Origin of the sequence: Ferrimonas balearica DSM 9799 (assembly GCF_000148645.1) — a bacterium.
Lineage (GTDB): Bacteria > Pseudomonadota > Gammaproteobacteria > Enterobacterales > Shewanellaceae > Ferrimonas > Ferrimonas balearica.
Map to the genome: position 1 here is coordinate 3431251 of NC_014541.1, position 115343 is coordinate 3546593.

A 115343-nucleotide genomic window follows, 5' to 3' on the forward strand; every position below is an offset into this window, starting at 1 on the left:
CGGGCTCTATTCGCTGTATGAAGGCTGGCACAAGCTGGTGGATCCCCACCCCCTTAACAGCCCCTGGATCGCCATCGCCGTGCTGGTGTTTGCGATCATCGCGGAGGGGCTTTCACTGCGGGGCTGCATCAAGGAGGTGAACAAGGAGCGCTATGGCCGCAGCTTCTGGCGCTGGTTCCGGGAAACCCGCAGCAGCGCCTTGCTGGTGATCTTCGGCGAGGACCTGGCAGCTCTGCTTGGCCTGGTGCTGGCCCTGTTCTTTGTGGCGATGACCATGATCACCGGCAACCCGGTCTGGGATGCCTACGGCAGCATCAGCATCGGCGTATTGCTGGTGCTGATCGCCTTCTTTATCGGCATCGAGGTGAAGTCCCTGATCATCGGCCAGGGCGTTGAGCCCCGGATTAAGCAGGAGATGGTGGTATTTCTGGAGAGCCAGCCTGGGGTCGATAAGGTGTTTAACCTGCTCTCCCTGCAACTTGGCGCCGATGTGATGGTGGCGGCCAAATTAAGGATGGCGCCGCAAACGGATGCCGACGCCATGGTGGCCCAGCTCAATGAGGTGGAAGCCGCCTTCCGGGCAGCCTTCCCCCAGGTGATCTGGCGTTTCTTCGAGCCCGACCTGAACGACTAGCCGGCAGAGAGGCTGCCTGAGCGATTGCGGCGCCAGAGCACCCAGACCTGTACCAGCAGCAGCGAGCCGATGCCGTACAGCAGGGATGCCCCCAAGGCGAAACCCAGCAGTGCGGTAAAACCAGCGCCGATCAGCGCCAGCACCCGGTAGCGGCGGGACAGCAGACGATACCCCGCCGCCATGCAGAGCAGGTAGATCACCACAAACAGACCGTTGACCCAGGGCAGCAGCACATCGAAGTCCAGCTCACCCAGGTAGGCGCACAGCAGCGACAGCGCCAACACCACAGCCAGGGACAGCAGGGCTCGCTGTGGCACCTGATGGGCGTTGAGCTGGCCCAGACTTCTGGGTAACTGGCGCTGCTGAGCCAGACTCCAGATCAGCCGCGACATGGCGTTGAGGTAGGTGTTCATGGTGGCGACGCCAGCCAGGATCCCCAGCACACCAATCACCCAGGCCCCGCCACTGCCCATCACCTGATCAAACAGGTCGACCATCGCCAGTCGGCTGTCACCACTGACCAGCAGCACCATGGCGGTGCCCAGCACGTAGATCAGCCCGACCACCAGGGTGGCCCACAGCATGGCCGGAACAAAGTCCCGCTCCGGGGATTTGAACTCCGCCGACAGGTGGCTCATCGCTTCGATACCCAGATAGCTCCAGATGGCCACACCGGCGGCGGCCAGCACCGGACTCAGGCTCACCGGCCCGGACAGCGTCTCCCGGGCCACATCCTCAACCCCAAACAGGCTAACCGCCAGCGCCAGCATCAGGCCGAGAATCACCAGCGTCAGGCCAAACTGCAATCGACCGGACATCTGCACACCGCGCAGATTCAGCGTCACCATCGCCGCCAAAACGCCGAACTGGGCCAGCAGGGTCGCTTCACGAGTCAGGGGCACCAGCCCATGGACAAACTCGAAGGTCATCATCATCGCCGCCGGTAACCCAACCGGGGCAGCAAACAGGAACACCAGCCCCACACTGACCCCGGCGCGAGCGCCAAAGGCTTTCTCGACAAAGAACGCGGGCCCACCGGCACTGGGAAAGCGCCGCCCCAACTGGGCGAACACCAGGGTAATGGGCACCATCGCCAGAATCAGCAGCGCCCAGGCCCAGAGGGCACCGGTGCCCGCCATCGCCACCGTCACTTGCGGCAGGATAAAGACGCTGGTGCCCAGCAGGGAGGTGGCCAGCAGGCCGATGCCCTGCCAACGGGTGATGGTGGGATTAAGAGTGGTCATTGCGGTTCCTTGGCCAGCACACTTCGATGGGTTAGTGTACGTGCACAATGGTAAGCAGGGTGTCGTGAATCACCGGCATTTCGTCGGCGTGACCTGACATATGGACGGAAGGGATGCACTCACAGGAACTCGATAAATTTGACCAGGCGATCATCACCGCCCTGCGTGAAAACGCGCGCCAACCGGTGTCGGCCATCGCCGATCAGGTCAACCTGTCCCGCTCTTCGGTATCCGAACGGCTGAAACGGCTGGAGAAGTCCGGCGTGATCCGGGGCTACCAGGTGCTGCTGCGCCCCAGTGCCGACACCGATGTCAGCGCCTATTTCGAAATTCGCCACAATCAGAAACAGTGCAAAACCCTGGCGGAGATGCTGCGCCGCTATCCGGAGGTGCAAAGTTGCCACGGCATCACCGGCGAGGTGGACCTGCTGGTGCTGGTGCGGGCCGATTCTATGCAGCGGCTGCACCAGATCCGTGAAGCGGTGGAAGCGCTGCCGGCCGTCACCAAGATTGTCACCCATGTGGTGATGAGCGAATGGATCTGAGGCCGGCTTAAGCCAACCAAAACGGGGCCATTCGGCCCCGTTTTTTCGTCACAGCATCACTCAGAGTTTGACCAGCATCTTGCCGGTATTGGCGCCGCTGAACAGCCCAAGGAAGGCGTTAAACGCCTGTTCGAGCCCGGCCACCACGGTTTCCTCTGCGCGGATCTCACCACTGGCCAGCCCGGGCGCCACATCGGCCACAAAGGCGCCGTAGTCGGCCATATGGTCGGAGGCGATAAAGCCCTTGATGCTGAGGCGACGGCGGATCACTTCGGTCAGGTTGCGCGGCCCCGGACGCTGGCCATCGCTGTTGTAGAGGTCAATCATGCCGCAGATCACCAGCTGGCCCTGCTCCTGCATGTTGGCCAACGCCGCTTCCAGGTGATCGCCCCCGACGTTGTCGAAGTAGAGGCTGATCCCCTCCGGAGCCCGTTCCGCCAGCGCGGCGGCGAGGTTGTCGCACTGCTTGTACTCCAGCACGGCATCCACCCCCAGGGTCTCCTTCAGGTAAGCGGCTTTTTCGGCGGAACCGACCGAGCCAATCACCCGGGCCCCTTGGCGTTTGGCCAGCTGGCACACCATGGTGCCCACCGCGCCGGCCGCGCCGGAAACGAACACCGTATCCCCGGCCTTCACCTGGCCGATGCGGTTCAGGCCCACCCAGGCGGTCAGGCCGGTCAGCCCCAGCACACCAAGGTAGGATTGGGCCGGCGCCAGCGTCGGGTCCACCACGGTGACGCCGGTGCCGTCGGACAGCGCCAGGTCACGCCAGCCCAGCATATGCAGTACGGTCTGACCCACCTGAAAGTCCGGATGGTTGGACGCGATCACTTCACCCACCGCGCCCCCTTCCATCCACTTCCCAAGCTGGAACGGCGGAACGTAGCTCTTCACCGGGATCATGCGGCCACGCATATAAGGGTCCACCGACAGCCAGAGGTTGCGGATCAACAGTTGGCCCGGGCCCGGCTGCGGCAATGTTTGGGATTCGAGCCGCACTGAGGCATCGGTCGGCAACCCTTGCGGGTACTCAATCAGGCTCCAGCCCTGTGCTTGTACACTCATTACGCGCCCCCCTTAACGTCAATGGCCACGTCGATGTTGTTTCGCACCGCGTTGGAGTAGGGGCACACCTGATGGGCCGTCGCCACCAGCGCCTCCGCTTCCGCCTGGGGCAGCGCCAGCTCTACTGCCAGGCTGACCCCAAGGGCGAACCCCACCGGCTGCGGCAGCAGGCTGACCTGGCCGGTCACCGGCGCTTCCGTCAGCGCGACGCCCTGCTCTTTGGCCACGTACAGGATGGCATTGGAGAAGCAGGCGGCGTAGCCCGCGGCAAACAGTTGCTCCGGGTTGGTGCCGGTGCCACTGCCCCCGAGCGCTTTGGGGTAGGTCAGGCTCAGGTCCAGCAGGCCATCGTCGGAACGGGCCTGACCGTTACGGCCGGCAGAGGCAAAAGCGGTGGCGGTGTATAGCGACATGGTTCACTCCTTTGCGAATTAGTTTGTGCGCCAACTAAATTCAGACTAACCATGATTTAGTTTGCGCGCAAACATTTTTTAGGGATACTGTTTGGCAGGCCATTGATGCTCGCTATACTGGCGCCATTGACGGAGGCTCCATGACCACACCCCAGACCCCAACACTCGACAACCAGCTCTGTTTCGCCCTGTACAGCGCCAGTAATGCGGTGATACGGCTGTACCGGCCACTGCTGGAGCCCTTCGACCTGACCTACCCGCAATTTCTGGTGATGCTGGCCCTGTGGCAGGCGGACAATGTTCCGCTTAAGGCGCTGTCCCAGCGCACCCGGCTGGATCCCGGCACCATTACGCCCATCGTCAAGCGACTGGAAGCCAAGGGGCTGCTGACCCGCCAGAGTGATGCCGACGATGAGCGGGTGAAACGGGTCGCCCTGACCGACGCCGGTCGCGCTATCCAGGCCCCGCTGTTTGAGGCGCACCGCTGCCTGTACGAAAGCATGAATCCGGATAAGGCGGCGCTGGAATCCCTGCGTCAGCAGTGTCTGGGACTGCTGGACCAGATCAACCGCCGACTGGAGCCGTAGTTCAGTACCACCCCAGTGGCCGCCCTGTTGACGCTTACGCTGCCGATGTCCGGGGCGCTGGCCCTCTGGCAGTCAGGTATTCTGCGGACTCGCTCATTCCCCTCCATTCGTGCCTTTTCATGTCCGGGTAACCCTTTTAAGTTAGGAGGCTGTTGATCCCAAGGAGAGGGTTTCCCCATGCAGGCACGACGCCTTCTGACACTGATTCTGCTGTTTTTTACCCTGCCAGCGAACGCCGGGCAGGGGGCGATTGCGGCACCAGACCGCTACGGCGCCGAGACCGGTGCCGCCATCCTTGCACAGGGTGGAAATGCCGTAGACGCGGCAGTGGCCACCGCCTTTACGCTGGCGGTCACCTACCCGGAAGCGGGCAACCTGGGCGGGGGCGGATTTATGACGCTCTGGTTCGATGGCCAACCCCACTTTCTCGACTATCGGGAAACCGCACCGGCCCTGGCCCACCGCGACCTCTATCTCGATGAACAGGGCGAGGTGATCCCGGATCTCAGCCTGGTGGGTAGCCAAGCGGTTGGGGTGCCCGGCTCAGTGATGGGGATGTGGGAAGCCCACCAGCGTTTTGGCCGCCTGCCCTGGGCCGAGTTGCTGGCTCCGGCCATCGCACTGGCCGAGGAGGGGTTTGTGCCCGGCGAGTCGCTGTATCGGATCCAGCAGGATGCCCTCAGTCACTTTGGCGAGCGCACCAACTTCGCCCGGCACTTCGGTGCCATGGAAGCGGATACGCCGTTCCGCCAGCCGCAGCTGGCCGCCACCCTGAAGCGAATCGCCCAACAGGGGGCACAGGAGTTCTACCAGGGGCAGACCGCACAGCTGCTGGTGGCGCAGATGGCACGCAGTGGCGGCTTAATCAGCCTGAAAGACCTGGCGGATTACCGCGCCAAATGGCGTCAGCCGATCCAGTTTCCCTGGCGGGGCCACACCCTGATCACCGCGCCGCCACCCAGTTCCGGTGGCATCGCCCTGGCGCAACTGCTGGCCTTAAAGGCAGAGCGCCACAAGGACTTTGCCACGCTCTCAGCCAACGACGCGCAGTACGTGCACCTGGTGGCGGAGATTGAAAAGCGGGTGTTTGCGGATCGTGCCGAATACCTTGGGGACCCGGATTTCCACCCGGTTCCGGTTACCCAACTGCTGGACCCGCACTACCTCGCGAAGCGGGCCAAAGAGGTCCGCCCCGACAGTCTCTCCCCCACCCTGTCGGTCAAACCGGGCCTGGAATCCCACCAGACCACCCACTATTCGGTGGTGGACGCCTGGGGCAACGCGGTCTCCAACACCACCACCCTCAATCTGGAGTTCGGCTCCGGCGTGGTGGTCGAGGGGGCGGGGTTTCTGCTCAACAATGAGATGGACGATTTCTCCGCCAAGCCTGGCGTCCCCAACGCCTTTGGCGTGGTCGGCGGTGACGCCAACGCCATCGCACCGGGCAAACGGATGCTCTCCTCCATGAGCCCCTCCCTGCTGGTCAGGGATGGGGCGGTTGAGCTGGTGATCGGCACGCCGGGGGGCTCCACCATCTTCACCTCGGTATTCCAGGTGATCAGCAACCTCTACGATCAGGGGATGACCCCGGAACAAGCCGTTGCCCTGCCCCGCTTCCATCACCAACTCTGGCCCGCCAATGAGATCCGTCAGGAGCCCTACGGTTCGCTGGCCCCCGAGGTTCAGGCGGAGCTGAAGGCGATGGGTTACACCCTGGTGGTTCAGGAATGGAACCTCGGTGATGTGCAGGTGCTGCAGCGTCAACCAAACGGCTGGCGGGGCGCCGCCGACCCAAGGGGAAGGGGACGCGTTATTCTGGTGGATTCGACAGCCGACCAGTAACACAACGGGGCCCCAGGGGCCCCGATTGATATGGCATGGGTTCATGGGTTCCGGCCCAAACCAGATGGATGAAATAACCCATAGCCACTCCGTCTTGATGACCACCCGGTTGACTCTTATGCTGCTGATAACCGGGGCACTTGTTTGCCCCCAGCCATTAAGGAGCCTTCATGACCGATTACGCCGCCCTCCGCCGTGACCTGCACCGCCACCCCGAACTGGGTTTTGAGGAACACCGCACCCAGGCCATCGTGGTGGAGCACCTACAGCGCTGTGGGGTGGACGCCATCCATACCGGACTCGGCCAGACCGGCGTAGTGGGCATCATCAAAGGGGCTCTGGGGCCCGGTGAGCGGATCGGCCTGCGTGCCGATATGGACTGCCTGCCGATGACCGAGGAGAACACCTTTGAACACGCCTCCTGCCACGCTGGCAAGATGCACGGCTGCGGTCACGATGGCCACACCACCATGCTGCTCGCGGCGGCGGAGAAGCTGTGTCAGTCACGCCAGTTTCGGGGCGAAGTGGTACTGATTTTCCAACCCGCCGAAGAGGGTCAGGGCGGCGCCAGCGCCATGGTGGAAGATGGCCTGCTCAGCCGTTTTCCGATGAAACGCGCCTACGCCCTGCATAACTTCCCCGGTATCCCGGCCGGCCACATCCACCTGCGCCCGGGGCCGATGATGGCCAGCTCCGACCGTTTCCGGATCCGTGTGCAGGGTAAGGGGGGCCACGGCGCCATGCCCCATCTGGCGGTGGATCCGGTGCTGGTGGCGGCGCACATTGTGGTGGCGCTGCAGAGTCTGGTGAGCCGGGCCCAGAACCCGATCCGCCCGGCGGTGGTGAGCTGCACCATCGTCAAGGCGGGCGAAGCCACCAATGTGATCCCCGACCATGCGGTGCTGGAGGGCACGTACCGCGCCTTTGACCCGGCCGACCGGGCTCGCATTGGTGAACAGATGGCGGTGCTGGCCAGCCACACTGCTCAGGCATTTGGCGCCGAAGCGAAAGTGGCGCTCAATCAGGATGCCCACATCGGTTACCCGGCGGTGATCAACGATCCCGCCGCCACCGAAGTGGCGCTGGCGGCCGCCCATGCCGTGGCGGAGGGGGTGCGCGCCGACGCCGACCCGGTGCCCGGCAGTGAAGATTTCAGCTTTATCGCCGAGCGGGTGCCCAGCTGTTACGTGCTGTTGGGCAATGACCGGGGCAGTGAACAGGACCAGTACTTTCTCCACCACCCCCGTTACGACTTTAACGACGCCATCATCCCGGTGGGGGTGGCGTACTTTTGTGAGCTGGTCAAACGCGAACTGGGGCACTGAAGCGGCTTCGCGATCCCGGCGTGTTTCAACCACGCGCCTTTCGCAATCTGGCCCCGGCTTTGGTAGTCTCCCCGGCGATTGCAACGGAAGTGACGAAAATGGAACACCTTTTCTGGCTTGAGCCGGGCCGAATTGCCGGTCGCAGTGGCCCCAACAAAGACCCCTGGACCACGGATGAATTGCAGCAGGCGGGGATCCGCACCGTGCTGTCTCTGAATGATGCCGATGGGGTGGATGCCAGCGAGTTGGCTGAAGCGGGGATCTGCCATCATCACGTTGCCCTGCCCGGCGAAATTCCACCGCGCCAGCACGATCTCGATACCTGTCTGTTGCGCCTACCCCAGGCGCTGGCGCGCCTGAACGCCTCCCTGAGTCAGGGCGAACGGGTGCTGATCCACTGCCGCAGCGGCAAGGACCGCACCGGCATGCTGATGGCCTACCTGCTGATGGTTCGCCAGGGGCTGGCGCCCCGGGACGCCATGGCCAAAGTTCGCCAGGTGCGCCCCATCGCATTCAGCGCCGATGGCTGGGAAGCCCTGACCCTATCGGTGCTCGAGCGTCTCGCTCCCCACCACTGATTCCTGCTCCAGGGTCTGCCACAGGGCCCGGAACTGCGCCGTCAGCTTGTGCTTAGGCGCAAAGTGACAGAGCGGCGCCTGGGCCTGATGGGACTCCCTCAACTTCACCGAACTGCCCAGCTCAGGGCTCAGTACCGGCAGCCCCTTATCGATCAGCTCCGTCACCAACTGACGGGGCAACCTGGCCTGCGGGTTAAATTGGTTCACCACGATCCCCTCCAGTGCGAGCTTGGGGTTATGGTCACTTTTCAGCTCCAGCAGGTTGTCCATCAGGCGGGTGATGGCTTGTGCCGAGAAGCCATCACAATCGAAGGGAATCAACACCGAATCGGCGGCGATCAACGCCGCTTTTGAGTAGAAGTTAAAGTTGGGCGGGGTATCGATGTAAACCCGGTCAAACTCCCCCTCCAGCGCCGCCAGCGTATCCCGCAGCTTGAAGATTTTGTAGCGCATCTCCAGCTCCCGCTCCAGCGGCCCCAGGCCTTCGCTGGCAGGCAGCAGGAACAGATTGGGCCAGGCGGTTTGATAGAGATATTCATCCGGTTCAGGCAGGCTGCCAAACCAGCCCACGGTCTGCTTGAACAGGTCCGCCACCGAGGGGCCATCGCCATCCCAGCCCAGGTAATGGCTGCTGTTACCCTGCACGTCCAGATCCACCAACAGCGTTTTCAACCCCTGTTCGGCGCTGATGGCCGCCAGATTGACGCTGATGCTGGATTTACCCACGCCCCCTTTCTGATTGAACACCACCCGTTTCATCTCGCCCTCTCCCTGTGAACGCACTCTCTCCACCATACCCAAGCTTTTGCTCAAAAAAAATGCAGGCCGAAGCCTGCATTGTGATTTTCGATGGTGACATTGTGGTGACGATCAGAGCGCCCGGATGATGCCGCCTTCGACCCGCAGCGCCTGACCATTCATGGCCCGGTTGCTGGTCAGGAACACGGTGGCGCTGGCCACTTCGTTGACGTCGACAAAACGCTGCAGCAGCGAGGTCGGCTCGTGGTCGGCAAAGTAGTTTTCGGTCAGCTCCGCCACCGGCTTGCCCTCTTTGGCGGACAGGGTGTCGAAGTAGTTTTCCACGCCATCGGTCCAGGTCGGGCCCGGCAGCACGGAGTTCACGGTGACGTTTTTGCCCTTGGTCAGTTCCGCCAGAGCCCGGGACAGCGAGATCAGCGCGGTCTTAGTCACTGAGTAGTGCACCATCTGGCCCAGCGGCTTGATGCCACACTCGGAGGAGATGTTGACGATGCGGCCGAAGTCGCGCTCGAGCATGCCCGGCAGCAGGCCACGGGCGAGGCGCACCGCACTCATCACGTTGACGTTGAAGTAGTGCATCCACTCGTGGTCTTCAATCGCCTCAAACGCCTTCACTTCGAAGATGCCGGTGTTGTTGACCAGAACGTCAACGCCGCCCTGCTCTTCCAGACGCGCCAGCAGGGCATCGCACTGGGCCGCATCGGCCAGGTCCGCGGCCATCGCCAGCACTTCGCTGCCGGTCTCTGCCGCCAGCTCGGCCGCCACGGCGTCACAACGGCTCTGGTCACGACCGTTGATGATCACCACCGCGCCCTCTTTGGCGTAGTGGCTGGCGATCGCTTTACCGATGCCACCGGTGGAGCCGGTGACGAGCACCCGTTTGCCTTGCAGTTCCAGATCCATGATGCCTCCTAACTCGAACAGGGGTTTTGGAGGCTGAGTTTAGGCGGCGTCAGGCAAAGCGGGAAATGATTCCTGATGATGTTTTTGATAACACCGCATTATGATTAGGCCGGTTTCAGGTGCTCCACCAGCAGCTGCACACTGTCCCGCCCCTGCCAGTGGTTGATGTCCAGCTTGTACACCAGCTCCACCCACTGAATCGCGCCGTTGGGCCAGGTGCCCAGGTCGACATTAAAGGCGATCGCATCCAGCTGACGGCCACCGCATTCGGTCTCCAGCGCCAGCTTCAGGTGCTTCTGCCCCACCAGACGCTGGTCCAGGATGCGGAAGCGACCATCAAACATAGGTTCGGCAAATCCCTGACCCCAGGGCCCGGCTTCCCGCAGCATGCGGGCAGTGTCCAGGCACAGGTCAGCCGCGGTCAGCTCACCGTCGGAGAGCAGTTCGCCGGTGAGGGCCGCTTCGTCGAGCTGCACCCGCACCTCGGCATCGTACAGTTCAGCAAAGCGCGGGTAATCCTGCTCTTTGAGGCTGAGGCCCGCCGCCATGGCGTGGCCACCGAACTTCAGGATCAGGCCGGGATGCTGGGTGTCGATGCGCTCCAGCAGGTCACGCATATGCAGTCCGGGGATGGAGCGGGCAGAGCCCTTCACTTCGCCACCACCGGCATCGGCAAAGGCGATCACCGGACGGTGGTAGCGCTCTTTGATGCGGGACGCGAGGATGCCGATCACCCCCTGATGCCAGTCGCTCTGGTACAGCGCCACACCCCAGGGCAGATCCTTGCCCAGATCGAGCCGTTCCAACACCCGGATCGCCTCCTCCTGCATCCCCTGTTCAATCTCGCGACGCTCGCGGTTCAGGGCGTCCAGCTGGCTGGCGATCAGCCGCGCTTCCATCATGTTATCGGTCAGCAGGCATTCGATGCCCAGCGCCATATCGTCCAGCCGTCCCGCCGCGTTCAGGCGCGGGCCAACGGTAAAGCCGAGGTCGGATGCGACCAACCGGGAGGGCTCGCGGTTGGAGACCTCCAGCAGGGCGCGAATGCCCGGACGGCAGCGACCGGCACGGATACGCTGCAACCCCTGATGCACCAGCAGACGGTTATTGGGATCCAGCGGCACCACGTCGGCCACGGTGCCCAACGCCACCACGTCGAGCAGTTCCGCCATATTGGGTTCATTCAGCCCCTGCTGGGCAAACCACTGGCGACGACGTAGCTCGCCCCGCAGCGCCAGCATCAGGTAGAACGCCACACCGACCCCGGCCATCGACTTGGAGGCAAAGGGGCAGGCATCGCGGTTGGGATTGATGATGACGTCGGCGTCCGGCAGGGTTTCACCGGGCAGGTGGTGGTCGGTCACGATCACCGTCATGCCGGCGGCCTTGGCCGCGTCCACCCCGGCGTGGGCGGAGATGCCGTTATCCACGGTGATCAACACCTCAGCGCCGCGCTCCGCCGCCACTTCCACCAGCTCCGGGCTGAGGCCGTAACCAAAATCAAAACGGTTGGGCACCAGGAAGTCGAGATGACGGCCGCCAAAGGCCCGCAGCGCCAGCATGCACAGGGCACTGGAGGTGGCCCCATCGGCGTCGAAGTCACCGACGATCAGGATCCGCTTCTGCGCCGCCAGCGCGTCCGCCAGCATGGCCGCCCCTTCGGGGGCACCACTGAGGGTGGCAGGGTTCAGCAGGCCCTTGAGTTCGGTCACCAGTTCATGGGCTCCGGTGACACCGCGACGGGCGTAGATCTGGCGCAACAACGGCGGCAGGGTCTCGGGCAGGTGGCTGTCGTCCAGCTGGGGGCGGCGGGTGATCCTCAACATGCTTGGTCACTTATTGGCGTTGGCAAAAACGACAACGGCGCGGATAAACCGCGCCGTTGCTTGTACGGGGTCAGGCCCGACAGATTACTGGCTTTCCAGGGCCTGGAGCAAGCGGCTCGGCGGCAGGTAGCCCGGCAGGATGGTGCCGTCTTCCAGTACCAGAGCCGGCGTACCGGTCACGCCCATGCTGTTGCCCAGCTCATAGTGGCGCTTCACCACTTCGCCGGTGGCACAGGTGACGTCCGGTACCTTCTCGCCCGCTTTGGCCGCGGTCATGGCCGCTTGCGGGTCCTTGGCACACCAAACGTTCTGCATGTCGGTCCAGGATTGGTTTACCTGGCCGGCACGGTTGCGCTCACCGCCACGGGGGAACGCCAGGTAGCGGACGGTGATGCCCAGGTCGTTGTACTCGGCAATCTCGTTGTGCAGCTTACGGCAGTAGCCACAGGTGATGTCGGTAAACGCGTACACCACGTGCTTCTCGTTCTTGGCTTTGAACTCGATGGAGGTGCCTTTGACCGCGTCCAGCATCTCCAGGCGCAGCTTGCTCATGCGCTGCTCAGTCAGGTTCTTCATGCCGTTGTTGAGGTCATAGATCTGACCGTGGATCAGCATGCTGCCATCGGCACTGACGTAGAAGATCCCCTGATTGGTGATCGCTTCATACAGGCCGGCAACCGGCGCTTCGGAGACGCTGTCGGCAGTCAGGCCCAGCTTCTGCTTCAGGGCATCGGTAACGGTTTGCTCCGGCGTTTGGGCCAGGCTGGAACCACTGACCATCAGCAACATGGCGCCGAGCAGCGGGGTAAAGGGGAGTCTCATTCTTTGCTTCCTGTTATCGATCATTATCAGCTAGACCCGACCGGGCCGGAAAAACTTACCGTAGATCATTCCCTGATGCCATTAACGCGGGTGATGTTCGCGGTGCAGTTCCGTCAGACGCGCCTGTGCAACGTGAGTGTAAATCTGTGTCGTGGACAAATCACTGTGTCCAAGCAGTAACTGTACGACTCTGAGATCCGCCCCATGGTTCAGCAGGTGTGTCGCGAAAGCATGTCGAAGTGTGTGAGGCGAAAGGGGTTTTGTGATCCCGCTCTGCTGAGCATAGAACTTTACCCGGTGCCAGAAGGTCTGGCGTGTCATCTGAACGCCACGCTTACTGGGGAACAACACGTCGGAACGATTGACCCCCAGCAGCATCCCCCGGGCCTCCCGCAGGTAAACCTCGAGCTGGTGTTGGGCTTGCTCACCCATCGGCACCAGACGCTCTTTGCCCCCCTTGCCCACCACGCGCACCACCCCCTGGCGCAAGCTGACCTGCTCCATCTGCAGGCCGGTCAGTTCGCTGACCCGCAGGCCGGTGGCGTAGAGCAGCTCCAGCATCGCCTTATCCCGCAGCTGGATGGGGTCATCGCACTCCGGCGCATCCAACAGCGCTTCCACTTCGGCTTCGCTCAGGCTGTCCGGCAGTTTGCGGTCCATCTTGGGCTGGGCAATCAGCGCCATCGGGTCGGCTTCCCGCTCCCCCCGGCGCACCAGATCCGCAAAAAATCGACGCAACGCACTTAAACTGCGGGCGGTACTGGTTTTCGCTGCACCGATCGATTTCCGGTGAGCCAGGTAGTCACGAATATCGAGGCTGTCGGCACGAGCCAGTGGGGTGTCACGTTCACTGAGAAACTCAGCAAAACGGCACAGATCCGAACGGTACGCCGCCAACGTGTTGTCGGACAGCCCGCGCTGAGCCCAAAGGTCGTCACAAAAACGTTCGATGATTTGTTCGTTTTCCATCAATTTCAGGCAATTAGGGAACTGAAGCCACGGTAGTAAGGTCAGTGTGCGGGGTCAATGTCAATTTGCGATATAACCCTTTACAATTGGCTCATTAACATTTGCGCAAAGCCTGATACCTTAGGCTGCCTGCGACTCTGTAGTCACGCTGTCGGCATGGTGGCCGACGACCAAGGAATAATAAGGATTTTTCGATTATGCCATTGTTGCTTCGTCGCGCGATGCCCTTCCTCATCCTGGTAGTGTTTATCATCGGCGCGGTTGCGCTTGCCAGCCTGAAAAAGCCGCCCGAGAAAAAAGCCGAAGCCGAAGCCCTGCCCATTGTCGAGGTGATGGCGATTGAGAAGAGTGCCCACCAGGTGCAACTGCGCTCCTATGGGGTGGTACAAGCCAAACATCGTACTCAGCTGGTGGCGGAAGTGTCCGGCCGCCTGGTGGAGATCGCCCCGGAGTTTGTCCGCGGTGAGTGGGTGAAAAAAGGCGACATTCTGGCCCGCATCGAACCGGCCGATTACCAGGCTGACCTGATGCAGGCGGAAGCCAATCTGGCCCAGGCCCAGGCCCAGCTGCAGGAAGAGATTGCCCGCGGTAAGGTGGCCGAGCGTGAATGGCAGGGTGTGCTTGACGGCATCCCGCCGGAGCTCGGTCTGCGTAAGCCGCAGCTGGCCAAAGAGCAGGCCAATGTGCGCAGCGCCCAGGCCGGTTTGGCCCGTGCCCAGCGAAACCTCGAACGTACCGTGATTCGCGCCCCCTTCGATGGCCTGATCGTGGCCCGCAATGTCGACCTCGGCCAGTACATCAACATCAGCAACCAGCTGGGTGAGGTGCAGGGCAGCGACATCGCCGAGATCCGCCTGCCGGTGCCGCCGGAAGACCTGGAGTTTCTCGATAACCTGAACGGTGCCGAAGTGACCCTGACCCAGACTCTGGCCGACCGGGAGCTGTCCTGGCAGGCCAAACTGGTGCGCTCTGAGGGGGTGGTCAATGACGAGAACCGCATGGTCTACCTGGTGGCGGAAGTGCATGACCCCTACGGCATGGACGATGCCCGCCCCCATCCGCTGAAGTTCGGCAGCTTCGTCAATGCCCGCATTGCCGGCCGCTACATCGATGAGCTGGTTAACCTGCCGCGCCACGCCGTCCGCAATGAGCGGGTCACCGTCATCAAGGCGGACAACACCGTGGAGCTGCGTCCGGTGCATGTGGTGCGCGCCGACCTGGAGCAGGTCTACATCCAGGGTGGCCTGGAAGAGGGTGAGCGCATCAGCCTGAGCGCCATGGACAGCGTCGACAACGGCCGTAAGGTGAAGATCCTCGGTGAAGAGGTGGCGCCGGATGCCAGCGGTGCAGCACAACTGGCCATCAGCGGGGCGCAGTAATGGAAGAGATCGACACCAAACGCGGCATCATCGCTTGGTTTGCCCGCAATAACGTGGCGGCCAATCTGCTGATGTGGGTGCTGCTGCTGGGCGGTCTGTTGTCCGCCTTTATCATCAACAAAGAGGTGTTCCCTACCTTCGAACTCAACCGGGTTGTGGTCCAGGTGGCCTACCCCGGCGCGGCACCGCAGGAGATTGAAGAGGGGATCCTGATCAAGATCGAAGAGCAGATCCGCGACATCGACGGCATCAAGCGGATCCGCGCTACCGCCAGCGAAGGTTTTGCTTCCGTCACCGTCGAGGTGAAGGACGACTACGACCCGAAAGAGGTGCTGGACGAGATCAAGCTGCGGGTCGATGCCATCTCCACCTTCCCGGACAGCATTGAACAACCCAACATCTACCAGCTCAAGCCGACGCCGGAGGTGATGTGGATCTCCATCACCGGCGACGACCTCTCCCTCAGTGAACTGAAGGAGCTGGGCAAGACCATCCGTGACGAGATCACCAGCCTGCCCGGCGTTACCCGTGCCAGCCTGTTTGGCCATCGGGATTACGAGATCGCCATCGAGGTGTCCGAAAGCAAGCTGCGTGAATACCGGCTGACCTTCGATGACGTGGCCCAGGCGGTGCAGCGCTCCTCCATCAATCTGCCCGGCGGTTCCATCCGCGCCGAGGATGGCGACATCCTGCTGCGCTCCGATGGCCAGGCTTATACCGGCGAAGAGTTCGAACGCATCGTTCTGCGCAGCCAGGCGGACGGTTCCCGCCTCTACCTCTCTGACGTCGCCACCGTGATTGACGGCTTCGAAGAGCGCCTTGGTTACGCCCGCTTTGACGGCAAACGCTCCGTCGGGGTGGAGGTCAACAGCGTCGACAACCAGAACGCGCTGGCCATTGCCGAAACCGTTAAAGCCTACATCGAACGCAAACAGGAAGAGTTGCCGGACACCGTTACCGTGGAGTACTGGGGCGAACTGACCCAGTTCCTCTCTGACCGCCTCAACCTGATGCTGACCAACATGGTGCAGGGTGCCATCCTGGTGTTTCTGGTGCTGGCCCTGTTCCTGCAGCTGAAAGTGGCGTTCTGGGTGATGCTGGGCCTGCCGATCTGCTTCCTGGCGGCCCTGATGGTGATGCCGATGGCCCCGGTAGGGCTGAGCATCAATATGATCACCCTGTTCGGCTTTATCCTGGTACTGGGGATCGTGGTCGACGATGCCATTGTGATTGGGGAAGCGTCCTACGCCCAGACCGAAAAGGACGGCCACAGCACCGATGCGGTGATCAAAGGCGCCCGCAGAGTGGCGATGCCCGCCACCTTCGGGGTACTGACCACCGTCGCGGCCTTTATCCCGATGCTGATGGTGACCGGCTTTATGGGGGCCATCACCGCCTCCATCGCCGGGGTGGTGATCCTCTGCCTGCTGTTCTCGCTGGTGGAATCCAAGCTGATCCTGCCCGCTCACCTGGCCCACATGACCCCGCCCAAACCGGGTCAGGGCTGGGGCCCGTGGCTGCGCCTCAAGGAACGCTTCCACAATGGCGTTCAGTGGCTCATCCACGCCAAGTACAAGCCGGCGGTTACCCGCCTGATGGAGATGCGCTACAGCGTGCTGGCGTTCTTTATCGGCATGATGATTCTCTGTGGTGGCCTGATCCAATCCGGCCTGGTCCGCACCGTCAGCTTCCCGGACATCCCCTCCGACTTTATCAATGTGCAGCTGGAGATGGAGAACGGTGTCTCCGAACGCCAGACTCTCCGTGCCGTGCAGCAGATGGAGGAGGCGCTGTTCACCATGAATGACGAGATCGCCGAGGAGATCGGCATCGAAGTGGTTCGCCACAGCTTTGTCTGGCTCGGCTCCCGCACCGACGCCTCCATGACCATTGAGTTGATCAAGGGCGAAAAGCGCCCCATCGACGGGGTGGAGATCGCCGCGCGCTGGCGTGATGCCATGCCGGAGCTGGTGGGCGTCAAGGTACTGGAGATCAACGCCTCCACCAATGGCGGTGGCGGTGACGTGGCGTTCCGCCTCAACGGCAAAGACCTCGACCAACTGGTGGCGGCCGCCGATGAGCTGAAAGCCAAGCTGGCCACCTACGACGGCCTGTACGACATCCAGGACAACTTCACCTCAGGCAGCCAGGAGATTCGACTGGCGGTGAAGCCCGAGGCAGAGGCCCTTGGCATCACCCTGTCCGACCTGGCCCGCCAGGTACGCTGGGGCTTCTACGGCTACGAAGCCCAGCGCATCCTCCGTGACAAGGAGGAGGTTAAGGTGATGGTGCGTTACCCCGCCGAACAGCGTCGTACCATCGGTCATCTGGAAAATATGCGCATCCGTACCCCGCAGGGCACCGAAGTACCGTTCTCCAGCGTGGCCACGGTAGAACTGGCCCAGGGTTACTCCGCCATCAGCCGCACCAACGGCGTTCGCTCCATCACCGTGCGGGCGGATGCCCACAAAGGCCGGGTTGAACCGGGCAAGGTGATCAGCGAGATCAACAAGGAGTTTATGCCGGAGCTGACCGAAAAGTACGACGGCATCACCACCGCACTGGATGGCTCCGCGGAAGAGGACGCTGAGAACAACCTGAAGATGATCCAGGGCACCTTCTTTGCGCTGTTCACCATCTACGCCCTGATGGCCGTACCGCTGCGCTCCTACGCCCAGCCGCTGATCATCATGTCGGTGATCCCCTTTGGCATGATTGGCGCCGTCATTGGCCACCTGCTGCTGGGGCTGGATATGTCGATGCTGAGCCTGTTCGGCATCATCGCCCTGTCCGGGGTGGTGGTGAACGACTCGCTGATCCTGGTGGACTTCATCAACCGGGCCAGGGCCGAGGGCTTACCGCTGAAAGAGGCGGTGGTGCAGGCCGGTACCGAGCGCTTCCGCGCCATCGTACTGACCTCACTGACCACCTTCCTCGGACTGGTGCCCATCACTCTGGAAACCAGCCTGCAGGCGCAGATCGTGATCCCGATGGCGGTATCCCTGGCGTTCGGCATCCTGTTTGCCACCGTGGTGACGCTCATCCTTATCCCGGCGCTCTACCTCATCCTCGATGACTTTAAGCGCCTGATTAAGTGGTGGTGGCGTCCCGGCGGTGAAGCGCACCCGCTGCGCACACCAAAGACCCCGCTTAAGCCCTGAGAGCAGAACGCCACCGCAAGGTGGCGTTCCTTTTTCCCCGCCCGGCCCGCAAATGTAAATCATTGTTAATGCCGGGTTTGTCGCCTTAACCGGACTCTCACACTTTGCTATGCTGCCCCGGCTGAAACGCCGAGTTCAGCCTCCCTGATAACAATAATGAGTCGACGGAAATGACAAAATTCCCCTATGCCCTGGGCCTGGTGGCCGCCGCCATCGCCCTCCCCGCCAGCGCCGAAACCTACCAGTTCACCAGCGAGCTGAAGGGTCACCCCACCACGCTGGTGCTGTTCCAGCAGCAGGACGGTGCCCTGTACGGTCAGGCGAGCCTGCCCCAAGCCACCCACAACCAGATCCTGCGAGCGGCCGAAGCGGCGCAGTTCAGCGGCAAGCAGGGCCAGAAGCTGGAGATCCTGGCCCCGAACGGCATCAAGTCCGCCCGTCTGGTGGTGATGGGTCTGGGCGACGATGCCCTGACCGAAGGTGAAATCAACGCTTTGGGCGGCCAGCTGGCCACCCACCTGGCCGCCCTGCCGGAGCAGCAGGTTGGCGTGCTGACCAGCGGCATTGACAACGGTGCGGAGTTTGCCGCCCAGTTTGCCCACGGTATCGAGCTGAAAAGCTACCGCTACACCCGTTACACCCCGGAATCCACCGCCGAAACCAAGCATTACCAGGTGGTGGCGGAAAACCAGCAAAGCGCCAGTGCCCGTCATGCCGCCCTGCAGGCGGTGGAAGCCGGTGTCTTTATGGCGCGGGACATGACCAACGCCACCGCCGGTGACATGTACCCGGGCAGCTTTGCCGAGCAGGCAGAATCCCTGCGCAAGCTGGGCGTTAAGGTCACCGTGCTGGACCGCAAAGAGCTGGAGAAGCTCAACATGGGCGCCCTGGTTGGTGTCGGCAAAGGCAGTGAACGGGAGCCCAAGCTGGTCGTCGCCCACTGGCAGGGCAGCGATGAAGCCCCCATCGCCCTGGTCGGTAAGGGGATCACCTTTGACTCCGGCGGTTACAACATCAAGGCCACCGGCACCTCCATCATCTACATGAAGTCCGATATGGCCGGTGCGGCCACGGTACTGGGTACGGTCAAAGCGATGGCGATGCAGAAAGTCCCGGTGAACGTGGTGGCCGTTATGCCGTTGGCAGAGAACATGGTGTCAGAGCGCGCCCTGCGTCCGGGTGACGTGGTGGTCACCGGTCAGGGCACCACCGTTGAGGTTACCAACACCGATGCCGAAGGCCGCCTGATCCTGGCGGATGCCCTGTGGTATGCCCGCGAGCAGTACCAGCCACAGATGATTGTCGATGTGGCCACCCTGACCGGCTCCAAAGTGCGCGCCCTCGGCCGTGAGTTTACCGGCTTGTTCTCCGACGACAGCAGCATGGTGACTGAGCTGACCTACGCCGGTGAGCGGGTGGGTGAAAAGCTGTGGCGCCTGCCGCTGGCCCCCGCCTTCGGTGATGAACTCAAATCCGACATCGCCGATATGAAGAACACCGGCAAGAGCGCCGGTGCGTCTGTGGCCGCCATGTTCCTGCACGCCTTTGTCGGCGACGCCCGCTGGGCCCACCTGGACATCGCCGGTGATGCCCTGACCAGCACCGGTACCGACTTTGCGCCCAAGGGTGCCACCGGTCACGGTGTGCGTCTGCTGAGCTACTGGCTGACTGAGCAGGCTGAGACCCAGTAACGACATCTCCCGATAAAAAAGGGCGCCCATCCGGCGCCCTTTTTGCTCACCGCTACCAACGACTGTCCCTCTCACAAGGAATACCATCATTGTCGCCATCCATTCGGGTGTCGGGACAGTTCTGAATAAAGAAAACCGCTTCGGCTCTGGATGTCATCTCGCTGCAATAGCGGCGACCATCACAGCGAAATCGAGGTGCGACCGGTTCAAACTCATATTCAATCTCGGCCACTTGATGCGCCGGCGGTTCCGCATCCACCATGTTGTCCGATGTTTCTGTTTGGGTCTGGTAATAAAACAGCAGGGCTCCTAAGCCAAGCAGTACAGTGAATTTATTCATTTTCCCTGTCTCAGTATCAGTCCTTTGGTTAGCCTAAGACCTTCCATTTTTACAACAACTTATTCCTTTCCCGGCCCACTCAATCCACTGCCCCGTTAGTGGTTCCCGATTCCGTACTCACCACAATTTTTGCTGTCCTGTCGCACCCTGCCCTTTTGTGATATACCGGTTAAAACGTCGCAAAAAACCAACAAAAAATGACAACCCTAATCCCGCAAACCCCCTCCACCATAGGCACCTGGGCGCTGCTGATGGCCAAGTCCATCGCCAGTTACGGCGTGGACGCCGATGCCCTTTTTGCTGAGGCGGGATTGAGGCTTGAGGACGCCCGCCGCGACAGTGAAACCCGCTTCCCGGTGCGGCAGATGGCCCAGGTCTGGCAGCTGGCTGTTGAGCATACCGGTGACCCCTGCATCGCCCTTACCCTGACCCGCTATTTCCAGCCCTCCACCTACAGCGCCCCGGGCATTGCCATGGTCTCCAGTCGCAATGTGCTGGAGGGGCTGCAGCGCTGCATCCGCTACTTCCGCCATACCACCGATGTGGCGGAGATTGAGATCCAGGAACGGGGGGAGCAACTGGCCTTGCTTATCCGCATTCCGGCGCAAAACGAGCCCTGTGCCGGCGAGGCGATCGAAGCCTACTGCGCCACTGCGGTGCAGCTGTTCCGGCTGATGCTGGATGAGGGGTTCTGCCCGGACCGGGTCACCTTTCGCCACCCCGCCGAGCCCGCCAAAACCGAGGCGTTTGCTGAGTTCTTTGGCTGCCCGGTCGAGTTCGGCAGCCAGGACACCCAGTTGATATTTAACCGCAGCGCGCTGCTGCGACCCCATATGTTTGCCAATCCGGCCCTGGCGGCCTCGCTGGACCAATGGATCACCGAGCGTCTGGCCAGCTTTACCGAAAGCCAATTCGCCACTCAGGTGCAGCGCTACCTGCTGGACCAACTGCTGTTTGAGCCGGTGGATGCGGAAGCGGTGGCCAGCCACCTCAATATGAGCGTGCGCACCATGCAGCGGAAGCTGAAAAAGGAGGGGGTGAGCTTTCACCAGTTGCTCAATGATTGCCGCCACCACTTGGCGATCAAGCTGGTGGCGGAGAAGAAGCGTCCTCTGGCCGAAATCGCCCAGATGCTGGGCTTTGCCGACCAGAGCAGCTTTACCCGCGCCTTCCGTCAGTGGACGGGCGTTTCACCTAAGCAGTATGGGAACTAACGGTTGCCGTTAGCCTGGCGTTACCAGTGGGAATTTGCCATCTGGCTGATCAAACAGGCTGAGGAAGTTCAGCAGTGTCAGTGGATTGCCTTCAACGCTGAGGGCATCGGAAAACAGGGTGTCACGCAGCCCCAGCTGGCCGGTCAGCATCTTCACCAACAGCGGCTGGGTTAACGTCAGGGTGACCGTCGGTTCGGTGCCCGAGTCCGGCTCCACGGCCCGGTAGTGCAGCACCGCATTCTCAATCCACAGCAGGTAGTGCTGGTCGAGGTCGCTGAAACTGATGCGCACCCGGGTGTCCACCCCCTCCGCCTCTTCCGCCTTCAGGCGCACCGCCATAGATTGGAAGAACTTGTCCACTGAGGTTTGCGCCAGCACATCATGCATCGCCACCAGGTCGACCCCGCGTTTGGGCGGCCCCTGCAGCAACTCCTGGGCCGCCATCAGGTAGCTGTTACGCCAGGAGCCCGCTTCCGCCTGATACCCCAGCTGGCGATACACCGCCGCCAACCGAATGCGGGCCTCCTCGTTATCCGGCTCGGCAAACACCAGATGGTTGAGCAGCTCCGCCGCCCAGCGATAGTCGCCCTCCTGCCGGGCCGCTGCCGCTGCGTTCAGCACCGCCTCGGCGCCCCCCATCAGGCTGACATAACGGCTGGCTGAGGTGGCCTTGGGCAGCGGGTCGAGGTTGGCCGGGTTGCCGTCGTACCAGCCCAGATAGAACTGGTAAACCGCTTTGGCGTTGTGCTTCAGCGAACCGTGATAGCCCCGCACCGACCAGGTTTGTGCCAGCGAGTCCGGCAGGGTGATGCGCTCCGCCACCTCATCGGCGTTCAGCCCCTGGTTAAACCAACGTACGGTCTGGTCATGGACGTACTTGTAGATGTCCCGCTGCTGGGTCAGGAAGGTCTGAATCTCCTGTTGCCCCCACAGCGGCCAGTGGTGGCTGGCAAAGTAGACCTCGGATTGATCAAACAGCTGGCGCGCTTCGTCGATGTAGTGGCTCCAGCGCAGAGCATCCCGGGCCTGAGCGCCGCGCAGGGTGTAGATGTTGTGCATATTGCGCGACACCAGCTCTGCCCCGCAGAACGCCTTGAACTGCGGAAGGTAGAAGGTGAACTCCGAGGGGGACTCCGTCTCCGGGGTGAGCTGGAACACCAACTCTACGCCGTCGATATTGAGGCGTTCGCCGGTCTGCTGCACCACCAGGCTGGGGGGCAGGATGCCAAAGCTGCCCATCACCGGGCCCTTGCCCAGCCCCGAGCCGATGTAGCCGTCCGCCGCCACCGGCAACTCGGTGCCGTACATCAGCTGAGCGCGCCGCCCCATCGCCACCCCGGCGATGATGTTTTCACTGGTGGCCGCCTCCATAAAGCCTTCCGGGGCAATCACCGGCACCTCACCGCTCTGCACCTGCTCCAGTGAGGCCAGCGCCAGTGCCCCACCAAAGTGGTCGATGTGGGCGTGGGTGAAGATGATCGCCGTGATCGGCTTGCGCTCCAGCTCGGTGAAAGCAAACTCCAGCGCCACTTTGGCGGACTCTTTGGAGGTCAGCGGGTCCACCACGATCCAGCCGTTGTCGCTCTCGATCAGGGTCATGTTGGCCAGGTCGAACCCGCGCAACTGGTAGATGCCGGGCACCACTTCGAACAGCCCCCGGATGTTGTTCAGCTGGGCCTGGCGCCACAGGCTGGGGTTGGCGCTGTCCGGGGCGTCCTGGGCCAGAAAGTCGAATTGCTGTGCTGACCAGATGCGTTCGCCGTTACGGTCGATGTCCACAGTGGGCGCTGCGGCAATCAGGCCGCGTCGCGCCAGCTCAAAGTCGCGATCATCGGAGAATGGCAGGGTATCCCGCACCTGTTGATGGGCGGCCAGGGTGGCGGCCGACGCCTCGCTGGTACCCGGCGGCAACGGCTTGGGGCCGGAACAGGCGGCCAGCACCACTGCGGCACTGGCCAGGCATGTCAGTAGGGCGTAACGGGATTGATGGGGCATGTGTGTCTACCTTCCTGGTGACAGAGGACTGTCGTCGATTCCTGACCTGCCAACCTAGCCGACTCACGGCTTTCAGGATTGTTACCAGCCGACAAGTTTTGGTCGCAGCACGACAGCTTCCGGCATCCTGCCGACACAAAAAAGCCCCGCCATTGGGCGGGGCTTTCGCGGTTTACAGGGGAGGTCAGCCCTGTACCGGCTCAGCAACGATCTGACGCTCGCTGCGCTTGTACGCCATGCCGACGATGGCCACCAGCAGAGTCAGCGGCAACCAGGCCAGGTGCTTGTCGAACAGCGGCAGGAAGCTAAAGGCGTTCACCAGCGGCTCAGCCACACCCGCCACTTTCAGGCCGCTCAGCAGGCCAGTGAAGAAGGCGATGGCGATCATCGCGCCCAGCACAGTCTTCTTCTGGCTGATTTGACGACCGGCGAAGGCGTAGATGATCAGCGCCATGGCCACCGGGTACACGATAAACAGTACCGGGATGGAGATGGTGATCAGCTGGGCCAGGCCGACGTTGGCCACCACGGCACACGCAGAGGCGTTGATCAGTACCCAGTTGCGGTAGCTGATTTTCGGCAGCAGTTCGTTGAAGTACTCAGAACAGGCAGAGATCAGGCCCACCGCAGTGGTCAAACAGGCCAGAGTCACCACCGCCGCCAGGATAAACAGGCCCGGGGTGCCAAACACCTGCATCACGTAGGCGCTCAGTACCGCACCACCGTTCTCGGAGCCGGCAGCCAATACGGAGCTGGTGGCACCCAGGTAGAACAGGGAGACATACACCACGGCCAGACCGGTGGCAGCGATCACGCCCGCTTTCATCAGGTAACCGGCCTGGCTGGCAGCGTCGGTCACGCCTTTACGGCGCAGGATGTCCACCATCAGGGTACCGAACATCAGGGCGCCCAGAGCGTCCATGGTCATGTAGCCTTCAAGGAAACCGTTGGTGAAAGGGGTGTCCTGCCACACGCCGGTGGCCGCGCCGATCGGATCCTGCGGGGCAACCAGAACGGAGATGGCCAGAACCGCCAACAACAGGATCAGGGCCGGGGTCAGCATTTTGCCCACGGTGTCCATCAGTTTGCCCGGACGCAGGGCCAGGCCCACGGCCAAAACAAAGAACAGGAAGGTGAAGCCCAGCTGAGTCAGGGCGGTGCCCTCGCTCAGGAACGGCAGCAAGCCGATTTCATAAGCCACCAGGCCGGTGCGCGGTGCCGCGAAAGCCGGACCGATGACGATAAAGATGGCAACGGCCACTGCGGTACCGACCCAGGCCGGCAGCAGGCGAGTGATCACCGGAATACCGCCCCCGGCTTTGGCCACAGCAATCAGGCCCAGCAGCGGCAGGCCCACCGCGGTGACCAGGAAGCCCAGCATCGCCGGCATCAGGTTGTCACCGGCGCTCATGCCCGCCATCGGAGGAAAGATGATATTGCCCGCGCCCAGGAAGAAGGCGAACAACATAAAACCCAAACTGAGGGTATCGGTGGTGGTTAATCGCTTGCTCAAAATAAACCTCTACTGCGGCATGTTCTTGTTATCACTACTTGAAACTGTCCGTTGCGCGACCAAACCTGTAAAGCCAGGTTGACACCTTCGGACCCCGTTATCGCCAAGCCCATTGGCGATTTTTTCATCAACGTGCCGCATTCCGATGTCGCCGAATGACCTTTTGGTCGTTTTTTGTTCTAGCTTGGCGACGCGGGGTGCTGACTAACGGCTGCAACTAATACCAGCCATTATTGGTCGACACAATAGCCAAACCCGAACCTTAACCATTCAATACATCGTCGCTACATTTGACCCCCAACGAGGCTACAGCCAAAACGGCGAAAATCTGCTAGAGTCTGCCGCCTTAATTTGCCGGAGCCGTTTGATGCCCTTCACCTTTAAACAGTTTCACGTGGATGACCGCAGTTGCGGCATGCCAGTGAGCACCGATGGGGTGATGCTGGGCGCCTGGGCCGCCCTGCCCGACCAGGGCAGAGTGCTGGATCTGGGCACCGGTTCCGGCCTGTTGGCACTGATGGCCAGCCAACGCAGCCAGGCACACATCACCGCGGTCGAACTGGACCCGGACGCCTGCCGCCAGGCTGAGGCCAACTTTGCCGCCAGCCCCTGGACTGAGCGGTTGCAACTGGTGCAGTGCGATGTCCGTGACTGGCACCCGAGTGCGCCCTTCGACGCCATCGTCTGTAACCCGCCCTACTTCACCAGTGGGGAGCGCAGCCAACGGGGACAGTCCCGGGCCCAGGCCCGCCATGTCGATACCCTCAGTCATGACGACCTGCTCAATGCCCTGGTTCGCTTGCTTCACCCCAAGGGGTGTGCCAGCCTGATCCTGCCGTTGGTCGAAGGTGAGCTGCTGCTGACCCGACTGGCAAACAGCGGATTGCACCTGATCCGACGCACGGCGGTACACAGCCGTGCCGATAAACCGACCCAGCGCCTGCTGCTGACTTTGTCTCGTCAGCCCGCAGAGCCGGTACTGGATACGCTGGTGATCCACAGCCAGGATGGCGGCTACAGCGCAGCCTTTTGCGCCCTAACCCAAGACTTCTATCTCAAGATGGGATCCTGATTTTCATGAGTTTCGCCGATTTCGATCTGGATCCGCGCCTGGAAAAGGCGCTGGCCAAAAGCGGTTACACCAAACCCACCACCATTCAGCGTGCCGTACTTGAAGCGGCGCTGGAGGAGCGTGACATCCTGGCCAGTGCCCCGACCGGTACCGGTAAAACGGCCGCCTATCTGCTGCCGGCACTGCAGCACCTGCTCGACTTCCCGCGCCGGGAAGCCGGTCACGCCCGCGTGTTGGTGCTGACCCCGACCCGCGAGCTGGCGCAACAGGTGGAAGCCTATGGCCGCAAACTGCTGGCCGGCACCCAGCTGTCCATCGGCGCCATCGTCGGTGGTAAGGACTACCAGCATGACGCCGACCTGCTGAAGCAGAACATGGACATCCTGGTGGCCACCCCGGGTCGCCTGATCATGTACCTGGAGGACGAGAAGTTCGATCCGCGCCAGGTTGAGATCATGGTGATCGACGAAGCCGACCGCATGCTGGACATGGGCTTTATGCCAGTGGTGGACCGCATCGCTGCTGAAACCCGCTGGCGCAAGCAAACCATGCTGTTCTCCGCCACCCTGGAGGGCGCGGGGCTGGACAACTTTGTCCGCGAGCTGCTGAACGACCCGGTGCACTGCGACGCCAAGCCGCCGCGCAGCGAGCGCAAGAAGATCACCCAGTACTACTACCGCGCTGACGACATGGACCACAAGTTCAAGCTGCTCAAGCGCCTGCTGGCGGATCCGGAGTGCACCCGCGCGATGATCTTTACCAAGACCCGCGACCGCGCCACTGAGCTGCACGCCAAGCTGTTTGCCGCCAAGATCCGCACTGCCGTGCTGCAGGGCGCTATGGTGCAGGGCAAGCGTGACGATGCCCTGGAGCGTTTCCGCGAAGGCCGTGTGCAGGTGCTGGTGGCCACTGACGTCGCCGCCCGTGGCATCGACATCGCCAACGTCACCCACGTGATCAACTTCGACCTGCCCCGCACCAGCGAGGTTTACCTGCACCGTATCGGCCGTACCGCCCGTGCCGGTGCCAAGGGGATGGCCCTGAACCTGGTGGAAGCCCACGATATGCCGATGCTGGATCGCATCCAGCGCTACATCGATGAGCCCATCAAAGTGCGGGTGATCGAGTCCCTGCGTCCGCGCAGCAAGGCGCCGAGCTTCAGCAAGCCGAAGAAGAAGACCGACGCCAAGGGTAAGAAGAAGTCCGCCACCAAAGGCAAGAAGAAAGCCAGCGGCAAATCCGCGGACAAGCCGGAGGAGAAGAAGCAACGCCACCGTGACCGTAAGAACATCGGTAAGCGTCGCGCTCCGGCCGCCAACAAAGCCGGCGACAACGAGTAACCGGCTGAGGTAGAGAGTCTGGGCAACCCAACTGGCTCAGGCTCTCAACCTCGTGCTAACATCGAGCCTCCTTGTTGCACATGGATGGCTGCAGTGTCCGAACGGAGCGAACCAAGAGCGGACTTGAGCCGCGTCCTTGCGGGGTTTGACCAGGCCCCAACTCACCGACAGTTGCCTTTTATCTGGCAGCTGCTGTTGATGGTTCTGGTGATCGCCGGCATCGCCCTCGGCGCCATCAGCGTCAATGCTGAACTGCTCCGGGCCCGCCTTTCGGAACACCGGTTCAGCGAACTCCAGGTATTCAGCGACCGCATCAACGACAGCATGTACCGGCTGGAGACCCGGGCCCAACTGATGGCCCAATACGGTATCGCTTCCCACCTCCTGCGCCAGCAACAACTCAACATCGATCCCCTCAAATCCTTTATGCAGCAGTTGCTCGCCACCGAGAGCAGCTTCCGCAAAATCGCCATTCTCGATATCGAGGGCAACACCATCCTCAGCCAGGGGCAGGACACCTACTTTCACCTGACCCGACGAAAACTGCAGAGCCTGATCGCCGACCTCGACCCTGGCGAGGTGTTCAGCTCACCGCTGCAGCTCGAAGGAGGCCGCGCCCACCGCTATATGATCGCCCCGGTGTCCGGCAGCCCCCACGGCGCCCGAGCCATGCTGTTCACCGTAGAGATGGCCGAGTCCTGGACCAAATTCAAAGCGGTTGACGGCAGCGATGGCACTCCACTGGTGCTGGTGGATGCCCGCGGTAACTGCTTTGGCATCAACCGGGGCGATGACAGCGACATCGGCCAGTTACCGTTACCGGGCCGCCACCCCGATTTGTGGCAGGCGATGCAACAGAATGACTTTGGCCAGCTGGCCAAGGGCAACTTCCACTACATCTACATGCAGGTGCGCCCCGGCTCCCAGTCGCCGCTCTACCTGGTCACCTTCCTGGAAAACAACACGCAGCATCCCCTGGTTCAGCGCTACCAGCGTCAGATCACTGTGGCCGCACTGGTGCTGATTCTGGTGCTGGCACGACTGATGTGGCACCGCCGCTATCAGGAGGACCACAGCCGTGGCCGCGCCCGCGCTGAGCGCCTGCTGGAGCAGCTCTACCACGGCACTCAGGGGCTGCTGATCTTCAACAGTGAAGGCCGCTGCATCACCGCCAACCCCGCCGCCTCCAGTCAGTTGGACCTGCAGCCCGACCGATTGCAGGACCGCCGCTTCCGCCACCTGTTCGACAGCGACAACCTGGGCGTGGACATGATTTGGCAGCTGATCCGCGGCTCCGGCTACTGGGAGGGGCGCCTGGTGGTGCGACACCAGCCCCAGCTGGTGGTGAAAACCAACATCCGGGCCATCCCCATTGAGGACAATGAGCGTCTGTTCCTGCTCACCCTGGAGGAGGGACGACAGCAACTGGATATGGAGCAGCAACTGCGCCAACTGGAGCAGCTTACCGACAGCGCCAGCGGTCTGGCCCTGATCGACGGCCATCAGCGCATCCGCCATATCAATCCAGCCCTTGGTCGCATTCTCAGCCAGCCCGAAGAGCGCCTGTGCGGCACCCACTGGCTGACGCTGCTGCAGCTCACCACTCCCGACCTGGAACTGAGCCTCAATCATCAGCTGGCCAATCGTGGCTACTGGCAGGGCGCACTCTGGTTCCGCCGGGGTGACGGCGGGGTGGTGCGCTGCCTGGCCAATCTGCATCAGGGTGAGGCTATCGGCCAGGACGACAGTTACCAGGTGCTGACCCTCACCCCGCTGATGGACCAGAAGCTCGACGACGCCGTCAGTGCCGGACAGCGGCCCCGCCACAACCTGGCGCGGGTGCTGCAGCAGGGGCAGCCCAGCAGCGCGCTGATCCTGTTCAGCCAGAGCCACCCCAATGCCCTGGCCACCTTTAACGACTCCGACGCTCTGCTGTTCCGTCAGCACCAGCTGGTGCAGCTGCTCGATGGCGCGTTGCCCAAGGACGCGATGCTCGGTGAAGAGGGCGAGATTGGCGAAACCGCCGTGCTGTTGCCGGGCTGGAACGACAGCGACGCTACCACCCTGGCGGCCAACCTGATTCAGCTGCTGGATGAGGGTGGGCTGCGTGAAGACCTCACCATCGGACTGGCTCAGAGTGCGCCCGGCCAACCCTGGCACACCCTGCTCGATAACGCCCGGGCGGCGGTGGTGCGCGCCACCCTGTCGGGACAGGCCTATTGTCAGGCACACACCCGAAACAGCGCCTGAGCCCCGCTACCGACAGCAGAAGGCCGCCACCAGGGCGGCCTTTTTCTTGCTCCAAATCATGAACAAAGCATTTAGCCCGGACAGGGCTGGAGCCACCGTTGACTCGCTTGACCAATGTCTCATAATGCGGGCGATCAAGGCGTCGGAGGCAGTATGAAAGTATCCGCAAACAAGGGCTTTACCCTGATTGAACTGGTGGTGGTTATCGTGATCCTCGGCATTCTGGCCGTGGTGGCACTGCCCCGCTATATCGACCTGCAGGACGATGCACGGGAGAGTGCGATTGTGGCGCAGTTTGGTGCACTGGCCAGTGCCATTAAGCTGTATCACAACGGCTGGCTGGCCGCGGGCCACACCGACGCCGTGGAAGACCTGCCCAGCTTTGGTGACGGCACCATCGCCTCCACCGCCACCGGCTGGCCCTACGGCAAAACCACCTCCGAGCATCAGTACGATGCCTGCGTGAGCCTGTGGCATGGCCTGACCGATACCGACATCACCGCCGAAGGCACCGACAGCGTCAACCACGTGGGTCAGATCGACTCCGACGTGGGCATCACCTATCGTGACAACACCTGCATCTTTGTGGCGGCGCACTTTGTCCAGAAGGGCAAACCCACCATCCAGATGACCTACAACAACGCCACCGGTGAGGTGGTGATTGATGATGCCAAATACGACCACCAAGGCAACCAGGTGCCCTGAATCCGGCCCCGAGTCCGGTACTGACAGAACATAAAAAAACACCGCCTTATGGCGGTGTTTTTTTGTTGGCCGGCGCGGCGCTCAGAACTTGTAGAGCAGGGTCGCTGCCAGCGTGGTGTCGGTGCTCTTATTGTCCGGGCCCGGATCGGAGTCGTGCTTGACGCTGTAGGAGAGCTTCATCGCCAGGCTGCCTACCAGTGCGGCGGACACATAGGTTTCGCTACGGGTAATGGTAGAGCCGTCACCCAGCGCGATGTTGGAGGTGATCAGCTGACCAAACTCGGCGCTCTCAGAGAACTGCCACCAGAAGTCCACTTTCACCCGGGCGATAAAGTCGCTTTCGTCGTCCTCATCGGGGCGCAGGTCGTCATCGTACTTCTTGTAGCTGTAACCCGGACCGGCCTCAGCCAGCAGCGTCATGGTGTCCTGTTCGATGATGCGACGGCCGTAACCCAGCGCGGCACTGACGATGTACTCGTAGTCGGTGAACTTATCGATCTCACCGTCCACCATGCCAAACATGTACTGTTTGCCGGTAGCCGGGTAGTCCCCCTGATAGAGGGCGTAGTAACGCTCACCGGAGCGCTCCCCGGTATCCTCGGCGTAGAGGATATCGAGCAGGTATTGATTCTTGAGGTCACCAATCAGGTGAGTGGCGTCCACTTTACCTTTGATGTTGGTGGTTTCAGTGTTGCCGGAGACGATGGTGGCACCCAGCTCGGCGGTACCGCTGAACGGCGGCGGGGGGGCATCTTCCGCCATGGCGGGGATGGCGCTGCCCAGGGCCAGCAGCAGGCTGGCGGTAATGGTGTTGATGGCTTTCATGATCGCTCCCTGACAATCCGGATCACACAACGCCCGGAAACGGCAACATTCTAACAACACAAAAACCCCGAGCACAAAAAAACGCCTGCAAAAGCAGGCGTTTTTCTTACCGAGGGTGTAATCAGATGTGCACTTTCGGGTCCAGCTCGCCGGACAGGTAACGCTTGTACATCGCCTGCAGGGAGAGCGGCTTGATCTTGGAGCCCATACCGGCACAGCCGAAGGCTTCGTAACGATCCTTACAGATGCCGGCCATGGCGACCATGGAAGCCTGCAGGAACTTACGCGGGTCGAACTCAGACGGGTTCTCCGCCAGGAACTTACGCACCGCACCGGTAGAGGCCAGGCGCAGGTCGGTATCGATGTTCACTTTGCGAACACCGTACTTGATGCCTTCAACGATCTCTTCCACCGGCACACCGTAGGTTTCCGGGATCTCACCACCGAAGCGGTTGATCACTTCCAGCCACTCCTGCGGTACGGAGGAGGAGCCGTGCATCACCAGGTGGGTATCCGGAATGCGAGCGTGGATCTCTTTGATGCGGTCGATGCGCAGTACGTCACCGGTCGGCTTCTTGGAGAACTTGTAAGCGCCGTGGCTGGTGCCGATGGCGATCGCCAGGGCGTCCACCTTGGTGGCAGCCACAAAGCGGGCGGCTTCTTCCGGGTCGGTCAGCAGCTGGTCGTGGCTCAGTACGCCTTCGGCGCCCACACCATCCTCTTCGCCAGCCATGCCGGTTTCCAGGCTGCCCAGACAGCCAATTTCACCCTCTACGGACACACCACAAGCGTGGGCGAACGCGACGGTGCGCTGAGTCACCTGCACGTTGTAACCGTAGTCAGCCGGGGTTTTGCCATCTTCGCGCAGAGAGCCATCCATCATCACGGAGCTGAAGCCCATCTGGATGGAACGCTGACACACGTCCGGGGAGGTGCCGTGGTCCTGGTGGATACACACCGGAACGTCCGGGTACTGCTCCAGTGCCGCGTTCATCAGGTAGCGCAGGAACTGCGGACGCGCGTACTTACGGGCACCGGCGGAGGCTTGCACGATCACCGGGGAATCGGTTTCCTCGGCGGCCTGCATGATGGCGCGCATCTGCTCCAGGTTGTTAACGTTAAAAGCGGGTACACCGTAGTTATGCTCAGCAGCGTGGTCGAGCATCTGGCGCAGAGAGATCAAAGCCATCTTGTCAGACTCCAGTAGATAGAACGAAACGGATCAGGGCGCGTCCTGCGCCCATCGCGCCCGCCGTACACTGCGGCGGGCAATGGGAGGCCAATCTCTGGCCCCACAGCAATTAACCTTTGGCGCGTTGCTCCAGCATCGCCACCGCCGGCAGGGTTTTACCCTCGAGGAACTCGAGGAACGCACCGCCCCCAGTGGAAATGTAGGAGATTTTGTCGGCGATGCCGTACTTGTCGACCGCCGCCAGGGTGTCACCACCACCGGCGATGGAGAAGGCGTCGGACTCGGCGATGGCCTGAGCGATGCGCTGGGTACCGGCACCGAACTGGTCAAACTCGAACACGCCTACCGGACCATTCCAGACAATGGTGCCGGCGTTTTTCAGGATCTCAGCCAGCGCTTCCGCGCTGTCCGGACCGATGTCGAAAATCATGTCATCGTCGGCCACGTCGGCCACCGGCTTCAGGGTGGCTTCGGCATCTTCAGCAAACTGCTTGCCGCACACCACGTCGGTGGGCACCGGGATGTCGCCGCCACGGCTCTGGGCCTGGGCGGTCAGGGCCTTGGCCTGGTCGATCAGGTCAGCTTCGTACAGGGACTTGCCCACCGGGTGACCGGCTGCGGCGATAAAGGTGTTGGCGATGCCGCCACCAACCACCAGCTGGTCCACTTTCTGGGACAGGGACTCCAGTACGGTCAGCTTGGTGGAGACCTTGGAGCCACCGACAATGGCCACCATCGGGCGGGCCGGGTTATCCAGCGCCTTACCCAACGCGTCCAGCTCCGCCGCCAGCAGCGGGCCGGCACAGGCGACCGGGGCAAACTTGGCCACACCGTGGGTGGAGGCCTGAGCGCGGTGGGCGGTGCCGAAGGCGTCCATCACAAAGATGTCGCACAGGGCGGCGTAGGCTTTGGACAGCGCTTCGTCGTCCTTCTTCTCGCCCGGATTGAAGCGAACGTTTTCGAAGATCACCAGCTCGCCGTCAGCCACCTCAACGCCGCTCAGGTAGTCCTTCTCCAGGCGCACCGGCGCAGCCAGTTTGTCGGCCAGGTAGTTCACCACCGGCGCCATGGAGAACGCCTCGTCATACTCGCCCTCGGTGGGACGGCCCAGGTGGGACATCACCATCACCTTGGCACCGGCCTTGAGGGCCAGTTCGATGGTCGGCAGGGAGGCCAGGATACGGGCGTCCGAAGTGACGACGCCGTTTTTCACCGGCACGTTGAGATCCTGGCGGATCAGCACGCGTTTGCCGGCCAGATCCTGATCGGTCAGCTTGAGTACGGTCATGGTGGTTCCCTCGTAAGATGTCATTCAGATCCAGTTCCGGCACCGGCCAGGGCCAGTGCCGTGTCCAACATGCGGTTGGCAAATCCCCACTCGTTATCGCACCACAGCAACAGCTTCACCAGGTGACCATCAGACACCCGGGTCTGGGTGCCGTCCACCACGCAGGAGTGGGGGTCGTGGTTAAAATCGCTGGAGACCAACGGGGCCTCAGTGTAGTTCAGGATGCCACGCAGTCGCCCTTCGGCGGCGTTCTGCAGCACCCCGTTGATGGTGGCGATGTCGACCCGGTCGCGCAGGGTCAGGGAGAGATCCATGGCGGTAACGTTGGTGGTCGGCACCCGCACCGCGATGGCTTCAAACTTGTTTTTCAGGCTGGGCACGATGCGCTCAATGCCCCGCGCCAGCTTGGTGTCCACCGGAATGATGGATTGGCTGGCGGCACGGGTCAGGCGCAGGTCGTCGTGATAGGCGTCGATCACCTGCTGATCGTGCATGGCCGAATGGATGGTGGTGATGGCACCGCGCTCGATGCCAAACTCCTCGTGCAGCAGGGTGATCACCGGCACCGAGCAGTTGGTGGTGCAGGACGCGTTGGAGACCACGGTCTCGTCGCCGGTCAGGCATTGATGGTTGACGCCAAATACCACGGTGGCGTCCACGGCGCTGTCCGCCGGATGGGAGATCAGCACCCGTTTGGCGCCGGCCCGGCAGTGCGCTTCGCACTCGGCACGGGTTTTCAGCACCCCGGAGCACTCCATCACCAGGTCGATCTCCAGCTCGCCCCAGGGCAACTGGCTCACATCGGGCTGGTGAAACAGGGCGATGTCATCGCCGCCCACATGCAGCCAACCGTCGGATACGCTGACGGGCTGGGCGAAACGGCCGTGGGTGGTGTCAAACTGGGTCAGGTGGGCGATGGCCTCAGGCTTGGCCAGTTCGTTGATGGCGACCACGCGGATCTGCTCCCGCAGCCCGGTTTCGTACAGGGCTCGAAGGGTAGAACGGCCGATTCGGCCAAAGCCATTAATGGCAACGCGTAGGGTCATGACAGCCTTGTGGTTGGAGGGTGCATCCTGTTTTAAAACGGGCGCCATTCTAGCCCAGAACCCTTACCATCCAAAGCCTTGCGACGGCTTTGCAAAAAAGATCCGTATAGCAACGAACAAAAAGCCGATAATGGCCCCTGAATCGTAAGAAATGATGAAATAAAACCAACATGAGACTGGATCGACTGCTGTGCCAACACCCCAAATGGAATCGCCGCCACGTGCTGGGGTTGCTGGTGCAGGGCCGCGTTACCGTTAATGAGGTGGTGGTGACCAACCCCACCCACGAGGTGTCGGCGTTCGACACCGTGCACGCGGATGGCGAACTGTGCCAGGCAGGCAAACCCGCCCACTACCTGATGCTGAACAAGCCGGCGGGGATCCTCAGTGCCACCAGCGACCCGGTGCATCCGACGGTGATGCAGCTGCTGCCCGAAGCGCTGGCCAAAGACCTCCACATCGGTGGCCGTCTCGACCGCGCCAGCACCGGCCTGATGTTGCTGACCAACGATGGGCAGTGGTCACGCCGCGCCACCGACCCGGACAAGCGCTCCCCCAAGGTGTACCGGGTCACCCTGGCCAACCCCATCCACCCCGATACCGAGCAGGTGTTTGCCGAAGGCATTTACTTTCCTTTCGAAGCGATCACCACCTCACCGGCGCAACTGGAGCGACTGGGAGAGTGTGAGTGCCGACTTACCATCTATGAAGGGCGCTATCACCAGATTAAGCGGATGTTCGGCCGCTTCCGCAATCCGGTTGTGGCCCTGCACCGCGAATCCATGGGGGCCATCACCCTCGACCCGACTCTGGCACCCGGCCAATACCGGGCGTTAACGGCAGAGGAGATCGCCAGCGTCTAGACTTGTGGCGGGAGGACCGCCATGCGCAGCAAAATCACTCAGGATAACAACTTCTTCTTCCTCACCGGCGCCCTGATCATCCTGCTGCTCAGCAGCGCGCTGGAGCAGGTGCTGTCCAGTGGTTTGCTGGAAGAGGTGTTGCAACTCCTCACCCTGCTCACCTTTGCCGTGTGCCTGACCAGCCTGAAGTTTGAGCCCGGCTGGTCCCGCTTCCTGATGCTGCTGGTGGCGGCCTGGGTGTTTCTGGCACTGCTGAAACGCTGGCTCCATATCGGCCTGTTTGATCTGATGGGACTGACGCTGATGCTGATGTTCTTTCTCGGCACCCTCAAAGCCTGCGCCCGCCAAATCCTCTTTACCGGCGGCCCCATCACCGGCAATCAGGTGGTGGGCTCACTGGCACTGTTCCTGCTGTTAGGGCTGGTGTGGGCCCTGATCTACCTGGTGATACTGGAGTTTTCCCCGGAGGCGTTCAGTGGCCTGGAGCCCCGCCCCTGGCAGGACAACCTCAACCGCGCCATCTACTTCAGCTTTGTCACCCTCACTACACTGGGCTACGGCGAGATCACCCCCACCAATGCCTTTGCCCAGGCAGCGGTGTATCTGGAGGCGATCATCGGCACCTTCTACCTGGCAGTGGTGGTGGCCAGTCTGGTCAGCGCCAAACAGGCCGAGCCTTAACAGACGCTGTGCGAAAAAGCGGGTATAATTCGCGCCCCAATGACATCTAAGGCAGCCAACATGGTCAACATCGGACAATTCAACACCCTCACCATCACCAAGCGGGTCGGTTTCGGCCTCTACCTGGATGGCGGCGATCTGGGTGAGATCCTGCTGCCGAAGAAGTGGGCGCCCGAAGACGCCAACCCGGGTGACGAGCTGGAGGTGTTTATCTACCTCGACTCGGAAGACCAGTTTATCGCCACCACCCAGAAGCCCAAGGCTCAGGTAGGTCAGTTCGCCTCCCTGCAGTGCAAGGAAGTGGGCCGTTACGGTGCGTTCCTGGACTGGGGTCTGGATAAAGACCTGCTGGTACCGTTTAACCAGCAGAAGCAGCCGATGGAAGCGGGTCGCTACTACGTGGTGTACCTCTACGTTGATCAGCACACCGACCGCATCGCCGCCTCCGGCAAGCTGGATCGCTTCCTCGACAAAACCCCGGCCAACTACAAAGTGGGCCAGAAGGTGCGAGTCACCATTGGTGGCAAATCCGATCTGGGTTACAAGGCGATCGTCGATAACGCCCACTGGGGTGTGATCTACTTCGACACCGTATTTAAGCCGCTGCGCAACGGTCAGCAGATGCCCGGCACCATCACCAAGGTGCGCGACGGTGGCCGCCTCGACGTCAGCGTCAACGCCCCGGTCGCCAAACAGGTTGATCAGCTGGGTGAAAAGATCCTGGCCTACCTGCGCACCCAGCCCAACGGCTTTGCCCCGTTGAACGACAAGGCCGACCCGGAGACCATCAAGTCCCTGTTCGGCGTCTCCAAGGGCGTGTTCAAGCGCACCATCGGCGGCCTCTACAAAGCGGAACGCATCACCATCCTCGATAACGGCATCGAGCTGCGGTAATCCCCGCTTCCGCAATCAGCCCGGCCCTGCGCCGGGCTTTTTATTTTGGGGCTGGCAACCGCCCCGGCAATCTGGCAGCTTTGGGCGTCAAACGGACGTTTGACTGCGGGCCACTTCCGGCCCGTTCACTGCGCAAGGAGCACAGCATGCCGGTCTACCACGCCCCCCTCAAAGAGATGCAGTTTGTGCTGCATCAGACCCTCAATATTGGCCAGCACTACGCTGAGCTGGGCTATCAGGACGCCACTCCGGATCTGGTCGATGCGGTGCTGGAGGAGGCGGGCAAGTTTACCGAGTCCGTGATCGCCCCACTGAACCGGGTGGGGGATGAGCAGGGCTGTCGCTTCGACAATGGCGAGGTCACCACCCCGGAAGGGTTTAAGGCCGCCTACCAGCAGTACATCGACGCCGGTTGGCCCACGCTGGCGCAACCAACCCAGTTCGGTGGCCAGGGCCTGCCCTACTCGCTCAATCTGGTGTGCGCTGAGATGCAGTCGGCGGCCAACCACGCCTTCGCCATGTATCCCGGCCTCAGCCACGGCGCCCAGGCCACCCTGATGGCGCACGGCGACGAGGCCCTGCAGGCGCGCTTTATGCCCAAGCTGGTGTCCGGCGAGTGGACCGGCACCATGTGCCTGACCGAGGCCCACTGCGGCTCTGACCTGGGCCTGCTGCGCACCAAAGCCACCCCTCAGGAGGACGGCAGCTACCGACTCGATGGCAGCAAGATCTTTATCTCCTCTGGTGACCATGACCTGGCCGAGAACATCGTCCATATCGTGATTGCCCGCATCGAAGGCGCCCCGGCGGGCACCAAAGGAATCTCCCTGTTTCTGGTGCCCAAGATGGCGGTGGCCGACGACGGCAGCATCACCGGCCGCAACGGCGTCAGCTGTGGCTCGATTGAGCACAAGATGGGGATCCACGGCAACGCCACCTGCGTAATCAACTTTGATGGCGCCACCGGCTACCTGCTGGGGGAGCCCAATCGCGGCCTCAATGCCATGTTCACCTTTATGAACGCCGCCCGGGTCGGGGTGGCGGCGGAAGGAGTGGCGGCCGCCGAAGCGTCCTTCCAGGGCGCTTTGGCCTATGCCCGCGAGCGCCTGCAGATGCGCTCCCTGAGCGGCATCAAAGCCCCGGACAAACCGGCAGACCCCATCATTGTTCACCCCGACGTGCGCCGAATGCTGCTGACCCAAAAAGCGATTGCCGAGGGCGGACGTGCACTGGTTTACGAGATGGCCAGCTGGGTCGACATCAGCAAAAGCAGCACGGTGTCTTCCGAGGCGCGCCAGCGCGCCGAAGCGCGCCTGAGCCTGCTGACTCCCATCGCCAAAGCGTTCCTGACCGAGATGGGGTTTGAGGCCACCAGCCTTGGCGTGCAGGTATTGGGCGGTCACGGCTATGTGGCCGAATGGGGGATGGAGCAGCTGATGCGCGACACCAAGATCTCCTGCCTGTACGAAGGCACCACCGGCATCCAGGCCCTCGACCTGCTGGCCCGCAAGGTGCTGGGCAGCCGCGGCGCCCTGCTGGAGGGCTACTGCACCGAGCTGGCCCAATGGTGGCAGGCACAAACCCTACCAGAATCCCTGCAGCCCCTGCGCCAGCAACTGCTGGCCCACCTCCAGCAGTGGGGAGAGCTGACCCAGGGTATCGCCGTCCGGGCCCAGCAGAACCCCGATGAGATCGGTGCCGCCTCGGTGGATTACCTGATGTTCGCCGGTTACGTGGTGCTGGCCCACCAGTGGCTCAAGATGGCAATGGCCGCCGACGCCCTCAAAGAGCGCGACCCGGACCTGTGCCAGGCCAAGCAGGAAACCGCGTACTTTGTGTTTGCCCGCCTGCTGCCCAAGGCCGCCAGCCATGCGGTTCTGGCGGCGCAGAGCAGCGACAGCCTGATGCGCCTGCCGGAGTCGGCATTCGGCCGTTAAGCCTCTGCCAGCAGTGCCAGCACCCGCTGCAGCTGCGGCAGATGTTCGCTGCCCGGCGGGTGCACCAGTGAGAAGCGGCGCTGAATCGGGTGAGGCAGGCTGACCTGCCCCACCCACCCCTGGCGAATCGCGGCTTCACAGGCCAACCGCGACACCAGCGACAACCCCAATCCCGCCTGCACCGCCCGCACCACCGCTTCGAGCTGGCCCAGCTCCAGCACCACCTTAAAGCGGTTCAGTCGCGGCGCCAGGTGGTGGTCAAACTGTTCCCGGCTGCCGGAATGCACCTCCCGCAGCACCCAGTTCTGTTGCTCCAGCGCTTGCCAGGGCACGGTCTGCCCCGCCAGCGCGTGGTCCGGCGGCGTCACCACCACCATCTCATCGGCACGCCAGGGCTGGCGCACCAACCCCGCCTGGATGCTCTCACTCTCCACCAGGGCAAAGTCCAGCGCCCGCTCCGCCAGCTGCTGCTGCAACTGGTAGCTGTTGGCCAGGGTGACCACCGGCAATGGCCAATCGTCAGGCCAGTGCCGGGCCAACAGTGTCGGCAGCAGATAGTTGCCGATGGTGGCACTGGCCCCCAATCGCAATGGGGTCGCGCTGACGCCACTGCGAAACAGGGTCATTACCCCCTGCTCCCGCGCCAGCAGCTCCTCCGCCATCGGCAGCAGCTGGCGCCCCTGAGTGTTCAGCACCAACCGTTGGGCGCGTCGCTCAAACAGCTCAACGCCGAGCTGCTGCTCCAGCGCTTTGATCGCCTGGGAAGCGGCACCGCGGGTCAGAAACAGCGCATCGGCGCTGCGCCCGAGGTTGCCGGTATGGGCCACCGAAACGAAGATCCGAAGTTGCCGCAGCGACAGGTCAGCCATTTAGTTTCTCTATACGCGATGTGAAATATCATTCGATATTATTAAACACAAAAGGCGCGCACAATAGCGGCATCTGAATAGGAGCCGCACTATGTCTGTTGCTGAAAAATTCAATCGCATCCCCACTCCGTTGGCCGGGCTCGCACTGGGCATCGCCAGCCTGGGTCTGTGTCTGGATGGCCGCCTGGGCGGCGACGGCCAGATCCAGCTGGGTGGCGCCATCATCGCTGCAGCACTGCTGCTGTCGCTGCTGGTGAAGTTTGTCCTGAACCCGGGCCAGCTCAAGCTGGACGTGGCCCACGCCGTGGTCGGCAGTGTGATTCCGACCTTTGCCATGGCCACCATGGTGATCTCCACCAGCCTGTACCGCTTTATGCCCTTTGGCGGCCAGCTGCTGTGGCTGGTGGCCGTGGCTCTGCATCTGGCGCTGCTGCTGGGTTTCCTCTATCACCGCGCCAAAGAGCCGGGCTGGCACCATATGGTTCCGAGCTGGTTTGTGCCGCCGGTGGGCATCATCGTGGCCGCCGTCACCTGCCCCAGCGAGGCCGTTAAGCCGCTGGCCCAGGTGCTGCTGTACGGCGGCATGGTCGCCTACGCCATCATGCTGCCGCTGATGCTGTACCGCCTGATCTTCCACACCAATGTGCCGGATCCGGCCAAGCCGACCATCGCCATTATGGCCGCGCCGGCCAGCCTCTCCCTGGCCGGTTACCTGAACCTGGTCAGTGAGCCCAATGCGTTGGTGGTGGCCCTGCTGCTGGGCATCGCCCTGCTGATGACCGCACTGGTCTACCTGGCGTTCTTCCACCTGATGCGCCTGCCGTTCAGCCCGGGCTACGCCGCCTTCACCTTCCCCATGGTGATCGGCGCCACCGCGCTGTACCAGTGCACCAAGCTGTTTGAGCACTGGGGCCTGAGCCAGCACATCGTGCTGCACCACCTGGCGGACGCTGAGCTGCTGGTGGCCACTGCGGTAGTGAGTTACGTGGCCCTGCGCTACCTGATGGCTTACTGGCCCAAAGCGCCCTCCGGCCCGACCGCCGTCAGCCACTGAGTTCTGAGTTGAAAAGAAAGGCCGCCCACCGGGCGGCCTTTTTGTCTATTCGGTCGGGTTCAGCCCGCTGCGTATCACTCTGGCCGGGTTTCCAGCCACGACGGTGTCGGCGGGCACATCTTTGGTCACCACCGCACCGGCGGCAATCACCGCCCTGTCCCCCACGGTCACACCCGGACATAGGATGGCGCCACCGCCCACCCAGACATCATCACCGAGGGTAACCGGTCGGGCCCACTCTACCCCATCCCGCCGGGGTGTCGCCTCAAGGGGGTGACAGGGGGTGTAGATCTGCACCTTGGGCCCCAGCAGCACGTTATTGCGATGGTGACCGGCGCGCAGTCGAGTATCACGCAGTCCATATTGATGAACACGTTATCCCCCAGCCGGATCTGGATGCCGTAATCGCACTGAAACGGCGCTTCCAGCCAGAGGTTGTCACCGCAGGACTCAAACAGCTGCTCAGCCAGCTGCTGACGCCCGGCCTGGTCGGCCATATCGTGTTCATTAAGCTGACGACAGCGTTGCCACGCCGCCATCCTCAGCGCCACCAGCGTGGGGTCCATCCCCTGATAGGGCTCACCGGCGCGCATCAAGCCGAGTGCTTCGGGCATTGGTCTCTCCAATAAAAAAGCCGCTTCGGAAACCGGAGCGGCTTTATTCAAACGGTCAGGCGCCTTACTTCAGAGTAATGCGGGCGAACTTGCGTTTGCCTACCTGGTACACCGCGGTACCTGCGGCCGGAACCAGTTTGCTGTCTTCAATCTTGTCGCCGTCGATCTTGGCACCGCCCTGCTTGATCATGCGCATGGCATCGGAGGTGGTGTTCACCAGGCCCGCTTCCTTCAGCAGGTTGGCGATGGCGATACCGGCTTCAAACTCGAACTCCGGCATTTCGTCCGGGATGGCGTTCTTGGAGAAGCGGTTGATGAAGTCCTGATGAGCCGCTTCTGCCGCTGCCTCGTCGTGGAAACGGGCGATGATCTCCTTGGCCAGGGCGATCTTCACATCACGGGGGTTGGTGCCCGCTTCGATGTCGGCTTTCAGCTGGGCAATCTCTTCCAGAGGACGGAAGGAGAGCAGCTCGTAGTAGTTCCACATCAGGTCGTCGGAGATGGACATGATCTTGCCGAACATCTCGCTCGGCGCGTCAGACACACCGATGTAGTTGTTGGCGGACTTGGACATCTTCTTCACGCCATCCAGACCCACCAGCAGCGGCATGGTGATCACCACCTGCGGAGACTGGCCAGCGTCTTTCTGCAGCTCACGACCCATCAGCAGGTTGAACTTCTGGTCGGTACCGCCCAGCTCAACATCCGCTTCCAGCGCCACGGAGTCATGGCCCTGCAGCAGCGGGTACATAAACTCGTGGATGGCGATAGACTGGCCGCCACCAAAACGCTTCTTAAAGTCGTCACGCTCCAGCATCCGCGCTACGGTTTGCTGAGACGCCAGGCGCAGCATGCCTTCGGCACCCAGCTCACCCAGCCAGGAGGAGTTGAACTCGATGCGGGTCTTGGCCGGATCGAGGATCTTGAACACCTGCTCCTTGTAGGTCTCGGCGTTGGCCAGTACCTGCTCGCGGGTCAGCGGCGGACGGGTGGTGTTTTTACCAGACGGGTCACCGACCATGCCGGTAAAGTCACCGATCAGGAAGATCACCTCGTGGCCCAGTTCCTGGAACTGGCGCAGCTTGTTGAGGATCACGGTGTGGCCCAGGTGGATATCCGGAGCCGTCGGATCGGCACCGAGCTTCACACGCAGAGGGCGGCCCAGCTTCAGCTTGGCAACCAGCTCCTCTTCCACCAGGATCTCGTCGGTCCCGCGGCAGATCTCGGCAAGGGCCTTGTCCAAATCAGTCATACAACATTCCGCTCGGTTTGATTCTGTTAGCAAAGCGGATAATGTTACTGGTTAGCACCCATAAATAAAAGGGTGTAGCATAGCGCCGCCCAGGCCTCTGGGATCCCTGTTTCAAAGACGGTTGAGTATTAAGGAAAGTGTCTCGAAAACCGAGCCGTTCAACGGTCCACCCCGAACAACGCCAAACCGCCCTGCTGGGCCGTCTGTGGCACCTGTTTCATGCCCTTCCCGGTCTGCACCGGGGACTGATTCTGACCGTCACTCTGCTGGTGACCATCGCCCTGCTGCTGCCCTCGGGCAAAAGCCTGGCAGCGCGCCATAGCGATCCCATACCACTGGCCACCCGCCAGGCCCTTGAATTCACCTTGCCACCGGTGGCCATTGAGGCCAGTCAGCCGGAACTCGACTGGCAGCGCTTCGAAGTGCAGTCCGGTGACAGCCTGGCGCGACTGTTTGACCGCGCCGGATTGTCGCCGCAAACCCTCTATGCCATCAGCCAGCTGCCCCAGGCTGGCAAGAGCCTGACCCGCATCATGCCGGGGCAGATGATTGAGCTGGGTTTTGCTAGCGGTGAACTGGCCCAACTGCGCTACCAGATAGACGCCCAGCGCACTCTGGTGGTCTCTGCAGAAGGCGACGGCTACCAGGAGCAACTTGATGAGAAGGCGGTGGAGAAGCGCGAGTTCTTCGCCAGCGCCGAGATCACCTCCAACTTCTGGAATGCCGCGGTCGACGCCGGGCTGTCGCCCAACCAGATCATGCGCCTGGCCGAGATCTTCGGCTGGGACGTCGACTTCGCCCTCGACATCCGTTCCGGCGACCATTTCGCCGTGCTGTATGAACAGGACTACATTGACGGCCAGTACGCCGGAGATGGTGACATCCTGGTGGCGGAGTTCACCAACCAGGGCGATACCTTCCGGGCGGTGCGTTACAGCGACGGCAACTACTACGACGACAAAGGCAACGCCATGCGTAAGGCGTTCCTGCGGGCGCCGGTGCAGTTCAACTACGTCAGCTCCAACTTCAACCCCCGTCGCCTGCATCCGGTCACCGGTAAGGTACGACCGCACCGGGGCACCGACTACGTTGCGCCGGTGGGCACGCCGATCATGGCCGCGGGTGACGGTACGGTGATCGCCTCCACCTACAACAACCTGAATGGGCACTATGTGTTTATTCAGCACTCCAATACCTATGTGACCAAGTACCTGCACCTGTCCAAGCGTTTGGTGCGCAAGGGCCAGCGGGTGAAGCAGGGGCAGACCATCGGCCGCCTTGGTGGCACCGGTCGGGTCACCGGCCCGCACCTGCACTACGAGTTCCTGGTCAACGGGGTGCATCGCAATCCACGCACCGTCAAGCTGCCGGAGTCGCGTCCCATCGCCAACAGTGAGCGGGACGCCTTTACCAAACTGGCCCGTGAGCGGCTGGCCCAACTGGCGCATCGCCAGAACATTCTGCTCGCCATGAGCAACGACAGCGCACAGTGAGGATAGCGTCATGACCTACTGCATCGGCCTGATGTCCGGCACCTCCATGGACGGCATTGACGCCGCCCTGGTGCAGTTTGACGAGCACGGGCACCCCACGCTCACGGCCCATCACAGCATCGAGATCCCGCCGCCGTTGCTGGCCGAACTGCACCGGCTGTGCACTCCGAACGACAAGGAGATTGACCGCATGGGCCGGGCCGACCGCGCCATCGCCCTCGCCTTTGCCGAAGCGGTGCATAACCTGCTGGCCAAGGCGGAGGTTCGCGCCGATGAGGTGGCCGCCATCGGCAGCCACGGCCAGACCGTGCGCCATATGCCCGATGGCCCCCATGCGTTTACCCTGCAACTGGGCTGCCCCAGCACCTTGGCGGCCGCCACCGGCATCGACGTGGTGGCAGACTTCCGCCGCAAGGACATCGCTCTGGGCGGCCAGGGCGCCCCGCTGGTGCCCGCCTTCCATCAGGCCCTGTTCGCGGGAGCGCAGCCGCGCTTTATTCTCAATATCGGCGGCATCGCCAACCTGACCTGCCTACCCGGCGACAAAAGCGCGGTGATGGGCTTCGATACCGGCCCCGGCAACACCCTGATGGACGCCTGGGCCCGGGAGCGGTTTAATCAGCCCTTCGATGACGACGGGGCCATTGCCGCTTCCGGTCAGGTCAACGAGGTGCTGCTGCAGCGCCTGCTGAGCCACCCCTACTTCGCCCAGCCCGCACCCAAGAGCACCGGCCGCGAACTGTTCAACGCCAGCTGGCTGTGGGGACACCTGGAAACCGACGCCAACCTGCCCGCCGAGGATGTGATGGCCACCCTGCTGGCCCTGACGGTGCAGAGCATCGCCACCAGCGTGCGCCAACACACCCAACAGGGCGAGCTCTACCTGTGCGGTGGCGGGGCCTTTAACAGCGAACTGCGCCGCACCCTGCAACTGGCCCTGCCGGACTTCACCCTCACCACCACCGACGCCCTGGGCCTGCCGTCCAAATGGGTGGAAGCGACCGCCTTTGCCTGGCTGGCCTGGCGCCACCTCAACGGCCTGCCGGGCAATCTGCCCGCGGTCACCGGCGCCAGTCGGGAAGCGGTGCTGGGCGGTTGGTATCCGGCCGCCTGAAGCCGCGGTCAGGGACAACAAACAGGGCGCCATCCGGCGCCCTGTTTTTGTTCCGGCTGACCCCCTAACCCAGCAACCACCACTGGGCCAGGAACAGCACCAGAAAGAACGCGGTCGCGTCACTCAGCGTTGTCAGCACCGGGCTGGCCAGCATGGCCGGGTCCAGCCCCAACCGACGCAACCACAACGGCAGGGCGCCCCCCAGCAGCACCGTCACCACGCTGGAGAGGGCGTAGGCGCCGCCGATCACCCACGGCAGCTCCGGATGATCACCGCCCCGCAGCAGCGAGAGGGCCGCCAGCACCAGCCCCACCACCAACCCGGCCAGCAGGCCGATGGGCAACTCCTGGCGCATCACCCGGCCAACCGCATCTGACCCGATTCGGTCAACCGCCAGCTCGCGGATCGACACGGCCACCGCCTGATTGCCCACGGCACCGGACAGATTGGCCACCAGAGGCAAAAACGCCGCCAGCAGCACCACCTGCTCCAGCACCGGCTCATACAGGGCGATCACCGAAACGGCGGCATAACTGAGCACCACCGAAGGCAGCAAAAACGCCAGTCGACGCAGGCCCCGGGTCAGCAACGGCATACTGCGCATCTCCTCACCACCGAAGATGCCCCCTCGTTCCAGCGAAGACTTTTCCGCCTCTTCATAGAGCGCTTCCTGCAGATCCTGCTGGTCCACCACCCCCACCAGCCGTCCCTCATCGTCTACCACCGGCAACACCGAGTAGCGGACGTGGTCGAATACCCCTTTCAGTTCGGCGATGGGCAGCGCCGGGGTCACCGTAGGAACGCCGCTATCGACCCAGTCCCGCAGCGGTCGTTGCGCGTCCTGCAACAACAGACGATGCAGGGGAACCGCACCAAAATGGCGTCCCTTTTGATCAAACAGATAGAGATAGCGGGTTTCGTAGTGCTCAATCTGGGCATCATTGCGTTTCAGCGCCGCCACCAGATCCGCCACCGTGGCATCCTCAGAGAACGCCAGCCGTTCACTTTTCAGAATGGCGCCGGTGGACTCGACCGGATACTGCCGCCCCAACTGCCAGGTTTCGCTGACCTCCGCGGGCAGGTGTTGCAACACCCCATGGCGGGTCGGCTCATCCAGCAATGCCAGCACGTCGATGCGGTCATCCGACTCCATCGGTTCCAGTAACTGGGCCCCCAGCAGGCTGGGCAGGAGATGCAGCATGGCGGCGATATGGCCATCGGGCAGGTGGTCAAGCAGGTCAGCGGCGGCCCGCACATTTTGCTCAGCCAGCAACCGCCACAGCGGCGCCAGCTGACCCGGCGTCAGCCCCCGCAACAACGGACCGACCTGGCCTGGGGGCATGGCGCTGAGCAGGGCCAGAGCACGACGGCCATCGTCCGCAGTGATGGCCACATCAAGGGCGCGTTGATAGGACTCAGGCGTGTCGCTGGATTGAGGAGACTCGGGCATGCTGGCCATCCGGAAAAGGGGTCGCAGTGGGGTATCTATTTACCCTACCGGGGCTTTTCGGCGCTCGCCAGATCATCCGTCCTTTAACTTAAGCGACCCGAGAAACGGAAGGTGGGCCCGGGGGCCCATCTGAGGTGACGCATCGGTGGCGTCAGCCCAGTGACCAACGCAGCAGGCTCATTCCCAGCATCACCGCAATCAGCCACAGAATCGGCAACTGACGTTGGCGCAGGAGGTAGAAGCCCACCACCACCATGGCCATATCCACCGGAGCCAACACCGCACTGACAAACACCGGCTGGTACAGCGCACTGAGCAGCAGCCCGACCACCGCGGCATTGATGCCCGCTGCGGCGGCGGCCACCCGCGGCCGGGCCGCCAGCGCTTCCCAGCCGTGGTAGAACACCAGCACCAGCAGCAAGCCGGGCAGAAACAGCGCCAGCGTCGCCACCGTAGCCCCCAACAGCGGCGCTTGCGGAGCCAGGTCCGCCCCGAGGAACGTCGCCAGGGTAAACATCGGCCCCGGCACCGCCTGAGCGGCGGCGTAGCCGGTCAGGAAGCGATCCGGGCTGATCAGTTCGCCGGTGGTTTCCTGCAGCAGCGGCAGCACCACGTGGCCCCCACCGAACACCAGCGCTCCGGCCTGGAAGAAGTCGGCGTAGATGCGGTGCATCAGGCCGGTGGCGGGCACCACGGCGAGGGTGACCGCCAGCGCCAGCAGGGCAAAAGGCAGCCAGTGCACCCGCGCCGAGCCGCCGCTAACCGGTGCCTTGCCCTCCCGGGCCTGCCAGGCCGCTACGAACGCGGCAAACGCCAACACCGCCAGCTGGGCCGCCAGTCCCGGAAACACCAGCAGGACCGCGGCACTCAATACCGCCAGAGCCCAGTGCAGCCCGGTTTTGCAGAAGCTGCGGCTCATCCCCAGTACCGCATCCGCCACCACCACTACCGCCAGCAGCTTCAGGCCATGGATCACCGCCTCCACCATCGGGCTGTCCAGAGCGTCCACGCTCAGGGTCACCAACAGGTAGAGCAGCACGAACGACGGCAGCGTGAAGCCGAGAAAGGCCGCAACGGCACCGGGCACTCCGGCCCGACGGTAGCCCAGGGCAAACCCCACCTGGCTGGAGCCCGGGCCGGGCAGGAACTGGGACAAAGCCACCAGCCGGCCATAGGCGTCGTCATCCAGCCACTTCTCCTGCTCCACAAACTTTTTTCGGAAGTAGCCAATGTGAGCGGCCGGACCACCAAAGCTGACCAACCCCAACATCAGAAACTGCAGGAAGACCTGCATCACTCGTTGCATCATTTCACTCTGTTTTGCTGAACGCGGTAAACCCGGCCCATCTTAGGGCCTGATATGACACTGTCATGACAATTCTTCTTATCATGCGGCGATTCCCAGCGTCCCCCGCTCAGGGGCACAAGCCCGGCGGCCCTGTCTGAACGGCCCAATGCCCAAGAGTGGGCGCTGTGACACGGTTTGTTTACCGATGGGTGGTGTTTTGATCACAGTAAGCCGGGGACCAACTTTTTAGAATCAACGTTTTCCCCCACGGCGAGATGTATGGATACCCTGCTGGTTTTTAACATCTACCTGTTTTATGGCCTGGTGTTTTTCACCATCGGTTGCGTGATCGCCTTCCGTAACCTGCGCCTCAGCCAGCTCGCCATCGCCTCCGCCCTGCCCGCCCTCGCCGCCTTCGGCTTTATCCATGCTTTCCACGAATGGTCTGAGCTGTACATACAGCTGATGGAGCCCTACAAGCCGATGCTGTGGTACTCGGAGATGAAGCTGGCTCGGGTGGTCAAGTTATGGGTGTCATTCCTGGCCCTGGCCTGGTTTGCCTGGAAGATGCTGGTGGTCACCGGCATCGCCCGAAAGCCTTGGTCGTTGGCCAGTCTGGCCCTGGCTCAGGGGGTGTTTGTGCTGCACCTGATGGCCAGCTATCCAATGATGCCATTGGATGACTTCCTGCGCCTGGCGGCCACCCTAATCCGCTGGATCTTCGGCCTCGGAGCCAGTTTGGTTGCGGGCCTGGCGATGATCTATTACGCCCGTCAGCAGTACCAGCAACGGCGCCTGGCCGGCCACTACTTTGGCTATTGCGGCGTGGCCCTCATCGCTTACGGTTTTGCCGCGGGCCTGCTCTCCACCAGCGCGGGCCTGTGGGTGCCGCTGCTGCGTACCCTCTGTGCCGCCGCCATCCTGATCACCCTGTACCAGGCTCTGAAGATCTTCGACCGCGAACGGGAAGACCAGATTGAAAACCAGCAACGCCAGTTGTTGTTAGGGGAGAAGATGCGGGCCATGGGGGAGCTGGCCTCCGGCATCGCCCATGAGATCAAGACCCCGCTTAGCTACGCCACCCTGGGGGTCGACTTGCTGGAGAAACAGCTGCCGGAACAGCCTCAGAGTCAACGCCAGCTTGGCCGCATCCGCAAAGGGCTGGAGCGGGCCACCTACATCGCTCAGGAGGTACTGCACTTTGCCCGTCCCTCGGCCCAGCCCAATCAGCCGGTGGCCATCGATAACGTCATCCATTCCACCCTGGAACTGATGGGGCATCGCCTGAAAACCTTTACCGTACACCGCAACCTGGCCCCCCAGCTTTACGTCGTCGGTGACCCGATCAAGCTGGAGGAGGTGTTGATCAACCTGATTGGCAACGCCATCGACGCCAGCACTCAGGAGCAACGGCTGGAGATCCACAGTGAAGCGGTGGGGGATCGCGCCATTATCCGCATCCGCGATCATGGCGGGGGCATCGCCGACGATCAGCAGTCTGCCTGCCTGCGGCCCTTCCATACCACCAAAACCAACGGCACCGGGCTGGGGCTGGCCATCAGCCAGCAGATCATTCAACAACACCAGGGTGAGCTGACCCTGCACAACTGGCTGTACGGCCTGTGCGTCACCATTAATCTACCAAGGAGCCTGCCATGAGCCTCAATATCCTGTTGGCGGAAGATGATCCGGAACTGCGCGAAACTCTGGAGGAGGCGCTGCTGCTTGAGGGGATGCAGGTGTGCGCCTGTGACAGCGCCGAAACCGCGCTGGATGCGGCCGAAGCCCAGAGCTTTGATGTGGCCATTCTCGACCTGGTGATGCCGGGGATGAGTGGCGTCGAGGCGATCACCAACCTACGCCGGTTACAGCCGGGCATGGGGGTGATCATCACCACCGCCTTTGCCACCGTCGATACCGCCGTGGATGCGATGAAAAAAGGCGCCGACGAGTTCCTCGCCAAACCCTTTAACCTGGCGGCCCTGGCCACCACGGTGCGCCGGGTCAATGTCCAGCGCCAGCCCCAGCCGAAGCTGGCCGACGAGACCGCCGACAAGGTGTTCTCCGCCCTCTCCAACCCCATCCGCCGCCAGACCCTGTTACAACTGGCCCGTCACCGCCAGTTGCGCTTTATGGATCTGTGCCGCCTGGTGGGGGTGGAGGACCACACCAAATTCAACTTCCACATGCGCCAACTCAAGCAAAGTGGGCTGATTCAGCAAAACGTGAACAAGGTCTACTTTCTGACAACTGAGGGGCAGCAAATGTGTCACTTCCTGCTTCAGGAGGAGCAAGGTTAAGCCCATGTAAATCAGTCATTTACACTGATTTATAGAAGTGTATTTCACATCCTGGCCGGGTTGGGTAACTGCCCTTATCTGGCCGCCCAACGCCCGGCTTCGGATACTGAACCTGCAAATAAAAGGCGCTAAAAGCGTCGCAGGAGATGATGATGAAAGCCTTCAATAAAACCGCACTGGCTCTGCTTATGAGCTCTGTCGCCCTAGTGGGTTGCGGCAGTGACAACGATAAAGACCCCATCGATCCGCCGGAGCCGCCGCCGGAGAACACCCCACCGGTCGCCAATGACGCCACCCGCATGACCGACAGCAACCTGGTGCTGACCATCAACCCGATGCTGCACGCCAGTGACGAGGACGAGGGCGATGTTCTGACCCTGGTCAGCGCCACCACCGAAAACGGCACGGTTTCCGTTGACGCTGACCGCATCCTGTTTGAGCCCAAAGGCTTTGTTGGCGACGCGGCCATCACCTACACCGTCAGCGACGGCACTGACCAAGCCAGCGCCACCATCACCGTGACCGTTGCAGAGGCGATCTTCGCCGGCAGCCAAAGCTGCCTGGGCTGCCACAGCAACCCCTCGCTCGGTGATATGAGCAGCCACCAGCTGCACGGCCACAACTTCAAGATCATGAAGATCGCCGATGATCAGGTGCCGCAGTTCCCCTACACCGATGTGAGCGGTGCACTGGAACAGATTGATAACGACGGCAACCCCACCGACAACGCCCTGGGTACTCCGCAGACCTACGCGGATGTGTCCTACACCTCCGGCGGTTACGGTTGGAAGCTGCGTTGGATGGATAAGGACGGCTATCTGGTTACCGGCGCTCAGGCCCAGCACAACATCCACGCTGAGGCGCTGGGACTGGATGACCAAATCATGGTTAACTACAACGCTGGCTCCGTGAATAAGCCTTGGGATTGCGGCCACTGCCACACCACGGGCTGGAAGCCCTTTGATGAGACCCTGAACCCGCAGCATCAGGACGACCTGCCCGGCATCTCCGGCACCTTTGTCGCCGCAGGCGTTCAGTGTGAAAGCTGTCACGGCGCCGGTCTGGCCCACACCAAGGCCCCGAGCGCAGACAACATCACCCGCAATGCCACCCCGCGTCTGACAGCCGACCTGCAAAGCGACAGCATGGGTTACGGCCAGCCCGTGCACTGCGCCGAGTGTCACACCCGCGACGGTGACCGCAAGCACAGCAAAGGCTATGTCAGCAGCTTCAACGAAGCCTTCCCGAGTGGTCCGGAGTACGGTGCTCGTGTGATGGTGCGCAGCGGCCTGCCCCGTCACCACCAGACTCACGATGAGTTGATGGCGATCGACCCGGAGACCGGTGACATCACCGGTAAGCACTTCACCAAGTTCCCGATCTACTACCAGGCCGAGAACGCGTGTGCGGTGTGCCATGACCCTCACAAGTCCACCCTGAATCAGGATGAAGCGATCCACCAGGGTGCGGTCACTGCCTGTACCGACTGCCACAGTGGCGAGCACGCCATTGAGTTCAACTCCACCCTGCACGCTGGCTTTGACTGCATCACCTGCCACATGCCGGAAGTGGTGAAGAACGCCACCTCAGGTTATGTCACCGGTGAAGGCCGTGAGACCAAAGAGAAGCGTGGTGACATCCGTATCCACACCTTCGCCATCGACCTCTACAACGCGAAGGGTCAGCTGGTGGACGCGGAAGCCAAGGACACCTTTATGTATCCCTACCTGCAGCAGAAGTTTGCCTGTGGTCAGTGTCACGCCGAAGCCGACGACTACGCCGGTAAGCTGATGCAGAACCACGGCGGCAAGATGCACAAGTAAGCCTGCTGTCCCTCCCTGCAAACGACTGGCGGCCCCGAAGGGCCGCCTTTTTTTGGGTGCTGTGTTCCGGGCTCAATTAAGGGTCACCGGCCCATTGACGTCGCTGACGCTCAGGCCACCGGAGCCCCCTTCAATCAGGGTAAAGCCACCGGTTTGCCGAATGCGGATATCGCCGGAGCCGTCATCCACCGTCACGTTGCCTTTCACTGACTCAACGCTGAGACTGCCGGAACCATCGCTCACCTCAACCTGGCCAGCGACGTCGCTGATGGTCAGGTCGCCCGAGCCGTCATCCACCCGAACGTCACCGCCCATCTTGCTCAGTTTCAGGCTGCCGGAACCGTCCTCAACCGTGGCATTGCCAGCAATGCCCTCCACCCAGGTGTCGCCGGAGCCATCCACCAGCCTCAGCGTCTGGCCCCCATTGATGGTGAGGGAACCGCTGCCATCATCAATGTTCAGCGGGGCGGTCATGCCGTGGAGGGTCATGTCGCCACTGCCATCCTCCACCTCTAAAGCCAAACCGGCGGGCACCCGCACCACCATGTCGATGCGCGGCGAATCATTCCAGCAGCCAAACTGGCTGTTCTGAGTGGCGGTCAGCACCGCCACATCGCCCTGGCGAACCAGACTGAACTGATGCTCATCCGCCTCCGGGCCTGAGCTGTACAGCACCGCTTCAACCGCGATGTTGTTCTGAGCCGGGTCGCCGATGATCTCCAACCGGCCCGCTTCGGCGTTGACCTGAAGCGCAGTCAGGCCAGCCCCATCCAACTGCACCGCCTGATTCGACTCATAATCGGCACTGGAACACGCAGTCCCATCCACGTGAATCACACAGCCGGAGAGCAACAGGGGGAGAAGCAGTACGCTTAAACGACGGGTCATAACCGTGTCCTTACTTATCAAAGAGTTCCATTCCTGGCCCGGGAGACGGTGGGTATCCGGGCCAACCTGCCCGAGATACAGCAAAGGGCAGGCCAAATTAATTAGCGCTTATAAATCATAATGTTAATAAATAAGGGCGTTAGGCCCAGTGGTGCCATTTCACACTGGGTGGTCAATCTCACCACGGCGTCCAAGCGCCGGTTACTGCGCCATCGCTGGCACCGCTTCAGCGGTTTCAGCCCGCTGCGCTTTGCGGGCCTGACGCCCGGCCCGCAGTGCCAGCAAGGCCGGGGTCAGCACCAGAGTCAGTACGGTGGCAAACGCCAACCCGCCCGCCACGGTGGTGGCCAGCTGGCTCCACCATTGGGTTGAGGGGCCTCCCACCTGCACCACCCGGTGGATCAGGTCGATGTTGGTTTCCAGCACCATCGGCATCAATCCCAGAATGGTGGTGATGGTGGTCAGCATCACCGGGCGCAAGCGCTGGGCGCCGGTACGCAGAATCGCTTCGTGGGCGCTCAGACCCTGAGCCCGCAGCACGTTGTAGGTGTCGATCAAGACGATGTTGTTGTTCACCACGATGCCCGCCAGGGCGATGATGCCCAGCCCACACATCACGATATTGAACGGTTTACCCGCCACCATCAGCCCCAGCAGCACCCCGGCGGTAGAAAGCAGCACCGCAGTGAGGATCAGGAAGGCCTGGTAGAAGCTGTTGAACTGGGTCACCAGGATCACCGCCATGATAAACAGCGCCACCCCAAAGGCGTTGACCAGAAACTGCTGGGACTCCGCCTGCTCTTCGTTTTCACCGGTAAAGCCCAGTTCCACCGAGGGGTGAAGTTTCAGCTCAGGCAACAGCGCCTGCAACTCCGGCATCACCGCGCCCAACTGCACGCCCGGCGCCAGGTCGGCCTTGATGGTCATCACCCGGCGGCCATCAATACGGCGGATGCTGTCGACCTTGGGCGCCGCGGTGCGCTCGACAAAGTTGGAGACCGGCACCTGGCCATGGGGCGTGTTCAGGCGCAGCTGGTCGAGTCGCAGGATATGGCGCTTATCCGCCGGGAAGCGGGCGCGGATATCCAGCTCCTGATCGGCATCGTCGGGGCGATACTCCCCCACTTTCAGGCCGGAGGTGACAAACTGCACCGTGTTGCCCACGGCGGTGGCATCGGCGGCGAACCGCGCCGCTTTGCCCCGGTCCACCAGCAGTTGCCACTCGATGCCGGGCTTGGAACCGGTGTCTTCGATATTGAGGAAGCGACCGTCCGCCTCCAGCACCCGCCGCACCTTGTAGACCGCATCGTTCAGGGCATCCGGCAAGCGCGAGGCCAGCTCCAGCTGCAACGCTTTACCGCCTGAGGGGCCGTTCTCATCCTTGCGTACCTCAATCTCCAGTCCGGCCAGACCCTCCAGCCGCTCGCGGATGCGCGGCAGCAGCTGGTCTGCCGTCTCGCGCTGGTCCCACTCCACCAGATTGAGGCGCAGATAACCGATGCGGTCTCCGCTGTCGGTGCGGGCATAGAGGGTTTCCAGCTCCGGCATGTCCGCCAGCCGTGCCTCCACCCGCTGCATCAACGTGTCCTTTTCATAGATGGAGAGATCACCATAGCCGCGCACATAGAGGTTGAGGCCGGAGGGCTCCACCTTGGGGAAAAACTCGGTTCCGTGGTTAAAGCGGGCGTAGGCGGTGATGATCAGCACCAGCCCCATCGCCACCACGCCCAGCACTTTCCAGGGGTGGCGGATGGCGCGGTCGAGCATCCGCACATACCGTCCGGACACCCCCGGCAGGGTGCGAATATCCCCGGTTTCCGCCTGACGCATCGCCTCCCGTTGGCGCGGGCTGAGGGGCAGTGGTTTACCAAACACCCCACCCAGCGCGGGCACGAAGATCAGCGCCATCAGCAGCGACGCGGTCAGGGTGGCGATCAGGGTGAGGGGGAAAAACTTCATAAACTCGCCCATGATGCCCGGCCAGAACAGCAGCGGGGCAAACGCCGCCAGCGTGGTGGCGGTGGAGGCGATGATGGGCCAGGACATGCGCTGGGCCGCTTCGGCATAGGCGCGCTTGCGGGCGGCGCCTTCGCTCATGCGGCGGTCGGCGTATTCGGTCACCACGATGGCGCCATCCACCAGCATCCCCACCGCCATAATCAGAGCGAACAGCACCACGATGTTCACCGTCAGGCCCATGGTGGCCAAAATCAGAATGCCGGTCAGGAAGGAGCCGGGGATCGCCAGCCCCACCAGCGCGGCACTGCGCGCCCCCAGGGCGGCAATCACCACGATCACCACCAGCAGAATGGCCGACAGCACGTTGTTCTGCAGGTCGGTAAGCATGTTCTCCACGTCTTCCGACTGGTCGCCGGTAAAGGTGACCTCCAGGGCCTCCGGCCACTGATCCCGGGCCGCGTCCATCATCCCCTTCACTTTGGCCACGGTGGAGATGATGTTTTCACCGGGGCGCTTTTTCACCTCCAGCGACAACGCCGGCTGGCCATTCAGGCGGGCAAAGGAGTTGGGGTCTTTAAAGCTGCGCCGCACCGTGGCGATGTCACCGACGGTCACCACCTGGTCTCCCTGCACCTTAACGGGCAGCTCGAGGATGTCTTTGAGGGATTCAAACACCGAGGGCACCTTGATGGCGAAGCGCCCTTCGCCGGTGTCCATGGTGCCCGCCGGCACCAGTCGGTTAGAACGGGCGACCAGAGTGGCGATGTCCCCCACCTCCAGCTGGTAGCTCTCCAGCAGCAGCGGGTCGATCAGGATCTCCAGCAGGTCTTCCCGGTCACCGCCGATCTCCACCTCCAGTACCTCCGGCAGGGACTCCAGACGATCACGCAGGGTGCGGGCGATCTGCACCAGAGTGCGCTCGGGGATGGGACCGGACAGCGTTACGGTGATCACCGGGTTCTCCTCCGCCAGCGTCACCTCGTGTACCGTAGGCTCCTCGGTGTCCGCGGGCAGCTTGGCCTTGGCCAGCGTCACCTTGTCGCGCACATCCGCCAGCGCCACTTTGGGATCAAACCCGGCGTCAAACTCCATCACCAGACTGGCGTGGCCCTCGGCGGCCGTGGCCCGCAGTTCATCAATGCCCTCAATGCTGCGCAGCTCCTGCTCCATCGGCCGCACCAGCATCCGCTCAGCGTCCTCCGGTGAGATGCCATCGTGGGTGATGGAGACGTAGATCACCGGGATGGTGATGTCCGGCTCCGACTCCTTGGGGATGCTGCGGTAGGTCAGGCTGCCGGCAATCAGCAACAGCACAAACACCATCAACACACTGCGGCTTCGGGCCAGGGCTGCGGCGATCACCCCGGTCATTGGCCCGCCTCCTCGTAGGAGACGGCTACCGGGTCACCGTCGCGCACAAAGCCCTGTCCGATGGTGATCAGAGTGACCTCATCCGGCACGCCGCCGGTCCAGATCCCATCGCCATCCGCTTTCACCACCTCGATGGGCAGGAAGCGCACGACGTCGTTCTCCACGGTCTTCACCCCCAGGTTGCCCAGCTCGTCCAGTGCCAGCAGGGCGGGGGTGATGTAGATGGCTTTTTGGGTGTCCAGCGGCAGGCGCAGCTCGGTGCTTTTGCCGGCGCGCAAACGGCCGTCCGGATTGGGCAGCGCCACCTCGATGCGGAAGGTGTTGGTGCCTTCAGTGGACACCGAGGCGATGTAACGCACGGTGCCTGCCACCGGCGCATCGCCGATAAAGCTGGCGTTGGCAGCCTGGCCTACCCGAAGCCCGACCACATCGATCTCCGTGATCTCCGCGTTCACCACCAGAGGGTCGAGATCCGCCACCGTGCCAATCCGGTCGCCGATCGCCAGGTAATCCCCCTCTTCCACCATTCGCTCATTGAACACACCGTCAAAGGGCGCCCGCACTGTGGTGTGGGCCAGGTCCAGCTCCAGCCGTTTCACCTCGGCCCGGGCTTTGACCAGTTCGGTCTCCACTTCGGCCTGGCGCAATCGCCCCTGCAACCCCTGCTTAGCCAGCTTATTGCTGGCATCAAAGTCAATCTGGCGCTGTTTCAGCTCAGACTGGGCCCGGGCCAGCTGCTCGGGCAGGTCACGCTGGTGCAGCTGCAGCAGCGGTTGGCCCGCCGTCACCCGGGCCCCACGGGGCACCAACACCTCCAACACCCGGCCTTTCACCTCGGCGCGAAGGGTGGTCATCCGGTCCGGCTCGGTACGGCCATACAGGTTTACTTCACGCATCACGGTTTCCGCCTGAACGCGGCGGGCGGTGACTTCGGTGGCTTGGGCGGCTTCGCCACTGCTGGCCATCTTGGCCTGCTCCGGTGCCTGCCCGATTCCGGACAGGATCCAGAGCAACAGGGCCAGCGCAATAAGGCTGGCCATAACAAAGGGATGGCGAAGAAAGGACATGGACGGGGAACTCCCACTGCAAACTCAATGGATGCAGGATAAAGGCTGACTCGCCTCAGGAGAACACAAGTTTGTTACTTTTGATTAACTAACGGTATGGCACAGGGGCGAGCGTACCCCGGTTGCCTCAGCTTGAACTGACGGGATCGGCTACCTATATTGGTGAGGCTTCAATCATCACAAAGTGGAAATAAAACATATGGATATGTTGAACCTCCGACGGGCAATCCCGGCGGCACTGGGATTGTGCGCCGTTTTGCTGCTCCCCCCGCTGTCCCACGCCAATAGCAACGACAGTGCGCTGTACCGCGCGTACGACGCCTATGAACAAGCTGTTGAGGCAGGCGATCTGAAGAGTATCGCCAGAGAGGCAGAGCGCACCTATCAGATTGCGGTGTCTGAGTTGGATGACGCGGATCCCCGCACCGCCACCCTCGCCATCAATCTCGGCTCAGCGCTGGAAAATCTGGCCAAAAGGCAATCCCCGAAGGAATGGGCTGCCACTCAGGCGGAGGCCTTCGATGCCTATCAGGACGCCCTGACCCGGCTGGAAGCTCAACAGGGTGAACAGAGTGAGGCTCTGCTGGACCCACTGCTCGGTATGGCCAAAACCGCCGATAAACCGCGTCGGGCCCGCAGTTACTATCAGCGTGCCATTGAGCTGAGCGAAGGAAAACCCATGCAGCAGGCCACCCTGCAGCTGTGGGCCTTTGACCAGCTGAAAACGCACCCGGAGACCGCCCGCAGCGCCAAAGCCTTTATCTTAGAAGCGGTTGAAACGCTGCAGAGCGAGCGACCGGAAAACGACAGCGTCCGGCTGGAAGCGGAGTTTCGACTGGCGATGGTGCTGGCCGGAGAACGGCGCCGGCTCAAGGCCATCGACGAGCTGGAGCGCATTCTTGGCCACTATGAGGGCCTGAGCTTTACCCACCCCATCGCCCTGGGGGCACACACCAAGCTGGTGGAGCTCTACCAGCGCATTGGTGAGCCAGAGCTTGCCACAGCCCACTGTCAGGCCGTAGGGCAGATGACCCCCTGGCAGGAGGATCAGGAGCAGGTTCCACTGTATCGCAAAGAACCCAAATACCCGTTAGACATGGCGCGGCGGGGCAAAGACGGTTATGTCATCGTAGCGTTTAACATCGATACGCAGGGCTTTGTCACTGAGCTGGAAGTGATCGAGTCTGAAGGGGGGGAAGCGTTTGAAAAGGCCACCCTGGACGCCTTGAAGGAATGGCGCTTCGCCCCCCGGTTTGAGGCGGGTAATCCGGTCATCGCCCCTTCCACCGTACGGATGGATTTCTCCCTCGACTGAGGCTGACAGCGGAATCCAGGCAACAAAAAAACCCCGCAGTGCGGGGTTTTTTCAGCGAATTCGAGCCGTCTCAGGGGAACACGAGCTTGGTGCTATCGCTCTGGCCCGGGGCGTACCGGGGGATGGCCATCCCACTCAGAGATATTGTCAGGTGAATCCACATTCACTCCTTGCGAACCCCACTCGCTATTAACACTTTATTAACTGCGTTAATCTGTCTCAGAGTCCAAGGATTAGGAGTCAATCGTGAGACGGATAATACTGATGGTGTTGTTATTGATGGTGCAGGGATGTACCACAAAACTCACCACTTATGGTCAGGATCAGCACACCGAGCTTGCTCTCCAGCCTCAGGAAGGTTTGGTGTTAATGAGAGTCGCCAACCATCGGGTGCTCAGTAAAATTATGATCACCGGCGAGCAGGGTAATTTCCTATTAAACTGGGACGCGCTGCAAACCTACAACCGCTACTCAACCCCATACGGAAATCACGGTGATTACTACCTGTTCAGCATGCCCGCTGGCGAATACCGCGTTTCCAAGCTGATCCGTTACGTCGCCACCTTAAAAAGTTGGGCAACCCTGAGCGAAGAGGACAACCCGGGCCTTTGGTCTTTTCGGGTCGAAGCCAATCGCATCAACTACATCGGTGACTTCCACACCCAAGTATCACGACAGGGGTATCTGGGCCAGATTCACTTCACCAATCGTTCCTCCTTCGCGCTCGACTTCAGCCAGAAGCAACTGCCAGAGCTACTCGTGCAATACCCGCTGGTTTACTCCGGTGCAGGCCGTGACGACCTGTTTGAGGTGATGAGATGAAGCCACTACTGCTTGCCGCCATCACTCTGATCGTGACGGCGTTGCCCCTGCAGGGCGCCTATTTTCCACTGAACATGACCCACCAGAATTTCCATCATGGCCGAGCCATGCTGAGCCCGGATGGCCAGTGGGTTTCCTATTTCGAACGTCAGGGCGATAAGATCACCTGGCAGCTTCAACATGTTGAAAGCCATCAGCAATACCCCCTATTTAGCATTACCGAAAACCTGTACAGCCGCCCCACCACCATTGACCGGATTTATTGGGTCGACCGCACCACGCTTCTGTTGCAGCACCGGGACAGGGGCAACCAGCGCTTCAGGCTCTATCACTATGAGCCACAGAACCCTGACCACCCGTGGCGTGGTAACGATCTGGATGAGTCGCTCCATCTCATCAGCGCACAGCCAGACGATGAAGACCATGTTCTGATCATGGCCCGGCGGCCTGCCAGCAAAGGCAATGCCGCTTACCGCGTCAACATCAATGAGCCGATAGAGCCTCAACTGAAAGACAAAAACCTGGTATCCGGCGAGCTCAGCTACGCGGTACTGCTGACCGCCGATCACAACGGGGAGGTGCGGTTGGGGCTGATCATGCGGAGCGACCGGTTAAGCCTGGTATTCAGGGTCTCAAGCGATAAGCCCTGGCGTTATGGCCACAAGTTCAGTGAAGACGATCAACCGATGAAGCCAATAGGCTTTATCAGCCCGGAACGGATCGCGGTACTGACCCGGGAGGGTAACGGTACCGTCGGAGTGTACGCCTACGACCTCGACAAAAAATCACTGGCTGAACCCCTTTATCAGCTTGATGGCCTGGACATTACCGATGCCAGCATTGATGCCGACGGCGAGCTTGTCGCGGTCTCTTTCTATCAGTTTGGTCAGCTTCAGATCCGTTATTTACAGTCGTCGCATCAATCTCTGGTCAGCGAGGTTCAAAGCGAACTCGCCGGACATCAGGTTGTACTGGCCGATCGCCAGCACGGCACCGATTTGCTGGCGGTTTTCTCAGAATCTCGGCCAGGCAGTGTGTATCTGCGACGCAACGGCACACTGAGAAAACTGTTTGATCAGCAGCCTCAGCTTGAACCCTATCAGTTCTTCGAATCTGAGGTGTTTACCGTAACGCGTCCGGACGGCATCGAGATTGAGGCGTTTCTGATGCGCCCCGACGCCTCCAATGGCGTGCTGTTGGTGATGCCACATGGCGGCCCTATTGGTATTCAGGATGACCGCAACTTCAATCCTGACCAGCAGTACTTTGCTTCTCGGGGTTACAGCACCCTGCGAGTGAATTACCGGGGCTCCGGTGGAAAGGGAGAACCCTTTATGGAGCTGGGCGTCGGAGAGCAGGGACGAGAGATTGAAGCCGATATTCAGGCCGTGGTGGAACAGGTACAAGCGCGCTACCAATTCCCCCATCGCTGCGCCTTTGGCACCAGCTATGGCGGCTACTCAGCCATTGCACTCACTATCCAGAATCCCGGCTTCTACCACTGCGCCATCTCAGGCTTCGGCCTGTCCGACCTCTCCTTTATCTACAACAGCAGCAATTTTGCGGTACATGGACAACTTCGAGGGGCAATTGAGCGGACTTATGGCGACGCCCCTGATCAGGATATGCACCTGCGCCCCCGCTCACTGATTCGACAGGCGGAGAATATCGAAGTGCCTTTACTGTTGTACGCAGGCTTGCAGGATAAGACCGTCGATATTGAACATTTCCATCGTTTGACCATGCAACTTGATCGCCTGAATAAACCCTACAGCACTGTGCTGTTCAAACGATCCGGGCACGGCCACGACCACTGGACTCCCCATCGGCTGGAGTTGACCATGGTGGATCAATTTATCCGGCAACAGTTGAACCTGGCACCACCATCAACGACGGAAGACCGGCTAATCCTGGCAGATGAAGTGATGTCGCTAGGTTACCAATACAGAATTGGCGTATGGCTGGATAAGAACCCGGAGCTCACTCGCGAGCTGTATCAGCTGGCTATCGATCTGGGCAGTGTCGACGCCATCGCCAACCTCGGCTTTATGTATGACAACGCATTGGGAGGCATTGGGAGCGCATTTAAAGCGTTTTCTCTCTATCAGGAAGCTCATGAGAAAGGCAGCCGGTTAGGCACCTTGAATCTGGCAGACTGTTTGTACGAAGGACGCTATGCCGACCAGGACAAGCCGCGGGCGATAGAGATGATGCGCCAGCTACAGCAGGGCGATGACTGGGTCGCCAAACGGGCGGGAGAGTATCTCGAGTCCTGGAACCTGTAACAAAAAACCCCCGCAATGCGGGGGTTTTTCAGCGAATTCGAGCCGTCTCAGATGGAGAAGGACGCACCGCAACCACAGGTGGTGGTGGCGTTGGGGTTATTCACGAAGAAACGGCTGCCTTCCAGCCCTTCGGTGTAATCCACCACGCCGCCTACCAGGTATTGCAGGCTCATGGAGTCCACCAGCAGGGTGACGCCCTGTTTCTCGATGGTGAAATCGCCCTCGTTTACCTTCTCATCAAAGGTAAAGCCGTACTGGAACCCGGAGCAGCCACCACCGGTCACGTAGACCCGCAGTTTCAGTTCGGGATTCTCTTCCTCCGCCAGCAGCGCCTTCACTTTGGCCGCGGCCGCATCGGAAAATTGGATCGGCATCGCTTGTTCGGCTTCGACAGTCATCTTTACCTCTCAACGTTAAGCCCGGCGATTATCCAATACCCGACCAATGCATTCAAGCTTTGTCGGATCAGTGGTTATCCCGGAGCTGCGCCATTATGGGCGCACTCACCAGATCCGCAAAGGGGTAGCTGATCTCGGCGCTGGACGCCTTCTGGCCAGTGGCCGCGGGCAGTCTCAACTGCACCACCAGACGTTCCGGCACGAAGCCTTGCGGCAGGGTGAACTCGTCCTCCAGCTGCTGGAAGTAGCGGAACGAGAACTTCAGACCAGCGCCATCCACCCCCAGCTGAGTCAGGTCGCGGCTGACCGCCTGCCCCTGCTCACTGCCGTACAGGGTGAGGGTGACGTTGCCCTTCACAAAGCGCTTTCGGATCTTCTGCTGGGTCAGCACCAGACGGAAACGGAAGCGATCCAGATCGGCGGTTTCATCGAGAATAAAGTCGTGGATCTGAACGCCATCAGCGGTCTTTTCCGGCGCCATGATGTTGCGGAAGAAGGTCAGGTCGGTTTCCAGTGCCTGGATCTGCTCACGCTGACGCGCCATCATCTCGCGGGTTTCGGCCTGGCTTTGCTGTTCCATTCGAACCTCCAGACCACGGGTGGCCAACTCGCGCTCCAGCTCGAGCCGCTCCTGATGCCACTCCTCCTGCGCCGCTTGGTAGTGGTCGACCTGCTTATGCAGAGCCCACTGCTCCAAATAACCCACGCTGTAGCCGGTCAGAATCAGTGCCAGTGCCATGACCAGCAACACCAGTCCGCGGGGTTTAAAACTCTGCTCAAGCCGACACAGGGCGTGCCAGCGGTGCTTCCATTTTTGCATCACTATCTACTTGTTATCCTTACCGGTGCTATCATCGTCCCAGCTGCCAAGGACGCCCATAAACCATGATTGCCGACTATAAGTTCAAACTCGCCACCGCCCGGATCAGCCTGCAACTTTGCTTGCTGGGGCTGTTGGTTGGCGCGTTGGCGAGCGGCCTTATCGTGTTGTTTCAATTGGCGGTTGCGGGACTGCAACACCTGGTGTTGATCCAATCCGGCGATTTTACTGAGCTCCCGCTGGCGATGCGAGCCGGCTTGCCCATTCTGGGCGCTGGCATCATCTATTTGCTGGTCAGTCGCACCAAAACCGCCTACCGGCGCATGGGCATCGCCTATGTTATCCACCGGGTCAAATGCCACTACGGCCGCATCTCGCTCACCAGCGGGGTCGGTCAGTTTATCCATGCGGTTGTCGCCCTGGCCTGCGGTTTCTCCGTCGGCAAAGAGGGCCCGGCGGTGCACATCGGTGCCACCGCGGCCACCATGATGTCGAAACGCTGGGCCCTGCCCGACAACACCATGCGCATCCTCTCCTCTTGCGGCATAGCGGCGGGGATCGCGGCGATCTTTAACACCCCGTTGGCGGGGGTGATCTTTGTGCTGGAAGTGGTGTTGCGGGACTACAAGATCCACTATTTCCTGCCGATCATGCTGGCCGCCATCACCGGCGCCATCATCTATCGCACCGTATTTGGCGATATCCACGTCTACAGCCATCTTGAGCTGGTGCGACTGCCGCTGGACCAGTACCCCACCCTGATCATGTTTGGCCTGGTGCTGGGCATTGTTGCCGCGCTGTTCAATCACGCCCTGTTGCAGGTCACCCAACGGGCCAGCACCCTCAATCTTGCCACCCGCTTCGGCATCGCCGGCCTGGCGACGGCGGTGATTGCGGTACTGGTGCCCGGCGCCATGGGCAGTGAACACGGCGCCGTGTCCCTGGCCCACTCCGCTGACGCCACCATCCTTGGCCTGCTGGTGCTGCTCAGCGCGAAAATCCTGGCCACCATCGCCGCCATCGGCTTCGGCATTCCCGGCGGCCTGATTGGTCCCCTGTATGGCATGGGCGCGTTGTTGGGGGCCATGGTGGCGCTGATCCTCAGTCCCATGCTGCCGCAGCTGCAGGAGTACCAGGGGATCTACGCCGCCATCGGCATGACGGCAATGATGGGCGTCTGCCTCAATGCCCCCATGGCCTCATTGCTGGCGCTGGTGGAGCTGACCAACGACGCCTCGCTGATTCTGCCCTACCTGCTGGTCACCCTGCCCGGCTTCCTGCTGGCCCACGAGGGCCTCGGGGCCCGCGCCATCTTCCTGCGCCAGCTCGACATCATGGGATTGGAATACCGGGTGCCGCCACTGGAGCAGGCCCTGCAGAAAACCGGTGTTCTGGCCCTGATGGACCGCGATATTGTGCTGGCCCGCCCTGGCCTCGCCGATGATGAACTGCTGGCCCTGCTGAAAAGCGTCGAGCATCACCGCCTGCTGCGGGGCACGGAAGAGGGGCAGGAGCTGATCACCCTGCACGCCGACTTCACCGATGACAGCAACAGCGCCCTGAAACGGGAGGCACTGCCCGGTCTGCCGGAGCGGGCCACCCTGGCCGAGGTGTACCAACTGCTGGAGCCCAAGCGGGGCGGCGCGGTATACATCTATATGGACAACCCCAACACCCCGGTGGGCCTGATCACCTGGTCGATGCTGTACCGCTTCTTCCGCGGTGGCGAGATCTGAGCCCGGCTGTCCGACTAAGGTGTAGATGGGGGGCAATTGACCTCTGAGGCAGGCAACGGTTAAATGGTTACAACTTCGTAACATCTGCCGTTGTTGATGCCTGATGGAATACCGGTTCGAACGCTTTACCCTTGACCTGACCCACCAGCGCCTGACTTGCGAAGGAGCGCTGCTCAGCAGTGATCCCCGCCTCCTGCGCCTCCTCACCCTGCTGATTGAAAACGCCCCTGAACCGATCGACAGCGACACCCTGCTGGCGGCATTGTGGCCCGATACCCATGTCAGCCACTGGTCCATCTCCCGGCTGGTGTCCGACGCCCGAAAACTGTTTAAACAGGCCGGTGCCGAGTTCCCGGTGATTCAAACCCTGCATGGCCGCGGTTACCGCCTGGCCAGCCAGGTACAGGATCAACTCCAGCGCATTGAGGTGGCCGAACCCACCCCACTCCCTCCGGCGGCAGAGGCTGAGCCAACGCCTGGCCCGGCCCACGTTATCCACACTGTTTCACCCAGCCATTCCCTGTCCTGGCCCATCCGGTTGCTACTGCTGAGTCAGGCGGTGCTGATCGCCATCCTGGCCTGGCAGCTTTGGCGCACCCCGGACGACCCTCTGCGCCTTGGGGAGCCCCGCAATCCAGCGGCCCGGGTACTGTGGGTAGATGATCATCCGGACAACAACCTGTCCGAGCGCCGCGCCCTGCTCAATCAGCGCATTGCGGTCTACACCACCACCTCCAGCCACGAAGCCCTGATGCTGCTGGAGCTGTACGACTACGATTTGGTGATCTCTGATATGGGCCGCAGTGGGGATGCCCTGGCCGGACTGAAACTGGTCAAAGCCCTGCGTGAACGTCAGGACGACACCCCCTACCTGCTCTACACCATCCTGCCGTCAGAAGCCCTGCAACGGCAGATTCTGGCCCATGGCGCCCAAGGGATTGCGGTGGATAAACCCGCTCTATATCAGCAACTTGCAGAGTACATACCGCTGGATGCCAAGCTGGCAATCAAACACGGCGACTCCATAACCTACTGATTTATAAAGAATTCAAAACGTTTCCAAACAATTCAAAGACATAGGCAAGATAAAGTCGCTATAACTGCCCTGCCTGACGCGAACACCGCGCCGGGCAATCTAGCGCAACCAGCGCCCCTGTGGGGCTCGCTCTCGCCGACAGTAGCCTCCTTCTGTCGGCATTTTTTTGCCCTGGAGTTTGCTGAGCCATCCTTCCCATCTGCCATTGAAATTCAATTGATTAGCCCCGTGCCATTCTGCGATAAGCGCCACGTCCGTCGCCTTGCACGCCTCAGGAATGGGGGTATAATCCTCCGGAAAAATCGCCAACGCAGGACAAAAAATGAGCCACACCGCTGAGTACCGCTCTCAGACTGTACGCCGCACGCCGGCAGGCTCCCCGTTTTTCCTCGTTGGCCACGAAAAAAGCCTCCTTTTTTAAGGAGGCTTTTTTTGAGCATAACAATCAGACCCTACAGGCCAACCGGGAGCACATCTTATGGCGAGTTCGCTGTATAAGAAGCACATCATCTCCATTCCCGAGCTCAGTCGCGATGAGCTGGAACTTATTGTCGAAACCGCCGGGACACTGAAAGCCAATCCCAACCCCACCCTGTTGCAAAACAAGGTGGTGGCCAGTTGCTTCTTCGAGCCCTCCACCCGCACCCGACTGTCATTTGAAACCGCCATCCAGCGCCTGGGCGGCAGCGTGATTGGCTTCGACAGCGGCGGCAACACCTCGCTGGCCAACAAAGGCGAGACCCTGGGCGACTCGGTGCGCGTTATCAGCTCCTACGTGGACGCCTTTGTGATGCGCCACCCGCAGGAGGGCGCCGCCCGGCTGGCCTCGGAGTTCTCCGGCGGCGTGCCGGTGATCAACGGCGGTGATGGCGCCAACCAGCACCCCTCCCAAACCCTGCTGGACCTGTTCTCCATCTACGAGACCCAGGGCCGCATCGACGGCCTGAACGTGGCCTTTGTCGGCGACCTGAAATATGGCCGCACCGTGCACTCCCTGACCCAGGCCCTGGCCAAGTTCGACAACGTCACCTTCTACTTTATCGCGCCGGAAGCGCTGGCCATGCCGGACTACCTGTGTGAAGAGCTGGACGAAGCGGGCCTGACCTACCACGTGCTGACCAGCATGGATGAGGTGATTCCGGAACTCGACATCCTCTACATGACCCGAGTCCAGAAAGAGCGCTTCGACGAATCCGAATACGCCCACGTGAAGTCCGCCTACGTGCTCAGCGCCGCCACCCTGGAAGGGGCCCGCAGCAACCTTAAGGTGCTGCACCCGCTGCCACGGGTCGATGAGATCACCATCGACGTCGACGCCACCCCGCACGCCTACTACTTCCAGCAGGCGGAAAACGGCATCTACGCCCGCCAGGCCCTGCTGGCCCTGGTGCTGAACGACACGCTGTAACGGAGCTGACCATGACCAAAGACAACCAACTCCAGGTAGAAGCCATCAAGAACGGCTCCGTTATCGACCATATCCCGGCCCATACCGGCATCAAGGTGTTGCGCCTGTTCCAGCTGCACAAGTCGGAAAACCGCATCACCATCGGTCTGAACCTGCCCTCCTCCGCGCTGGGCCACAAAGACCTGATCAAGATCGAGAACCTGTTTATCGACGAAGAGCTGGCCAACCAGCTGGCTCTGCTGGCGCCCAACTGCACCGTCAACCAGATCGAGAACTACGAAGTGGTGCGTAAGCTGCAACTGTCTCTGCCGGAGCAGGTCATCGGCGTGTTCCAGTGCCCCAACAGCAACTGCATCAGCCACCGCGAACCGGTACCGAGCCGCTTTAAGGTGAGCAGCAAAGACACCCTGATCAAGCTGAAGTGTCACTACTGCGAAAAAGCGTTCAACCGCGAGAGCATGAGCGAGCGCCGCTGAACCCACTGAGCAGGACAAAGCGCCACCTTTCGGTGGCGTTTTTTATCGGCTGACGGCGAGGGTTGAACGGGATTTTCCCGCTTCTCTCCTGCATTTCGGCCGCCCTGTGATCACGCCGCTTGATCATCTGCGCCAAAAAGTGACACTCTCACCACCACAGGAAGGCAACCTGAAGCCGTGTAGAGCCGCTGGCAGTGCCGGTTTCCGCCCACAATTTCAGTCATTGATGAGCCAGCCCCAGAGTTGGCCGGAAAGGATCCAGTAAGGAGCAACATGAACCGCAGCGAATCCCTGTTTGAACAGGCCCAGAAAACCATCCCCGGTGGCGTTAACTCCCCGGTTCGTGCCTTTAAAGGCGTAGGCGGCACCCCGGTCTTTATCGACCACGCCGATGGCGCTTACCTGTACGACGTGGATGGCAAACGCTACATCGACTACGTTGGCTCCTGGGGCCCGATGATTCTGGGTCACAACCATCCTGAGATCCGCGCTGCGGTACTGGCTGCGGTAGAGAAGGGCCTCTCCTACGGTGCCCCGACCGCTTCCGAAGTGGAGATGGCTGAACTGGTGTGCGAAATCCTGCCCAGCGTTGACCAGATCCGCATGGTGAACTCCGGCACCGAAGCCACCATGAGCGCCCTGCGTCTGGCCCGTGGTTTCACCCAGCGTGACAAGTTCATCAAGTTCGAAGGCTGCTACCACGGCCACGCGGACTGCCTGCTGGTTAAAGCCGGCTCCGGCATGCTGACCTTCGGTGAGCCCACCAGCCCGGGCGTACCGGCGGACTTCGCTAAGCACACCCTGACTGCCGACTACAACAAGCTGGATTCCGTTAAGGCCCTGTTTGAAGCCAACCCGGACGACATTGCTGCCGTGATCCTGGAGCCGGTTGCCGGCAACATGAACTGCATCCCGCCGGTACCGGGCTTCCTGGAAGGCCTGCGTGCCCTGTGTGACCAGTACGGCGCCCTGCTGATCATCGACGAAGTGATGACCGGCTTCCGCGTTGCACTGGACTGCGCCCATGGCCACTACGGCGTTAAGCCGGACCTGGTGTGCCTGGGTAAAGTGATTGGCGGTGGTATGCCGGTAGGTGCCTTTGGTGGCCGTGCCGACGTGATGGCTCACCTGGCTCCGAACGGCCCGGTCTACCAGGCCGGTACCCTGTCCGGTAACCCGGTGGCGATGGCCGCGGGTAAAGCCCAGCTGAAACTGCTGCAGCGCCCTGGCCTGCACGACGAGCTGGCCGCCAAGACTGAAACCCTGATCAAGGGCTTCAAAGCCGCCGCCGACAAGCACGGCGTGCCGATGGCGATCAACTACGTGGGCGGTATGTTCGGCTTCTTCTTTACCGACGAAGCGGAAGTGACCACCTTTGAGCAGGTGTCCAAGTGCAACATGGACCACTTCAAAGCGTTCTTCCACGGCATGCTGGATGAGGGTGTCAATCTGGCCCCGTCTGCCTTCGAAGCGGGTTTCCTGTCCATGGCCCACTCTGACGAAGACATCGCCGCCACCATCGACGCCGCTGACCGCGTGCTGGCCAAGATCGCTGCCGCCTGAGGCTCGCATTGACAAGGAAAAGCCGCCCATCAGGGCGGCTTTTTTGTTTTCGCATCGGCAGTCAAATCCCGCGAGTTCAGGGATTGCCGCATTGCGCCGGAGAACTGTTGTCCCTCGGCCATACCGTTGTACTGTCTTCCATAGACAAAGGAAGAAAATCCAGCCCCTCGGTCATATTGGCCGGAGGCAGGTCGGTGTCCAGTACATACATGCCCATTCGCAGCGCACCAGCGGTGGCATTGGCTTGTACCTGCTGACTGGCAAGAGTGGTGTAACGGAGCCCCAACAGGTCAAAGTGACTGCGCCAGTCCAACCCGGTCAGATGACTGAGCGATACCAGCATAAAATCGTTGCCGGGAATGTCTTTGATCTTCCTCCCGCCATACACCTCATGGCCCTGATAGGGAAACAGACTGAAGCCAAGCTGGTTGCGGTTCGCCTCCCACACCTGCTGATTCGCTGCATAGCGACCGAATATCCGACTGTGCAGATAGAGCAAGGTATAAATGCCGAAGCCATTATTCAGCTTGGTGCCGCTGGCCATCGTCAAACCATGGGCTCGCAGGGCCATCTGCAGGTAAAACGTCATCCGATAGCCGTTGTGAATCGCATATGTATTGCTCTCCCAAGGGGCCTGGTATCGATCACCCGTGCCAAAGGTGCTGCAGGAGTCGTTCTTGAAAACCACCCGCTCCCCCTCGCCGTTGCGACGCTGCAACACATCGGACATAAAGGCGAAAAACAGCTCCTTTTGATTGGAGTGGGTGTCGCGACGTATCGAGGTGTTCCCCTCCTGAATGTAGTGATGATGCCAGTACACGTAGTAGGGAAAAATGTTGTTGGAGTTCTCTCCCGCCCGGCTGGAGTAACCGCCCCAACGATTGGCATCTTCGGCGGGCGCATAGTGCACATTCAGGCGGGGCACCTGCAGGTTATGCCCCAGTTCATGATTGTCTCCCCAGCCCAGGGGATTAATGCTCCAGGAGGCGTCCCAGGGGTTGCCACTGCACCCGCTGCCACACAAAGAGTACTGATCGTAATTGGCGTGCTGAATGATGCGACGGACATGCAGGGTATTGTCGATGCAATCCTCTCCCAGCAGATCAAGACACACCGATTTAACGTCTGTCGGCAAAGAGTCGGCCAGGGTCATCCCCGGGATCTTAAAGCCCGCAAGCGAATAGACCGAATTGATGTGATCCCGGCGGATGCTGGTCAGCAGCGCACCGACGTCCTCGAATCGAGAACCGATGGATGAGGTAAACTTATCTCGTCGCATATGATGTTCGGCGACCTCAGAGCGCAGATCCAGATGGGGGATCTGGGTGCTCTCCATCGCTTGCTGAAACGCCGCAATCTGTTCTGAATCGTTAAAGTCCCGAATCGACGGATGATGAACTATCCCACTGGCGGTGACATCCGTAGTCAACGTCGTCCCGCTGCCACTGAGATGCAGATAGATGGGGCCACCATAGGGGCTGGACAGGGTCACCGATGACTGCTTAGCCAGAGTGAGGCGCTGCGTTGTCAGTTCAAGTGGTCGGTTATAGATCCCATTTTTGTGAGCTTTATGAGTATCACCCCGGTGATAATTCAGTCTCACTTTGACCACCGCATCACTGTCATCGTGGCGGGTTAAGGTCACCGTCTGGCCCGGCAGAGCATACCACCCCGTTGTGGTCCATTGATTGGGATAGGGCACCGATATCTGACGTCGGGATTGAGTGACTTCCGGGTACTCATAATGGGCATTCTCCTGCTTCCGAACCTGCCGTTTATCGATGACATACTCGCCCAGATCCGGTTGTGCCTGATTATTGGGCCTGGCGTAATTCACCGCCCAATCGGCGAATAGGGCCTGTAACCAAGCTTCCCCTTCCGATCGGGTGATGGGGTAATCAATGTTACTGCGATACTTGTCCGCCAGGAGTACACCCGCCTGAACGATGTCCGCTGACGACAACCCAAAGAGATTGATTCCCCCAGCATCCAGCGCAGTGACGGAACGCCGGAAATGGTCGGCACCAAAACGAAACGCGGCGCGAAAGCCAGAACTATTACAGGACAGGAAATTCCGGGTACAGCCAGCGATCGCTTCGGTATCAAACTTCCCCTCTTCCAATAACCGGACAATGTCACTCATCGCTTTGACGGCGGTTTCATCGGTGAGAAGCAACGCTTCCACGTTCAGGTCCAAAGCCCGATGTTTCGACCAATAGTTATTGGCAGAAGTCAGCCCCATCTCTTGATAAAGGGGAGACAAAATAGGTCCTGCCGAACGGAAGTAATTGGTAGTGAGTATGGGAATGCTCAGGGCTTTTGCCTTCTCGATGGCTTCAGCCATCACTGCCGCGTCGGCGTTACCGAACCCGCCCAAAACAATGAGGTCTGGTTCGCTTTCATCAATACAGCCACTGAATGCCGCGCCATCGCATTCACGGGCACCATTAACCTGATAGGCATCCGGATAGTGGGCGTTCAACCAACTGACCATCCCTTCGTAATGGGGGAACCAATAATCGTCTGCCCGCCTTGGCACATGTGCGGCGACAATCCGGAATCCCTCTTTCGCATCCTCGCCCCGGGTCAGCCAGCCTAACAACCGCTTAAGCAGGGTGTCCGTCCCCTCGTTGCGGCCAACAGAAAACAGGCTGGATGCCATCGCCGCCCAGCGCTGTTGCGCCTTTTCGTGGACCATCACCAGCCCGACGTTTGACGCGCTATTGTATTGGGTTGTATTGCTTCTAAGCAGGGGCCATGTGGTGTCCGGCAGATAGCTGGTGAAGTGCACGGCATCATGACTGGGGAACCAGGAGATCGTTTCCAACCCGCTAAACAGCGCTCGAACTGTCGCTTTTCGTTTCTGTTCCCGCTGTGCGATCGCGGCTTGGAGATGGTCAATGAGCTCCTGCTCACTGGCAAGACGATGATCGGCGTGTTTGATGGCATTCTGCGCGTTGGTCAGAAAGCTCACGCTCACGGTGCAGTCGGCAAGTACTTCATCGGTCTGGTAACGTCCCTCTGTCAGAGTACCGCCACAACCACTGATCGCATCGACGGCGTAGCCGGATTGAGGAGACAGAGTGAACACGCCCCGTTGACCGGAATCCACCTGCAGCTGGGCCGGGCTGATACTGCCCCCCTCTCCGACCTCGGTGGAAACCTGGTATTGAACCGGCGAAAAGCGAACGTCAATGCTGCAGCTTTCACTGATCGGGCCGGTGGTATACACCCCGTTCAGCAGTGAACCCTCACAGCCAGATACCGACGCCACCTGATACTCAGGTTCAGCACTCACCACAAACGCGCCCGTATCACCGTGACTCAGGGTCATCTGGGTTGGCTGGATGCTGCCCCCCTCACCCACCGCGGTGGCGATCTGGTATTGAACCGGCGAGAAGCGCACATCGATTGTGCAGCTTTGATTGATCGCGCCGACGGTATACACCCCGTTCAGCAGTGAACCCTCGCAGCCAGTTACCGACGCCACTTGGTAGCCCGCTTCGGCACTCACCACAAACTCGCCCGTATCACCGTGACTCAGGGTCATCTGGGTTGGCTGGATGCTGCCCCCCTCACCCACTGCGGTGGCGATCTGGTATTGAACCGGCGAGAAGCGCACATCGATTGTGCAGCTCTCATTGATCGCGCCGACGGTGTATACCCCGTTCAGCAGTGAACCCGCACACCCCGATACCGACGCAACCTGAAAGCCAGGGTTGGCACTCACCACAAACTCGCCGACATCACCGTGATTCAGGGTCATGTGGGTCGGCCGGATACTCCCACCGGTATTCAGGTCGGTAACGATGCGATATTGATTCCGGGCAAAGGAGGCCGTCACTGTGCAGTTTTGGTTGACCGGCGCAGTGATAAAACCATCCACTTCCAGTGTGCCATTACAGCCCTCAATGGCTGTCATGTGATGTCCCGCTTCTGGGATGGGTTGGATGATGGCTTGTTGACCCGACTCTATCTCCTGCTGTTGCGGGTAGAGCGTGCCGCCACCCACGCTCTGGGTGCTGATGAGATAGAGAGGAGTCTGACTGCTTCCCGGCCCCGGAGGGGCTGGCGGATCAATGATGTTACCTGTCTTTACCGCAAAGGAGGCCACAACGGTGCAATCATCGGTTGCCGGGCCCGTCTCATAAAACGCCCCTTGCAGGCTGCCGCCACAACCGGAAATCTCAGCCAGCTCATAACCGATATCGGGCATCGGTTCGAAGCGGCCGGTCTCCCCACGTTTCAGAGACCGGGATTGCGGAGAGAGCACTCCCCCTTCGCTGGTTTCCGTCTGGATTTGAATCGGCCGCTCGGCAAAATGCGCCCTGACCGTACAGTCACCCTGAATCCCCTCGACAACGAAGCCTTCATCGGTCATCGCGCCACCACAGCCCGAAACCGACAACAGCTGGTATCCCGACTCAACAGTGAGCGCGAACACGCCCTTCCCGCCTTCAGGGAGCAACAGCGACTGCGGCTGCAATGCCCCTCCCTCGTTGCTCGCCGTTTTGATCTGGTAATAGGTGCCGTGTATCAAACCCTGATCCGTCGTCCCGCCATCGACAGCCTCAGCCTTCTCCTCGGCTTCCTTGCTGCACCCAAAAATCAACGGCGCCACAAGCAATAACATTCCCACTCGATGCATAAGTCACAACCCATCTGGTGTTTGATGACACTGCGGCTTCGAATGGCCTGACATGCCTAAGCAAACAGTGCAACAACACGCCTTAGTTAAAAACGAATGCGCATCATGTTATCGGTGCGATGGGAGGGGGGCTGTATGGTGCTTGTATGGGGAGGCGGCATGGCGCACTCATCAGAGCTCAGGCCAGAATAAAAAGCCGCCTAACCGGGCGGCTTTGTTGTGCCGGTGGCCCGATTCAGGGCCGTGGGCAATCCACCGGAGTGCTGCTGTCCCGGGGCCAGCGGGTTGTGGCATCGGACAATGACAATGGCAGAAAGGTTAGCCCCTCGCTCATGTTGGCCGGGGGCAGATCGGTTTCCAAAACGAACATCCCCATGGGCAGTGTCCCCTTGCTGGCATTGGCCGAGGCTTGCGCCGCTGCCAGAGAGGAGTAGCGCAGACCCAGCAAGTCAAAGTGGCTGCGCCAATCCAGTCCGGTGAGGTGGCTGAGGGACACCAGCATAAAGTCGTTGCCGGGGATGCCACTGACGTTGCGCCCGCCATAAACCGCATTTCCCTCATAGGGAAACAGGCTAAACCCCAGTCGCTCTCGATGGGCCAGCCATTCACTGCTGTTGCTGGCATAGCGACCAAACACCCGGTGATGCTGGTACAGCAGGGTGAAGATATTGAAGCCGTTGCTCAACACCGTGCCATCCGCCAGCGTCCGGCCATGGGCCCGCAACGCCATCTGGATATAAAACGCCATGCGATAGCCGTTGTGGACGGCGTAGTCGTTACTCGCCCAGGGCGCCTGATACCGATCGGTACCACTGTCCAGAATCTGGCAATTTTCCCTTAGTACCACCCGCTCACCGGCCTGATCCTGCACTCCGGCGGCATCGGACATAAAGGCGTAAAACAGAGACTTGTGGTTCATATGAGTGTCCAACAGCGGCTGGGTATGGCCATCGCGCAGGTAGTGTGCCCGCCACTTAACGTAGTAGGGAAAAATGTTGTTGGAGTTCTCCCCGGCCCGACTGCTGTAGCGGGTCCAGTCATCGGCCGTGTCTGAATAATGGACGTTGAGCCGTCCCACCTGCAGGTTATGGCCCAACTCATGGTTATCGCCCCACCCGATGGGGTTTATTGAGGCTCCTGAATCCCAGGGGTTGCCTGAGCACATGAAACCACAATGCGCATTCTGGTCGTAGTTGCTGTGCTGGATGATCGTGCGCACATGCAAACGATCATCGAGGCAATCCTGCCCCAACAAAGCCACACATGCCGTGGCCACCGCTTCCGGTAAGGACTGCGCCAGGCTCTGACCCGCCAGCTTAAATCCCGCCAGGGTATAGACCGGGTTGATATGGTCATTCACCACACTGTTCAGCAGCGCACTGACGTCCGGCGTTACACCACCGAGCGCACCGCTGAACCGATCCCGGCGCAGGTGTTGTTCCGCAGCAGGTGAGCGCAGGTCGATATGGGGCAGTTCCGTGTCGGCGTAACGCTGATTGAACGTCCGGATCTGCTCAGGCTGGGAGAAATCAAGAATGGCGGGATGATGAACAATGCCGCTGGCATGGATGTCGGTGGATAAGGCCCCATCAGCACCCTCGATATGGAGGTATATCGGACCACCATAGGGACTGGAGAAGCGCACGCTCTGCCCCGGTGCCACCGGCAATCGCTGGGTGGCCAGCTCCAGCGGCGCAGCCAGAATCTTACGACTGAAAGCCCGGTTGGTGTTCGTCCGGTGGTAGTTCAGCTTCACCGTAACCTGCGCATCGCTGGTGTCATGGCGGGTCAGGGTGATGGTCTGGCCCGGCAGGGCATACCAGCCGGTGCTGGTCCACTGATTCCGGTAAGGCACGCTGATGGTCTGTCGCTGCGATGTGGTGTCCGGGTAGGCATAATGAGCGACTTCACCCTTAAGTACCTGGCTGCGATCCTTCACAAACTCCCCCAGGTCCGGCTGGGCCGGATTACCGGCGCGAGCATAGTTGACCAGCCAGTCCGCAAACATCGCCTGCTGCCATTCGGTCTGGGCCTGCCAATCAATGGGGTAATCGATTCCTGCACGATACTTGTCTGCCAGCAACAGAGCGGCCTTCAGGATATCCATCTGCTCAAGCCCAAAGGCACTGAGCCCCTGCTCATCCAGAGCCCTGGCCGCACCATGGAACCAGTCCGCCCCGCCCTTAAAAGCCGAGACAAATGTGGCGTCATTGCAATGCAGGAGGTTGCTCTCACAAGGTGCCAGTACCGCGGTATCAAACTGGCCGCTGCGCAGACTCAGTAACAGCGTATCCACCTGTTGGTTGATCGGGTCCGAAGCCTGCAGAGCGGCAATCTCCAGGTCATTGGCATTCAGTTTCGACCAGTAGTTGCCGGATACCGCCAGCCCCATCTGCTGATACAGCGGACTCAGCATCGGGCTGGCTTCACGCCAATAGTTGGAGAGCAGTACCGGGATGCCGGCCTCGCGGGCTTGTGCCAGAGCTGGGGCAATCCCCTGATGGCCCAACCCGTCGCGGTCGATGTCGCTGAGCACAATCAGGTCGGGCTGCTGGCTGTCGATACAGGTTGCCAGCGCAGCGTAGTCGCACTGGTTGGCGCCGTTAATCCGGTGATTGTCCGGGTAGTACTCGTTCAACCACTGACGTATCCCCTCGTTATGGGGAAAATAGTGGCTGTCAGCGTGACCGGGCATCTGAGCGGTGATAATCGACAGACCGTCACTCTGGTCGGCACCGTCGGTGAGCCAGTGAATCAACTGACGCAACAAACGATCGCTCTGTTCGGAACGGGAAACCGAGAACAGGTTGGCCGCCATCGCCGCCATCCGCTGCTGCGGTTGCTGTGACGCCATCACCAGACCACCAACGGCCGGGTTACCGTTGCCATCCTCATTGGCGGGCAACAGGGTCCAGGTTGTCTGGGTCTGATAGGTGGTAAAGCTGACCGAATCGTGGGAGGGGTGCCAACTGATGCGCTCAATGCCTGCCAGCAGGCTGTCGACCAACGCCAGTCTCGCCGCTTCACTGTTGGAGAGATGCTGGCGGGCATGGTCGATTAGCTCCAGGTCACTGGCGAGACGGTGATCCTCCCGGCGGATGGCATTTTCCGCGTTGCTGACAAAGTTCGCCTGCACCTGGCAGGGGCCTGCGACCGGGCCGGTCAGGTAGCGCCCACCCAGCAACTCGCCATCGCAACCGTCGACAGACCACAGAACATGGCCCGACTCGGGCACCACCTCAAACTCTGCACGCTGGCCCTGATTAACCTGCTGCTGCGGCGGCAGCAACTGACCAGCCCCTTCGCTGTGGGTCGTCACCGTATGCTGGATCGGTTCAAACTGCACCGATACGGTACAGTCGCCTGTCGCCGGTGCGGTGACAAAAAGGTCCCCTTGCAGGCTGCCCCCGCATCCGGAGGCGGAAACCAGCTGGTGGTGCTCGGCGGCGGTCAGCTCAAACCGCCCCTGCTCACCGTAACTGAGCATCCACTCCCCCGGCGTTGCCGAGCCCTGTCCCTGCACCTCAACCCGCAGTTGGTACTGCTTTAACTCAAACTGGGCGGTCACCAGACAATCCGCCGCCATGACGCCGGTGGTGTAAGTCAGTGCATCCAAACTGCCGTCGCAGCCGCTGATGCTGCCAAGCTGATGTCCCTCATCAATGCTGAGGGTGAAGGTGCCCCGCTGACCTTCGGCCAGCGTCAGACTTTGCGGACTCAGCCGCCCTCCTGCGTTGTGGTGGGTATTCGCTTCGTACCACACCGTGGGGTTGCCATCGTCGCCCCCCTGGCTGCCACTGTTGCCGCCATCAGCGCCGGGGCTGTCCGGTTCAACGCCCCCACCACTGCATCCCGCCGCCAGCAAGAGTGTTGCCAGCACCAATCCATTGCGTGTCATTCCCGGTTTCCTTCCCTGACCCTCTGCCGCTGGACATCCGTGGGTCGATATCACCAACCCAGGTAACCCATCCGACCCGAGAGGGTATCAACTGCAGTCAAAAAAAGCGGCCAAAAGGCGATCATCCTGTACCAACTCGCGAGGACTTTGCCCTAGTTGCGGCGATCGACCGAGGGCAAACATCACATCCTTACAAAGCAGAAAAGACCGCCCAAAGGCGGTCTTTTCTGTCACGGTTTATACCGCTTCCGGCAGCGGCTGCTCGGGGTTCGGCGAGTCATCGTCGCTGCCCCATTGGCGATTCAGGTAATCCCGGATCTGGTTGTCGATCTGCTCCTGTGCACCCACCAGCCCCTGGTTGCCAAACAGGCGGTTGAACTCGAACACAAAGGGGTGACTGCCCACCATGGCAATATCAAAGCCGCCATGATCGATGCCCAGACTGGTGGCCAGGTGCTCCACCAGATTGCGGGCTTCCAGCGGCACCAGACCGCGCTCAATGGTGCCGCCCTTGGAGACGTTGTTGTAAAACCCCTGCGGGGCTTGGTTTCGCCAGTAGCCACCGATGATCTGGTCGCCCACCCAGATGATGCGCAGGTCGCGGTCGATCGGCAGATATTCTTGGGCGTAGATCACCGGACTCTGGTCCAGGTAGTCCTGAAACTGGTCATAGGTTTCAATCAGGAATACGCCCTGCCCCATGCTGCTGCGCGGGATCTTCACCACAAACGGCAGATCCATGCTGTCCCACACCTCCTGAGCGTTGCTCGGGGTATTGGCGCGGATCAGGGTCACCGGCACATGAGCTGGCGCCACCATCTCAAAGCAACGGGTCATCTCCACCTTGTCGTGGCCGATCATGTAGCTCGCCACGCTCGGGAAGATTTTGGCGCCCAGGCCATAGACCAGCGAGTTCACCTGCCAGTATTCCGGGAACAGCACGCCGTCGGCGGCCTGGATGTCGTCGATATGGTCGCGCATCCGCTCCGGCTTGATGTAGCGCAGACCGCTCATGCGGTAGGAGCGTAATGCGTCAAAAGTAATGAGATTCATAGCGGGTCGCAGGGCAAAAAAACGGCGACATTGTAGAAATGTCGCCGAATCTGACAAAACGGGATTTTTTAGCGCCTGGGACAAACAATATTTGTCATTCGAATCCACTACAGGTGGAGGGTTCGGCGTTGCGTCCAGACCATGGAGTGATCGGCAAAGGGCAGCATCCAGATGGCGGTGCGGTCATCCAGATAGAGGCGGTAGAACACCAGCTCCTCGCGGCCCAGTTCACTTTTTCGGAACTCGAGATAGAGGCGTTTTGCCATATCCGATAACCGATTGGGTGAGGAAAGCTCCACCGAGGTCGGGGTCACGGTATAGCGGGTCACACGCCGCTCACCCCAACGCTCTTCAGTTTCAATGTAGCGGCCACGGACCCGGTACTTCACTGGCGTGGTATGACAATCCTCATCGGTCACACAAGCGGCGAAATAAAACAGCCCACTGTGCGCTTCGATAGGCACCGCAGAGATGCGCAGGTCGGCCCTGGCCAGACGGTCATCCTGATCCAGCTTAAAGTAAGCGTCACCGAAGTAGAGCTGCTCCACCATGCCGCCGGTGTTGTCACCCAGCTCTTCGAACCGCAGGGCGTTGTAGGTCTTCTCCTCCATCCGGATCTTGGTGGAGAGAAACTCCGACAAGCGCTGTTGACCACCGTTATCCGCGGCGCCAAAGATACTGATCAGGCTCTGTCCGGGGCACTGCCCGTCGGCGTAACCGGGGCAGATCACAAGACTGTCGCCCTGTTCGGTCAGCAGAGCCATGCCCTGAAAGCGTTCAAAGGGTGGTTTCCAACCGGGCTCAGGCACCAGTTGATTGGCAATTCGGTCTGACAGAACGCTGGCGTCAACCGGGGCGGTTTTCGGCTCTGTCAGGACCCACACCGGGCCGGCCACTCCACTGACCCGTCCAGGCAGAGCCTGCTCGTTATAACGGGCGCGGGGTGAGGTATCCAACCACATCAGGACGCCAACCAGCAGCGCCAGTATCAGCAACACCAGCGCGGCCAGCAGCGACTTAAGTGGCAGCCGTTTGGCCTGGTTCTGGGATTCAGGAAGGTGCAGGATGTAGCCGCGCCGGGGCACGGTTTTCAATTCAATGTCCGGGTAAGGGGCCAGTTTCTTCCGCAGGGTACTCAACGCATTTTGCAGCGAAGAGTCGCCCACCACCCGGCCGGGCCAGCCCGCTTCCATCAACGCACTCTTGCTCACCACCTGGCCGGAACCGGCTTGCAGCGCCTCCAGAATGCGGGCCTCGGCAAAGGTCAGTTCGATGGCGAGATCGCTGGCGGTGTCCACCAGAATCAGCTTATCGGGGTCAAATCGGAGTTGAGGGGAGAGTCGCACAGACAGCCTCCGGGGTATGTGCCGAAGAATGGTAAAAAAATGCCCCACCCAAAGGGGGTGAGGCATCCTAACATCGGTATTTGCAGGGGGGTAGGCTTACAGCTTGTGGGCCTGTTTCAGATTGTCGACAGAGTGACAAACCGCACAGGATTCCACTTCAAGCTGCGCCAGCGGCACACCAAAGCGACCGCCATGCTGCTCCATATGGGCACGCACCGCCGGGACGATCTCCAGCTGGCCTTGTGCATTGGGCTTCTTGGCGTGACAGGCGTAGCAGGTGGCAGACACCGGCGACACGTAAGCATCCACGCTGATGTCGGTGGCCGGGTGCGCCTGGGAGTCCGGGTTGTAGTCCAGATCCAGCGCCAGCGGTCGACCCACCTGGCTCAAGCGGTCAACACCGAAACTGTCGCCTTCGTGGCAGCGGCTGCAGTTGGCCAGATCCGCCGGGTACTCCACGTTACGAACACCGTTTTCCATCGCCTGGGTCGCACGCTGGTTGGCGTGAAGCGAGTGCATCCACACCTTGTGATCCGGGTGGGTCACGGTCAGCTCTTCGACAAAGTACTTGTCGCCGGCCTGAGTGTGCAGTTCACGGATCGCCTGGGTCGGCGGGGTGTTGGGGTTGTGGCAGGCCAGGCAAGGGTCTACCGCATCGGCGGTAGAGCTGACAAAGCCAGACTGGCTGCGAACCGCCATCGCACGCTCCATACGGGGCAGCAGGTGTTCACCCAGCTCATCGTCATCGTGGCCGGAGAAGCAGGTGGTGTCCGCCAGCGCCTTGTTCATCTCGGTCTTGCGGCTGTGGCAGTTACGGCAGCTCAGTTCGGTGTTGTCACTGGCCTCGTCGTAGCCGTGGCAGCTGCCGCACTTGGCGTTGCTGACGATCACCGGACGGGCGTGAGCGTCCGCGTCAGTCAGGCCATCCTTGGTGAAGTACCAGCGCGCATTGTAGGCGGCGTTCTTGGCGTGGCCGGCGGTGTCACAGTCCACCAGGTTCTGTTCCGGGTCAAAGCAGTAGATCAGGCGGTTGGTGATAAAACCGCTGTCGTTCAGCAGGTCACCGGAGATCGCATCCTCCGTCACGATGGGGCCCAGCTTGTAGACGTAAACGCCGGCCTGCTGTTCGCCGCCCAGGTAGGGCTTGGTGCGGGGACGCTCACCGTCCGGGGTGTACCCGCCGTCGATGGACTCACCGTGTTTCTTGTTGCTCTTAACGAAGATGCTGTAACCGCGGGAGTTGGTGAAATCCACCGACGCGCCCCAGTTAACGTACATCTGGAGGTTTTTGATCCAGCTGGCGTTGCCCGGGTTAGCCGCATCCAGAATCAGGCGCTCACCGGCACGGTCACGCAGGGAGAGGCTGATCATCGCGTAGTGTTCACCGGCGGCCTCACCCACCTCAGCACCGTCCACCAGCTTGGCGGATTCCACATCCACGGTCACGATGCCACGCTGGTCCTCGGCCTGAGCCTTCTGGTAGCCACCAAGGTGCGCGTCGTTGATGGATTCGGCACTGTGGCACTCAACGCAGTTTTCATTGGTCGGCTGACCGGCGTGGTCGTAGATGGGGTTGCTGGCCAGATCGTGGCAGCTTTCACAGGTTTCCCGGGTCGGTACCGTCTGCCAGTTCAGTGCCTGGGCCAGATCGGTCCGGGCTTCGGTTTCGTGGCAGCTAGAGCAGTTGCCCACCGGGCGTGAGCTCAGGCCGATGTGCACCTGGTGAGCCAGCACCGGCCACACCTTATCGGCGTCACTCATCTTGTTGCCAGTGTGACAGCTGGCACAGCTGGCGGTCTCGTCACCGCCATGCACGATGGCGTCGATGGACTCGTGGCAGTTCAGGCAACGGGCATCGTCGATGATATCGCGGGTTTGTGTCGGCTCAGCACCATCCGCCATGGCATCCAGCCTGGCGGTCGCTTCCGGGTAACGACTGGTGGCGGGTACGGTCAGCAGAACCCGCTGGGGGAATTCGCTGTTGTAGAGGCCATCCAGCGCACCGGCAAAGGTGTAACGGTATTGGCCGTCACCCAACTCTTCCAGGCTGCCGGCACAGTTGCCGGGCAGACACTTGTCATAGCCCAGTACCTGCCACTGCGAGCGCTCCCCTTCGGCATAGGGCTGCAGCTGCACCGCCTGCACCTTCAGGCCGTCGATCTTAATCACCGGAAGGTCCAGCTCGTTGCGGGCGTCAAACTCGATCGCCAGGCGCCCTTCCACCACCTGGGTGCCGGTGATGGCAACGGTCAGCGCCTCGGCAACCGGAGACACCACACCACCATCCTCGCCCGGGGCGCCATCTTTGCCGTCCTGACAACCGGTCAGGCCCAGCAGCATGGCCGTTGCCAGCGTCGCTGACCATCGGTTCACTGCGTACTTCATCATTCATCCTCTGCATTATCTGGGCGCCTCGCCGGGCGCGGAATGAAGAATGACGAAGGGCAAGAGCCGGTTCTGTGAATAAACGACAATTTGGTAACAAACTGGGGGTTAAACAGGGTTTTTAAGCAGCTTTAAGGGGTTTTAAGGACGGATTTTGAGAACTTTTTAGGGTTGGGACACAAAAAACGCGCACATTGCTGTGCGCGTTTTGTTAATGGCTTAACGGCCAGAAGCCGTTCAGAAGGTGTAGCGGATGCCGATGGCACCATCGACACCAAACTTATCCTTGCCGTCAAAATCCAGCTCAGGGGCCACCTGAACGTAGGCGTTCCAGCGCTGGGTCATGTGCAGTTCCAGACCAAAGGGCACACGCACCCCATAGCCGTCATCCCAGCCCACAAAGGCACCGCCACCGACGTACCAGTTAAGGGGCATGTTCTCCACCTGAGTCGCGTTACCGCGGGCAAACAGGTAGTCCACCGTCATGCCATCGTTACCAACAAAACCGTTGATCTGGTCATTCAGCTGGAGCATCACCCCCAAGCCCTGATCGTAACCAAAGCCCACTTCAATCTTGGCGTGCGCCACACTGCTTGAGGTGGCCACGGCCATCGCCACTGCGGCCAGCATCGTACGGTTCATTCTCTCTTCCCCTTGTACAAATGCTGGTCAAGATCGCATGGCGACCTATGGGATGCAAGCCGCAGCAGAAATGGGCGCGAACCCCGTTCAGTCCCGGGCCAGTTAATCGCGTTTCAGGGCGGTGATGGTGAAGCCAGACGCAGCCGGGCTGGCCGGTGCCAGCGGTTTCGCCGCAGGCTTATGATCATGGCCACCGCAGCCACAGCCTCCGCCGCTGCCACAACCACCACCGCAGCCCCCTTTCTTTGCATGCTGGCGGGAGGGGTTCACCGCCTCTGCCGCCATGGCCTTCAGGGCGCCCTCTTGCCACAGCGCCACCACCGCCTCCGGCGCACTGCCGCGGGGGGCCTGCAGCACCTCAATGCCAGCGGCCTTGAGCTTGCCAAACAGGCGCTCGCCAATCTGGTCCACCACCACCGCGGTGGCGCCCTGGTTTTTGATCAGGTTCAGCATCGCTTTCTTGGCTGCGCAACCGCCCTCCAGGGCCGGATTGGCCAGCTGGGATACCGCGCCACTGGCATCAACAAAAGCCAGCTGCTGGCAACGGGTAAAGTGGGGGGCCAGACGCTCTCGGCCTACGGGAATGGCAATCATCAGTTACGCTCCTTCGACTTCAGACGGCAGTTCAATGGCGTGTCCCTGGGTGATCGCCTCAGCAATCTTACGCCGCGCCCGGCCCAGGGCATTGCCCAGGGTTTGCCGGGATACGCCCATGCGCTCTGCCGCCTGCAACTGGTTCAGCCCCTCGGCATCAACCAGGCTCAGGGCTTCAAACTCCTCCGCAGTCAGACGCTGACGCGGCAAATCCCGGGCGGGAATGCCATTAGGCTTAAACAGGCTACAGGGCGCATTGGCGCACAGACAGCGGGGCTTACGGGGACGAACCATCACCACTCCGTCACTCAATGAGTTATTGGCATATGCCAATAACCATCTTGACCGGGAACGCGACCCGGTGCTGTGAAATCGATCGCAAACTCACCGCAGACTCATCGCAGACAGCGAACGCAAAGTGAGTGTCTACACTGATGTTGCCACGATATCTGCCCAAGGACCCTCTGCATGAAACCCCTCTGGCTGCTGTTACTGCTCACTTTTTTCCCGCCTGCGATGCTGGCCGCCGACGACCAGACCCTCTACTTTGGCGGGCCGATCATCACCATGGAACCGGCGCAGCCCAGCGCGGAAGCGGTGGTCACCCAAGGCACCAGGATTCAGTTTGTCGGCACGCTGGCCGAAGCGCGCCAACGCCATCCGGACGCCAGCCCCCATAACTTAAAGGGGCAAACCCTGATGCCGGGCTTTATCGAGCAGCACCTGCATCCGATTCTGGGCGCATTGGCGCTGTCGGTGCCGGTGATCGCTCCAGAAGCCTGGGAGTTACCGGACCGCACCTGGCCTGCGGTCACCGCCCAGTTTGACTATCTGGCCGCCCTGAAAACGGCGGAAACCGAGATGACCGACCCGGATGCCACGCTGTGGACCTGGGGCTACCACCACCTCTACCACGGCCGTCTCAACCGCACCATGCTGGATGGGATCAGCCGCACCCGTCCCATTGGGGTATGGCACCGCTCAGCGCATGAGTTTTACGCCAATACCGCCCTGCTGGAGAAGTACGGACTGACGGAGCAAGCGCTGGCCGCCGCTCCCGCTGACGCCCGGGCCCAGACCGACCTGGATAAGGGGCATTTCTATGAGAACGGGGCGCTGGTGTTCTTTCTGCCCCGGGTGATTGAGGATCTCGCTTCGGAGGCGCGCTTCCGGGCCGGGCTGAATGCGATGATCACCATGCTGCATCGCAATGGGGTGACCGCCTACAACGAACCCGGTGCCCTGGTGGTGCCGGCCATCGCTGACCTCTATACCGAGATCCTCGCTGCCGACAGCACGCCGATGTACTCCTTCTTTACCGCCGAATCCAAGTCCCCCTACCTCAAGCATGGGGCCGGGCCGGAGTTGGTGGCGGCGGTGGAGGCGCAAACCCGCCTGCTGCCTCAGACCGGCAAGGTGCGTTACTTCGATAAGCAGGTGAAGATCCTGTTTGATGGCGCCATCATCTCTCAGTTGATGCAGATGAAGGACGGCTACCTGGATGGGCATAAGGGGGAGTGGATTCAAGACCCGGAACAGACCCGCGCCATCATCGAAACCTTCTGGGATCAGGACTATCAGATCCTGGTCCACACCAATGGCGATCTGGGGCTGGAAACGCTGCTCTCCATACTCGAGGCGCAGCAGAAGCGGCGCCCCCGCAAAGACCATCGGCTGACGGTGGTGCACTTTGCCAACGCCACCCCGGAGCAGGTAAAGCGGATTGCGGCACTGGGGGCGATCGTCAGTGCCAACCCCTACTACCTCACCGGCTTCGGCAATAAGTACGCGGAGGTGGGGCTGGGTCCGGAGCGGGCCCACGCCATGGTGCGGCTGGCGGAGGTGGTGGAGGCTGGCATCCCGCTCTCTCTGCACTCCGACCTGCCGATGGCGCCGGCGGATCCGCTGTTTCTGGTCTGGTGTGCCGTCAACCGGCAAACCAACGAGGGCAACGTATTGCGTCCAGACCTGGCCATCAGCCTGGATGACGCCCTGCGTGGCATCACCATCGACGCTGCGCACTCGTGGCGGATGGAGCAGCAGCTGGGCAGCATCAAGGCGGGCAAGGTGGCAAACTTCACCCTGCTGGATCAGAACCCCTACGAGGTGCCTGCCAGACAGCTTAACCGCATCGACGTCACCGGAACCGTGTTTGAGGGGCGCTGGTTCCCGGTTCAATAGGCCACAAAAAAGCCCGCCATATGGCGGGCTTCTCTTTACTCCGGCTTCAGGTGGCGGTCGAAGAAGTCCGCCATCATGGTGTGCCAGTGCACCCGGGTGGCCTCGCCGCGCAGACTGTGTTTCTTGCCCGGATAGGTCATCAGGTCGAACTGCTTGCCCTCATCCTGCAGCAGCTTGATCAGCCGGGTGGTGTTGGTGAACAACACGTTGTCGTCGGCCATGCCGTGATAGATCAGCAGCGGCTTGTCCAGCGCCGGGGCATAGGGGAACACGGAGGCGCGCTCATAGGCCTGCGGCACCTTGGCGGGGTGGCCCATATAGCGCTCGGTGTAGTGGGTGTCGTACAGCAGCCAGTCGGTCACCGGCGCCCCGGAGATCCCCGCAGCAAAGTGCTCACCGGCTTTGAACATCATCATCAGGCTGAGGTAACCACCGTAGCTGTGGCCAAACACCCCGATGCGCTCCGGATCGACGTAAGGCAGGCCCGCCAGATATTTCACCCCGCTGACCTGATCCTCCACCTCCGGTGTCCCCATGTTCTGGTACAGCGCCGTTTCGAACGCCTTGCCGCGGTAGTTGGAGCCCCGGTTGTCCACGGTAAACACCACGTAGCCCTGTTGCGCCAGATACTGGTGGAACGGCTTGTCCCAGCTGTTGGTCACCAGCTGGGCATGGGGCCCGCCGTAGAGATAGACGATGGCCGGATACTGCTTGTTGGCATCAAAGCCCGCCGGCTTGTAGAGGCGGTAGTAGAGCGAGTGCCCCTGCGGCGCGCGCAGGGTACCGAACTCCGGATTCACCCAATCGCTCAGGTAGGGAAACAGGGGATGGCCCGGTTCAACCCGGTTCTGCTCCAACCAGGTCAGCTGATTGCCCCGGGCATCATGCAGGGAGACCTGAGGCGGCGTGCGCGGATCGCTGAAGGTGTCGATGTAGCCGGAGCCGTCTTTGGCAAACTTGATGCTGTGCATGCCCGGGCGGTCAGAGATGCGGGTGATTTTGCCCTCGCCATCCAGCCGCACCCGGTACAGGTGACGTTCCAGCGGGGTGTCACGACGACCGGTAAAGAAGACCAGTCCCTTCTCCTCATCCACCGCTTCCAGTTTATCCACTACCCAGGTGCCCGAGGTCAGCTGGCGCACCGGCTTGCCGTTCATGCCATAGAGGTAGAGGTGGTTAAAGCCGTCACGCTCAGAGGCCCAGATAAACTGCCGGGCGGATTTGAGGAAACGCAGATCCTCATGCAGGTTGATCCAGCTGTCGCTGCGCTCGGTCAGCAACACCCGGGTCTCGCCGTTTTTGATGTCGGCCAGGCGCAGCTCCAGGGTTTGCTGGTCGCGGGATTGCCACTGGTAGCTGAGCTGATTGGCGTTGGCCCAGCGCACCCGCGGCAGGTAGATGTCCTGTTGCTTGCCCAGGTCCAGCCAGCGCACGTTGCCATCCGCCAGCGCCACCACACCCAGCTTGACCGTCACATTGGGACGTCCGGCGGCGGGGTAGCGCTGCTGGATCATGTCGATGCGGTCAGCGTAGATCTCGGAGCGGGTCACCTCGTCCACCGGAGATTCATCCACCCGGATAAAGGCCATATGGGCGTCGTCCGGTGACCACCAGTAGCCGGTCATCCGCCCCATCTCCTCCTGGGCCACAAACTCCGCCATGCCGTTCTTGATGGCGCCGCCACCGTCGCGGGTCAGCGCGCGCTCTTCGCCACTGGCCAGATCCACCACATAGAGGTTCTGGTCACGCACGAAGGAGACATAGCCACCCTTGGGCGACACCTTGATGTCGGTTTCAAAACCGGGGGTTTCGGTCAGGCGACGGGGCTTACTTTCCGCGCTGGCCTGAGCCAGGTCATAGAAGAACACGTCACCGGCCAGGGGAAACAGCAGTGCCTGACCATCATCAGACCAGCGGTACTCCATAATGCCGCTGCCGTAGATGCGCTGGCGCTCGCGGCGCGCCTTCTCTTCGTCGGAGAGGGCTTCGTCGCCCTGGTGCAGGGTATCGGCGTCCACCAGCAAACGGTGGGCGTTATCGCCAATATGGTACTCCCAGAGGTCGTAACGGTGCTGGTCCGAGTCACGCCCTTTCAGGTAGGTCACCCGGCTGCCGTCCGGGGAGTAAGTCAGGGCTCGGGGGGTAGCGCCGGCCAGCTTGGGGTCGGCAAACAGGCGCTCAATAGTGAGGGTTTCAGCCTGGGCTGCAGCCGCCACCAGGCTGCTGGCGCACCACGACAGCGCCAGCACAGTATTTTTCATCGTCATGTTAAACAGGGGCTTATCCATGCCTTTTGTCCATAAAGTGGCCGCCAGTGTAACAGGGGCATACCCTGATCGACAGGGGCGCCCGGCCATTGAGGCGGCCCGGACTGGCTCGCTGTCGTGACAGGGAGAGTGGCGTGATCCGGGCCAAAGAGTGGAGCCGGATGGATTCCCAGTTTCCCCTGCTGTAGCGCATACTCAGGCCATCACCCTTACAACGAGAACACCATGGGCTGGGGAACACTGCTGGGCAAAATGCTGCGGGACGGCGTACTGGAACAGGGCCTGATTGAGACGGTTAAGCCTCAGGTGCAACCGGCGCTGGATGAGATCCGAAGCGCTTCCGGGCAGCTGCTGACGGAGAGCGGCATCAAAGGGGCGCCTGACCCGCAAACCCACCCCAAGGAGGCGTTGCAGTATCAGCTCAGCGAACTCGTTGCCTGCCTGCTGCAAACCCCGCGCAGTCAAGCCTACTACCTGATGGATGAGATGGTGGGACTGGTACCTTCAGTGCTGGCAGCCCACCCCAAGCTGGGCGGTTTGCTGGGTCTGGCACAAGCCATGGGCGTGCAGCTGGGCCGTCCCGGTTCCGGCCAGGGACAGGCCGCGGTGGGCCTCTCCAGCATGCTCGGCGGTGGCCGTATGGCCCAGACGCTGGCCCGCAGCGGCCAGGCGATGCTGGATGGCCAGCAAGCCTACGAGGTGCACGCCAGCCAGGCCCGGGACTGGGACAGCCTGACGCCGCTGCAACAACAGGTGGTGGAACAATGCAGCCTGTTGGCTGCCCTGCTGGAGACCCCGCCGGAGCAGGATGACGCCGCACATCGGCGCGCCATCAACGACGCCATTGAGGTGTTGGAAGCGGTACTGAACCGCCAGGATGATGCCCTGTTTGAGGGGCTCAGCCACGATTACCGTGAGCGCTTAGCGGCCCTGGTGGGCCAGCCGATGACCCGCAACGGTTGAGGTAAAAATCCACCTGCATAGCTGATGGCTTTGACACTGCCCCCTCTAAGGGGGGCTTTTGCTTTCCCGGGATGCCACAGGCATGTGACGTTCCCAATGCCATTAAACGCCTTTGCCGGGACGGCCCGGCGGCCGCCAGAAGGGCTTTGCCCCTCTGGACTCCCCTATGCCTCCAACGCGACGAAAGCCCCTCGCTCCCACTCCTTCCCGTTCAGCACTGCCCAGACTCGCATCCCTGCTCGGCTGGCCACTCGGGCCATCCATGGCCCTCGGCTTCTCTTCCAGTCGCTCCTGCTCGGCGCCGCGAGTCGGCTCAGGTGGATGGCTGCCGCCATGCCAGCCCTTACTCCCAATTCATACCAGCATGTATTTCCATGTCTTAGGTGGGAATTACAGTCCTTAGCTTTTCGGGCAAAGCCCCAAACGAACGATCACCACCTCCATAGGAGATCGTTTAAGACTCACAACAAAAACGCCACCTTGCGGTGGCGTTTTTGATTAACTGGCTCTTACCGCCATCCGTTTGCCCAGCCAGACCCCCAGCCCCAGTGGGGCAAAGAAGATCACCAGCACAAACAGCACAAAGTAGAGGATCAGGCTTTTCAGGGTCACACCGATCTGCTCAAACACCTTCTCCACCGCCTGCTGGGCGATGGCGTCCAGATCGGCAGCCGCGGCCATGCGCTCGCGGGTCACCATCTCCTCCAGCGCCTGGCGTTCAGACCGCACCATCAGCACCAGTGCCTGACGCTCCGCAGAGAGCTGAGCCAGCTTGTCATCGGTCACTTCCGACAGGCGCTCCAGCAGCGGGGCCAGCTCCTGGTTCATGTCCACCGCCAGAGTGCGCATCATCTCCGGTGACTGCGCCATCAACTGCTGGAACTGGCGGGAGGTCTCGCTGATGTCCGCCAGGGTGCGCTGCACCTCATCCGCATTCAGGTTGGCGTGCAGGGCATACAGCTGGGCTTTCCACCCGAGGATTTTCGGGGTTTGCTCGCTCATCATCGCCATCCGGTCGGAGATGTCACTCATCACTTCCGGCACGGTGCCGAAGGTGGTCACCGCTTCCAATTCACTGATGCCGCGGAAATCCAGCCACCCCTGGAACGCACTCAGGCGGGCAAAGGTCAGGTCCGCAATCGGATTGGCAACCACGTAGCCCTGGATAAACGCCTGGTGTGACTGGTAATCGGCACGGCTCAGAAACCCCTTGGCGGTGGCTTCAAACTCCTCCGCCAGGGCCTGGCTGGTTTGCACCGCGATGGCCTGGTAGGGGCCAAACAGCTCGGCACCGGCACCGTGGTCGAAGAAGGCCGCCATCTGCGCGGTCAGTGCCCAGGTGTCCACCATCGACGCGATGGGTGAGGCCTGAAAGATGCTGCGCTGCAGGGCCTGCTCAGCACCGATTTTCCACATCAAGGCGCGGCTTTCGATCATGATATCGACCGGGCGACTGGCCTGCGCCGCGGCATCACGCTCCAGCGCCACGATGCGGTCTGCGGCGTTTTCCACACCACTATAGAACACGTTGGAGAAGTCGCGGCTGAAGACCCGCATATTCAGCTGTTCCTGGGGCAGCGGTTCAATGCCGCTCTCCAGCTTGATTTGGAGCAGGGAGCAGCCGGCGCTCGCCAGCACCAGTACTCCCACCGTTAGGATTCGCCACAGGGTGTGCATCGGATTTCCCATTACTGCTTAGGGGATTAACAGGCCCGCGGAGTCGCGAGGCCGAACAGCCGGCTATTGTCGGGCCTGGAGCGGATTACGCCAAGGGGCTGGATCGCAGCTTTGCAATTTGTCGTTGAGACGGTCGTGGAACCGAACCATAAGCGCTTCTATTCACAGACAAAAATCTTCGCGCCCCGGTGAGCAAGCTGGTAGGGTAAACTGATGAAGAAGTATCCAATGATTGCAAGGACAGCAGCATTTACCGGCCTGCTTGTCATCAGCGCCCCGGCACTCGCCACCTCCACCCTCTCGCTCACCATCGACAACGACGGCGCAGTGGGCAGCGACCGGGACTACTCCAGTGGCCTGTTGCTGGGCTACCACTCACCCCATTGGCGCCCTGATGACGCCCCGGGCTGGCTGGCCAGCCTGGCCAATGTACTGCCCGGCAGCGACCGGCAATCCATCAGCGGTTCGCTGCGACTGGGCCAGATGATGTGGACCCCGGAGGACATTGAGCAACCCCTGCCTCCCGAGGGAGAGCGGCCCTACGCGGGTCTGCTGTTTCTGGAGGGGGGGCTGAGCCGCTTTGCCGAGGACCGCGCTGACCGCTACCAACTGGTGCTGGGGACGGTCGGGCCCAACGCCATGGCCGAAGAGGGGCAGCGCTTTATCCATTTCCTGATTGGCTCCGAGGAACCGATGGGCTGGGATTCACAGATTGAAAACCAGCTGATTGCGAATCTGGACTATCGGGGCGACCGCCGTCTGGCGCAGACGCCGGGGGACTGGGGGCGCACCCCTGAGATCAGCGCCGTGGCAAGGGCCCGGGCGGGTAACTTCCAGAGTGAACTGGCGTTGGGGGCGATGTTCCGTTGGGGTGAGCAGTTGGGGGGCAGCTTTGCCAGCGCCGGATTCCAGCCGGGTCAGTTGGTGGACCCCGGCGCCCTCGCCGGTAGCCCACGGGGCCAGTTCCTGTTTACCGGGGTGGAGGGGCGCTATCGCTTTAACGACATCACCATTGAAGGCGACCGGCCGGATGACGTCCCGGACACCCGCATCGAACACTGGCAAGCCAGTGTGGTGCTGGGTTACCTCTACTACCAGCCCCGCTGGGGCGCCAGCATCACCTTTGAAGCCCACAGCCGGGCCTATCAGGAGGCGGACCACAGCGTCGATGGCTATGGCTCCGTCAGCCTGTTCTGGCGCTGGTAAACCGCCCGCTCAGAGCAGGCGCTCCCCCCGGCCGAAACGGTAAACCAGCTGGCCGCTGATCAGGTCATCATGGCTGTGAAAGTGGCCGCTGTAGAAGTGCCGCCAATCCAGCTGCACCGCCCAGTTCGGGCTGAGGCGGTAGTGTAGCCCGGCCCCGCCATTAAACAGGAATGTCTTGCGGTCGTTGTCCTGGTCACGCAACGCCTCGCCGATCCCGGCGGTCAGGTAGGGGCGCAGGTCGGACTGGCCATTAAAGTAGTACTGGCCATCAACGCTGTAGTTTTCGTAGGTGAGGGTTTCGCCGGTGCGCTTATCCTGCAGTTCGGAGCGGGCGTAACTGAGGCGGGCGGAGAACTGGCGGGTGAAATAGAGGCCGAGGCTGATCACCGGCGTCCACTCATCAGTGGCCTGCCAGGATTTGTCGAGCGCCAGATAGCCGCCGCCCACGCTGATGCCGACAATGCCGTAGTCCACCGGATCTTCGGCGTGGCTGACACCACTATCCCTGCTCAGACGGCTGACGCCGGGGCCGGCTTCACCCGCGCCAATGGCGTAGCGCAGGTTCAACTGCACCTGGGTGTCGTACTGGCCATTACCAAGTGGCACCTCCTGCACGCCCAGATAGCCGGTGCCCGCCTTAATCAGGTCCCGCCCGACCAGCCGGTTCACGCCGCGGCCGATGCTGTCGACCGGGTCAAGAAAGAACAGTGCGGTGCTGCCCAGGGTTTCTGAGCCCCACACGGTGCCGCCCTGCTCGATGATCTCCCGCTCCTGATGAAAGGCCCACTCGCCGTATACCCAACCGAGTACCGGCGTCACCACCAGATCCTGCAGCGAGGGCACTTCAGCAAAGGCTTCGATGCCATACTCCCAGTAGAAGGTGGACATCAGGAAGGAGTACATAAAGGCGTCCCACTGGCGGTAGCCGGACTTGCGCGCCACCTGGTAGTACACGCCGCCAAAATAGGGGTGGCCGATGTAGTTGATGTACCAGACGTCGCGGTCCCAGACCGGGCCTTCCCGGACGTTGTCCCACCACTTCTTCAGCAGCCGGTCATCGCTGCCGTCCCAGTTGGTAAAGTCACTGGGCAACAGTGCCAGAAAGCCTGCAACCCCCACCCCGTACCAGGCCACGGACTTGGTTTGTGACCACACCCGTTCGGCGTCTTCGCCATGGGGCGCACTGAACAGAGAGATGGCGTAGGGGTCATCGTAGACGCTGGCTTCAATCGCCTTATCTTCCCAACTGGTGTTGGTGATGCCTGGGCGATAGATGTCGGATTCCTCAGCCAGTGCCGGACCCGCAGCCAGCAGCATGGCCAAGCCTAAGGGCTTGAAACCAGGGGTGCGCATAGCATGAACTCCTTTCTTCTCTGCGCGACAAAATTGGGACTGACGATGCCCCACCAATGCCTTATGGTTAACGCATTAATAACAGCATCGACGGTCACTTACCACCGGCAGATTACTGAGTGTACTGAGGATTAATGATGGATGAACGCGCCAGAAATGAGTATCTCGAATCCTGCCACCAACAACTGCGCGAGCTGTTTTCGACCGATAGTGGTAAGCGATCCGACCCCGCAGCCCTGCATCGGGTACAGGGTTTTATCCACGCGGGAAAGGTACTGGGGGTACTGACTCGAGAACAGAGTCAAACGATGATGGAACAGGTGCACCTGGAGGTGCGGGGGGAGACGCTGGCCGAGCGGGCGCAGCGTAAGGCCAGACTGGAAGCGGCGCGGCGTGGCGAATACGAGTGTTTCGACACGCCGCCCTCAGAACGTTAACTCAGCGGGTCATCTTCAGCCGTTCCGTGGTGGCCACCACGGTCAGCCAGCGGGCCTTTTCCGACTCCGGCAGGAAGCTGGCCTTAAAGCCGTTGGCCGCCAGCTGACGCAGCTGTTCGTCGGTCAGCGCCAGGGCTTCGGCACAGGCCCGGTAGTTGTCCCCGAGGTAACCGCCAAAATAGGCCGGGTCGTCCGCATTGATGGTCACCAGCAGGCCCCGCTCCAGCAGCCAGCGCAGGTTGTGCTCGGCCAGGTCATCCACCACCTTCAGCTTCAGGTTGGAGAGCGGACACACCGTCAGCGGCACCTGGCGCTGCTCCAGCTCATCCACCAACGCCATATCCTCCTGACAGCGCACGCCGTGATCAATGCGCGCCACTTTCAGCTTATCCAGCGCTTCCCAGATGTACTCCGGCGGCCCCTCTTCACCGGCGTGGGCCACCACTTTGAATCCGGCGGAACGGGCCTCAGCAAAGACCCGCTCGAACTTGCTGGGCGGATGGCCCAACTCCGAGCTGTCGAGGCCGATGCCGATGATCTTGTCGCGATACGCCATCGCCTCGGCCAGGGTCGCGAACGCACTCTCCTCACTGAGGTGGCGCAGAAAACAGAGGATCAGGTAACCGCTGATCCCCAGCTGCTGCTGACCATCCGCCAACGCCCGGTGGATGCCGGACACCACGGTGTCGAAGGCGATGCCGCGATCGGTATGGGTTTGCGGGTCAAAGAAGATCTCAACGTGCACCACGTTGTCCTCAACGCAGCGCTGCAGGTAGGCCCAGGTCAGGTCATAGAAATCCTGCTCAGTGCGCAGCACGTCTGCCCCCTGGTAGTAGAGATCGAGAAAGGACTGCAGGTCGTCGAAGTCGTAAGCGGCGCGAAGCGCCTCCACCGAGGGGTAAGGCAGGGTCACCCCGTTACGCTGAGCCAGTGCAAACATCAGCTCCGGTTCGAGGGTGCCTTCGATATGGAGGTGAAGCTCAGCCTTGGGCAGGGATTGGATCAATTGCATGCAACGCCACCTGTCGGAAAATGCGGGGGGAATTGCTCATAGGAGTCTACGGTTCTGGCGGGACAGCACAAGAACAGAATCACTACTCCGAGCAGATTGCCTCCGGGCGGGCGCGGTGGCAGGCCCGCCCGGAGTCTCCCTCAGGCGGGGCGTACCGGGCGACCGGGCGCGCTCCAGTCGACGTGGAAACGGGCCCCCTCATCGCGGTCGGTACGGGCAAACCCGTGGGCGCCAAAGAAGTCCCGCTGTCCCTGCAGCAGGTTGGCGGGCAGTGTGCCAAGGCGGTAGGAGTCGAAGTAGGCCAATGAAGCACTGAGTGCGCCACAGGGGATGCCAAGCAGCGTGGCCTGGGCGATGGCACGGCGCCAGTTGCCCTGATAACGGTGCAGCTGTTCGGTGAAGAAGGGATCCACCAGCAGGTTGGCCAGGCTGTCATCCCGCTCGTAAGCCGCGGCAATGGATTGCAGGAACACCGCGCGAATAATGCAGCCCGCGCGCCAGATGCGGGCAATGGCGGCAAAATCCAGGGTCCAGCCCTGAACCTTGGCGGCACTGGCCATCAGCTGGAACCCCTGAGCGTAAGCGCAGATCTTGGCGCAGTAGAGGGCATCATGGAGCTGCTCAATCAGGGCCTCGCGCTCGGCGTCGGACAGCGCCACCGGTTCCGGACCGCGCAGCAATTCGGCAGCGGCAAGACGCTCCGCTCTCTGGCCGGACAGCGCCCGGGCGTACACCGCCTGGGCGATGGTCGGAGCCGGGCAGCCCAACTCCAGGCTGGATACCGCCGTCCACAGGCCGGTGCCCTTCTGCCCCGCTTTATCCAGAATCACGTCCACCAGCGGGCCATCACTGGCCTCATCCCAGGTGTCCAGCACCTCAGCACTGATGGCCATCAGGTAGCTGTCGAGCACCCCGGCATTCCAACGGCGGAAGATCGCCGCAATCTCTGCCGGCGTTAGTCCCAGAGCCGTGCGCAGAATGTGGTACGCCTCGCAGATCAGCTGCATGTCGGCATACTCGATGCCGTTGTGCACCATCTTGACGTAGTGACCGGCGCCCGCCGGGCCGATGTAGGCGGCACAGGGCTCCCCTTCACGCACTGGATTGCCGGGTTCAAAACGTTCAATCGGCTTACCGCTGTCCGGGTCTACCTTGGCCGCAATCGCCTGCCACAAGGGCGCCAGTCGCTGCCAGGCTCTGGCATCGCCGGAGGCCATCAGGGAGGGGCCAAAGCGAGCACCCACTTCTCCGCCAGACACCGCCGTGCTGAAAAAGTGGAACTGACCACGGTAGTGGGCTTCCCGTTTCACCGTGTCGGTCCACAGGCTGTTTCCGGTGTCCACCACCACATCATCCGGGCCGATGCCAGCGGCCAGCAGTTGCTCGCACACCGCATCCACCGCCGCCCCTGCGGGGATGGACAACACCACCAGCCGGGGGGCGGTCAGCTGCGCCAGCAGAGTGGCAAGGTTGGGGCAACCCAGCACTCGCCGGGACTGGCTTTCGGCCTGGTCCTGCGCTTCAACCGCGGTGATCTTATCCGCATCCAGATCGAACGCGGCCACCCGATAGCCGTTATCCGCCAGGTTGAGCACCAGGCTTTTGCCCATTACGCCCAGCCCGACAAACCCCACGTCATACGGCGCGCCATTCTGTTCCATTGACCTTAACTCCCTAGCCACGGCGAAAAATTCCGCCGCGGATTATACTCAAGTGGCTTTAAAAGTGAGAGCTGGATCACCAAAGTCGCCATTCCGTGCTGCCAAGGTGAATCCGCTCAGCAAGAAACACCACAGACCCCGGGTTACAAAGTGAACCCCCTTCGTCTGCGCCAAAGCCAGACGTGACAAGGAGCCGATAGGATGAAAAGCATCACTCTCTGGGCCGCGGCCCTGACTCTGTTGACCGCCACTGCCGTACAGGCGGACAGCGTTAGTGACACCATCAGTAAATTCAAGGAAGCGGAAGCCACCCAGCCCTTCTTTGCCAATGCTTATGGCTACGCGGTGTTCCCCACCATTGGCAAGGGCGGCGTCGGCATCGGCGGGGCGTACGGTGAAGGTCAGGTGTTCAAGGGGGGCGTTCATACCGGCAACAGTAAGATGGCCCAGGTGACCTTTGGCCTGCAGCTGGGTGGCCAGGCCTACAGTCAGATCATCTTCTTCCAGAACGCCGACGCCTATGAGGAGTTCACCAGCGGTGACTTCGAGTTTGGCGCCCAGGCCAGTGCGGTGGCGCTGACCGCTGGCGCATCAGCCGGGGCCAACACCAAGGGCACCACCGCGGGAGCCGGCACCGCCCAGGCGGAGAATAAGTACAGCGGTGGCATGGCGATCTTTACCATGGCCAAAGGTGGCCTGATGTATGAAGCCAGCCTCGGTGGCCAGGCGTTCAGCTTCGACCCGGTCAACTGAAGCTGACGATGGCAGCGTCCAGCCAACGGTGGGCGCTGCCATCCTGGCCCAGGTTACCCCCAGCCCGACACAACGCCCCGCCTCAGCAACCAGACCGCCGAGTCACCCTGCCTGCCAGCCCTGCCACCAGAACGCCACCCTGTCCTCATTTGTGCAGCAAAGTTGGGAAGCCCAGCCTCTTTTACGCAACTCTGGGAGCCACTTAACAACTTAGAAACGGGATTCGGCCTAACGTTGAACCTGAACCCATCCTGACACTCTATTGGAGTGAACACCCTGGATATTGCCTGGCCGAAGGAGACCGAATGGCCCGCCTTTTCACCCTGTTGCTGCTGTGCAGCCTTAGCCTGTTTGCCCGCGCCGATGCGCCCGTTACCTGGACCGCCAAAGACGCCCAGGGCCAACCGGAAATCACTCTGTACTTTTTCTGGTCACAAACCTGCCCGCACTGCGCCGAGGCCCACCCCTTTGTTGACGCGCTGGCGGAACACTACCCCTGGATCAAACTGGAAGCCCACAAAGTCTCCGATGCCGACACCCTGCCGCTGTGGCGGAGTGTCGCGGCGGAAACCGGCGTGCCGGCCAACTCGGTGCCCTACCTGGCCTACTGCGGCCAGGCCACGGTGGGCTACAACGGCCATGGCGTCACCGGCCAGTTCCTGCTGAGCCAACTGAAAGCCTGTTACGAGCGCAACGGCGGCGTGCTGGACCCGAACGATCCCGGTTTGGGCGAGGAGTTTGCCAGCAGCGCACCGGCCGAGGGTGGGATGTTCTCCACCTGCAGCTCCGACAGCGGCGAAGGCACCTGTGGCCTGGACAGCAGCGAAGCCGCACCGGCCACCGCCATTCAACCGGTCAACCTGCCTTTTATCGGCATGGTGGCCCCGGAATCCCTCTCCCTGCCGGTGCTGACCGTGGTCCTGGCGGGCGTTGACGCCTTCAACCCCTGCGCCTTCTTCGTGCTGCTGTTCCTGCTCTCCATCATGGTGAACGCTAAGAGCCGCACCCGCATGCTGATCGTCGGCGGCATCTTCGTGTTCTTCTCCGGCTTCATCTACTTCCTGTTTATGAGCGCCTGGCTGAACATCTTCGCCCTGCTGGGTGGCAGTGATGGTGGCTGGATCATGATGGCCGCGGGCTTCCTGGCGCTGACGGCGGGCTTTATCAACCTGCGCGAGTACGTCACCCAGAAAGGCGATGTCTCCCTGTCGATGTCCGCCGAAAACCGCGGCGCGCTGATTAAGCGGATGGGCCAGCTCACCAAAGCCAGCAGCCTGCCGACCATGATTGCCGGTACGGTGGTGCTGTCGATTCTGGCCAACACCTACGAGTTGCTCTGCACCGCAGGCTTCCCGATGATCTACACCAGCGTCCTGACCCTGCACGACCTGCCCAGCAGCGAGCGCTACTTCTACCTGGTGATGTACAACCTGGTGTATGTGATCCCGCTGGCGCTGATTGTGCTGGTGTTCTCCCTCACCATGGGTAAGCGCAAGCTGACCGAGAAAGAGGGCCAGACCCTCAAGCTGATGTCCGGCATCATGATGATGGGCATGGGCGCCATGCTGGTGATCGACCCGATGCTGCTGCAGAACGCGGTCCTCGCCATCGGCCTGATCGTCGCTTCCATTATCGTCACTCTGGTGGTCGCAACGGCCCGGAAGACACTGGAAAAGCGCCGCGCAAGCCAAGGCTAAGTCGCCGTCAAATCGCGTAAAAATGGCCCCGCACGGGGCCATTTTTTGTGCGCAGAAGGGCAACAGATTTTTTTGTTATCAGCCGCAAAATCCCTCGCTTTACCTGGCCAACTTTTGGTCGCATAGTGCCGCCAAAAACCCCCTGACGGTCCTCGTCAGGAACCCCCATAACTGACCCTTTTTTGGCTGGAGCGCGCGGTGTCTGACGTCACTGTAATCCGTTCCGGCAACAGCCTGTTTGTGCCTGTTGCTGGTCTGTCTCTGTTTGCGGTGGCTTCCGGCTTCTTGATGAGCCTGTTGCCCCTGTCCCTGCCCTATTTCGGCCTGGACAAAAGCCTGGCGGCCTATCTCGCCAGTGCCTTCTACGCCGGCATGCTCAGTGGCGCGCTGGTGAGTGCCCGTATCGTGTCGCAGCTGGGTCACCGTCATGCTTTTGTGGTGTTCCTGCTGGCCCTGCTGACTTCGGTCATCGGCCTGCTGGCGATCCCCAATGAGATCGCCTGGCTGACCCTGCGCGTGGTGGCGGGCCTGGCCAGTGCCGGTATCTACGTGGTGGTGGAGTCCTGGCTGCTGCTGGTGGACGACGATCGCCAGCGTGCCAAGCGCCTTGGCCTGTATATGACCGCCCTGTACGGTGGCTCCGCTTTGGGCCAGCTTGGCATCGGCCAGCTCGGCACCACCGGCTTCCTGCCCTACGGTGCGATCCTGGCCCTGCTGGCGCTGGCGGTGCTGCCGCCGTTGCTGGTCAAGCGTGGTGCGCCGATTCTGGAAGTGCACGACCCGGTGCCGCTCAAGGCACTGCGTCGCCTGAGCCGCCCCGCGGTGATCGGCTGCCTGGTGTCTGGCCTGGTGCTGGGCCCGCTGTATGGCCTGATGCCGCTCTACATCCACAACCAACCGTGGCTGAGCGAGCACACCGGTGCGCTGATGGCGATGGTGATCCTGGGCGGCATGGTGGTGCAGCCGATCACCGGCTACCTGTCACCGCGCATGAGTAAGTCTCTGCTGATGTCACTGCTGTGTGGTGTTGGCACCCTGGCGGTGGCGGGCATGCTGTCCGCCGATGACCTGCTGATGACCAGTGCCTGCTACCTGGTGTTGGGCGCCTGTGCCTTTGCGCTCTATCCGGTGGCCATCACCCAGGCCTGCCAGGGTGAAGACAGCGCCCGCATCGTCTCCATCACCGAGCTGATGCTGCTGTGCTACGGCGTGGGCTCCGTGGTCGGCCCGCTGGTGGCGGGTCAGATGACCCCGCTGCGTGATGGCCTGCCGTTGTACCTCGGCACCTGTCTGGCGGCCACCTGCATCTACATGCTGATCATGGCGGCGCGGGCCACCAAGCCGGTCTCCATCAATATGGATCCGCCCTCCGGCGAGTAAGCCGTCAAACCAAAAAAACCGCCCAAGGGCGGTTTTTTTATGGTTTATCGCATCTTTCCTTGGGAACTCTGGCTATGAGCCCGTTGCCACCTGCCGAGCCATTGCCGGGATGCCCCGGCGGGCACCAGAAGGGCGTTGCCCCTCTGGACTCCCCTATGCCTCCAACGCGGCGAAAGCCCCTCGCTCCCACTCCTTCCCGTTCAGCACTGGCCAGACTCGCATCCCTGCTCGACTGGCACTCGGGCCATCCCTGGCCCTCGGCTTCACTCCCAGTCGCTCCCGCTCGGCGCCGCGAGTCGGCCTCTGGTGGACGGCTACGCCGTGATAGCTGGGTGCTCATTCTTATTCGGAAACAGCATAAATCCCTCTAGACGAGCAGAGGCCATGAAAAGGTATTCTCTAGGAGAGGTCGCTTCTGTCTTTTTTCCCCGCTAATCCGCGAAGAACCTTTTTCATGAGACCGAAACGGGGCCGCTCAGCGTTGCTGGCTGGCCGCCGGCGTTCGCAGGTCCAGGGTTGCCCCGCTGTCGGCAGCCACCTTCTGAAAATCTGCCAGGGTCCAGCGGGCAAACCGCTGTTCCTGCCAAGCCGGTTCATCCTTGGGACAGGCGATCTCCGACAGGTAGGGCTCAATCTCCGTGCCGCCCAGGCCAAAGCGACTCACAATCGATTCGCAGCATTCGTAGAGCTCAGGATGGCGCTCCGGGTCAGCCTGCAGGGTCCAGACAAACTCCGACACGCTGCCCTGGCCCAGCTCCGCAGGCAGGCTGAGCGCCTGCTGCTGCACCAGGCGTTCAAACTCACGGGCACAGGCGTCACCAAACACCTGATACAGGCCATCGTCGCTGTCCTGGGTGGTTTTGCCACTGAGGGGGCAGTGGCTGGCAGCCTTTTCCGCGTTGCAGGCCCCCACAAAATCTTTGTAGGTGGCGGGCTGGGTCGGATGCGGATGCAGCTTGCCTTGATAGCGGGAGCAGGGGAAGGACGCGTTTTCGACTCGGCCTTCAAACAGATCACGATAGGACCATTGCTGAATCACCCAGAGGGCAAAATCCCGAATAAAACCATCAGCATTGTCCGGGTCAACAAAGCGGCCGAGCGCCCCCTCCATCTGGGTTAGCGCGCGGGTAAATTGCTCAAGCTCCACTTTTGGCACCCCATTCTCCTGTTCGCAGAGGGCGACTCCCTGCCTTTTCTCCGCTGAATGTACTGTTTGGACAGGACAAACACAAGCGCAAGATCATGAATATGAATCGGAAAATTCCACATAAAAATCAGGTGATTAGAAATTCATGATAAAAGTTACCCTGCCTGTTCTATGCGTCTGTCCGCCACTGATACCGCGCTAACCAGGCCAGTTCACTCCCCCGTTCACACACAAATTTTAGTGTCCGAACACCGGAACCCACTGACCCCAACTTGCCCGGCCACCCCAACGCCAGTATTATTGTTGCATTATTTATGCACCTTTAAATCGGCGAGAGGCTGCCATGATCAACATTGACGATCCCAGCAAGGTAGAAACCACCTGGCCACTCTGGCGTCTGGGCTTCCGCCCCTTCTTTCTCGCGGGCGCCGCTCTGGCAGTTTTGTTGATCCCCTATTGGCTGACGCTGTGGTACTACCCTGAGCTGATCAATCGGCCCTTCTGGAGCCCGGTGATCCCACTGTGGTGGCACCCGCACGAGATGCTGTTTGGCTTTGCCATGGCCATCGTAGCGGGCTTTACCCTGACCGCCGTGCAAACCTGGACCGGCCAACCCGGTCTCAAGGGCTGGCCTCTGGCGGGCCTGTTTAGCTTATGGCTGGGCGCCCGGCTGGTATTGATGCTGCCCTATGCCATCCCGTTGTGGCTGCCAGCCCTGCTGGACACCAGCTTTCTGCTGCTGACCGCAGCCCGGCTGGGGTGGAGCATCTGGCGTGTGCGTCAGTGGCGCAATGCCGCTTTCCCGCTGCTGCTGACCCTGGCCGCACTGCTGAACCTGCTGAGCTACTGGGCCCTCTATCAGCGCGATATGGTGCTGGCCAGTACCCTGTGGCAAGGGATGATCTGGTGGATGGCCCTGCTGATCACCTTTGTCGGTGGCCGGGTTATCCCCTTCTTCACTGCGGTGCGGCTGAAGCTGCCAAAGGCTGACCCCATCCGCGCTCTGGACTGGGTCCTGTTTTCGGCGTTGGCGGTACTGGCGCTGGATGCCCTGTTCAGCGTGCTGCCTGAACCGCTCTGGCGCGCTACGCTGCTTCTGGCCGGCGGCCTGCAGCTGGTGCGTCAGTCGCGCTGGCATGGCCACAAAACCCGGGGCGAACCCCTGTTGTGGTCGCTGCACCTGAGTTACCTCTGCATCACCGTGACCCTGCTGGCCCTGGCCATCACCGGCAGTGATGAAGTGGCCCAGCGCCAACTGCTGCACCTGCTGGCGCTGGGCGCCATTGGCGGCATGTGCCTGGCCATGATCGCCCGGGTCTCGCTTGGGCACACCGGCCATAATCTCTATGAGGGACCGTGGATGGCTCCGGCCTTTGCCATGGTGCTGAGCGCCGCTCTGGTGCGCAGCCTGCTGCCTCTGTGGCTGCCTGTTCACACCGAGTTGTGGCACTGGCTGGCGGGCACCCTATGGTGCGGCGCCTTTGCCCTGTTCCTGTGGCACTACAGCGGCCTGCTGAGCCGCCCCCGACTTGATGGCCGCCCGGGCTGATAGACTGAGATTGATTTAAAGAGAATAAAGGATGCCGATGTACCGTTCCCTTGCCCTGTTTCTGAGCGCCGGACTGCTGGGCTGTTCGCCTGCGCCCGACAGCGTAGACAATGCCGACTGGCAAGCCCCTTATCCGGCGCAGTACGACAGCTGGCTCAGTACCGAAACGGACACTGAACAGCAGGATGAACTGGCCCGTCGACCGGCCATGGTGGTGCTGTGGGCCGGGTCCAGTTTTGCCAAGAGTTACAACACGCCCCGTGGGCATCGTTTTGCGGTGGCGGACGTCACCCACACGCTGCGTACCGGCGTGCCGCCCAGCGGCCCCGATGACAAGGGCTACTCCGCCAGCTGCTGGACCTGCAAAACCCCAGATGCGCCCCGCCTGATGGCCGAGATGGGCGAGCAGGCGTTTGCCGCCAGCCAGTTCACCAGCCTGGGCATGGAGATGAGCAACACCGTCGGCTGCGCCGACTGTCATAAACCGGGCAGTGAAGCGCTGCAACTGGCCCGTCCCCACGCCAGGCACGCCATGGAGAAGATCCACCTGCCATTTGATCAGCAGGATGGGGCGATGCAGGGGGCCCAAACCTGCGGCCAGTGCCATGTGACTTACTACTTCCAGCCGGAGGCCAATAACAAGGTCAATATCCCCTGGATCTTCGGCAGCACCGCCGACGAGATCGAGCGCTACTACGACACCCGTCGTTTCTATGAGTGGCTGCATCCTATCTCCCGCACCCCCATGCTCAAAGCGCGCCACCCCGACTTTGAAACCTGGAGCCGCAGCCCCCATGCAAAAGCCGGGGCGACCTGCATCGATTGCCATATGCCGCAGCGCGAGGATGGCAACGGCCACGCCTACACCGACCACAACGTCGGCCAAGCTCTGGACAACTTTGAGCTGACCTGCGCTGGCTGCCACGACAGCAAAGGGGCCCTGAGTGCCACCCTGGCCCAGAATAAAGCCCGTATTGAGGCGGCGCGGGATTCCGTGGAAACGCTGTTGGTGCAGGCCCACTACGACGCCAAAGCGGCCTGGGATGCCGGGGCTGAATGGGCACAGATGGACAGTCCGTTGATGGACATTCGTCATGCCCAGTGGCGCTGGGACTTTGCCGTGGCCTCTCACGGCATCCATGCCCACAATCCGGAAGAGGGGCTGGCACTGCTGGCCGTGGCCCAACGCCAGGCCACGATGGCCCGGGCTAAACTGGCGTTGCTGCATCAGCAGCTTGGGGTGACGGAAGTGACCTACCCGGACCTCAGCTCCAAGGCCGCCGCACAGGAAGCGGTGGGGATGGATATGGCCCGCTTTGAGACGGAAAAGGCGGCGTTTATCCGCGATGTGGTGGCACCCAAATGGCCTGCCGCCGCCATGCGGGGTGCGCCGCACTAGGCGCTTCCTCAAACTTCAGGCAAAAAACGGTTCTTCGCGGATTAGCGGGTAAAAAAGACAGAAACGACTTCTGCAAAAATACCTCTTGATGACCTTTGCTCGTCTTTAAGGACTGATGCTGTTTCTGAATCGGAATGAACACCCAACCATCACGGCGCAGCCGTCCACCAGAGGCCGACTCGCGGCGCTGAGCGGGAGCGACTGGGAGTGAAGCCGAAGGCCAAGGATGGCCTGAGTGCCAGTCGAGCAGGGATGCGAGTCTGGCCAGTGCTGAACGGGAAGGAGTGGGAGCGAGGGGGCCTTCGCCGCGCCGGAGGCAAAGGGGAGTCCAGAGGGGCAACGCCCTTCTGGTGCCCGCCGGGGCATCCCGGCAATGGCTCGGTAGGTGGCAACGGACTCGGAGCCAAGGTTCCCACGGAATTATGCGATGAACCCAAAAAAAATCGCCGCACAAAGGCGGCGATTCGGGTTCCCAGTTCACCCTAAGCGGTCCGGGGTTAGGCGGTCCGGACCACTTCGGGGACGGGAAGCAAACGCTTACAGGAAGAAGCGGAAGCCAACAGCGTACTGGTTGTCGCCGTCACGGTCGTCACCAGTGCTGATGTTGTACTCAGCAAACAGCAGGGTGTTGCTGGTCAGGTTCTGGTGCACACCGAAGGACACGAAGGATTCGTTCCACTCGCCGTCGCCGTTGTCAGCAAAGCCAGGACGTTCGTCGTCGGTGTAGGCCATTTCCACTTTGCCGTCGCTCTCCAGCTGACGGTAGGAAACGAACGCGGTGGTGTTGGTTTCGAAGCCGTAAGCGGCCAGGAATTCCATACCGATGGAGTCACCGGTAAAGCGCATGCCCGCTTCGGTGTTGGTACCTTGCTGGTAGGAAGCCGCCAGGTACAGGTCTTTGCCCCACTGACCGTAAGCGGCGCTCACCTGCCAGGAGGTCAGCTCAGCGTCGTGCTTGGTGGAGTCCACCACGGTGTTGCCGTAGATCTTGTACTCACCGTTGATGTCACCACCGACGTAGGAGGTGCCCAGCTTGAACTCGCCGATTTGGTAGATCAGGCTACCACCGATGCGCTGGTCCAGAGCACCGTTCTCGCCCTGCCACTGCAGACCCAGGTTCAGGTTACCGAAGTCACCCAGGCTGAAGCCTTTGCGGTACTGGATGGCTTTGTCAGCACGGCCCATACCGGAATCGCCACCGTCAGTGTCGCCGGTGTAGATGCCCAGTTGGTCAGAGCTGAATACCACCGGCATATCAGTCCACCAGGCGGCGTCGTAGTAGGTGGACCACTCTTTACCGAAGGACAGACGACCGTAGTCTTCGTGGCTCACACCCATGTAACCCAGACGGGTGGAGAAGGAGTTGCCGGAGGTCATCATGTTGTAGCCGGTTTCGATCTTGGCATCCAGCGCGTAGCCGTTGCCCAGGTCGCGGTTGAAACCGAAGTTGATGCGCGGAGAGTTCGGGCGCAGCTGGGTATCAACGTCCACACCCTGGTACCAGTCAACGTTGCTCAGCTGAGCGGTCAGGTGACCACCCAGAGTGATCTGGTTTACGCCGTCGTTGTACAGTTCAACAGCTTGGGCAGGCATGGCCATGGCGGCCGCGACAGACAGAAACAGAATGGACTTTTTCACGCTTTGATCCTTTGTGGATTCATCAGAATTACCGTTCAAAGAGCGAAAGGTGTGCCAGCGTCTCTTTTGGGGGCCGAACCAGCCAATTCTTTGAGTTGCGAGGCGAAACAACGAAATGACGTGAAACCGCGTCACGAGATATCGTGCCGATAACGAAATTGAACAAGCTGGAAACGCGTCCCATCACATTGGCAGGACGCGTTCACATTTACAGCGACAGGCCAAAGGCGAGGCCGTATTCGAGATCACCCTGTGGCGTGGCGCCGATGCTGTCGAGGTGGCTCAGGTAGACCTTGGCGTAGACCCGCTCGGACAGACTGGTCTTCAGGGTGTTCACCCACTGATGACCATAATCGTCGTAACGGAACACCTCCTGATGCCCTTCAGCCCGGTCAAACTGACCGTTGTAGGCGATGCTGAAGGCACTGTCCCGGCCCAGGGCACGGAAGGGGTAGCTGAGGTTCAGCGTGGCAAAGTAGCCACTGGGGCCGCTGTAACTGAGCCCTTTAGCGGCAAAACTGCCGAAGGCGTAGTGCAGGCCGGCGCCCACGGTGAGGGTGGCGGCGCCCAGATCCAGATCCCGGCTGGCCCCCAGGTAGAAGTTGTCTTCCACGGTGCTGGTGCTGGCACTGATAAAGTTCTGCAGCAGGGCATTCAGTCGCCCCTCCCACATCACCGGTTCCACCACATTCAGTGACTTAAAGGTGGTGCGACCGGACTGGCCCTGTTGATCACGGCTGACCTGCCCTGGGTTCTCCAGTTTGGTGGAGCTGAACAGGCGTCCCCAATCGTCCAGGTTGCGGTAGTCCAGCTGCAGGTAAGGCTGGTCGAACGCGCCGGGGTTGCGCGCCAGAGTGCCGGGGCTGTGCGCCTTGTAACCCACCTCAACGCTGGCGGCACTGACGCTGGCCAGAGCGGTGGCCGGAGTCAGGCTGAACAGGGGCGCCAGCAGCAGGGCACAGTAGGCTGGTCGGAACATATCCTCTCCTTTGGTTAGCAACATCACAGTGAAAAAAAGGGCCCCGAAGGGCCCTTTAACATCGGCGGAGTGTTACTTCCGCTTCATTTCCGGATATTTGAACTCGTGGCACTGGTTGCAGTACACCTGAGGCTTCTTGTGCTCTGCGTGGCAGTAAGCACAGTTCAGATCCGTTCCATAGTGCAGGGAATCGTGCGGGTTCGGCTCAAACTCGGCACCGTGGCCAGGACGCTTGGTGGAATCCACCAGGTCTTCCATCGGGCCGTGACAACCCAGGCAGGTTTCGGTGGCCGGGGCGCTGAACGGCTTCTGGTCGCCGTGACAGGCCTGGCAGTCCACGCTGCCATCGGCAGAGGTGAACATCTCCTGGTGGTAGGATTTCATCGGCATCTTGGCGGCCATAGCACCGTGGTTGATGCCCAGGGCCAGGAACAGACCGGCCAGCAGAGTCAGGTTACGTTTCATCATCTTATCCTCGGGTCCTATCAGGCCAGTTGCAGTTCTACGGTGTTGCTGGCGAACGCGTGCTTGGCCGCGTTACGACCGGTTACCACACCTTCGGCTACCGCACAGGCACCCAGACGGGAGGCTCCGTGGATACCACCGGTGGCTTCACCGGCAGCGTACAGGCCGGTGATCGGCTTGTTGGTCACCAGGTGCAGCACTTCGGAGTGGGTGTTCACACGGACACCGCCCATGCAGTAGTGCACTTTCGGCCACATGCGCACGCCGTACCACGGACCCTCTTTCAGTTCGAACGCCTGCATCAGCGGACGGCCAAACTCTTTGTCTTCACCGGTGCGAACCGCTTCGTTCCAGCGCTCAACCTGAGCCACCAGCTTGTCAGCCGGCATGCCGTAGATCTCGGCCAGCTCTTCCAGGGTGTCGGCTTTCTTGATCACGTCGTACTTCAGACCCCAGGCCAGGGTTTGTGCCTGAGCGGCGCCCTTGGCGTTGGTGAAGCCAACCGGGTAAACCGGCTTACCTTCGTCGTCACGACGGGTCATGATGGCGTCGGCACGGGCCTTACGGTCAGCCAGTTCGTTGAAGAAGCGCTCGCCGGTGCGAACGTCAACCACCAGGCCGTTCTGGTAAGTGGCGATGGTGTTGAACTGAGAAGCGGTACCGAAACCTTTCTCGTCCGGAGAGGACCACGGGCCCAGCTGGATCTGGTCCAGGTGAACCGGGTTGGCGCCTTCCAGCATCATCAGCTTCAGAGCGTCGGCGGTGGCACCAGCGTGGTTGGTGGAGTCCAGCTCGTCGGTCAGGGACGGCTGCTGGATCTGACGGAAGTCGATGTCGCGACCAAAGCCACCGGTGGCCATGATCACACCCTTGCGGGCACCGTACATCTTCGGAGAACCAGAGCGTTTCTTCGGCCAGAAGTAGTCAGACTGAACCTGAACACCAACGATGCGGCCGTCTTCGTTCTTCACGAAGCCGCGCAGTTCGGTCTGGGTGTACATGGTCACGCCTTTCTTGTTCGCCACTTTGATCAGCGGACGAATGATGCCGGCACCGGAGCTTTCGCGGGTTTGCAGAATGCGCGGTACGGAGTGGCCACCGAAGTGCTGTACGAACGGCTTCCAGACGGTGCCGCGCTCTTCCAGCCACTTGGCGGATTCCGCGGTGCCATCACACACCAGTTCCAGCATCTTCTTGTCGTTCATGCCACGGCCTGCGGCCAGCATGTCTTCCACCATCAGAGCGACGCTGTCTTTTACGCCCTCTTTCTCCTGCAGGTGGGAACCGGCTACCGCCATGGCGCCACCGTTGATGGTGGAGTTACCGCCAAATACCGGCATCTTGTCGATAACCAGTACCTTGGCACCGTCTTCAGCGGCCTGTACGGCCGCTGCCATGCCGGCAAAACCGGAACCCACTACGATGATGTCGTAGATCTCATCGAACTTCGGGGTTACCGGCTTGCACTCGCTCGCGCGGCTCGGGCCAGCCACCATCAGGGTGGCACCACCCGCGGCCAGGGCCGCGGTCTTCTTCAGCATCGCGCGACGCGACGCCAGCATGGGCTTGTCGTTTGACATGGATTGCTCCAAATAGGTCTTCTGCGTGTTATGCCAATTCAATTGCAGGGGGCGTGCCAGCAGGCCAAACCGGGGTGAAAAGGGGCAAATATATGATCCACCCCCAGCAGTAACGAGATCTCGTCAGAACCCGGCACGATATTTCGCACCGCATCGCCAGATCCCGTGTTTTTCCCGACACTTGCGGGATCCTGATCCCACTTACATGAGAGTTCGAACCCGGTTTTACGAGATGTCGTGCTTTTGGCGACTTTTTCAGCGCTTGAAAGCCCCGGATAGGGCAGACTTAACGGCCGGTAACAGGCCGTCATGACGCCAGTCAGCGGGGAGATTGGCGTATCTGGGTGTGCCCGTTCGGCGGCATAAAAAAACCGGTGCCGAAGCACCGGTTTTTCATCGCATTACAGGGCGTGATGAAAAGGTTGAGTTAGAACTGCTCAACCACCAGTTTGCCCGCGGCGATGTCCGGGGTGTACGGACGGTCAACCTTCACGAAAGACACTTTCTCGCGGTAGGCGTCGTACAGCTTCTCGGTGGCTTTGCCCAGTTTCAGGTCCGGGTTTTCCATGCGACGCAGGTCGATGGCCTGAGTGCTGTGCAGCAGCTCAACACCGAACATGGTGTACAGGTTGTCGGTGATGCCGATCAGGTTGTCGGAAGCCAGCTTCATGTTGGTGAAGGTGTCTTCGATGTTACCGGCGATGGCGATGCCTTCGAAGGTCACCGGCTGAGCCAGGTGCTTGTTGCGGGTGTGCAGGTCAGCAAAGGTCTTCTGCACGGCACCGAACGCGTGGCCCATGTTGCCCGGCGCAGTCAGGAAGCGCGGCAGACCAGTGAAGTGGTCGTCGGACAGACGCAGGGTACGCATGGCGGTGTTGTGAGACACCTGAGCCAGGGCGATGTTCAGCTGTTGAACCGCCATGGCCACCGGCAGCGGGTTGAAGTTGGCAGTCGGGAATACGCCGCCTTTGCCATCCACCAGGTACTGCTGCAGCTGGGATTCCTTCAGGTGCTCTTTGGACGGGTTCAGCACAACGGCCGGGTTGTCGTCAGAGGCGTTCACCTGGATCAGCAGCATCTTCTCCAGCTCGTCGGTGGCTTTCTGAGCCATGGCCAGGGTGTAGCCAGTGGTACGGAAAGAGAGCGGGTCTTGCAGCGGACGCTTGGCGTTGGCATCCCACAGGTAGGAACCGTCCAGTTGCTCCAGGATGGTCTTGGACATCGCCTGTACGGACGGGAACGGACGCACCTCGTTGGTTTGCGGCAAGTAAGGCGCCACGTTACCGTTCAGCGCTTCCAGAGACAGGGCGAAGGTGGTCGGAGCCACTTCCATCACCTGCTCAGCCTGCTTCAGGCCTTTCATCGCGTAAGCGGTGGCGAAGGCGTTGTTGGACAGGATGGACAGAGCGTCTTTACCGATCGGAGACAGCGGCTCAATGCCAGCGTCTTTCATCGCTTCGGCGGAGCTTACGCGCTCGCCTTTGTAGAACACTTCCCATTCACCGATCATCGCCAGGCCCACGTGAGAGGCCAGCAGGATGTCCGCTTCGCCCACGGTACCGCGGGACGGGATCACAGGAATGATGTCGTGGTTAAGGTACTCAACGTACAGGTCAGCCACTTCCGGCTGAACACCGGTTTGACCGTGCAGCAGGGTGTTCAGACGAACCGCCATGCCCAGGCGCACCATTTCGGCGTCCATCGGCTCACCCACACCGGCGCTGTGAGAGCGCAGAGCGTTGTACTGGAACTCGCGGGAGGCTTTCAGGGCTTCCGGAGTCATCTCACCGCTGGCATCGAACAGCTTGTGGTCTTTGTTCAGACCCACGCCGACGGTCAGACCGTAAACCGGCTTGCCGGTACGAGCGGCGGTCATCAGGGTGTCGTAGGCTTTTTCCAGACGCTTCTCGGCCTTACGGTCGATCTTCACCTCGGCGTCGCCTTCGGCGATCTCCCAAGCTTGGTCCAGGGTCATATCAAAGCCGTTCAGAACGACGGTATCTTTCGCGTAAGCACTGGTGGCGCCCAGGGTCATCAGGACAGCCAGGGCAATCTTGCTGGTTACGGTGTTCACTGCACACTCCGTTGGTCTTTCAATATTCATCGGTCACTGGCTTATGCCGGTGTCTGACAGATGAGTAGGCAGTTTATGTGCCAGCGGTTTTTCCGGCGCGCCAAATGGTTCGAATCGGGATCGAGCGCAACCAGCTCCGAAATGTCGTGGGTCTTTAACACGATATGTCGTATCGGATAACGAGATGCGGCAACCCAATCCCGAATCCCGGGATCCAGTCCGCGACGAAAATACCAACAATTCACTCGAATCACGAAGTATCGTGATCTTGTCAACAAAACATGAATTTTATCGCTGCGATGATGACCCAGATATGACGTTCACCTCGGAAGTGTTGCTAAGTGTGTCGCACACTCCCTTGTCGCCAATGCGCAAAGGAGGTTGAAAATGTCGTTGGAATTGTCGCTGTATCGGGAAGTCACTCAGACCCTCTCCAGCAGTTTGCAAATCGAAACCGCGCTGAAGGCGTGCTTCGCCGAGTTGCAGCCCCACTTTCCGGCCGATGGCATCTACATCAACTTGTTCCTGCCCGCCAGCCAGGAGATCCAAAGTGTCGCCGTGGCCGATGCCAACGGCGCCAAACAGCTGGATCGTCGCATCGCCCTGACCGAGGAGATGTGTCAGCTGCTGCAGGACCCGGACCGCCCGCTGGTGCGGATCCTGACCGATGTCCACCAGGACCCGGTGACCTACCACGTATTAAGCCAGGTGCTGCCCCAGGCCCGCTCCGTGGTGCAGCTGCGCCTGAAGATCGACGACACCCACCTGGGGGTTGCCGCGCTCTATGCCACCAAGGAGGGCGCGTTCAACAACCGCCACGCAGAACTGTTCCGCCAGTTCAAAGCGCCATTCTCGCTGGTGACCGCCTTTAACCTGCAGAGCCGTAATATGTTGGCCGACAACGCCCACCTGGCGTCCGAGAATCGCGCCCTGCGCCGTTCCATTGCCGGTCAGGATGAGGTGGTGGGCGCCCGCAATGGCCTGAAAACCGTAATGGAGCAGGTCGAGGCGATTGCACCGCTGGAAAGCACCGTGCTGATCACCGGCCAGACCGGGGTCGGTAAAGAGGTGATCGCCAACGCCATCCACCAGCGTTCTTCCCGCACCGGCAAACCCTTTATTAAGGTGAACTGTGGCGCCATCCCCGACAGCCTGATCGACTCGGAGCTGTTTGGCTACGAGAAGGGCGCTTTTACCGGCGCGGAGAAACGCAAGCAGGGCTACTTTGAGCAGGCCAACGGCGGCACCATCTTCCTCGACGAACTGGGCGAACTGCCGCTGTCCGCGCAGGTGCGCCTGTTACGGGTATTGCAGAACCGCACCATTGTCCGGGTGGGCGGGGTAGAGCCGGTGGAGCTGGACATCCGGGTGGTGGCGGCAACCCACCGGGATCTGGCCCAGATGGTGCAAACCGGCGACTTCCGGGAAGACCTCTGGTACCGCCTGAACGTCTTCCCCATCGACATTCCGGGCCTGAATCAGCGACGCCAGGATATCCCCCTGCTGGTGCACCACTTTATGGAGCAGCTGGCCCCGCGCCTGGGCTTTAAACAGCTGCCGGCCATCAGCGGTGAAGATATGATGCGACTGCAGAACCACGCCTGGCCCGGCAACGTGCGGGAACTGGTGAACGCGGTCGAGCGCGCCATGATCCAATCCCGCGGTGGCCCACTGGATTTCCGCTTCCTCAGCTGCCCGGTGGCCGGACACGCCATTCCCGAAAGCGATGGCGAGCGTCCGGTGATCATCGACCCCAGCCACGCCACCGACATGCTGGTGCCGCTGGACGTGATGACCGCCAAGTATATGGAGCACGCCCTGCGCTTAACCGGCGGAAAAATCCATGGCCCCGGCGGTGCGGCAGAGCGCCTGAAGATCCATCCCAATACTCTGCGCAGCCGGATGAAGAAGCTCGGCCTGCTGTAACCGCAGCCAGAACGAAAACGCCCCTTAATGGGGCGTTTTTTGTGCATTAACAGGCTGTTACCACGAATCTTCTTCAGCAACCCCGTGACCACAGTCACTGGACAAACCACTGCGACCCTCATTCGAATTTAGCTTAAGCAATTGATTTATAAACAATAAAAATTGTTAAATAACCGTATCAACGAAAGATTGGTGTCATCTATCCACGATTTTATTGATGTTGATCAACCTCCCCCCTGACCAACATTTGATCTGGCGCATGCCGTGATCAGCCGCCCTCCCCTACATTCCGGTTACACGTTGTCATTCAAGGAAGGAGCGGGTCGTCCCGCTCGGGGAGAGACCCATGACCGAACGCATCACGCTGGCCCACGGCAGTGGTGGCCAGGCTATGCAACGGCTGATCAAAGAGCGCTTTCTGGCCCAGTTCGATAATGCCGAACTGGCACGGATGGAGGACCAGGCCCAACTGGCCCTCGCCCCGATGATGGCGGCCGGCGATCGGCTGGCGTTCGCGACCGACTCCTTCGTGGTCGATCCCATTGAGTTTCCCGGCGGCGACATCGGCAAACTGGCGGTGTGTGGCACCGTCAATGACCTCGCTGTCGGCGGCGCCCTGCCCCACAGCCTCAGCGTCGGACTGATTCTGGAAGAGGGGCTGGAGATGGCGGTACTGGACCGCCTGATCACCTCCCTCGCCGCCACCGCCCGCGCTGCCGGTGTGCAGGTGGTGACCGGTGACACCAAGGTGGTGCACCGTGGCAGCTGCGACAAGATTTTCATTAACACCAGTGGCATTGGTGTCATCCCCTCTCACCGTCAGTTGGGCGCCCATCGGGTCCAGCCTGGTGACCTTATCCTGGTAAACGGCACCCTGGGCGACCACGGTGCCGCCATTTTGCAAGCCCGTGGCGAACTGGCCCTGAGCGGCACCCTCGAAAGCGACTGTCAGCCCCTCAACGGGCTGGTGGAAGCGATGCTGGCTGCCGGCCCGGTTCATGCCATGCGCGACGCCACCCGAGGCGGCGTTGCCGCCGTCTGCAACGAGATTGCTGAGGTGGCCGGGCTGCGCCTCACCCTGAAAGAGTCGGCATTGCCGATCCACCCGCAGGTGCGTGGCATCAGCGAAATCCTCGGCCTCGACCCGCTGTTGATGGCCAACGAGGGCAAGCTGGTCGCCTTTGTCGCCGCCGAGCACGCCGAGGCCGTTCTGGCCGCCATGCGGGCGCATCCATCCGGCCGTGAGGCGGCCATCATCGGTGCTGTGGAACCCGCAGCATCCCACCAGGTTTTGGTTGAGGGGCTCTATGGCACCTGTCGGCAACTGTTGATGCCGGTCGGTGAGCAACTGCCCCGCATTTGCTAGATCGACATCTAAGGAGAGAACAATGAAAAAACGCATCGCAATGCTAACGGCGCTAGCCCCGTCGCTGGCTTACGCCCACCCCGGCCATGGCGGCCTGGGGCTGTTTCATCACGCCTGGGACGTGGTGTTGATGGTTGTGGTGGCCGCCGCCCTGTACGCCGGCTGGCACCTCTACAAGAGGCGTTGAGGTTCAGCCTCAACCCAACACAAGGAGGAAGCCAACGTGTCTGACTATCAAGCCCTGATGGCGCGCTGCGAAGCCCGCCTGGAAAAACTGGCGGCGCAGGCGCCAGTGAAAACCGACTCGCTGCAAACCCGGCTCGACGCCGCGGGGATCAGCCGCCGTGATTTTATGAAGTGGTCCGCCGTGACCACCACTGCCCTGGCCCTGCCGATGCAGTTTGCCCCGATGGTGGCCAAGGCCGCCGAAGTGGCTGACCGGGTACCGCTGATCTGGCTCCACATGGCCGAATGTACCGGCTGTTCCGAGTCCCTCATCCGCTGCGACACCCCCACCATCGACACCGTTCTGTTTGACCACATCTCGCTTGAGTATCACGAAACCCTGATGGCCGCTGCCGGCTGGCAGGCGGAAGAGAACCTCGAGCACGCTCTGCACGCCTATAAGGGTCAATACCTGCTGGCCGTGGAAGGCGCCATCCCCACCGCCAATGGCGGCCACTTCCTGACCGTGGGCTGTAAAGGCCACACCGGCATGGAGATCATCCACGAAACCGCCGCCAACGCCGCTGCCATTATCTCCGTGGG

The 115343-nt window shown here is 61.3% G+C and carries 89 protein-coding genes and 1 pseudogene (2 of these 90 only partly in view); 45 read left to right on the forward strand and 45 right to left on the reverse strand.

Annotated features, from left to right (window positions below; translation table 11 throughout):
• A protein-coding gene (locus FBAL_RS15660) for a cation diffusion facilitator family transporter (protein ID WP_013346558.1) crosses the window boundary here: on the forward strand, positions 1–634 show its 3' portion. The gene continues 275 nt to the left of window position 1, outside the view; only the last 634 of its 909 coding nucleotides appear in the window; its start codon lies off the left edge, out of view; it ends in the stop codon at positions 632–634.
• Here the strand turns inward: FBAL_RS15660 and yjeH are convergent.
• Complete coding sequence (gene yjeH, locus FBAL_RS15665) at positions 631–1878, reverse strand: L-methionine/branched-chain amino acid transporter (RefSeq protein ID WP_013346559.1); 1248 nt, start codon at positions 1876–1878, stop codon at positions 631–633. The two genes, FBAL_RS15660 and yjeH, sit on opposite strands and share 4 nt — an antisense overlap.
• Positions 1879–1991: 113 nt before the next feature.
• Between yjeH and FBAL_RS15670 the strand changes: the two genes are divergently transcribed.
• Positions 1992–2423 (forward strand): Lrp/AsnC family transcriptional regulator, encoded by a 432-nt coding sequence (locus tag FBAL_RS15670; protein WP_013346560.1) that lies wholly within the window; start codon positions 1992–1994, stop codon positions 2421–2423.
• 60 nt (positions 2424–2483) lie between these two features.
• On the opposite strand, the gene FBAL_RS15675 is transcribed toward FBAL_RS15670, so the two are convergent.
• Together FBAL_RS15675 and FBAL_RS15680 are read right to left on the reverse strand one after the other, a co-directional pair.
• Entirely contained in the window at positions 2484–3488 is a 1005-nt protein-coding gene (locus FBAL_RS15675) for an NADP-dependent oxidoreductase (RefSeq protein WP_013346561.1), read from the reverse strand.
• Positions 3488–3901, reverse strand: coding sequence for an organic hydroperoxide resistance protein (locus tag FBAL_RS15680; RefSeq protein WP_013346562.1), 414 nt, complete (start codon positions 3899–3901; stop codon positions 3488–3490). Before FBAL_RS15680 ends, FBAL_RS15675 begins: the two co-directional genes overlap by 1 nt.
• Positions 3902–4041: 140 nt before the next feature.
• Here FBAL_RS15680 and FBAL_RS15685 point away from each other — a divergent pair, with 140 nt between their 5' ends.
• The 4 genes from FBAL_RS15685 (at position 4042) to FBAL_RS15700 (ending at position 8233) form a co-directional block, all read left to right on the forward strand.
• A complete protein-coding gene (locus tag FBAL_RS15685; protein ID WP_013346563.1) occupies positions 4042–4488 on the forward strand; it encodes a MarR family winged helix-turn-helix transcriptional regulator in 447 nt (148 codons plus the stop codon).
• Positions 4489–4665: 177 nt separating this feature from the next.
• Complete coding sequence (gene ggt / locus FBAL_RS15690; protein WP_013346564.1) at positions 4666–6330, forward strand: gamma-glutamyltransferase; 1665 nt, start codon at positions 4666–4668, stop codon at positions 6328–6330.
• Positions 6331–6500: 170 nt separating this feature from the next.
• Positions 6501–7655: an amidohydrolase gene (locus FBAL_RS15695; RefSeq protein WP_013346565.1), complete on the forward strand. Its 1155-nt coding sequence runs from the start codon at positions 6501–6503 to the stop codon at positions 7653–7655.
• 98 nt (positions 7656–7753) lie between these two features.
• Positions 7754–8233, forward strand: coding sequence for a protein-tyrosine phosphatase family protein (locus tag FBAL_RS15700; RefSeq protein ID WP_013346566.1), 480 nt, complete (start codon positions 7754–7756; stop codon positions 8231–8233).
• Here the strand turns inward: FBAL_RS15700 and FBAL_RS15705 are convergent.
• The 5 genes from FBAL_RS15705 to xerD form a co-directional block, all read right to left on the reverse strand.
• A complete protein-coding gene (locus FBAL_RS15705) occupies positions 8198–8992 on the reverse strand; it encodes a ParA family protein (RefSeq protein WP_013346567.1) in 795 nt (264 codons plus the stop codon). The two genes, FBAL_RS15700 and FBAL_RS15705, sit on opposite strands and share 36 nt — an antisense overlap.
• Before the next feature lie 111 nt (positions 8993–9103).
• The gene (locus tag FBAL_RS15710) at positions 9104–9895 is read right to left on the reverse strand and encodes an SDR family NAD(P)-dependent oxidoreductase (RefSeq protein ID WP_013346568.1); all 792 of its coding nucleotides are present in this window, start codon (positions 9893–9895) and stop codon (positions 9104–9106) included.
• A gap of 104 nt (positions 9896–9999) precedes the next feature.
• On the reverse strand, positions 10000–11721 hold the full coding sequence (recJ, locus tag FBAL_RS15715) for a single-stranded-DNA-specific exonuclease RecJ (RefSeq protein ID WP_013346569.1): 1722 nt from the start codon (positions 11719–11721) through the stop codon (positions 10000–10002).
• An 84-nt stretch (positions 11722–11805) separates the two neighbouring features.
• The gene (dsbC, locus tag FBAL_RS15720) at positions 11806–12543 is read right to left on the reverse strand and encodes a bifunctional protein-disulfide isomerase/oxidoreductase DsbC (protein WP_013346570.1); all 738 of its coding nucleotides are present in this window, start codon (positions 12541–12543) and stop codon (positions 11806–11808) included.
• A gap of 81 nt (positions 12544–12624) precedes the next feature.
• Positions 12625–13512 (reverse strand): site-specific tyrosine recombinase XerD, encoded by an 888-nt coding sequence (gene xerD / locus FBAL_RS15725; RefSeq protein WP_013346571.1) that lies wholly within the window; start codon positions 13510–13512, stop codon positions 12625–12627.
• Between the two features lie 194 nt (positions 13513–13706).
• On the opposite strand from xerD, the gene FBAL_RS15730 reads away from it, so the two are divergent.
• The 3 genes from FBAL_RS15730 to FBAL_RS15740 all read left to right on the forward strand — a co-directional run bounded on the left by FBAL_RS15730 (position 13707) and on the right by FBAL_RS15740 (position 19743).
• Positions 13707–14891, forward strand: coding sequence for an efflux RND transporter periplasmic adaptor subunit (locus tag FBAL_RS15730; protein WP_425357363.1), 1185 nt, complete (start codon positions 13707–13709; stop codon positions 14889–14891).
• An 8-nt stretch (positions 14892–14899) separates the two neighbouring features.
• Positions 14900–18052, forward strand: a complete 3153-nt coding sequence (locus tag FBAL_RS15735; protein ID WP_083771286.1) for an efflux RND transporter permease subunit — start codon at positions 14900–14902, stop codon at positions 18050–18052.
• A 170-nt stretch (positions 18053–18222) separates the two neighbouring features.
• Positions 18223–19743: a leucyl aminopeptidase gene (locus tag FBAL_RS15740; RefSeq protein WP_013346574.1), complete on the forward strand. Its 1521-nt coding sequence runs from the start codon at positions 18223–18225 to the stop codon at positions 19741–19743.
• Positions 19744–19795: 52 nt separating this feature from the next.
• Here FBAL_RS15740 and FBAL_RS20815 read toward each other — a convergent pair.
• Positions 19796–19933: pseudogene (locus tag FBAL_RS20815) on the reverse strand (excalibur calcium-binding domain-containing protein); the annotation flags it as partial.
• A 347-nt stretch (positions 19934–20280) separates the two neighbouring features.
• On the opposite strand from FBAL_RS20815, the gene FBAL_RS15750 reads away from it, so the two are divergent.
• Positions 20281–21297, forward strand: coding sequence for an AraC family transcriptional regulator (locus FBAL_RS15750; RefSeq protein WP_013346576.1), 1017 nt, complete (start codon positions 20281–20283; stop codon positions 21295–21297).
• Positions 21298–21306: 9 nt separating this feature from the next.
• Here FBAL_RS15750 and FBAL_RS15755 read toward each other — a convergent pair whose 3' ends face one another.
• Together FBAL_RS15755 and brnQ are read right to left on the reverse strand one after the other, a co-directional pair.
• Complete coding sequence (locus tag FBAL_RS15755; RefSeq protein WP_013346577.1) at positions 21307–23292, reverse strand: alkyl/aryl-sulfatase; 1986 nt, start codon at positions 23290–23292, stop codon at positions 21307–21309.
• 184 nt (positions 23293–23476) lie between these two features.
• The gene (gene brnQ, locus FBAL_RS15760; protein WP_013346578.1) at positions 23477–24805 is read right to left on the reverse strand and encodes a branched-chain amino acid transport system II carrier protein; all 1329 of its coding nucleotides are present in this window, start codon (positions 24803–24805) and stop codon (positions 23477–23479) included.
• A 367-nt stretch (positions 24806–25172) separates the two neighbouring features.
• Between brnQ and FBAL_RS15765 the strand changes: the two genes are divergently transcribed.
• From FBAL_RS15765 to FBAL_RS20750, 4 genes are all read left to right on the forward strand, one after another.
• A complete protein-coding gene (locus tag FBAL_RS15765) occupies positions 25173–25877 on the forward strand; it encodes a tRNA1(Val) (adenine(37)-N6)-methyltransferase (RefSeq protein WP_013346579.1) in 705 nt (234 codons plus the stop codon).
• Between the two features lie 5 nt (positions 25878–25882).
• On the forward strand, positions 25883–27217 hold the full coding sequence (srmB, locus tag FBAL_RS15770; protein ID WP_013346580.1) for an ATP-dependent RNA helicase SrmB: 1335 nt from the start codon (positions 25883–25885) through the stop codon (positions 27215–27217).
• Positions 27218–27340: 123 nt separating this feature from the next.
• Entirely contained in the window at positions 27341–29467 is a 2127-nt protein-coding gene (locus tag FBAL_RS15775) for a nitrogen regulation protein NR(II) (protein WP_041251335.1), read from the forward strand.
• Between the two features lie 153 nt (positions 29468–29620).
• On the forward strand, positions 29621–30172 hold the full coding sequence (locus FBAL_RS20750) for a type II secretion system protein (RefSeq protein ID WP_013346582.1): 552 nt from the start codon (positions 29621–29623) through the stop codon (positions 30170–30172).
• Between the two features lie 81 nt (positions 30173–30253).
• Here the strand turns inward: FBAL_RS20750 and FBAL_RS15785 are convergent, their stop codons facing one another.
• The 4 genes from FBAL_RS15785 to epd all read right to left on the reverse strand — a co-directional run bounded on the left by FBAL_RS15785 (position 30254) and on the right by epd (position 34523).
• Complete coding sequence (locus tag FBAL_RS15785) at positions 30254–30997, reverse strand: DUF481 domain-containing protein (protein ID WP_013346583.1); 744 nt, start codon at positions 30995–30997, stop codon at positions 30254–30256.
• Positions 30998–31118: 121 nt separating this feature from the next.
• Positions 31119–32186, reverse strand: a complete 1068-nt coding sequence (gene fba / locus FBAL_RS15790; protein ID WP_013346584.1) for a class II fructose-bisphosphate aldolase — start codon at positions 32184–32186, stop codon at positions 31119–31121.
• Between the two features lie 112 nt (positions 32187–32298).
• Positions 32299–33477, reverse strand: coding sequence for a phosphoglycerate kinase (locus FBAL_RS15795; protein ID WP_013346585.1), 1179 nt, complete (start codon positions 33475–33477; stop codon positions 32299–32301).
• A 20-nt stretch (positions 33478–33497) separates the two neighbouring features.
• Entirely contained in the window at positions 33498–34523 is a 1026-nt protein-coding gene (gene epd, locus FBAL_RS15800; protein ID WP_013346586.1) for an erythrose-4-phosphate dehydrogenase, read from the reverse strand.
• A 170-nt stretch (positions 34524–34693) separates the two neighbouring features.
• On the opposite strand from epd, the gene FBAL_RS15805 reads away from it, so the two are divergent.
• The 4 genes from FBAL_RS15805 to FBAL_RS15820 all read left to right on the forward strand — a co-directional run bounded on the left by FBAL_RS15805 (position 34694) and on the right by FBAL_RS15820 (position 38898).
• Complete coding sequence (locus FBAL_RS15805; RefSeq protein ID WP_013346587.1) at positions 34694–35386, forward strand: 16S rRNA pseudouridine(516) synthase; 693 nt, start codon at positions 34694–34696, stop codon at positions 35384–35386.
• A 21-nt stretch (positions 35387–35407) separates the two neighbouring features.
• Positions 35408–36067: a potassium channel family protein gene (locus FBAL_RS15810; RefSeq protein WP_013346588.1), complete on the forward strand. Its 660-nt coding sequence runs from the start codon at positions 35408–35410 to the stop codon at positions 36065–36067.
• 60 nt (positions 36068–36127) lie between these two features.
• Complete coding sequence (locus tag FBAL_RS15815) at positions 36128–36961, forward strand: CvfB family protein (protein WP_013346589.1); 834 nt, start codon at positions 36128–36130, stop codon at positions 36959–36961.
• A gap of 146 nt (positions 36962–37107) precedes the next feature.
• The gene (locus FBAL_RS15820) at positions 37108–38898 is read left to right on the forward strand and encodes an acyl-CoA dehydrogenase C-terminal domain-containing protein (protein ID WP_013346590.1); all 1791 of its coding nucleotides are present in this window, start codon (positions 37108–37110) and stop codon (positions 38896–38898) included.
• Here FBAL_RS15820 and FBAL_RS15825 read toward each other — a convergent pair.
• Positions 38895–39767, reverse strand: a complete 873-nt coding sequence (locus FBAL_RS15825) for a LysR substrate-binding domain-containing protein (protein WP_013346591.1) — start codon at positions 39765–39767, stop codon at positions 38895–38897. The two genes, FBAL_RS15820 and FBAL_RS15825, sit on opposite strands and share 4 nt — an antisense overlap.
• 91 nt (positions 39768–39858) lie before the next feature.
• On the opposite strand from FBAL_RS15825, the gene FBAL_RS15830 reads away from it, so the two are divergent.
• Entirely contained in the window at positions 39859–40821 is a 963-nt protein-coding gene (locus FBAL_RS15830; protein WP_013346592.1) for a TDT family transporter, read from the forward strand.
• A 45-nt stretch (positions 40822–40866) separates the two neighbouring features.
• Here the strand turns inward: FBAL_RS15830 and FBAL_RS20550 are convergent, their stop codons facing one another.
• The 3 genes from FBAL_RS20550 to tyrS all read right to left on the reverse strand — a co-directional run bounded on the left by FBAL_RS20550 (position 40867) and on the right by tyrS (position 42687).
• Complete coding sequence (locus tag FBAL_RS20550) at positions 40867–41118, reverse strand: DapH/DapD/GlmU-related protein (RefSeq protein ID WP_216086794.1); 252 nt, start codon at positions 41116–41118, stop codon at positions 40867–40869.
• The gene (locus FBAL_RS15835; RefSeq protein WP_216086795.1) at positions 41061–41435 is read right to left on the reverse strand and encodes a maltose acetyltransferase domain-containing protein; all 375 of its coding nucleotides are present in this window, start codon (positions 41433–41435) and stop codon (positions 41061–41063) included. Before FBAL_RS15835 ends, FBAL_RS20550 begins: the two co-directional genes overlap by 58 nt.
• Positions 41436–41499: 64 nt before the next feature.
• Positions 41500–42687: a tyrosine--tRNA ligase gene (gene tyrS / locus FBAL_RS15840; protein ID WP_013346593.1), complete on the reverse strand. Its 1188-nt coding sequence runs from the start codon at positions 42685–42687 to the stop codon at positions 41500–41502.
• A gap of 194 nt (positions 42688–42881) precedes the next feature.
• Between tyrS and FBAL_RS15845 the strand changes: the two genes are divergently transcribed.
• Both FBAL_RS15845 and FBAL_RS15850 read left to right on the forward strand, forming a co-directional pair.
• On the forward strand, positions 42882–44180 hold the full coding sequence (locus FBAL_RS15845) for a peptidoglycan DD-metalloendopeptidase family protein (protein ID WP_013346594.1): 1299 nt from the start codon (positions 42882–42884) through the stop codon (positions 44178–44180).
• Positions 44181–44190: 10 nt separating this feature from the next.
• Entirely contained in the window at positions 44191–45294 is a 1104-nt protein-coding gene (locus FBAL_RS15850; RefSeq protein WP_013346595.1) for an anhydro-N-acetylmuramic acid kinase, read from the forward strand.
• Positions 45295–45358: 64 nt separating this feature from the next.
• Here FBAL_RS15850 and FBAL_RS15855 read toward each other — a convergent pair whose 3' ends face one another.
• Positions 45359–46744 carry a magnesium transporter gene (locus FBAL_RS15855; RefSeq protein ID WP_013346596.1) on the reverse strand — a complete coding sequence of 462 codons (1386 nt, stop codon included), beginning with the start codon at positions 46742–46744 and terminating at the stop codon, positions 45359–45361.
• Positions 46745–46895: 151 nt separating this feature from the next.
• Positions 46896–48050: a chromate efflux transporter gene (gene chrA, locus FBAL_RS15860; protein ID WP_013346597.1), complete on the reverse strand. Its 1155-nt coding sequence runs from the start codon at positions 48048–48050 to the stop codon at positions 46896–46898.
• A 261-nt stretch (positions 48051–48311) separates the two neighbouring features.
• Here chrA and FBAL_RS15865 point away from each other — a divergent pair, with 261 nt between their 5' ends.
• The 3 genes from FBAL_RS15865 to FBAL_RS15875 all read left to right on the forward strand — a co-directional run bounded on the left by FBAL_RS15865 (position 48312) and on the right by FBAL_RS15875 (position 52155).
• Positions 48312–49691 carry a sensor histidine kinase gene (locus FBAL_RS15865; RefSeq protein ID WP_013346598.1) on the forward strand — a complete coding sequence of 460 codons (1380 nt, stop codon included), beginning with the start codon at positions 48312–48314 and terminating at the stop codon, positions 49689–49691.
• Positions 49688–50332, forward strand: coding sequence for a response regulator (locus FBAL_RS15870; protein WP_013346599.1), 645 nt, complete (start codon positions 49688–49690; stop codon positions 50330–50332). Before FBAL_RS15865 ends, FBAL_RS15870 begins: the two co-directional genes overlap by 4 nt.
• Positions 50333–50478: 146 nt before the next feature.
• Positions 50479–52155 carry an Ig-like domain-containing protein gene (locus FBAL_RS15875; protein WP_148226765.1) on the forward strand — a complete coding sequence of 559 codons (1677 nt, stop codon included), beginning with the start codon at positions 50479–50481 and terminating at the stop codon, positions 52153–52155.
• A 72-nt stretch (positions 52156–52227) separates the two neighbouring features.
• On the opposite strand, the gene FBAL_RS15880 is transcribed toward FBAL_RS15875, so the two are convergent.
• The 3 genes from FBAL_RS15880 to FBAL_RS15890 all read right to left on the reverse strand — a co-directional run bounded on the left by FBAL_RS15880 (position 52228) and on the right by FBAL_RS15890 (position 57440).
• The gene (locus tag FBAL_RS15880; RefSeq protein ID WP_013346601.1) at positions 52228–53043 is read right to left on the reverse strand and encodes a DUF4097 family beta strand repeat-containing protein; all 816 of its coding nucleotides are present in this window, start codon (positions 53041–53043) and stop codon (positions 52228–52230) included.
• A gap of 201 nt (positions 53044–53244) precedes the next feature.
• Entirely contained in the window at positions 53245–56373 is a 3129-nt protein-coding gene (locus FBAL_RS15885; RefSeq protein WP_013346602.1) for an efflux RND transporter permease subunit, read from the reverse strand.
• Positions 56370–57440: an efflux RND transporter periplasmic adaptor subunit gene (locus FBAL_RS15890; protein WP_013346603.1), complete on the reverse strand. Its 1071-nt coding sequence runs from the start codon at positions 57438–57440 to the stop codon at positions 56370–56372. The genes FBAL_RS15885 and FBAL_RS15890 overlap by 4 nt, the downstream gene beginning before the upstream one ends.
• A 205-nt stretch (positions 57441–57645) precedes the next feature.
• Here FBAL_RS15890 and FBAL_RS15895 point away from each other — a divergent pair, with 205 nt between their 5' ends.
• From FBAL_RS15895 to FBAL_RS15905, 3 genes are all read left to right on the forward strand, one after another.
• Positions 57646–58755 carry an energy transducer TonB gene (locus tag FBAL_RS15895; RefSeq protein WP_171814281.1) on the forward strand — a complete coding sequence of 370 codons (1110 nt, stop codon included), beginning with the start codon at positions 57646–57648 and terminating at the stop codon, positions 58753–58755.
• Positions 58756–59019: 264 nt separating this feature from the next.
• Positions 59020–59577: a hypothetical protein gene (locus FBAL_RS15900; protein ID WP_013346606.1), complete on the forward strand. Its 558-nt coding sequence runs from the start codon at positions 59020–59022 to the stop codon at positions 59575–59577.
• Positions 59574–61862, forward strand: a complete 2289-nt coding sequence (locus FBAL_RS15905; protein ID WP_013346607.1) for a prolyl oligopeptidase family serine peptidase — start codon at positions 59574–59576, stop codon at positions 61860–61862. The genes FBAL_RS15900 and FBAL_RS15905 overlap by 4 nt, the downstream gene beginning before the upstream one ends.
• Before the next feature lie 47 nt (positions 61863–61909).
• Here FBAL_RS15905 and erpA read toward each other — a convergent pair whose 3' ends face one another.
• Entirely contained in the window at positions 61910–62260 is a 351-nt protein-coding gene (erpA, locus tag FBAL_RS15910) for an iron-sulfur cluster insertion protein ErpA (protein ID WP_013346608.1), read from the reverse strand.
• Positions 62261–62327: 67 nt separating this feature from the next.
• Positions 62328–63080 (reverse strand): DUF6776 family protein, encoded by a 753-nt coding sequence (locus FBAL_RS15915; RefSeq protein WP_013346609.1) that lies wholly within the window; start codon positions 63078–63080, stop codon positions 62328–62330.
• Between the two features lie 65 nt (positions 63081–63145).
• Here FBAL_RS15915 and FBAL_RS15920 point away from each other — a divergent pair, with 65 nt between their 5' ends.
• The 5 genes from FBAL_RS15920 (at position 63146) to hemL (ending at position 69299) form a co-directional block, all read left to right on the forward strand.
• The gene (locus tag FBAL_RS15920; RefSeq protein WP_013346610.1) at positions 63146–64816 is read left to right on the forward strand and encodes a chloride channel protein; all 1671 of its coding nucleotides are present in this window, start codon (positions 63146–63148) and stop codon (positions 64814–64816) included.
• 103 nt (positions 64817–64919) lie between these two features.
• Positions 64920–65852 carry a response regulator gene (locus FBAL_RS15925; protein ID WP_013346611.1) on the forward strand — a complete coding sequence of 311 codons (933 nt, stop codon included), beginning with the start codon at positions 64920–64922 and terminating at the stop codon, positions 65850–65852.
• Positions 65853–66330: 478 nt separating this feature from the next.
• Positions 66331–67260: an aspartate carbamoyltransferase gene (pyrB, locus tag FBAL_RS15930; RefSeq protein ID WP_013346613.1), complete on the forward strand. Its 930-nt coding sequence runs from the start codon at positions 66331–66333 to the stop codon at positions 67258–67260.
• Positions 67261–67271: 11 nt separating this feature from the next.
• Entirely contained in the window at positions 67272–67736 is a 465-nt protein-coding gene (pyrI, locus tag FBAL_RS15935; RefSeq protein ID WP_013346614.1) for an aspartate carbamoyltransferase regulatory subunit, read from the forward strand.
• A gap of 273 nt (positions 67737–68009) precedes the next feature.
• Positions 68010–69299: a glutamate-1-semialdehyde 2,1-aminomutase gene (hemL, locus tag FBAL_RS15940; protein ID WP_013346615.1), complete on the forward strand. Its 1290-nt coding sequence runs from the start codon at positions 68010–68012 to the stop codon at positions 69297–69299.
• 76 nt (positions 69300–69375) lie between these two features.
• Here the strand turns inward: hemL and FBAL_RS15945 are convergent, their stop codons facing one another.
• The 8 genes from FBAL_RS15945 to FBAL_RS15980 form a co-directional block, all read right to left on the reverse strand.
• The gene (locus tag FBAL_RS15945; protein WP_013346616.1) at positions 69376–73932 is read right to left on the reverse strand and encodes an ImpA family metalloprotease; all 4557 of its coding nucleotides are present in this window, start codon (positions 73930–73932) and stop codon (positions 69376–69378) included.
• 250 nt (positions 73933–74182) lie between these two features.
• Positions 74183–77845, reverse strand: a complete 3663-nt coding sequence (locus tag FBAL_RS15950) for an ImpA family metalloprotease (protein ID WP_013346617.1) — start codon at positions 77843–77845, stop codon at positions 74183–74185.
• A gap of 237 nt (positions 77846–78082) precedes the next feature.
• The gene (locus FBAL_RS15955) at positions 78083–78898 is read right to left on the reverse strand and encodes an ATP-grasp domain-containing protein (RefSeq protein WP_013346618.1); all 816 of its coding nucleotides are present in this window, start codon (positions 78896–78898) and stop codon (positions 78083–78085) included.
• 107 nt (positions 78899–79005) lie between these two features.
• On the reverse strand, positions 79006–80244 hold the full coding sequence (locus FBAL_RS15960) for a winged helix-turn-helix domain-containing protein (protein WP_013346619.1): 1239 nt from the start codon (positions 80242–80244) through the stop codon (positions 79006–79008).
• A gap of 96 nt (positions 80245–80340) precedes the next feature.
• Positions 80341–82632 (reverse strand): multiheme c-type cytochrome, encoded by a 2292-nt coding sequence (locus FBAL_RS15965; RefSeq protein ID WP_148226766.1) that lies wholly within the window; start codon positions 82630–82632, stop codon positions 80341–80343.
• A 234-nt stretch (positions 82633–82866) separates the two neighbouring features.
• On the reverse strand, positions 82867–83271 hold the full coding sequence (locus tag FBAL_RS15970; RefSeq protein WP_013346621.1) for a hypothetical protein: 405 nt from the start codon (positions 83269–83271) through the stop codon (positions 82867–82869).
• A 102-nt stretch (positions 83272–83373) separates the two neighbouring features.
• Positions 83374–83865, reverse strand: a complete 492-nt coding sequence (locus FBAL_RS15975; RefSeq protein ID WP_013346622.1) for a NifB/NifX family molybdenum-iron cluster-binding protein — start codon at positions 83863–83865, stop codon at positions 83374–83376.
• Positions 83866–83868: 3 nt separating this feature from the next.
• Positions 83869–84159, reverse strand: a complete 291-nt coding sequence (locus tag FBAL_RS15980) for a DUF134 domain-containing protein (RefSeq protein WP_013346623.1) — start codon at positions 84157–84159, stop codon at positions 83869–83871.
• Positions 84160–84333: 174 nt separating this feature from the next.
• Here FBAL_RS15980 and FBAL_RS15985 point away from each other — a divergent pair, with 174 nt between their 5' ends.
• A complete protein-coding gene (locus FBAL_RS15985) occupies positions 84334–86046 on the forward strand; it encodes an amidohydrolase (protein WP_013346624.1) in 1713 nt (570 codons plus the stop codon).
• A gap of 35 nt (positions 86047–86081) precedes the next feature.
• Here FBAL_RS15985 and FBAL_RS15990 read toward each other — a convergent pair whose 3' ends face one another.
• Complete coding sequence (locus tag FBAL_RS15990) at positions 86082–88307, reverse strand: S9 family peptidase (protein WP_041251831.1); 2226 nt, start codon at positions 88305–88307, stop codon at positions 86082–86084.
• Positions 88308–88538: 231 nt separating this feature from the next.
• On the opposite strand from FBAL_RS15990, the gene FBAL_RS15995 reads away from it, so the two are divergent.
• Positions 88539–89276, forward strand: a complete 738-nt coding sequence (locus FBAL_RS15995) for a hypothetical protein (protein ID WP_013346626.1) — start codon at positions 88539–88541, stop codon at positions 89274–89276.
• Positions 89277–89774: 498 nt separating this feature from the next.
• Here the strand turns inward: FBAL_RS15995 and FBAL_RS16000 are convergent, their stop codons facing one another.
• Entirely contained in the window at positions 89775–90953 is a 1179-nt protein-coding gene (locus FBAL_RS16000) for a hypothetical protein (protein ID WP_013346627.1), read from the reverse strand.
• 228 nt (positions 90954–91181) lie between these two features.
• On the opposite strand from FBAL_RS16000, the gene FBAL_RS16005 reads away from it, so the two are divergent.
• Positions 91182–92159 (forward strand): lipid A deacylase LpxR family protein, encoded by a 978-nt coding sequence (locus FBAL_RS16005; RefSeq protein WP_049779547.1) that lies wholly within the window; start codon positions 91182–91184, stop codon positions 92157–92159.
• Between the two features lie 9 nt (positions 92160–92168).
• Here the strand turns inward: FBAL_RS16005 and FBAL_RS16010 are convergent, their stop codons facing one another.
• Positions 92169–93512 (reverse strand): DUF3943 domain-containing protein, encoded by a 1344-nt coding sequence (locus FBAL_RS16010; RefSeq protein ID WP_013346629.1) that lies wholly within the window; start codon positions 93510–93512, stop codon positions 92169–92171.
• A 134-nt stretch (positions 93513–93646) separates the two neighbouring features.
• Here FBAL_RS16010 and FBAL_RS19700 point away from each other — a divergent pair, with 134 nt between their 5' ends.
• Complete coding sequence (locus FBAL_RS19700; RefSeq protein ID WP_049779549.1) at positions 93647–93949, forward strand: hypothetical protein; 303 nt, start codon at positions 93647–93649, stop codon at positions 93947–93949.
• 1 nt (position 93950) lies between these two features.
• On the opposite strand, the gene FBAL_RS16020 is transcribed toward FBAL_RS19700, so the two are convergent.
• Positions 93951–94961 carry an adenosine deaminase gene (locus FBAL_RS16020; RefSeq protein ID WP_013346631.1) on the reverse strand — a complete coding sequence of 337 codons (1011 nt, stop codon included), beginning with the start codon at positions 94959–94961 and terminating at the stop codon, positions 93951–93953.
• Positions 94962–95101: 140 nt separating this feature from the next.
• Positions 95102–96622, reverse strand: a complete 1521-nt coding sequence (gene gndA / locus FBAL_RS16025) for an NADP-dependent phosphogluconate dehydrogenase (protein ID WP_013346632.1) — start codon at positions 96620–96622, stop codon at positions 95102–95104.
• A 201-nt stretch (positions 96623–96823) separates the two neighbouring features.
• On the opposite strand from gndA, the gene FBAL_RS16030 reads away from it, so the two are divergent.
• The 3 genes from FBAL_RS16030 to FBAL_RS16040 all read left to right on the forward strand — a co-directional run bounded on the left by FBAL_RS16030 (position 96824) and on the right by FBAL_RS16040 (position 100452).
• The gene (locus FBAL_RS16030) at positions 96824–97375 is read left to right on the forward strand and encodes a lipid-binding SYLF domain-containing protein (RefSeq protein ID WP_013346633.1); all 552 of its coding nucleotides are present in this window, start codon (positions 96824–96826) and stop codon (positions 97373–97375) included.
• A gap of 305 nt (positions 97376–97680) precedes the next feature.
• On the forward strand, positions 97681–99072 hold the full coding sequence (locus tag FBAL_RS16035) for a thioredoxin family protein (RefSeq protein ID WP_013346634.1): 1392 nt from the start codon (positions 97681–97683) through the stop codon (positions 99070–99072).
• Between the two features lie 198 nt (positions 99073–99270).
• Entirely contained in the window at positions 99271–100452 is a 1182-nt protein-coding gene (locus FBAL_RS16040) for an MFS transporter (protein WP_013346635.1), read from the forward strand.
• A gap of 475 nt (positions 100453–100927) precedes the next feature.
• Here FBAL_RS16040 and FBAL_RS16045 read toward each other — a convergent pair whose 3' ends face one another.
• Positions 100928–101608, reverse strand: a complete 681-nt coding sequence (locus tag FBAL_RS16045) for a hypothetical protein (protein WP_013346636.1) — start codon at positions 101606–101608, stop codon at positions 100928–100930.
• 334 nt (positions 101609–101942) lie between these two features.
• On the opposite strand from FBAL_RS16045, the gene FBAL_RS16050 reads away from it, so the two are divergent.
• Both FBAL_RS16050 and FBAL_RS16055 read left to right on the forward strand, forming a co-directional pair.
• Positions 101943–103148 carry an NnrS family protein gene (locus FBAL_RS16050; protein ID WP_013346637.1) on the forward strand — a complete coding sequence of 402 codons (1206 nt, stop codon included), beginning with the start codon at positions 101943–101945 and terminating at the stop codon, positions 103146–103148.
• A 37-nt stretch (positions 103149–103185) separates the two neighbouring features.
• Positions 103186–104547: an ammonia-forming cytochrome c nitrite reductase subunit c552 gene (locus FBAL_RS16055; RefSeq protein WP_013346638.1), complete on the forward strand. Its 1362-nt coding sequence runs from the start codon at positions 103186–103188 to the stop codon at positions 104545–104547.
• A gap of 537 nt (positions 104548–105084) precedes the next feature.
• Here FBAL_RS16055 and FBAL_RS16060 read toward each other — a convergent pair.
• The 5 genes from FBAL_RS16060 to FBAL_RS16080 form a co-directional block, all read right to left on the reverse strand.
• Positions 105085–106185: a porin gene (locus tag FBAL_RS16060; protein WP_013346640.1), complete on the reverse strand. Its 1101-nt coding sequence runs from the start codon at positions 106183–106185 to the stop codon at positions 105085–105087.
• Positions 106186–106393: 208 nt separating this feature from the next.
• Positions 106394–107164, reverse strand: coding sequence for an outer membrane protein OmpK (locus FBAL_RS16065; protein WP_013346641.1), 771 nt, complete (start codon positions 107162–107164; stop codon positions 106394–106396).
• A 72-nt stretch (positions 107165–107236) separates the two neighbouring features.
• Complete coding sequence (locus FBAL_RS16070) at positions 107237–107632, reverse strand: cytochrome c3 family protein (RefSeq protein ID WP_013346642.1); 396 nt, start codon at positions 107630–107632, stop codon at positions 107237–107239.
• A 17-nt stretch (positions 107633–107649) separates the two neighbouring features.
• Positions 107650–109209 (reverse strand): flavocytochrome c, encoded by a 1560-nt coding sequence (locus FBAL_RS16075; RefSeq protein ID WP_013346643.1) that lies wholly within the window; start codon positions 109207–109209, stop codon positions 107650–107652.
• A gap of 427 nt (positions 109210–109636) precedes the next feature.
• Entirely contained in the window at positions 109637–111244 is a 1608-nt protein-coding gene (locus tag FBAL_RS16080) for an HAL/PAL/TAL family ammonia-lyase (protein ID WP_041251835.1), read from the reverse strand.
• A gap of 426 nt (positions 111245–111670) precedes the next feature.
• Between FBAL_RS16080 and FBAL_RS16085 the strand changes: the two genes are divergently transcribed.
• The 4 genes from FBAL_RS16085 to FBAL_RS16095 all read left to right on the forward strand — a co-directional run.
• Positions 111671–113209 carry a sigma-54-dependent Fis family transcriptional regulator gene (locus tag FBAL_RS16085; protein WP_013346645.1) on the forward strand — a complete coding sequence of 513 codons (1539 nt, stop codon included), beginning with the start codon at positions 111671–111673 and terminating at the stop codon, positions 113207–113209.
• A gap of 346 nt (positions 113210–113555) precedes the next feature.
• Complete coding sequence (gene hypE / locus FBAL_RS16090; protein ID WP_013346646.1) at positions 113556–114575, forward strand: hydrogenase expression/formation protein HypE; 1020 nt, start codon at positions 113556–113558, stop codon at positions 114573–114575.
• Between the two features lie 22 nt (positions 114576–114597).
• Positions 114598–114762, forward strand: a complete 165-nt coding sequence (locus tag FBAL_RS20485) for a hypothetical protein (RefSeq protein WP_013346647.1) — start codon at positions 114598–114600, stop codon at positions 114760–114762.
• Between the two features lie 57 nt (positions 114763–114819).
• Positions 114820–115343 carry the 5' portion of a hydrogenase small subunit gene (locus tag FBAL_RS16095; RefSeq protein WP_041251836.1) on the forward strand. It continues 601 nt past the right edge of the window, so 524 of the gene's 1125 nt are visible here — the first part of the coding sequence; the start codon lies at positions 114820–114822; its stop codon lies off the right edge, out of view.

Excerpts from the sequence above, each read along its gene's own strand:
- FBAL_RS16080 (WP_041251835.1), bottom strand. The coding sequence starts at position 111,244 with ATGACCCTGGGCGCCACCAGTGCTTACGCGAAAGATACCGTCGTTCTG.
- FBAL_RS15700 (WP_013346566.1), top strand. The coding sequence starts at position 7,754 with ATGGAACACCTTTTCTGGCTTGAGCCGGGCCGAATTGCCGGTCGCAGT.
- FBAL_RS15740 (WP_013346574.1), top strand. The coding sequence starts at position 18,223 with ATGACAAAATTCCCCTATGCCCTGGGCCTGGTGGCCGCCGCCATCGCC.
- FBAL_RS15765 (WP_013346579.1), top strand. The coding sequence starts at position 25,173 with ATGCCCTTCACCTTTAAACAGTTTCACGTGGATGACCGCAGTTGCGGC.
- fba (WP_013346584.1), bottom strand. The coding sequence starts at position 32,186 with ATGGCTTTGATCTCTCTGCGCCAGATGCTCGACCACGCTGCTGAGCAT.
- FBAL_RS15785 (WP_013346583.1), bottom strand. The coding sequence starts at position 30,997 with ATGAAAGCCATCAACACCATTACCGCCAGCCTGCTGCTGGCCCTGGGC.
- FBAL_RS16055 (WP_013346638.1), top strand. The coding sequence starts at position 103,186 with ATGTACCGTTCCCTTGCCCTGTTTCTGAGCGCCGGACTGCTGGGCTGT.
- pyrI (WP_013346614.1), top strand. The coding sequence starts at position 67,272 with ATGACCAAAGACAACCAACTCCAGGTAGAAGCCATCAAGAACGGCTCC.
- FBAL_RS15750 (WP_013346576.1), top strand. The coding sequence starts at position 20,281 with ATGACAACCCTAATCCCGCAAACCCCCTCCACCATAGGCACCTGGGCG.
- FBAL_RS15850 (WP_013346595.1), top strand. The coding sequence starts at position 44,191 with ATGACCTACTGCATCGGCCTGATGTCCGGCACCTCCATGGACGGCATT.
- FBAL_RS15885 (WP_013346602.1), bottom strand. The coding sequence starts at position 56,373 with ATGACCGGGGTGATCGCCGCAGCCCTGGCCCGAAGCCGCAGTGTGTTG.
- FBAL_RS15950 (WP_013346617.1), bottom strand. The coding sequence starts at position 77,845 with ATGACACGCAATGGATTGGTGCTGGCAACACTCTTGCTGGCGGCGGGA.
- FBAL_RS15920 (WP_013346610.1), top strand. The coding sequence starts at position 63,146 with ATGATTGCCGACTATAAGTTCAAACTCGCCACCGCCCGGATCAGCCTG.
- FBAL_RS15870 (WP_013346599.1), top strand. The coding sequence starts at position 49,688 with ATGAGCCTCAATATCCTGTTGGCGGAAGATGATCCGGAACTGCGCGAA.
- FBAL_RS16030 (WP_013346633.1), top strand. The coding sequence starts at position 96,824 with ATGAAAAGCATCACTCTCTGGGCCGCGGCCCTGACTCTGTTGACCGCC.
- FBAL_RS16020 (WP_013346631.1), bottom strand. The coding sequence starts at position 94,961 with ATGCAATTGATCCAATCCCTGCCCAAGGCTGAGCTTCACCTCCATATC.
- FBAL_RS15990 (WP_041251831.1), bottom strand. The coding sequence starts at position 88,307 with ATGAAAAATACTGTGCTGGCGCTGTCGTGGTGCGCCAGCAGCCTGGTG.
- FBAL_RS15945 (WP_013346616.1), bottom strand. The coding sequence starts at position 73,932 with ATGTTATTGCTTGTGGCGCCGTTGATTTTTGGGTGCAGCAAGGAAGCC.
- ggt (WP_013346564.1), top strand. The coding sequence starts at position 4,666 with ATGCAGGCACGACGCCTTCTGACACTGATTCTGCTGTTTTTTACCCTG.
- FBAL_RS15955 (WP_013346618.1), bottom strand. The coding sequence starts at position 78,898 with ATGAATCTCATTACTTTTGACGCATTACGCTCCTACCGCATGAGCGGT.
- srmB (WP_013346580.1), top strand. The coding sequence starts at position 25,883 with ATGAGTTTCGCCGATTTCGATCTGGATCCGCGCCTGGAAAAGGCGCTG.
- FBAL_RS15980 (WP_013346623.1), bottom strand. The coding sequence starts at position 84,159 with ATGGTTCGTCCCCGTAAGCCCCGCTGTCTGTGCGCCAATGCGCCCTGT.
- FBAL_RS15975 (WP_013346622.1), bottom strand. The coding sequence starts at position 83,865 with ATGATTGCCATTCCCGTAGGCCGAGAGCGTCTGGCCCCCCACTTTACC.
- tyrS (WP_013346593.1), bottom strand. The coding sequence starts at position 42,687 with ATGACTGATTTGGACAAGGCCCTTGCCGAGATCTGCCGCGGGACCGAC.
- FBAL_RS15685 (WP_013346563.1), top strand. The coding sequence starts at position 4,042 with ATGACCACACCCCAGACCCCAACACTCGACAACCAGCTCTGTTTCGCC.
- FBAL_RS20485 (WP_013346647.1), top strand. The coding sequence starts at position 114,598 with ATGAAAAAACGCATCGCAATGCTAACGGCGCTAGCCCCGTCGCTGGCT.
- FBAL_RS15680 (WP_013346562.1), bottom strand. The coding sequence starts at position 3,901 with ATGTCGCTATACACCGCCACCGCTTTTGCCTCTGCCGGCCGTAACGGT.
- FBAL_RS15880 (WP_013346601.1), bottom strand. The coding sequence starts at position 53,043 with ATGACCCGTCGTTTAAGCGTACTGCTTCTCCCCCTGTTGCTCTCCGGC.
- FBAL_RS15890 (WP_013346603.1), bottom strand. The coding sequence starts at position 57,440 with ATGTCCTTTCTTCGCCATCCCTTTGTTATGGCCAGCCTTATTGCGCTG.
- recJ (WP_013346569.1), bottom strand. The coding sequence starts at position 11,721 with ATGTTGAGGATCACCCGCCGCCCCCAGCTGGACGACAGCCACCTGCCC.
- FBAL_RS15905 (WP_013346607.1), top strand. The coding sequence starts at position 59,574 with ATGAAGCCACTACTGCTTGCCGCCATCACTCTGATCGTGACGGCGTTG.
- epd (WP_013346586.1), bottom strand. The coding sequence starts at position 34,523 with ATGACCCTACGCGTTGCCATTAATGGCTTTGGCCGAATCGGCCGTTCT.
- FBAL_RS15810 (WP_013346588.1), top strand. The coding sequence starts at position 35,408 with ATGCGCAGCAAAATCACTCAGGATAACAACTTCTTCTTCCTCACCGGC.
- yjeH (WP_013346559.1), bottom strand. The coding sequence starts at position 1,878 with ATGACCACTCTTAATCCCACCATCACCCGTTGGCAGGGCATCGGCCTG.
- FBAL_RS15855 (WP_013346596.1), bottom strand. The coding sequence starts at position 46,744 with ATGCCCGAGTCTCCTCAATCCAGCGACACGCCTGAGTCCTATCAACGC.
- FBAL_RS16035 (WP_013346634.1), top strand. The coding sequence starts at position 97,681 with ATGGCCCGCCTTTTCACCCTGTTGCTGCTGTGCAGCCTTAGCCTGTTT.
- FBAL_RS15985 (WP_013346624.1), top strand. The coding sequence starts at position 84,334 with ATGAAACCCCTCTGGCTGCTGTTACTGCTCACTTTTTTCCCGCCTGCG.
- FBAL_RS15825 (WP_013346591.1), bottom strand. The coding sequence starts at position 39,767 with ATGGCTGACCTGTCGCTGCGGCAACTTCGGATCTTCGTTTCGGTGGCC.
- FBAL_RS15675 (WP_013346561.1), bottom strand. The coding sequence starts at position 3,488 with ATGAGTGTACAAGCACAGGGCTGGAGCCTGATTGAGTACCCGCAAGGG.
- FBAL_RS15670 (WP_013346560.1), top strand. The coding sequence starts at position 1,992 with ATGCACTCACAGGAACTCGATAAATTTGACCAGGCGATCATCACCGCC.
- gndA (WP_013346632.1), bottom strand. The coding sequence starts at position 96,622 with ATGGAACAGAATGGCGCGCCGTATGACGTGGGGTTTGTCGGGCTGGGC.
- FBAL_RS19700 (WP_049779549.1), top strand. The coding sequence starts at position 93,647 with ATGATGGATGAACGCGCCAGAAATGAGTATCTCGAATCCTGCCACCAA.
- FBAL_RS15695 (WP_013346565.1), top strand. The coding sequence starts at position 6,501 with ATGACCGATTACGCCGCCCTCCGCCGTGACCTGCACCGCCACCCCGAA.
- FBAL_RS20750 (WP_013346582.1), top strand. The coding sequence starts at position 29,621 with ATGAAAGTATCCGCAAACAAGGGCTTTACCCTGATTGAACTGGTGGTG.
- FBAL_RS16010 (WP_013346629.1), bottom strand. The coding sequence starts at position 93,512 with ATGCGCACCCCTGGTTTCAAGCCCTTAGGCTTGGCCATGCTGCTGGCT.
- FBAL_RS15835 (WP_216086795.1), bottom strand. The coding sequence starts at position 41,435 with ATGCCCGAAGCACTCGGCTTGATGCGCGCCGGTGAGCCCTATCAGGGG.
- FBAL_RS15815 (WP_013346589.1), top strand. The coding sequence starts at position 36,128 with ATGGTCAACATCGGACAATTCAACACCCTCACCATCACCAAGCGGGTC.
- chrA (WP_013346597.1), bottom strand. The coding sequence starts at position 48,050 with ATGCAACGAGTGATGCAGGTCTTCCTGCAGTTTCTGATGTTGGGGTTG.
- FBAL_RS16085 (WP_013346645.1), top strand. The coding sequence starts at position 111,671 with ATGTCGTTGGAATTGTCGCTGTATCGGGAAGTCACTCAGACCCTCTCC.
- FBAL_RS16075 (WP_013346643.1), bottom strand. The coding sequence starts at position 109,209 with ATGTCAAACGACAAGCCCATGCTGGCGTCGCGTCGCGCGATGCTGAAG.
- FBAL_RS16065 (WP_013346641.1), bottom strand. The coding sequence starts at position 107,164 with ATGTTCCGACCAGCCTACTGTGCCCTGCTGCTGGCGCCCCTGTTCAGC.
- FBAL_RS16005 (WP_049779547.1), top strand. The coding sequence starts at position 91,182 with ATGATTGCAAGGACAGCAGCATTTACCGGCCTGCTTGTCATCAGCGCC.
- FBAL_RS16050 (WP_013346637.1), top strand. The coding sequence starts at position 101,943 with ATGATCAACATTGACGATCCCAGCAAGGTAGAAACCACCTGGCCACTC.
- FBAL_RS15915 (WP_013346609.1), bottom strand. The coding sequence starts at position 63,080 with ATGCAAAAATGGAAGCACCGCTGGCACGCCCTGTGTCGGCTTGAGCAG.
- FBAL_RS15755 (WP_013346577.1), bottom strand. The coding sequence starts at position 23,292 with ATGCCCCATCAATCCCGTTACGCCCTACTGACATGCCTGGCCAGTGCC.
- FBAL_RS15995 (WP_013346626.1), top strand. The coding sequence starts at position 88,539 with ATGGGCTGGGGAACACTGCTGGGCAAAATGCTGCGGGACGGCGTACTG.
- FBAL_RS15895 (WP_171814281.1), top strand. The coding sequence starts at position 57,646 with ATGTTGAACCTCCGACGGGCAATCCCGGCGGCACTGGGATTGTGCGCC.
- FBAL_RS15970 (WP_013346621.1), bottom strand. The coding sequence starts at position 83,271 with ATGAACCGTACGATGCTGGCCGCAGTGGCGATGGCCGTGGCCACCTCA.
- dsbC (WP_013346570.1), bottom strand. The coding sequence starts at position 12,543 with ATGAGACTCCCCTTTACCCCGCTGCTCGGCGCCATGTTGCTGATGGTC.
- FBAL_RS15875 (WP_148226765.1), top strand. The coding sequence starts at position 50,479 with ATGATGATGAAAGCCTTCAATAAAACCGCACTGGCTCTGCTTATGAGC.
- xerD (WP_013346571.1), bottom strand. The coding sequence starts at position 13,512 with ATGGAAAACGAACAAATCATCGAACGTTTTTGTGACGACCTTTGGGCT.
- FBAL_RS15705 (WP_013346567.1), bottom strand. The coding sequence starts at position 8,992 with ATGAAACGGGTGGTGTTCAATCAGAAAGGGGGCGTGGGTAAATCCAGC.
- hypE (WP_013346646.1), top strand. The coding sequence starts at position 113,556 with ATGACCGAACGCATCACGCTGGCCCACGGCAGTGGTGGCCAGGCTATG.
- FBAL_RS16070 (WP_013346642.1), bottom strand. The coding sequence starts at position 107,632 with ATGATGAAACGTAACCTGACTCTGCTGGCCGGTCTGTTCCTGGCCCTG.
- FBAL_RS15820 (WP_013346590.1), top strand. The coding sequence starts at position 37,108 with ATGCCGGTCTACCACGCCCCCCTCAAAGAGATGCAGTTTGTGCTGCAT.
- hemL (WP_013346615.1), top strand. The coding sequence starts at position 68,010 with ATGAACCGCAGCGAATCCCTGTTTGAACAGGCCCAGAAAACCATCCCC.
- FBAL_RS15830 (WP_013346592.1), top strand. The coding sequence starts at position 39,859 with ATGTCTGTTGCTGAAAAATTCAATCGCATCCCCACTCCGTTGGCCGGG.
- FBAL_RS15710 (WP_013346568.1), bottom strand. The coding sequence starts at position 9,895 with ATGGATCTGGAACTGCAAGGCAAACGGGTGCTCGTCACCGGCTCCACC.
- FBAL_RS15965 (WP_148226766.1), bottom strand. The coding sequence starts at position 82,632 with ATGATGAAGTACGCAGTGAACCGATGGTCAGCGACGCTGGCAACGGCC.
- pyrB (WP_013346613.1), top strand. The coding sequence starts at position 66,331 with ATGGCGAGTTCGCTGTATAAGAAGCACATCATCTCCATTCCCGAGCTC.
- FBAL_RS15900 (WP_013346606.1), top strand. The coding sequence starts at position 59,020 with ATGGTGTTGTTATTGATGGTGCAGGGATGTACCACAAAACTCACCACT.
- FBAL_RS15865 (WP_013346598.1), top strand. The coding sequence starts at position 48,312 with ATGGATACCCTGCTGGTTTTTAACATCTACCTGTTTTATGGCCTGGTG.
- FBAL_RS15925 (WP_013346611.1), top strand. The coding sequence starts at position 64,920 with ATGGAATACCGGTTCGAACGCTTTACCCTTGACCTGACCCACCAGCGC.
- FBAL_RS16000 (WP_013346627.1), bottom strand. The coding sequence starts at position 90,953 with ATGCACACCCTGTGGCGAATCCTAACGGTGGGAGTACTGGTGCTGGCG.
- FBAL_RS15805 (WP_013346587.1), top strand. The coding sequence starts at position 34,694 with ATGAGACTGGATCGACTGCTGTGCCAACACCCCAAATGGAATCGCCGC.
- erpA (WP_013346608.1), bottom strand. The coding sequence starts at position 62,260 with ATGACTGTCGAAGCCGAACAAGCGATGCCGATCCAATTTTCCGATGCG.
- FBAL_RS15795 (WP_013346585.1), bottom strand. The coding sequence starts at position 33,477 with ATGACCGTACTCAAGCTGACCGATCAGGATCTGGCCGGCAAACGCGTG.